Annotated in this window: 94 protein-coding genes and 2 tRNA genes; 42 read left to right on the top strand and 54 right to left on the bottom strand. The window is 45.3% G+C overall.

Features of this window, described 5'->3' with window-relative positions:
* Nucleotides 1-2: 2 nt before the first annotated feature.
* Together BFP72_RS00505 and BFP72_RS00500 are read right to left on the bottom strand one after the other, a co-directional pair.
* Nucleotides 3-1,601, bottom strand: a complete 1,599-nt coding sequence (locus tag BFP72_RS00505) for a SusD/RagB family nutrient-binding outer membrane lipoprotein (protein ID WP_099597237.1) — start codon at nucleotides 1,599-1,601, stop codon at nucleotides 3-5.
* Between the two features lie 19 nt (nucleotides 1,602-1,620).
* Complete coding sequence (locus BFP72_RS00500; protein ID WP_221406446.1) at nucleotides 1,621-4,905, bottom strand: SusC/RagA family TonB-linked outer membrane protein; 3,285 nt, start codon at nucleotides 4,903-4,905, stop codon at nucleotides 1,621-1,623.
* A 395-nt stretch (nucleotides 4,906-5,300) separates the two neighbouring features.
* Between BFP72_RS00500 and BFP72_RS00495 the strand changes: the two genes are divergently transcribed.
* The 5 genes from BFP72_RS00495 (at nucleotide 5,301) to BFP72_RS00475 (ending at nucleotide 15,604) form a co-directional block, all read left to right on the top strand.
* Nucleotides 5,301-6,359 (top strand): LacI family DNA-binding transcriptional regulator, encoded by a 1,059-nt coding sequence (locus BFP72_RS00495; RefSeq protein WP_099597236.1) that lies wholly within the window; start codon nucleotides 5,301-5,303, stop codon nucleotides 6,357-6,359.
* Between the two features lie 2 nt (nucleotides 6,360-6,361).
* A complete protein-coding gene (locus BFP72_RS00490) occupies nucleotides 6,362-6,793 on the top strand; it encodes a pyrimidine dimer DNA glycosylase/endonuclease V (protein ID WP_099597235.1) in 432 nt (143 codons plus the stop codon).
* A 275-nt stretch (nucleotides 6,794-7,068) separates the two neighbouring features.
* On the top strand, nucleotides 7,069-7,821 hold the full coding sequence (locus BFP72_RS00485; protein ID WP_099597234.1) for a LytTR family DNA-binding domain-containing protein: 753 nt from the start codon (nucleotides 7,069-7,071) through the stop codon (nucleotides 7,819-7,821).
* Nucleotides 7,822-7,874: 53 nt separating this feature from the next.
* Nucleotides 7,875-9,929: an ATP-binding protein gene (locus tag BFP72_RS00480; RefSeq protein WP_099597233.1), complete on the top strand. Its 2,055-nt coding sequence runs from the start codon at nucleotides 7,875-7,877 to the stop codon at nucleotides 9,927-9,929.
* Nucleotides 9,930-10,060: 131 nt separating this feature from the next.
* Nucleotides 10,061-15,604, top strand: coding sequence for a BspA family leucine-rich repeat surface protein (locus tag BFP72_RS00475; RefSeq protein WP_099597232.1), 5,544 nt, complete (start codon nucleotides 10,061-10,063; stop codon nucleotides 15,602-15,604).
* Between the two features lie 89 nt (nucleotides 15,605-15,693).
* Here the strand turns inward: BFP72_RS00475 and BFP72_RS00470 are convergent, their stop codons facing one another.
* Nucleotides 15,694-16,230: a YceI family protein gene (locus tag BFP72_RS00470; RefSeq protein ID WP_099597231.1), complete on the bottom strand. Its 537-nt coding sequence runs from the start codon at nucleotides 16,228-16,230 to the stop codon at nucleotides 15,694-15,696.
* A gap of 225 nt (nucleotides 16,231-16,455) precedes the next feature.
* Here BFP72_RS00470 and BFP72_RS00465 point away from each other — a divergent pair, with 225 nt between their 5' ends.
* The 5 genes from BFP72_RS00465 to BFP72_RS00445 all read left to right on the top strand — a co-directional run bounded on the left by BFP72_RS00465 (nucleotide 16,456) and on the right by BFP72_RS00445 (nucleotide 24,309).
* Complete coding sequence (locus BFP72_RS00465; RefSeq protein WP_099597230.1) at nucleotides 16,456-18,129, top strand: tetratricopeptide repeat protein; 1,674 nt, start codon at nucleotides 16,456-16,458, stop codon at nucleotides 18,127-18,129.
* 176 nt (nucleotides 18,130-18,305) lie between these two features.
* Entirely contained in the window at nucleotides 18,306-21,044 is a 2,739-nt protein-coding gene (locus BFP72_RS00460) for a TonB-dependent receptor (protein ID WP_099597229.1), read from the top strand.
* 21 nt (nucleotides 21,045-21,065) lie between these two features.
* Complete coding sequence (locus BFP72_RS00455; protein WP_099597228.1) at nucleotides 21,066-22,046, top strand: hypothetical protein; 981 nt, start codon at nucleotides 21,066-21,068, stop codon at nucleotides 22,044-22,046.
* Between the two features lie 3 nt (nucleotides 22,047-22,049).
* Complete coding sequence (locus tag BFP72_RS00450) at nucleotides 22,050-23,114, top strand: phytase (protein ID WP_099597227.1); 1,065 nt, start codon at nucleotides 22,050-22,052, stop codon at nucleotides 23,112-23,114.
* A 238-nt stretch (nucleotides 23,115-23,352) separates the two neighbouring features.
* Entirely contained in the window at nucleotides 23,353-24,309 is a 957-nt protein-coding gene (locus BFP72_RS00445) for a substrate-binding domain-containing protein (protein ID WP_099597226.1), read from the top strand.
* A gap of 121 nt (nucleotides 24,310-24,430) precedes the next feature.
* On the opposite strand, the gene BFP72_RS00440 is transcribed toward BFP72_RS00445, so the two are convergent.
* The 8 genes from BFP72_RS00440 to BFP72_RS00405 all read right to left on the bottom strand — a co-directional run bounded on the left by BFP72_RS00440 (nucleotide 24,431) and on the right by BFP72_RS00405 (nucleotide 37,667).
* A complete protein-coding gene (locus tag BFP72_RS00440; RefSeq protein WP_158233212.1) occupies nucleotides 24,431-25,804 on the bottom strand; it encodes an alpha-amylase family glycosyl hydrolase in 1,374 nt (457 codons plus the stop codon).
* 93 nt (nucleotides 25,805-25,897) lie between these two features.
* Entirely contained in the window at nucleotides 25,898-27,289 is a 1,392-nt protein-coding gene (locus tag BFP72_RS00435; RefSeq protein ID WP_099597224.1) for a SusE domain-containing protein, read from the bottom strand.
* 24 nt (nucleotides 27,290-27,313) lie between these two features.
* The gene (locus BFP72_RS00430) at nucleotides 27,314-28,909 is read right to left on the bottom strand and encodes a RagB/SusD family nutrient uptake outer membrane protein (RefSeq protein ID WP_099597223.1); all 1,596 of its coding nucleotides are present in this window, start codon (nucleotides 28,907-28,909) and stop codon (nucleotides 27,314-27,316) included.
* A gap of 18 nt (nucleotides 28,910-28,927) precedes the next feature.
* Nucleotides 28,928-31,912, bottom strand: a complete 2,985-nt coding sequence (locus tag BFP72_RS00425) for a TonB-dependent receptor (protein WP_158233211.1) — start codon at nucleotides 31,910-31,912, stop codon at nucleotides 28,928-28,930.
* A 118-nt stretch (nucleotides 31,913-32,030) separates the two neighbouring features.
* Entirely contained in the window at nucleotides 32,031-33,986 is a 1,956-nt protein-coding gene (locus BFP72_RS00420) for a glycoside hydrolase family 97 protein (RefSeq protein WP_221406445.1), read from the bottom strand.
* 332 nt (nucleotides 33,987-34,318) lie between these two features.
* Entirely contained in the window at nucleotides 34,319-35,926 is a 1,608-nt protein-coding gene (locus tag BFP72_RS00415) for a DUF6377 domain-containing protein (RefSeq protein ID WP_099597220.1), read from the bottom strand.
* Nucleotides 35,927-36,102: 176 nt separating this feature from the next.
* The gene (locus BFP72_RS00410) at nucleotides 36,103-37,212 is read right to left on the bottom strand and encodes an acyltransferase family protein (protein WP_099597219.1); all 1,110 of its coding nucleotides are present in this window, start codon (nucleotides 37,210-37,212) and stop codon (nucleotides 36,103-36,105) included.
* Nucleotides 37,213-37,313: 101 nt separating this feature from the next.
* Nucleotides 37,314-37,667, bottom strand: coding sequence for a hypothetical protein (locus BFP72_RS00405; RefSeq protein WP_099597218.1), 354 nt, complete (start codon nucleotides 37,665-37,667; stop codon nucleotides 37,314-37,316).
* A gap of 179 nt (nucleotides 37,668-37,846) precedes the next feature.
* Here BFP72_RS00405 and glsA point away from each other — a divergent pair, with 179 nt between their 5' ends.
* Both glsA and BFP72_RS00395 read left to right on the top strand, forming a co-directional pair.
* Nucleotides 37,847-38,866 carry a glutaminase A gene (gene glsA / locus BFP72_RS00400; protein ID WP_099597217.1) on the top strand — a complete coding sequence of 340 codons (1,020 nt, stop codon included), beginning with the start codon at nucleotides 37,847-37,849 and terminating at the stop codon, nucleotides 38,864-38,866.
* 112 nt (nucleotides 38,867-38,978) lie between these two features.
* On the top strand, nucleotides 38,979-40,907 hold the full coding sequence (locus BFP72_RS00395; protein WP_099597216.1) for a hypothetical protein: 1,929 nt from the start codon (nucleotides 38,979-38,981) through the stop codon (nucleotides 40,905-40,907).
* A 6-nt stretch (nucleotides 40,908-40,913) separates the two neighbouring features.
* Here the strand turns inward: BFP72_RS00395 and BFP72_RS00390 are convergent, their stop codons facing one another.
* From BFP72_RS00390 to nadA, 3 genes are all read right to left on the bottom strand, one after another.
* Nucleotides 40,914-41,285, bottom strand: coding sequence for a hypothetical protein (locus tag BFP72_RS00390; RefSeq protein ID WP_099597215.1), 372 nt, complete (start codon nucleotides 41,283-41,285; stop codon nucleotides 40,914-40,916).
* A gap of 107 nt (nucleotides 41,286-41,392) precedes the next feature.
* Nucleotides 41,393-42,949 (bottom strand): L-aspartate oxidase, encoded by a 1,557-nt coding sequence (gene nadB / locus BFP72_RS00385; RefSeq protein WP_099597214.1) that lies wholly within the window; start codon nucleotides 42,947-42,949, stop codon nucleotides 41,393-41,395.
* Nucleotides 42,950-42,954: 5 nt separating this feature from the next.
* The gene (nadA, locus tag BFP72_RS00380; RefSeq protein ID WP_099597213.1) at nucleotides 42,955-43,914 is read right to left on the bottom strand and encodes a quinolinate synthase NadA; all 960 of its coding nucleotides are present in this window, start codon (nucleotides 43,912-43,914) and stop codon (nucleotides 42,955-42,957) included.
* Between the two features lie 234 nt (nucleotides 43,915-44,148).
* Here nadA and BFP72_RS00375 point away from each other — a divergent pair, with 234 nt between their 5' ends.
* Nucleotides 44,149-45,234, top strand: coding sequence for an AI-2E family transporter (locus tag BFP72_RS00375; protein WP_099597212.1), 1,086 nt, complete (start codon nucleotides 44,149-44,151; stop codon nucleotides 45,232-45,234).
* On the opposite strand, the gene glpX is transcribed toward BFP72_RS00375, so the two are convergent.
* The 13 genes from glpX to BFP72_RS00310 form a co-directional block, all read right to left on the bottom strand.
* Entirely contained in the window at nucleotides 45,227-46,171 is a 945-nt protein-coding gene (gene glpX / locus BFP72_RS00370; protein WP_158233210.1) for a class II fructose-bisphosphatase, read from the bottom strand. The two genes, BFP72_RS00375 and glpX, sit on opposite strands and share 8 nt — an antisense overlap.
* Nucleotides 46,172-46,259: 88 nt before the next feature.
* The gene (locus tag BFP72_RS00365; RefSeq protein WP_099597210.1) at nucleotides 46,260-47,792 is read right to left on the bottom strand and encodes a hypothetical protein; all 1,533 of its coding nucleotides are present in this window, start codon (nucleotides 47,790-47,792) and stop codon (nucleotides 46,260-46,262) included.
* 12 nt (nucleotides 47,793-47,804) lie between these two features.
* A complete protein-coding gene (locus BFP72_RS00360; protein ID WP_255397133.1) occupies nucleotides 47,805-50,528 on the bottom strand; it encodes a TonB-dependent receptor in 2,724 nt (907 codons plus the stop codon).
* A 239-nt stretch (nucleotides 50,529-50,767) separates the two neighbouring features.
* Nucleotides 50,768-51,094, bottom strand: coding sequence for a gliding motility protein GldC (gene gldC / locus BFP72_RS00355; RefSeq protein ID WP_099597208.1), 327 nt, complete (start codon nucleotides 51,092-51,094; stop codon nucleotides 50,768-50,770).
* The gene (locus BFP72_RS00350; protein ID WP_099597207.1) at nucleotides 51,091-52,032 is read right to left on the bottom strand and encodes a bifunctional riboflavin kinase/FAD synthetase; all 942 of its coding nucleotides are present in this window, start codon (nucleotides 52,030-52,032) and stop codon (nucleotides 51,091-51,093) included. Before BFP72_RS00350 ends, gldC begins: the two co-directional genes overlap by 4 nt.
* A 33-nt stretch (nucleotides 52,033-52,065) precedes the next feature.
* A complete protein-coding gene (gene truB, locus BFP72_RS00345; protein WP_369823999.1) occupies nucleotides 52,066-52,755 on the bottom strand; it encodes a tRNA pseudouridine(55) synthase TruB in 690 nt (229 codons plus the stop codon).
* Nucleotides 52,752-53,549 carry an undecaprenyl-diphosphate phosphatase gene (locus BFP72_RS00340; RefSeq protein ID WP_099597206.1) on the bottom strand — a complete coding sequence of 266 codons (798 nt, stop codon included), beginning with the start codon at nucleotides 53,547-53,549 and terminating at the stop codon, nucleotides 52,752-52,754. The genes truB and BFP72_RS00340 overlap by 4 nt, the downstream gene beginning before the upstream one ends.
* Nucleotides 53,546-53,758: a DUF3098 domain-containing protein gene (locus BFP72_RS00335; protein WP_099597205.1), complete on the bottom strand. Its 213-nt coding sequence runs from the start codon at nucleotides 53,756-53,758 to the stop codon at nucleotides 53,546-53,548. The genes BFP72_RS00340 and BFP72_RS00335 overlap by 4 nt, the downstream gene beginning before the upstream one ends.
* 1 nt (nucleotide 53,759) lies before the next feature.
* Nucleotides 53,760-54,653, bottom strand: a complete 894-nt coding sequence (locus BFP72_RS00330) for an ABC transporter permease (RefSeq protein WP_099597204.1) — start codon at nucleotides 54,651-54,653, stop codon at nucleotides 53,760-53,762.
* 79 nt (nucleotides 54,654-54,732) lie between these two features.
* On the bottom strand, nucleotides 54,733-55,629 hold the full coding sequence (locus BFP72_RS00325; protein WP_099597203.1) for a hypothetical protein: 897 nt from the start codon (nucleotides 55,627-55,629) through the stop codon (nucleotides 54,733-54,735).
* A gap of 1 nt (nucleotide 55,630) precedes the next feature.
* Nucleotides 55,631-56,170 carry an RNA polymerase sigma factor gene (locus tag BFP72_RS00320; RefSeq protein WP_099597202.1) on the bottom strand — a complete coding sequence of 180 codons (540 nt, stop codon included), beginning with the start codon at nucleotides 56,168-56,170 and terminating at the stop codon, nucleotides 55,631-55,633.
* A gap of 144 nt (nucleotides 56,171-56,314) precedes the next feature.
* Nucleotides 56,315-57,013 (bottom strand): 2'-5' RNA ligase family protein, encoded by a 699-nt coding sequence (locus BFP72_RS00315; protein WP_099597201.1) that lies wholly within the window; start codon nucleotides 57,011-57,013, stop codon nucleotides 56,315-56,317.
* Nucleotides 56,995-57,429, bottom strand: coding sequence for a DUF2147 domain-containing protein (locus tag BFP72_RS00310; RefSeq protein ID WP_099600640.1), 435 nt, complete (start codon nucleotides 57,427-57,429; stop codon nucleotides 56,995-56,997). The genes BFP72_RS00315 and BFP72_RS00310 overlap by 19 nt, the downstream gene beginning before the upstream one ends.
* A 299-nt stretch (nucleotides 57,430-57,728) precedes the next feature.
* Here BFP72_RS00310 and gap point away from each other — a divergent pair, with 299 nt between their 5' ends.
* Nucleotides 57,729-58,715, top strand: coding sequence for a type I glyceraldehyde-3-phosphate dehydrogenase (gene gap / locus BFP72_RS00305; RefSeq protein ID WP_099597200.1), 987 nt, complete (start codon nucleotides 57,729-57,731; stop codon nucleotides 58,713-58,715).
* 212 nt (nucleotides 58,716-58,927) lie between these two features.
* Here the strand turns inward: gap and BFP72_RS00300 are convergent, their stop codons facing one another.
* The 3 genes from BFP72_RS00300 to BFP72_RS00290 all read right to left on the bottom strand — a co-directional run bounded on the left by BFP72_RS00300 (nucleotide 58,928) and on the right by BFP72_RS00290 (nucleotide 62,132).
* Nucleotides 58,928-60,106 carry a BamA/TamA family outer membrane protein gene (locus BFP72_RS00300; RefSeq protein ID WP_158233209.1) on the bottom strand — a complete coding sequence of 393 codons (1,179 nt, stop codon included), beginning with the start codon at nucleotides 60,104-60,106 and terminating at the stop codon, nucleotides 58,928-58,930.
* A gap of 58 nt (nucleotides 60,107-60,164) precedes the next feature.
* On the bottom strand, nucleotides 60,165-61,316 hold the full coding sequence (locus tag BFP72_RS00295) for a BamA/TamA family outer membrane protein (RefSeq protein WP_099597198.1): 1,152 nt from the start codon (nucleotides 61,314-61,316) through the stop codon (nucleotides 60,165-60,167).
* 66 nt (nucleotides 61,317-61,382) lie between these two features.
* On the bottom strand, nucleotides 61,383-62,132 hold the full coding sequence (locus BFP72_RS00290) for a YebC/PmpR family DNA-binding transcriptional regulator (protein ID WP_099597197.1): 750 nt from the start codon (nucleotides 62,130-62,132) through the stop codon (nucleotides 61,383-61,385).
* Between the two features lie 114 nt (nucleotides 62,133-62,246).
* On the opposite strand from BFP72_RS00290, the gene BFP72_RS00285 reads away from it, so the two are divergent.
* The 3 genes from BFP72_RS00285 (at nucleotide 62,247) to BFP72_RS00275 (ending at nucleotide 66,826) form a co-directional block, all read left to right on the top strand.
* A complete protein-coding gene (locus BFP72_RS00285; RefSeq protein WP_099597196.1) occupies nucleotides 62,247-63,344 on the top strand; it encodes an AraC family transcriptional regulator in 1,098 nt (365 codons plus the stop codon).
* 133 nt (nucleotides 63,345-63,477) lie between these two features.
* Entirely contained in the window at nucleotides 63,478-65,196 is a 1,719-nt protein-coding gene (locus tag BFP72_RS00280; RefSeq protein ID WP_221406444.1) for a cellulase family glycosylhydrolase, read from the top strand.
* 97 nt (nucleotides 65,197-65,293) lie between these two features.
* Nucleotides 65,294-66,826: an alpha-N-arabinofuranosidase gene (locus BFP72_RS00275; protein WP_099597195.1), complete on the top strand. Its 1,533-nt coding sequence runs from the start codon at nucleotides 65,294-65,296 to the stop codon at nucleotides 66,824-66,826.
* A 255-nt stretch (nucleotides 66,827-67,081) separates the two neighbouring features.
* Here the strand turns inward: BFP72_RS00275 and BFP72_RS00270 are convergent, their stop codons facing one another.
* The 4 genes from BFP72_RS00270 to BFP72_RS00255 all read right to left on the bottom strand — a co-directional run bounded on the left by BFP72_RS00270 (nucleotide 67,082) and on the right by BFP72_RS00255 (nucleotide 71,918).
* The gene (locus BFP72_RS00270) at nucleotides 67,082-67,915 is read right to left on the bottom strand and encodes a DMT family transporter (RefSeq protein ID WP_255397132.1); all 834 of its coding nucleotides are present in this window, start codon (nucleotides 67,913-67,915) and stop codon (nucleotides 67,082-67,084) included.
* A gap of 7 nt (nucleotides 67,916-67,922) precedes the next feature.
* Entirely contained in the window at nucleotides 67,923-68,576 is a 654-nt protein-coding gene (locus tag BFP72_RS00265) for an ABC transporter ATP-binding protein (protein WP_099597193.1), read from the bottom strand.
* 909 nt (nucleotides 68,577-69,485) lie between these two features.
* The gene (locus BFP72_RS00260; RefSeq protein ID WP_099597192.1) at nucleotides 69,486-70,142 is read right to left on the bottom strand and encodes a response regulator transcription factor; all 657 of its coding nucleotides are present in this window, start codon (nucleotides 70,140-70,142) and stop codon (nucleotides 69,486-69,488) included.
* Between the two features lie 12 nt (nucleotides 70,143-70,154).
* Nucleotides 70,155-71,918: a histidine kinase gene (locus tag BFP72_RS00255; RefSeq protein ID WP_158233208.1), complete on the bottom strand. Its 1,764-nt coding sequence runs from the start codon at nucleotides 71,916-71,918 to the stop codon at nucleotides 70,155-70,157.
* A gap of 272 nt (nucleotides 71,919-72,190) precedes the next feature.
* Between BFP72_RS00255 and sucC the strand changes: the two genes are divergently transcribed.
* The 6 genes from sucC (at nucleotide 72,191) to BFP72_RS00225 (ending at nucleotide 78,355) form a co-directional block, all read left to right on the top strand.
* Nucleotides 72,191-73,399: an ADP-forming succinate--CoA ligase subunit beta gene (sucC, locus tag BFP72_RS00250; protein WP_099597190.1), complete on the top strand. Its 1,209-nt coding sequence runs from the start codon at nucleotides 72,191-72,193 to the stop codon at nucleotides 73,397-73,399.
* 56 nt (nucleotides 73,400-73,455) lie between these two features.
* A tRNA-Arg gene (locus BFP72_RS00245) sits at nucleotides 73,456-73,529 on the top strand.
* A gap of 181 nt (nucleotides 73,530-73,710) precedes the next feature.
* Nucleotides 73,711-75,126, top strand: coding sequence for a PQQ-dependent sugar dehydrogenase (locus BFP72_RS00240; RefSeq protein ID WP_099597189.1), 1,416 nt, complete (start codon nucleotides 73,711-73,713; stop codon nucleotides 75,124-75,126).
* Between the two features lie 227 nt (nucleotides 75,127-75,353).
* Complete coding sequence (locus BFP72_RS00235; protein ID WP_099597188.1) at nucleotides 75,354-77,147, top strand: tetratricopeptide repeat protein; 1,794 nt, start codon at nucleotides 75,354-75,356, stop codon at nucleotides 77,145-77,147.
* A gap of 66 nt (nucleotides 77,148-77,213) precedes the next feature.
* On the top strand, nucleotides 77,214-77,756 hold the full coding sequence (locus BFP72_RS00230; protein ID WP_099597187.1) for a hypothetical protein: 543 nt from the start codon (nucleotides 77,214-77,216) through the stop codon (nucleotides 77,754-77,756).
* An 11-nt stretch (nucleotides 77,757-77,767) separates the two neighbouring features.
* Entirely contained in the window at nucleotides 77,768-78,355 is a 588-nt protein-coding gene (locus tag BFP72_RS00225) for a hypothetical protein (protein WP_099597186.1), read from the top strand.
* On the opposite strand, the gene BFP72_RS00220 is transcribed toward BFP72_RS00225, so the two are convergent.
* The 4 genes from BFP72_RS00220 to BFP72_RS00205 form a co-directional block, all read right to left on the bottom strand.
* Entirely contained in the window at nucleotides 78,349-79,611 is a 1,263-nt protein-coding gene (locus tag BFP72_RS00220) for a hypothetical protein (RefSeq protein ID WP_099597185.1), read from the bottom strand. The two genes, BFP72_RS00225 and BFP72_RS00220, sit on opposite strands and share 7 nt — an antisense overlap.
* The gene (locus BFP72_RS00215) at nucleotides 79,604-80,599 is read right to left on the bottom strand and encodes a kelch repeat-containing protein (protein ID WP_099597184.1); all 996 of its coding nucleotides are present in this window, start codon (nucleotides 80,597-80,599) and stop codon (nucleotides 79,604-79,606) included. The genes BFP72_RS00220 and BFP72_RS00215 overlap by 8 nt, the downstream gene beginning before the upstream one ends.
* Nucleotides 80,599-81,927: a DUF4270 family protein gene (locus tag BFP72_RS00210; protein ID WP_099597183.1), complete on the bottom strand. Its 1,329-nt coding sequence runs from the start codon at nucleotides 81,925-81,927 to the stop codon at nucleotides 80,599-80,601. Before BFP72_RS00210 ends, BFP72_RS00215 begins: the two co-directional genes overlap by 1 nt.
* A 190-nt stretch (nucleotides 81,928-82,117) precedes the next feature.
* Nucleotides 82,118-83,908, bottom strand: coding sequence for an ABC transporter ATP-binding protein (locus BFP72_RS00205; protein ID WP_099597182.1), 1,791 nt, complete (start codon nucleotides 83,906-83,908; stop codon nucleotides 82,118-82,120).
* A 399-nt stretch (nucleotides 83,909-84,307) separates the two neighbouring features.
* On the opposite strand from BFP72_RS00205, the gene BFP72_RS00200 reads away from it, so the two are divergent.
* From BFP72_RS00200 to coaE, 7 genes are all read left to right on the top strand, one after another.
* Nucleotides 84,308-85,411 (top strand): Glu/Leu/Phe/Val dehydrogenase dimerization domain-containing protein, encoded by a 1,104-nt coding sequence (locus BFP72_RS00200; RefSeq protein ID WP_099597181.1) that lies wholly within the window; start codon nucleotides 84,308-84,310, stop codon nucleotides 85,409-85,411.
* A gap of 60 nt (nucleotides 85,412-85,471) precedes the next feature.
* The gene (gene nusB / locus BFP72_RS00195) at nucleotides 85,472-86,581 is read left to right on the top strand and encodes a transcription antitermination factor NusB (RefSeq protein ID WP_158233206.1); all 1,110 of its coding nucleotides are present in this window, start codon (nucleotides 85,472-85,474) and stop codon (nucleotides 86,579-86,581) included.
* A 1-nt stretch (nucleotide 86,582) separates the two neighbouring features.
* The gene (locus BFP72_RS00190) at nucleotides 86,583-86,891 is read left to right on the top strand and encodes a YtxH domain-containing protein (protein ID WP_099597179.1); all 309 of its coding nucleotides are present in this window, start codon (nucleotides 86,583-86,585) and stop codon (nucleotides 86,889-86,891) included.
* Nucleotides 86,892-87,057: 166 nt separating this feature from the next.
* Nucleotides 87,058-87,591, top strand: coding sequence for a DUF1573 domain-containing protein (locus BFP72_RS00185; protein WP_255397131.1), 534 nt, complete (start codon nucleotides 87,058-87,060; stop codon nucleotides 87,589-87,591).
* A 36-nt stretch (nucleotides 87,592-87,627) separates the two neighbouring features.
* Nucleotides 87,628-87,936: a preprotein translocase subunit YajC gene (gene yajC, locus BFP72_RS00180; protein ID WP_099597177.1), complete on the top strand. Its 309-nt coding sequence runs from the start codon at nucleotides 87,628-87,630 to the stop codon at nucleotides 87,934-87,936.
* A gap of 65 nt (nucleotides 87,937-88,001) precedes the next feature.
* Nucleotides 88,002-88,901: a hypothetical protein gene (locus tag BFP72_RS00175; RefSeq protein ID WP_099597176.1), complete on the top strand. Its 900-nt coding sequence runs from the start codon at nucleotides 88,002-88,004 to the stop codon at nucleotides 88,899-88,901.
* Complete coding sequence (gene coaE, locus BFP72_RS00170; protein WP_099597175.1) at nucleotides 88,898-89,482, top strand: dephospho-CoA kinase; 585 nt, start codon at nucleotides 88,898-88,900, stop codon at nucleotides 89,480-89,482. Before BFP72_RS00175 ends, coaE begins: the two co-directional genes overlap by 4 nt.
* On the opposite strand, the gene BFP72_RS00165 is transcribed toward coaE, so the two are convergent.
* The 3 genes from BFP72_RS00165 to BFP72_RS00155 form a co-directional block, all read right to left on the bottom strand.
* Nucleotides 89,479-90,174, bottom strand: coding sequence for a hypothetical protein (locus BFP72_RS00165; protein ID WP_099597174.1), 696 nt, complete (start codon nucleotides 90,172-90,174; stop codon nucleotides 89,479-89,481). The genes coaE and BFP72_RS00165 overlap by 4 nt on opposite strands.
* A 61-nt stretch (nucleotides 90,175-90,235) precedes the next feature.
* Nucleotides 90,236-91,030: a (Fe-S)-binding protein gene (locus BFP72_RS00160; RefSeq protein WP_099597173.1), complete on the bottom strand. Its 795-nt coding sequence runs from the start codon at nucleotides 91,028-91,030 to the stop codon at nucleotides 90,236-90,238.
* A 4-nt stretch (nucleotides 91,031-91,034) separates the two neighbouring features.
* Nucleotides 91,035-92,345 carry a (Fe-S)-binding protein gene (locus BFP72_RS00155; protein ID WP_099597172.1) on the bottom strand — a complete coding sequence of 437 codons (1,311 nt, stop codon included), beginning with the start codon at nucleotides 92,343-92,345 and terminating at the stop codon, nucleotides 91,035-91,037.
* Between the two features lie 85 nt (nucleotides 92,346-92,430).
* Here BFP72_RS00155 and BFP72_RS00150 point away from each other — a divergent pair.
* Nucleotides 92,431-92,503, top strand: a tRNA-Phe gene (locus tag BFP72_RS00150).
* Nucleotides 92,504-92,711: 208 nt separating this feature from the next.
* On the opposite strand, the gene BFP72_RS00145 is transcribed toward BFP72_RS00150, so the two are convergent.
* The 4 genes from BFP72_RS00145 to BFP72_RS00130 form a co-directional block, all read right to left on the bottom strand.
* On the bottom strand, nucleotides 92,712-93,461 hold the full coding sequence (locus BFP72_RS00145; RefSeq protein WP_099597171.1) for a trans-aconitate 2-methyltransferase: 750 nt from the start codon (nucleotides 93,459-93,461) through the stop codon (nucleotides 92,712-92,714).
* Between the two features lie 95 nt (nucleotides 93,462-93,556).
* A complete protein-coding gene (locus tag BFP72_RS00140) occupies nucleotides 93,557-93,934 on the bottom strand; it encodes a YccF domain-containing protein (protein ID WP_099597170.1) in 378 nt (125 codons plus the stop codon).
* Between the two features lie 31 nt (nucleotides 93,935-93,965).
* Nucleotides 93,966-94,517 carry a GNAT family N-acetyltransferase gene (locus BFP72_RS00135; RefSeq protein ID WP_099597169.1) on the bottom strand — a complete coding sequence of 184 codons (552 nt, stop codon included), beginning with the start codon at nucleotides 94,515-94,517 and terminating at the stop codon, nucleotides 93,966-93,968.
* A complete protein-coding gene (locus tag BFP72_RS00130) occupies nucleotides 94,514-94,735 on the bottom strand; it encodes a hypothetical protein (RefSeq protein ID WP_099597168.1) in 222 nt (73 codons plus the stop codon). The genes BFP72_RS00135 and BFP72_RS00130 overlap by 4 nt, the downstream gene beginning before the upstream one ends.
* 111 nt (nucleotides 94,736-94,846) lie before the next feature.
* On the opposite strand from BFP72_RS00130, the gene BFP72_RS00125 reads away from it, so the two are divergent.
* Both BFP72_RS00125 and BFP72_RS00120 read left to right on the top strand, forming a co-directional pair.
* Nucleotides 94,847-95,440 (top strand): HAD family phosphatase, encoded by a 594-nt coding sequence (locus BFP72_RS00125; protein WP_099597167.1) that lies wholly within the window; start codon nucleotides 94,847-94,849, stop codon nucleotides 95,438-95,440.
* A gap of 44 nt (nucleotides 95,441-95,484) precedes the next feature.
* On the top strand, nucleotides 95,485-96,519 hold the full coding sequence (locus tag BFP72_RS00120; protein ID WP_099597166.1) for a DUF4421 domain-containing protein: 1,035 nt from the start codon (nucleotides 95,485-95,487) through the stop codon (nucleotides 96,517-96,519).
* On the opposite strand, the gene BFP72_RS00115 is transcribed toward BFP72_RS00120, so the two are convergent.
* From BFP72_RS00115 to BFP72_RS00100, 4 genes are all read right to left on the bottom strand, one after another.
* Nucleotides 96,516-96,992: a hypothetical protein gene (locus BFP72_RS00115; protein ID WP_099597165.1), complete on the bottom strand. Its 477-nt coding sequence runs from the start codon at nucleotides 96,990-96,992 to the stop codon at nucleotides 96,516-96,518. The genes BFP72_RS00120 and BFP72_RS00115 overlap by 4 nt on opposite strands.
* Entirely contained in the window at nucleotides 96,989-97,315 is a 327-nt protein-coding gene (locus BFP72_RS00110) for a Dabb family protein (RefSeq protein WP_099597164.1), read from the bottom strand. Before BFP72_RS00110 ends, BFP72_RS00115 begins: the two co-directional genes overlap by 4 nt.
* A gap of 71 nt (nucleotides 97,316-97,386) precedes the next feature.
* Nucleotides 97,387-98,556, bottom strand: a complete 1,170-nt coding sequence (locus BFP72_RS00105; RefSeq protein WP_099597163.1) for a porin — start codon at nucleotides 98,554-98,556, stop codon at nucleotides 97,387-97,389.
* 9 nt (nucleotides 98,557-98,565) lie between these two features.
* Complete coding sequence (locus tag BFP72_RS00100) at nucleotides 98,566-99,957, bottom strand: aldehyde dehydrogenase family protein (RefSeq protein WP_099597162.1); 1,392 nt, start codon at nucleotides 99,955-99,957, stop codon at nucleotides 98,566-98,568.
* Between the two features lie 222 nt (nucleotides 99,958-100,179).
* Between BFP72_RS00100 and BFP72_RS00095 the strand changes: the two genes are divergently transcribed.
* The gene (locus tag BFP72_RS00095; protein WP_099597161.1) at nucleotides 100,180-101,028 is read left to right on the top strand and encodes a sterol desaturase family protein; all 849 of its coding nucleotides are present in this window, start codon (nucleotides 100,180-100,182) and stop codon (nucleotides 101,026-101,028) included.
* Here the strand turns inward: BFP72_RS00095 and BFP72_RS00090 are convergent.
* Entirely contained in the window at nucleotides 101,001-102,281 is a 1,281-nt protein-coding gene (locus BFP72_RS00090) for a type IX secretion system plug protein domain-containing protein (protein WP_099597160.1), read from the bottom strand. The genes BFP72_RS00095 and BFP72_RS00090 overlap by 28 nt on opposite strands.
* A gap of 128 nt (nucleotides 102,282-102,409) precedes the next feature.
* Here BFP72_RS00090 and BFP72_RS00085 point away from each other — a divergent pair, with 128 nt between their 5' ends.
* The 3 genes from BFP72_RS00085 to BFP72_RS00075 all read left to right on the top strand — a co-directional run bounded on the left by BFP72_RS00085 (nucleotide 102,410) and on the right by BFP72_RS00075 (nucleotide 105,676).
* Nucleotides 102,410-102,958: an RNA polymerase sigma factor gene (locus BFP72_RS00085; RefSeq protein WP_099597159.1), complete on the top strand. Its 549-nt coding sequence runs from the start codon at nucleotides 102,410-102,412 to the stop codon at nucleotides 102,956-102,958.
* Nucleotides 102,945-104,282 (top strand): hypothetical protein, encoded by a 1,338-nt coding sequence (locus tag BFP72_RS00080; RefSeq protein WP_099597158.1) that lies wholly within the window; start codon nucleotides 102,945-102,947, stop codon nucleotides 104,280-104,282. Before BFP72_RS00085 ends, BFP72_RS00080 begins: the two co-directional genes overlap by 14 nt.
* Nucleotides 104,283-104,521: 239 nt before the next feature.
* On the top strand, nucleotides 104,522-105,676 hold the full coding sequence (locus tag BFP72_RS00075) for an aminotransferase class V-fold PLP-dependent enzyme (RefSeq protein WP_099597157.1): 1,155 nt from the start codon (nucleotides 104,522-104,524) through the stop codon (nucleotides 105,674-105,676).
* 2 nt (nucleotides 105,677-105,678) lie between these two features.
* Here the strand turns inward: BFP72_RS00075 and BFP72_RS00070 are convergent, their stop codons facing one another.
* Together BFP72_RS00070 and BFP72_RS00065 are read right to left on the bottom strand one after the other, a co-directional pair.
* Nucleotides 105,679-107,220, bottom strand: a complete 1,542-nt coding sequence (locus BFP72_RS00070; RefSeq protein WP_158233205.1) for an OmpA family protein — start codon at nucleotides 107,218-107,220, stop codon at nucleotides 105,679-105,681.
* Between the two features lie 208 nt (nucleotides 107,221-107,428).
* Complete coding sequence (locus BFP72_RS00065; RefSeq protein WP_221406443.1) at nucleotides 107,429-108,754, bottom strand: serine hydrolase; 1,326 nt, start codon at nucleotides 108,752-108,754, stop codon at nucleotides 107,429-107,431.
* 165 nt (nucleotides 108,755-108,919) lie between these two features.
* Here BFP72_RS00065 and rpsT point away from each other — a divergent pair, with 165 nt between their 5' ends.
* The 3 genes from rpsT to BFP72_RS00050 all read left to right on the top strand — a co-directional run bounded on the left by rpsT (nucleotide 108,920) and on the right by BFP72_RS00050 (nucleotide 110,590).
* A complete protein-coding gene (rpsT, locus tag BFP72_RS00060) occupies nucleotides 108,920-109,171 on the top strand; it encodes a 30S ribosomal protein S20 (RefSeq protein WP_099597154.1) in 252 nt (83 codons plus the stop codon).
* 121 nt (nucleotides 109,172-109,292) lie between these two features.
* Nucleotides 109,293-109,988 carry a DNA repair protein RadC gene (gene radC / locus BFP72_RS00055; protein WP_099597153.1) on the top strand — a complete coding sequence of 232 codons (696 nt, stop codon included), beginning with the start codon at nucleotides 109,293-109,295 and terminating at the stop codon, nucleotides 109,986-109,988.
* Entirely contained in the window at nucleotides 109,988-110,590 is a 603-nt protein-coding gene (locus BFP72_RS00050) for a DUF1684 domain-containing protein (RefSeq protein WP_099597152.1), read from the top strand. Before radC ends, BFP72_RS00050 begins: the two co-directional genes overlap by 1 nt.
* Nucleotides 110,591-110,592: 2 nt before the next feature.
* Here the strand turns inward: BFP72_RS00050 and BFP72_RS00045 are convergent, their stop codons facing one another.
* Nucleotides 110,593-113,214 (bottom strand): M48 family metallopeptidase, encoded by a 2,622-nt coding sequence (locus BFP72_RS00045; protein ID WP_143519882.1) that lies wholly within the window; start codon nucleotides 113,212-113,214, stop codon nucleotides 110,593-110,595.
* Between the two features lie 115 nt (nucleotides 113,215-113,329).
* Nucleotides 113,330-113,617: an Asp-tRNA(Asn)/Glu-tRNA(Gln) amidotransferase subunit GatC gene (gatC, locus tag BFP72_RS00040; protein ID WP_099597150.1), complete on the bottom strand. Its 288-nt coding sequence runs from the start codon at nucleotides 113,615-113,617 to the stop codon at nucleotides 113,330-113,332.
* Nucleotides 113,618-113,856: 239 nt separating this feature from the next.
* On the opposite strand from gatC, the gene BFP72_RS00035 reads away from it, so the two are divergent.
* Nucleotides 113,857-114,213 carry a transposase gene (locus BFP72_RS00035; RefSeq protein WP_099597149.1) on the top strand — a complete coding sequence of 119 codons (357 nt, stop codon included), beginning with the start codon at nucleotides 113,857-113,859 and terminating at the stop codon, nucleotides 114,211-114,213.
* Nucleotides 114,214-114,293: 80 nt separating this feature from the next.
* Nucleotides 114,294-115,178, top strand: a complete 885-nt coding sequence (locus tag BFP72_RS00030) for a transposase (protein WP_221406442.1) — start codon at nucleotides 114,294-114,296, stop codon at nucleotides 115,176-115,178.
* Nucleotides 115,179-115,343 lie beyond the last annotated feature (165 nt).

The raw sequence follows: 115,343 nt of genomic DNA, 5'->3' as shown, positions 1-115,343 counted from the left end.
GACTACTGGACATCCCACCATACACGTGAGGTCCAATCGTCTCCACCATCGAGGCGATCTACCGCTTCTAGCAAATTGGCTTCATTGAGCAAGTACTCGTTGATCGGATACTGCATCCTGCGAGGAATCGTCCCGTTGGTCTGGTTGATCCCTGGGTCGACGTTTGGATACGCGAGTGCAGGGAAGCCTGATCTCCTCCAGTTGCTATACGCCTCCATGGGGTTGAAAGCAAAGTTGACCCAAAGCTGCGTATTGATATCCTCGAGCTCTGTACCTGCGCCCAAAGGATTGGCCGCTACGAATGCATCGATCGTGCCTTGATCCGGCAGTTCGATACCATACGCATCGTACTGCATCACCCCTGCTGCGAGTGCTTCCGCATAATGCGTCGCAGCATCACCACCAGCAGACCACCCTCTAAAGGCCGCCTCCGCCATCAACAGTTTGACCTCAGCATAACTCATCATGATGAAAGGCGCATCGATAGCTGTCAGTGCTTTTGCAGGCTGTAGCAATTGCAACGGGCCTGTCACCTCAGTGGGTGCCCCATCTATATCTACCTCTATCGTACCGCCCGCCGCTTGCCAGATAAAATTGCTCGGCAATACTGATAAGTCTGTATAGCTACCAATCTCGTCGTATACCTCTTGGCTCACATCCGTACGGTCTTTGTTGTCCAGGTAGCTACCAGCCATGAGAGTAATGCGAGGGTCACCTGTAGACTCCAGCTGCTCAGCGAGTGTCGTACAGATTCTGAAACTACTCACATCAGGCGATGCAGACATGAAGGTGTACGAAGTACCATTGCCCCCCATACCTCCGCCGTTGAATGGTGCATTGTTGTGATACATGATCGCCATGTCGGCATTGCTTTCCATGACTCCTCCAGCGATGGCAGCCTCAGCCTCGCTCTGTGCTTTGGCGGCATTCACTTTGACCAGTCTCATGGCTAATTTTAATCGCAGCGAATTCCCAAACTTTTTCCATTGTGCAATGTTGCCCTCAAAGTAAAAGTCTTGGGTCACCTGATCTGCACTAGGGTCCAAAGCGGTAGTAGCCAACTCCAACTCCGCAAAAAAATCATTGTAAATATCCTCTTGGGTATCGTAAGTCGGCTTAAGCACCCCCTCGAAATATCCTTTACCCGCTGTGAAATAGGGTAAATCTCCATACAAATCTGTCAATCGATGAAAGATCAACACCCTCATGATCCGTGAGACCGCGTTGATATTGACTTGTTCTGGACTGTCTTTGGTTCGCTCCACCATGTCCGTGATGTTTCGTACTTCGCGCGAATACTCTCTATCCCAAAGAGCACTCATGTAGGTATCGTTCTTTTGACCTTTTCCGCCAATCTCCACCGTCGCGTACTCGCCTGTCCATAGTTGCATCCAATCTGAGGCATAGATGAAACTGTTTCTCCATGTCTCGTAGCGCTCCCCAGATAGCTGCATCTGTATCGTCGGCAGCATGAGGTTAGGGTCCATGTCCGTCGACGTGGTAGGATTCTGATTCATCTCCTCAAAATCATCACAGGCAGCAAAACCTACCGTCATAATCAGCGCGATGATATATATGTTGTTCTTTATGAAAGTCTTCATCTGGTTTCTTATTTAGTGATTAAAACTTCAAGCTTAGGTTGACACCATAGCTTCGTCTGGAAGGAATCGACCCATATTCAAACCCTTGGCCGTTGCTGTTGTTATAGCCTGATTCAGGGTCTACATTGGGCACATTGCTGTAGATCAGCCAGAGGTTTCGACCTACGAAAGAGATCGATCCTGCCGTCAAGACATTGCCCAACCACTTTTTAGGAAAATCATAGCGAATCACCAATTCTCTCAACTTGACATAGGATGCGTCATAGATGAACAACTCCGGTGATTGAGTATACAAACTCCCCCAGTAATTTTGGGGGTTGGTAGGAATATCATTGGTCTCATATACAGGGTTGTCAGTAGTTCCTGTGTTTTTGACACCCTCGCCGACATATCCTCCCGTAGGCGTCCAAGCTGCGATATCTGTCACTCCAGCAGCGAGCCGAGCCTCTTCCGAATCATACCATTCGTCTCTCCCTTCGAGCGTATGTTTAGACGTACCATTGGCATATGCCAAACCACTACTCATCGAGTACACATCAGCCCCGGACTTGTAATCTATCAAAGCACGTAGAGTGAATCCTTTGTAGGAGAAATCATTGATAATACCCGTAGTGAATTCGTACTGACCGTTGCCCAAAACCTGCTGTCCTGCCTCATCATCGAGTACCGGTAGTCCTGCGGCATTGTGTACGATATTTCCGTCAGGATCTCTTAACCATTTCTTGCCTACGATGTCTCCATACTTGCCTCCTTCGGTCGCCACGATCGCCGCATTGGCCCACCTTGCATTGGATAGCAAATACGTGTCTGACTCAGGGTGTAGCACAGGGATAGAATTGACATTCTTCGCAAAGTTCACCGTCACATTCCACTGGAAATCGCCTACCTGAATCGGTGTGGCAGCCATTTGGATTTCGACTCCTTGGTTGAGAATCTCTCCCGCATTGATGACTGCTATGTCGTACCCACTCGTTGCGGGGATGTTGAGTGTCAAAATCTGATCCCTTGTCAACTGATAGTAGTACGCTGCGTCCAACCTCAATCTATCTTGAAAAAAACGAATGTCTGCCCCTACTTCGTACGAATAGGTCCGTGTCGGCTTCAAATCCACCTTAGCCAATTCTACTCCTGACAGCTCTCCGAGTGGTTTGCCTAGCAACGAAAAGTCTTTTACTCCATAGTTTTGACTCAAACGATACGGTTCTGTATCTCCACCGACCTCCGCGTACGAAGCTCTCAACTTGCCAAAAGACAGGAACTTGCTCCCCTCTAGCAAATTAGAAAACACAAAACTCCCCGAGACGGATGGGTAGAGGTATGAATTGTAATCAGGATCCAAGGCAGAGGACCAGTCGTTTCGAAGCGTCGCATCCAAAAAATAGGTACCCTTGTACCCTAACTGTACCGCTCCAAAGAGTGAGTTGATTTGCTTTCGGATATTCGAATAGCCGTTGTTGACCTGCAGGAAATTCTGAATAGTCTGAACATCCTCAAGGATGATTCCAGTACCCGATTGAGTGAAGGATTCTACGTTGTACGTCATGATATTGCCCCCGACATAAGATGACAGAGAAAATCCACCGTTGAAATCCTTGTGCACTTCGAGCATCGCTTGGTAGTTGTCCTCGCGATTAAACCTACTCTGCTCAGTCAAACTACCTGTTTCCAATGTAGGCGTGCTAACAGGTGAGAAATTGGTGAATCTAGACTGATAAAAATCAGTACCTCCACGCAAATTCAAATTCAACCAATCGGTCAATTTGTAATCCACTTGCAAGTATCCAATGATACGATCTCTCGAAGACTCATTTGATATCTCGCGTGTCGACCAGTATGGGTTGATCCGGTAGATATTGCCGCCATTCCAGTCGACATACCTGCCCTCATCATCTTTGTAATCTTCTGACAGCCATTTTTGATCAAAGCTAGGTGCTAGACCGATGAGGGATAGTCCTACGTTGTTTGGGTTGTCGGACAATGCTGGGCGATTAGTCGCTGATTCGCGTATATAGTTGACCTTACTCGTTATGGTCAGACGATCCGCCAATTTGAGCGACCCGTTGATCAAAAACGTGTTTCGAGACATCTCAGATCCAGGGATAATGTCGTTGTTTCTCATGTCCGAAACCGACACACGCATGTTAGCGATTTCATTGCCTCCCGTCAGTGCGACTGTATTGGTAAAGGTAGAACCCGTCCTAAAAAAATCCAAAATATTGTCCTCTACTACCCCATATGGTTTCAACTGCCCGTTGTATATCGGAATCATCAAATTAGGGTCCATTTTAGCCCCCCAAGCAGACTGAGACGTGTTTTGCGCATCGTCCTCATCTGGTATCTGCCCGTCCCGACCTTGTCCGTATACAGTCTGGTAGTCATCAAACTTGGCACTGACTTTTTCGAACGTCGCGTTGCTGGTAAACTCTACGCCGATACCGTTTCTTTTTCTTCCCTGTTTGGTCGTGATCAAGATGACGCCATTGGAAGCTCTCGATCCATACAGTGCTGCTGCAGATGGTCCCTTCAGTACGGATACAGACTCGATATCGTCAGAGTTCAAGCTAGACACACCATCGCCCAAATCATATCCTCCCCATTGTCCGGCCCCTTCACTTTGCGAGCGATTGTCCATAGGTACACCGTCTATTACATACAACGGTTCATTTGATCCTCCCAAAGAAGCCTTTCCTCGAATCGTCACACTCGATGATCCCGTCGGTCCGGCGGTCGAAAGATTGACATCTACACCTGCGACTTTTCCCGAAAGGGAATTGACCACATTGACCTCCTTGGCCATTGAGAGATTTTCTCCATCGACTTGACTCACAGAGTAGCCCAAAGACTTGGTTTCTCTCTCTATACCAAGTGCAGTCACCACTACTTCGTCGAGCTGTTTGGAATCCTGCTCCAAACTCACATCGATCACCGTCTGACTGCCTACAGTGACACTCTGACTCAAATAACCAATGAAAGAAAAGATGAGTACATCTCCTTTTTCCGCTTCCAACTTAAAGTTTCCATCAAAATCGGTCACAGTCCCTCCTGATTTTCCTTCCATCAAGACCGTGACACCAGGTAGTGGAGATCCATCTACCTGATCCTGTACCTTTCCTGATATGGCTACCTGTGCCTGCACTTGGCTGGCAACCCCCATCAGTACTATCCAGAGCGTGAGCACACCTTTGTGCCATCCGCGCCTAACTGACACCCCTCGTGAAGGCATCAATCCAGGCTCCTCGTCCTGTCCAGAGCCGAACTTCACCCCAAGCAAAGCCCTTACTCGTGTTTTGTAATGTTTAATCATAAAAGAATAGTTTGTATAAGTGAGTAATTAGTAATCGTCGTTAATCAAAACCATACTGCTCCATACACTCCTCTGGCACTCCCTCGATAGCTCTTTTTCTAGCATCCTATTCCTCCAAAAATGGACACTCTCACCTCTTGCAATCTCCCTCTATAGATAGGCTAATATCCTTGCATTTTGCAACTTGATGAGTTCAAGATAGAAATTGGGTTAACAAAAACAAAACAATTTCATAATTAATTGTGTGCGCACACACTAAATTTGTGTGCGCACACAATATTTATTTTAAACCACAGTGGTCAAGCTGACTTTTAGCAGGCAATCGCTATCCGCTGGACTAAAAATTTTAATTCGTGGTGCTTTGATTATTTTTGAAACTCAAACAATCAACCTTCATGAGTGAAAACAAGAACATCCGAATAAAAGACATCGCCGAGATGGCTGGTGTCTCCGTAGGGACTGTGGATAGAGTGATACACAAACGCGGCAAAGTCGCCGAAGAAGTACGCAAAAAAGTCGAGGATGTCATCCAGTCCACGGGGTACAAACCCAACCTACTGGCTCGTACGCTCGGTTCTAAAAAAGCCGTTCACCTTGCGCTACTCATCCCCAATCCACAACAAGACGAATATTGGGCTTTGGCCGAATCGGGTGTCGCACATAGTCTGGATGAGTGGTCTCAATATGGATTGGAAATTACCCCGCATTTCTTTGACCTCTACGACAGCAAATCCTTCGCGGTTTGCGCGCAAAACGTCCTCTCGAGCCAACCCGATGGAGTGATCGTCGCGCCTATCTTTCACCACGAATCACTGAATCTTTTTGCAACGCTCAAGACACAAAAGACTCCCTATGTACTCTTCAATACCAACATACCAGAAGCTCAACCTTTGTCTTTCATCGGACAGGACCTCTATCAGAGTGGGAAAGTCGGTGGAGAATTGCTCAGCCTAAGCCACTCCGACAAAAAAGGGATTGCCGTCTTTCACATTCACGAAAGTGTGGACAACTCCGTCCACCTCAAGGCCAAAGAAATGGGTCTCCGTGACCAGCTTGGTTCAGCATACGACATATCCAGCCATGACCTCAATCATGTCAACAGTAGCGAACTGAATCAGATTGTCTCACAAATACTCCAAGCACCAGACTTGGGAGGAGTATTTGTCTCCACCTCACAAGGGACCAATCTGATCGCTGCGCTCATGGAAAAACACGGGCACACTGACATCAAGCTCGTAGGCTATGACTTGCTCGCCGACAATCTCAGATATCTAGAGCAAGGTGTCATCAACTTCCTAATCAACCAAAACCCGAAACGCATGACCCAGGTTGGAATCAGCCACTTGACCAATCATTTGTTGTTTCACAAAGAACTCCCCCGTGAGGAACTCTTTCCTTTGGAAATCATCAGTAAACAAAACGTCGCCTCCTACCTCAACTCCCGAATCCACTAAACATGAGAATTTGGTCCCTACACCCTATGCACCTCGACACCAAAGGCCTCGTCGCACTATGGCGAGAAACCCTACTCGCTCAGCATGTCCTTGCCGGCAAAACAAAGGGCTACAAAAATCATCCCCAACTCGACCGCTTCAAACGTATGCCTAATCCCTTGGAAGCCATCAACTGCTATCTATCCACAGTATATGAAGAAGCAACTGCTCGTGGTTACCATTTCAACCGAGAGAAAATAGATTGGAATTTTCAACCATGCAGCATGACCGTCACTGATGGGCAGGTCCAGTACGAAACCGCTCACCTCCTCCAAAAGCTCAAAACCCGTGATCCAGCACGATTTGAGAAGTTGTCGAAAACCCAACCGCTCAACACTCACCCGCTCTTTCGGCCCATCAAAGGGGGGATAGAAGAATGGGAAATCACCGAATAACAACCAAACAGCATTCGTCATTTTTTTCATGACAATACGCCCACCCAGTGACCCGTTGCTATCAACCACCAAAACCGAAATCACGACCCAAAAATCACTTCAGCTACTGCACGTCGAACCTTTGACCATCCCCGACACTGCCACCATGCTCTCCATACTTTTATATTGATAGTACGGCTCAAAGTAAACACAGGAAATGATTTTTGACTAGATTTACTTTCCATAGTATCCCCGTACTTGACAGCCAATCACAACAAGCTATTGCAGAAGTAATTATGGCCAAATTGAAGGTACTCGTTGCTGAGGATGACTTGACTCACGCAACCAAAATGGAAATGCTACTCGATGAAATGGGGTACGATTGTATCGGTATTCATGACAATGAGATGGATCTGCTTCGAAACATCAAAGTGCTGAAGCCTGATGTCGTTGTATTGGATATTGCGCTCAAAAACGCAAACAACGGCATACATATCGCCCAAAAAATACAGCATACTCACCCTACTCCGTTCTTGTTTGTCACATCGTTTGACGACAAAGAAACGATGAATCAAGCCATGGAGACAGCTCCCTATGCCTACCTCATCAAACCCGTCGAACGTGGCAATCTGCAAGCAGCCATCGAACTTGCTATTCGCAAGTTTAGCCAACAAGACAGCCCTGCTACTCACTCGCCTGCCGAGTGGAACACAGATGTGATCATCCGAGACAGTTTTTTCCTCAAGAGAGGTAGCAAACTCGAAAAAGTACAGATCCAAGACATCCTGTGGATCGAACTGGCGGATGAGCGATACTGTCAAGTCATCACCACTGCACATCAGTACCACCTACGTATGTCTCTCAAATCATTAGAGCAGCAACTCGACCCCAAACTGTTTTTGAGAATACATCGCGCGTTTGTGGTCAATATAGACCGAATTGACAGCATAGAAGAAGCGGATTTCATGATCACGGTAGGAGGTCAAGAAATCCCTTTTGGCCGCAGTTACAAAACAGTTTTGTACCAAAGGCTACAAATGCTCCACTGACACTTCCCTCTCCCTCTACTTCCTTGACAATGACTTTAAGATAGAACCCCTTCATGCAAATCAGACTTTCACTCTTGGCCCTCTGCCTCACCCTCTCTGGCTCCCTCTATGCCCAGTCTCCTATCCTCAGACAAATGGTCGCTGCACATCAAATAGACGACCAACTGCTGCTGGATTCCTTGATCAATGTACTCTATGCCGAATCGGACAAGACAGATTGGTCGACTCACTTTGAATGGCTCTATGAGACCAAGCAATCAGAGGCGACATTGATCGATTTCTACTATGATGTCGCTGCACCCATCATCACGAGCAAAAGTGCTGCCGAAGCGATCGTTCTGATCGATGAGGGTATTCGACTCAGTGAGATGATCGACGACAAGATCCTCGTAGCAGAAGGGCTGGAACAAAAAGCCTTCGCCCTGAGCCAGTTTGGTCGGTTTGATGAATCCATAGTCTTGTTTTACCAATCGCTGCGCTTGATAGATCCTCAGATACATCAAGGCTTGTATGCCAGCACCTTGGCCAATATGGCCTCTACCCTATATGAAATGGGGGACATAGAAAAATCTATCGAGTACCATAGAAAAAGCTTGGCATATCATCGTGCCTCAGGAGATCAACGTGGAGAGGCGTTGTCCTATTTGGGCTTGGGCAACTCCTACTCAGGCCTACCGATTGCGGATAGTGCGTTGTATTATTATGAAAAGACTATCGAGATGTCAAAATCAGGAGGCTGGACAGACTTGGAAGCCTACAGCTATGGCAACATGGCCTCTGTCTACCTCATGCAGGGGCTGTTTGAAAAAGCCATAGAGTACCAACAAAAAGGCTTGACTATGGAACAGCAGCGCAACGATGAATTGATTTCGATCGAATCACATGCCAACCTTGCTTCGGCCTATGCCCAACTGCACAACAGAAATCTCTCGATGCATCACTTGGATCGTGCCAAAGAAATCGGTGAAAAATACGATGCATGGCACACCATGGTCATGGTCTATAGAATTGAGTCTGAAGCCTATGAATCCTTTGAAGAGTATGACTTGGCTCTTGCTGCATACAAAAAATTTAAAACCCTAAAGGATAGTTTGTCAGGTGTGGAGATCCATCAAACCAAACTGGCACTGCAAGAACAATACGAAACCGAAAAGAAAGAGAATGAAATCCTCACACTGCAGCAGCAAAATCAATTGACCGCTTTGGATTTGGCACAAGAGCGAAAGTACAAACTGCTGCTAGGCCTCTTGTCTGGAGCTGCCCTACTCGCCTGTGGAGGATTCCTCTATGGTTTCGTCCAAACCCGGAAAACCAAAAAGGCGCTGGACAAAAGAAATCTACTCATCACGGATATCAACAAAAAATTGAACGCCTCTCAAAATGAGCTGATGGAAAGTAACAAAATGAAGGACAAATTCTTTGCTCTGATCGCTCACGATATCCGAGGGCCTCTGACGTCCTTTCAGGGGATTGGACGCATGCTCCACTACCAAATGAAAAAGGGCGACACTCAAAAGGTAAACCAACTGATAGAACAAGTAGACAAATCTGCAGACAAAGTCAATCACCTGCTAGACAACTTACTCAAATGGACACTGAATCAACTCGGGACCTTGCCCTACCAACCACAGGAAGTCAATCTACAGCTACTGATAGATGATGCAGTGACAATATTTGCCCCCAGTGCTCGCGCCAAAGAGATAGAATTGATCGTCGACTCGACCTATGAAGAAGATGGCGTCTGGGTACATGCGGACATCAATATGATAGGCACAGTATTGCGCAATTTACTGAGCAATGCCATCAAATTCACTCCACGCTATGGGCAAGTAACAATTGCTATTGAGTCACAGTCGGATCAGTTGATTGTCCAGGTCCGAGATACAGGAATCGGGATGAGCGAAGAGGCAAAAAATCGAATAATGGAAGAAAGTCTCAACGCCAGCGCAACTGGTACCGACGGAGAAAAAGGCACAGGACTCGGACTGATACTCTGTCGAAAATTTGTAGAAATACATGGCAGTCAACTCAACGTGACGGTCCATGAAGGCTCCTCAGTCAGTTTCTCCTTAGAACTGGTGAAAACAAGCATCTTGCACGAACAATAAGGAACTCAGCCATCGGTTTCATGTAGCAATTTGAACTACTCATGAAGGGATTTGAGCAACTCATGTATAGGTCATCAAAGTAGGGGTTTTGGATTGAAGAAATTCACGGTTGATAATAAAACCGTGAATCGATGATTATACAATTTTTTACTTCCCTATTCCACCGACTCAGTGCAGTTCTTGCCGAGTCATCTGCCGTCTCAAGGTGGCGCTTTATCCTATCTCTCAAAACCAAGACAGTGCTAATCGCCATGCTGCTCATGCTTATTGCAGGATTGGCTCAGGCGCAGGATCGCCCTTTCATCACGACTTGGGAGACGACAAGTTCTAATCAATCCATCAAAATTCCGTGGAATTCCAACACATACAATTTGGATTACACGGTGGACTGGGGTGATGGCTCTGTCGATACACACGTAGCAAATGACGCCAATCATACCTATGCCGAACCAGGGATTTACGAAGTACAAATCAGTGGTTTTTTTGACGCCATACTCATGCCCAATGGTAGCAGTTCTAACTTGCTCAGTATCGAACAATGGGGAGATATCCCTTGGCGGACGATGAGCTACGCATTCGCAAATACTACCAATTTGCAGATCAATGCCACTGACGCACCGAACTTGTCTGCTGTGACGGACATGTCTGGGATGTTTCAGGGAGCTTCATCACTGGATGCGGATCTGGGTGCTTGGGACATTAGTCATGTGACCAACATGAGCCAAATGCTCTATGGCACAAATCTCTCTGTTGACAACTACGAGCAGACACTAGCAGGGTGGTCCACACTAGACACAGATGAAACCAGTATACCCACAGGCGTTACATTTGGTGCTCAAGGACTCCGCTACTGTGACAATTCTTCTAGGACCTTGCTAGCAGGCACTTATGGTTGGACCCTCAACGGGGATGCGCCTGTAGAACAAGGGATTATACTGCACAATGCAAGTTTAGAATACATCATCAGTCAAGAGCCTATCACAAGTTTAGCCCCTCCCACCGCAGAGACATGTGATGGAGAGGCAATCACTGCTACGACAGATGCAACATTTCCAATCAGTGAAGCACAGACCATCACATGGACATATACGTCGACAAGCGGAGCTAGTAGAACCCAAGAACAAGAAATTTGGGTAGGTAGACCCTTCGTTACCACATGGGAAACAGCCAATTTCATAGATGTCCAAAATGTCGTTAGAATTCCAATCAACAGCGGATTGATTTATAATTATAGCTATAAGGTAGACTGGGGCGATGGCAGTACAGACAATACCATCTACACGAAAGCTAACCAGGCAATTCACGAGTATGCCTCAGAGGGAACTTATACCATTGCGGTATATGGTGATTTTCCAGCTATCTCATCAAGTTCCGCATTTGACAGATCCAAGTTCATGACAATCGAACAATGGGGGGATATCGAGTGGAAATCAATGAATAGTGCATTTGCCAACCTATCAAACATGGTTTGTAATGCGACAGACGTACCTAACCTCACACAGGTAACAGACATGTACGGTATGTTCAACAATGCTACGGGCTTTACAGGAGATCTCAGTGCATGGGATGTGAGTCATGTGACTGAGATGCGTCACATGTTCTACTACGCCAACTCTTTCAACAGTGATCTTAGTGCATGGGACGTCAGTCACGTGACCAACATGTCGTACATGTTTTACAGAGCGTCTTCATTTGATCAGAGCCTAGCCAACTGGGATATCAGTTCGGTGACGCAAATGTCAAGCATGCTCAGCTACTCTGGGTTTTCTACTCCTCACTATGACCAGACACTGGCTGGCTGGGCAACATTGGATACTGAGGGAGGAGAAACGAAGATTCCAACGAATCAGTATCCATCACCCTATGGACTGATCTACTGTGATGCCACAAGCCGCTCTACGCTAAACAACAACTACTCTTGGAATATTTCAGGTGATCAAGAGGCCGACGGAGGTATCGTGCCAGATGCCAAATTTTTATCTACAGTCATAGGCAAAAACAGCCTTGAGAGCTTAGTAGCGCCTACGGCGACTGCTTGTGATGGAGAGATCATCACTGCGACCACAGATGCAGTCTTACCAATCACTTCTCCACAGACCATCACTTGGACTTACACCGCTACTGGAGGCAACACCACGACCCAAGAGCAATATGTTTTTGCAGGAAGGCCTTTTGTCACCACATGGGAAACAATTGACAATTTGGAAGGGCAGAACAATGTAGTATATATCCCTGGATACGACGAGGATTTTAACTTCGTGGTAGACTGGGGAGATGGCACTGTAGACGAAACAATATACTCTGAAGATGTCGATGCGGTGCACAGTTACGCGACTGCTGGGACCTATACGGTTTCTGTGTATGGGCAGTTTCCATATTTTTATGCCTACGACAGCTACTCTCCTGACAAATTGGTGAGCATAGATCAATGGGGAGATATCCAATGGGATGATCTGAGCTACATGTTTGAAGGAGCCACGAAGATGGTCTACAATGCCACTGACACACCTGATCTTTCATATATCACGGACCTTTCGGGTATGTTTTATGGCTTAACTTCTTTCAATGCTGATTTGAGCAACTGGGATGTGAGTCAAATCGAATACATGGACGATATGTTCTATGGCGCCTCATCCTTCAATCAAAACCTTGGGAATTGGGACATCAGCAGTATCGAGGACATGGAAGAAATGTTGAGTGGTACAGGATTGTCTGCACAAAATTATCAGCAGACCATGGCAGGTTGGTCTACACTGGATACAGACAACGGAGAGACAAGTGTGCCTACTGATATCTATTTAGGAGCAGAAGGGCTGCGCTATTGTGACGATACGGACAGAAATATCCTCATAGATACATACTCTTGGACTATTGACGGGGACGGTGAAGCCGAAAACGGAATAGTACCCAACACCAACAACTTGGCTAGTGTAATCAGTAAAGAGTCTATAGAGACAATAGACGCACCGACTGCTACGACTTGCGATGGAGAAGCTATCACCGCAACAACAGAGACCATATTCCCAATCACCGAACCACAGACTATCGTCTGGAATTATACCGCAACGGACGGTAGTACCGCGACGCAGGAGCAATATGTATTTGTCGGACGACCATTCGTCACGACCTGGCAAACCATCGATGATTTCGGGTTTAGCAATTTTGTTTTTATTCCAATCAATACGAATACAGATTCTCCTTTTAACTTTATTGTAGATTGGGGCGATGGCACAGTAGACAATACTCTCTACACCAAAAACTCCTTCCCTATACATAGCTATGCCACTGCAGGCATCTACACGGTATCTATCTACGGCCAATTTCCTGGCTTAAATGCCTCAAATGGACCCGGAGGAGAATTCTTGATGAGTATCGAACAATGGGGGGATATCGAATGGGAAACCATGGAGTCTGCATTTAGGTACACCGAAAACATGGTATACAACGCTACAGATGCGCCTAACTTGTCCAACGTCACTGACATGAGCGACATGTTTTATTACGCGTCTTCTTTCAATGGAGATCTGAGCAACTGGGATGTGAGTCAGGTGGAAAACATGGAAAGCATGTTTTACCGAGCTTCTTCCTTCGATCAAAGTTTGGGCCATTGGGACATTAGCTCGGTTCTAAACATGGAAGAAATGCTTGATTATTCTGGACTTTCCGTCCAAAATTATGATCTCACCCTAGCTGGTTGGTCGACACTGGATACCGAGGCAGGAGAAACACTCATCCCGTCGAATATCAGTCTAGGTGTTGAGGGGTTGTACTATTGTGACGGAAACCCAAGAGCGACACTAGGCATTGGCTATGTATGGAGCTTCGATGGCGATGAGCAAAACTGCCCCCCTACGGTCGCCGAAGAGTTGGACGACTTAGTAGGTGCTTGTAGCGTAGATATGCCGACTGTACTGCCGACTGCCTATGATGCCGAGAACGATGAAACCATCACGGGTGTCTCAGACACCACATTCCCTGTCTATGCAAGTACTGAGATCACATGGACATTCACGGACAGTGAAGGCAACAGCTCGACGCAAACCCAACAAGTGACAATCACCGATAGTGAGTCTCCCGTTGCTGATGTAATGACACTTGCCGTTGTAAATATCGAGTGTGGTGAAGTAGAAACATTGATTGCTCCTACTGCTACAGACAACTGTACCGGTGTGATCACTGCCACTACTGAAACGACCTTCCCGATTACAAGTACAACAATAGTGACTTGGGTATACAGTGATGCCAACGGCAATACAAGTACGCAAACGCAAGAGGTCGTTTTCGCAGACGTGACAGCCCCAGTAGCTGATGCGACTACTTTGACTGCTGTCAATGCGCAGTGTGCTGTAGCAGAGGCTGACCTGACGATACCTACAGCTACTGACAATTGCTCGGGTACTATCAATGGGACGACCGATGCTACATTCCCGATCACGGCTTCTACGACTGTGACTTGGTCATTTACTGATGGAAGTGGCAACACAGCTACGCAAACGCAGGAAGTAGTCATCTCTGACACCACCGCACCCGTAGCAGACGTGACCACTCTCACGGCAGTCAATGGCCAGTGCGCTATAGCTGCAGCTGACTTGACGGTGCCTACAGCTACTGACAATTGCTCAGGTACTATCAATGGAGCCAGCGATGCGACATTTCCGATCACCGCTTCTACGACCGTGACTTGGACATTTACTGATGGAAGTGGCAACACAGCTACGCAGACGCAGGAAGTAGTCATCTCTGACACCACCGCACCCGTAGCAGACGTGACCACTCTCACGGCGGTCAATGGCCAGTGCGCTATAACTGCAGCTGACTTGACGGTGCCTACGGCGACTGACAATTGCTCAGGTGCTATCAACGCAACCACTGATGTGACTTTCCCAATCACCGCTTCTACGACTGTGACTTGGACATTTACTGATGGAAGTGGCAACACAGCTACGCAAACACAAACGGTGACTATCGAGGACACCACTGCTCCGGTTGCTGATGCGGCTACTTTGACGACTGTCACGGGAGAATGCTCAGTTGCTGAGGCTGACTTGACTGTACCTACAGCGACTGACAACTGCTCAGGTGTCATCAGTGGAACAGCCGATGCGACTTTCCCGATCACAGCTTCTACGACTGTGACCTGGACATATACTGACGGATCGGGTAACATGGCGACTCAAACACAAGAGGTAGTCATCTCTGACACCACCGCTCCTGTAGCAGACGCGACCACTCTGACCACTGTCAATGGAGAGTGCGCAATAACTGCGGCTGACTTAACTGTACCTACAGCGACTGACAATTGCTCAGGCACAATCAGCGCAACGAACGGTGCGACTTTCCCGATCACGGCTTCTACGACTGTGACCTGGACATTTACTGACGGATCGGGTAACGTGACGCATCAAACGCAAGAGGTAATTATAGATTGTACAACCTTGTCCATAGACGATGAGCCAGCTGCGCTTATCCTATATCCAAACCCTGTCACAACTACATTTAGTGTCTCAGAAAAGGACATTCAGCAGTTGACAATTCGTGACGTGAGTGGACATGCATTGAAGTACTACACTACGCCACAGGCACAATACGATGTTAGTGAATTGCCTCAAGGAGTATACATCATAGAAGTTCACACTTCGAAGGACCGACTAGTCCGTCGATTGATCAAAGAATAATAAATAACACAACAACAAAGCAAAAGGCAGGCTCTTTACCGAGTCTGCCTTTTTTGTTTCTAAAATCTAGGACATCAGCCCAAACCACCTTATCCTTTGATCACTTGGACGTTGAGCAGTAACTTCACTTCGTCTCCTACGACTACACCTCCCGCTTCGGTCACCATGCTCCAAGTCAACCCAAAATCCTTTCTATTGATTGTCGCATTGAGTGCAAAGCCAGCTTTGTGCTGACCGTATCCGTCGACCATGGTCCCTCCCAAAGAGACCTCAACAGTTACTTCTTTCGTCACATCTTTGATCGTCATCGGACCTGTCATAGAGTAGGTATCGTCTCCCGTTTTTTTCAACACCCCTTCGAACGTGAGGTTAGGGTAAGTCTCTGCATCAAAAAAATCTGCACTCTTCAGATGAGCATCTCTATCCGATACGTTGGTCTCCACGCTCGCTGTTTCCAAACTAAAGGACGCCGTTGCTCCATCAAAATCTTCCCCTTCTGATTCTACTGTCCCCGAAAATGACTTGAATGATCCTGTCACCGTAGAGATGACAAGGTGTTTTACTTTGAATTGTACTTCACTGTGGGTCGGGTCTATCGCCCAAACTGTCTTTGTCAATGATTCCATGTTTATATCGTTTTATGTCAATATTTAAATACTTGTTGCAACATATACTGTTTCTACAATTATAAGTTTCGGTTTTCCAATGATTTTTCAAAAACTATCCTCTTCGTTCATTGACAACATATCCATAACATTGGCTTGTCCATGAGTACACAGTAGATCAATAAGTTTGTCGACTTTTTGCGGGTATTTTGGCTTTCGCCGCATCCCATTTTTGATCCAGTGTCTATGTCATCACGCGTTCTACTCCTCTTTCTTTCGTTTGCTGTATTTGGCTGTACCTTCTCCCCTGATACACAAGACCCACAAAGCAATGCCGCCGTAGATAGCTTGTTGGAGCAGATCAAACTACGACCACAACTCGGCCGTGACAGTTCACTGTTTTTGGCACGACGTGCCCTCATCCTCTCTGACGAACTGGGGTATGACTTTGGAATCGCACGGAGCAGTCACCTGCTAGGAGCCATCTTTTACAAAATCGGCAACCTCGACTTGGCACTCAACAATCTACACAACGCCCTCCATGCCTATGAAAAGCTCAAAGACACACAGCACCTCGCTGAGGCCACCAGCATGATAGGGCAAGTCTACCTGCGCTCTGAAAATTTCGATCAGGCACTCGTGCATTTACGTGAAGCATCCCGACTCTTCACCACGCTCGATGACCACCGTGGGGAAGCACAGATACAAGGGCAAATTGGTCATCTATTCGAAAAATCCGCACAATACGATTCGGCGCTCTTCTACCAGCATCGTGCGCTAAACTACTTTTCTCAGCATATCGACTCGACCGAATTGGCCCTCATCTATGACAACATCGGGAGTATCTACGAAGACCTAGAAGTCTACGATGAAGCGCACAAAAACTTCGTCATCGCCTACGAATACAACCACGCACTAGGCCATACCGATGACGCCATCGTCAACCTCAACAACATCGGAGACACCTACCGCAAAAGAGGAATGTACGAGCGAGCCCTTTCCGTCACTCGCCAAGCCTATGACCAAGCACTCCTCCAACAGAACGCATACCAAATACAATCCGCCGCTAGAGACTTGTCTCTCATCCTCCTCGAAACCGAACACTACGACAGTGCCTACCACTACCTAGACCAAAGCTACAGTCTCAACGAAATGATATTCGGCCAAGAGATCGCTCACAAAATTGCCAATGCCCAGTCCATTTTTGATCTCGAACAAAAACAACAAACCATCCTCCTTTTGGAAAAAGAAAAAGCAGAAAACCGCCGCATCGCCATAGCAAGCTTCATGGCCGTAGCAATCCTCCTGGTACTCATCGCATACAGTTCGTACCAAAAAGTCGCAAAAACCAGCAAAGAACGGAAACTACTACAAACCGAAAATGAACTGAGCAAAGCAGAACTCATCAATGCTCAACTCAATGAAGAAAAACTCCGAACCGAGCTCGAAAACAAGCGGCTCCTAGAAGAACAACTACAAATGGATCTGGAGATGAAAAACAGTGCACTGAGTCGGTCAGCACTGCATCTCATCCAAAAAAATGAGTTTTTGGAATCACTCCGTACCAATCTCAAAAAAATCAAAAAAAGCGAAAAAGAAGACATCCATCTCAAAATCCGAAAACTCACCAAATCCATAGATCTCAACTTCAACATGGATGAGGATTGGGAAGAGTTCGAAAACATTTTTCAACAAATACACACGGAGTTCTTTGATCAACTCCGTGCCAAGCACCCCACCTTGACCAACTCCGAAGTGCGCCTATGTGCCATGATTCATATCAACCTACACTCCCATGAAATCGCTTCGATACTCAACATCTCAAGCGACAGTCTACGAATCGCGCGGTATAGACTGAGAAAAAAGCTCGGATTGGAAAAAGGTGAAAATTTATACAACTACATCGTCAGTGTCGGGTAACGCTACAGTAACATGTAACCACTTGAAATGCTGCTACTTGCAAAACCATGTTTACGTTTTGATGCCTAGATTTTTTGAGCTGATGCTATTTTGTTGACTAGGCTATTAACACTCAATTCATATGTGGAATCATTATTTGCCTCGTCAAATAATTCGATGACATCAACAATGAAACTATGAAAAAAACACTTACAATTCTAATGTTCAACCTCATCGCATGGTGCGCCTATAGCCAAGACATAGTCGTCAAAGGCAGCATCACCGATGGAGTCAGTGGGGAGCCACTCCCAGGAGCCACGGTACTCATAGATAGTACTTCACAAGGAACCATCACAGACCTCAATGGAGAATTCACCCTCCGCCTCAAGTCTGGTACACAATCGCTATTGATCAAATACCTCGGGTACAAAGATTTCGTGACCAAGATCGACCCAGCACAAAGTAGCAGCATAGAAGTCCAACTTACAGAGCTCCAACCCGAGCTCCTCGAAGTGACCATCTATGGGGCATTACAAGGCCAGCAAAAAGCACTCAATCAACAAAAAAACGCTGGCAACATCAAGAACATCATCGCCGCAGACCAGATCGGTAGATTTCCAGATCCAAACGTCGCGGAAGCGATCCAGCGTATGCCTGGTGTGACACTACAGCGTGACCAAGGTGAAGGCAGATACGTCATCGTCAGAGGCCTAGCGCCACAGTTCACCAACATCAGTGTCAACGGCGAACAAATCCCCTCACCAGAGGCTGGTGTTCGGTTTGTTGCATTAGATGCCATTCCAGCAGACCAACTTTCCTCGATAGAGGTGTCCAAAACCCTCACTCCTGACATGGATGGTGACGCCATCGGTGGATCGGTCAATCTCGTCACGAGAAAAGCCAAGTCAAGCAAAGCCGAAATTCAAGGGACAGCTGTCGGAGGATACAATCACCTCATGGGCAAGTACAACGCCCAAGGATCTCTCCTAGTCGGGAAAAGATTCGGAGCAGAAGAAAAACTCGGCGTACTTATCAACGGTAGCCACTTCTTTACCGATCGTGGCTCGGACAACTGGGAGCGTGATGGTGACGATATCGAACTCCGCGACTATGCACTCCGTAGAACTCGCAGCGCCATCAGCGGTACCGTGGATTACCGACTCAATGACAACAGTGAAATATACCTACGCGGGATATACAACACGTTTTCGGACCGAGAAGTGCGCCGCAGATACGTCATGGTGCCCAACACTGACGATTCCCCCTTCGAAGACAACGAGATCGAGCGACTCACCAAAGACAGGTTTGAGCGCCAAGACATCTCTAGTGTCAACTTGGGCGGCAAGCATACCCTGCCAGGATTCTCGATCAACTACGAAGTGTCGTATGCCAAAGCCATTCAAAACACTCCGTTTGACTATGAAGTCAACTTTATCGGTACGCCTGATGCACTGACCACTGACTTTTCAAACTCAGATTTCCCAAGCTTCTCGACCGATGATAACTTCGACTATTTGGACAACAGCAACTATGAGTTTGACGAATTAGAAGCAGGCAACACCTATGCAGAAGACAGAAACCTCACTGGAAAAATCAATCTTGCCATACCCTACACATTAGGAAACAACACAGGTTCTTTGAAGTTTGGTGGCAAATACCGCAACAAAGAAAAGGACTTTCAGGTGGTCAACAACAAATACGGATGGGCCGGAGGTGACGTCTCTTTTGAAGGACAAACTGGAGACTTCACCTTGGAGAAATTTGACGGAGGACTTGTCGACGATAACTTTCTAGGAGGAGAGTACACACTCGCTGCAGCACCTGATATGGACAAGGTAGTCCGATTCTTCAACGACAACCGTGCCGGGTTCGAGCTCGAAGCTGAAGACAAACTCGTCGATGAAAACGTCGAAAGCTACAAAGCAACCGAAAACGTCATAGCGGCCTACCTCATGACTGATCTGACCCTCAACAAACTACAGATCGTAGGAGGTCTACGCTTCGAAAAAACCAACGTAGACTACCAATACCACACGGTCTTGTTTGATGACGAAGGTGATCTAGACGAAATCCTCGACGAAGAAGGATCCACAGAGTACACCTACTTCCTCCCTCAAATCAATTTCAGGTATTCGCTCAGCAACCTCACCAACCTGAGATTGGCTGCTACTACCTCCTATGCTCGTCCCAACTTCGAATCTATTGTACCTGCACAAGAGATCAATCTAGGGGATCGTGAAGGCACGATCGGCAACCCAAACTTGAAACCAGTATCAGCGATCAACCTAGACTTGATGGTGGATCACTATTTTGGGACAGTCGGTGTGATCTCGGCTGGAGTCTTCTACAAGAGACTCGACAACTTCATCTACAAACGAGTCTATGAGACAGACACGTATGAGGGGATTGATTTTGGGACGGATGTAGACCTCACCCAAGATGTCAACGGACAGACGGCTGATATCGGTGGGATTGAGATCTCCTACCAGCAGAACTTGACCTTCCTGCCAGGTGCTTTGTCAGGATTGGGGATTTATGCTAATTATACATTCACTATCTCAGATGCTGTCTTGGTCGACAGATCGGGAGTCGACGAGACCGAGTCGGTCAATTTGCCAGGACAAGCCACACATGTTGGTAACCTGAGCTTGTCATACAACTACAAAGGCTTCAGTGCGAGACTATCGGGCAACTATGCCGGAGAGTACATCGACGAACTTGGGGAGGACAGCGATGACGACCGTTCAATCAAAGGCCGTCTACAGGTAGACGCTACCGCCAGCTACCAAATCAACAAGCATTTCAATCTATTTGCCGAGTGTCTCAATATCACCAATGCACCTTTCCAAGCATACATGGGACAAAACGATAACGAACTCGTCCAGAGAGAATTCTACTCTTGGTGGTCCAGAGCGGGAGTAAAATTCATTTTCTAAATCAACAAAAGAATGACAATCATGAAGATTAAAAATATAGCATGGATAGCAGCCACAGCATTGTTGGGTGCCTGTGCACTCAACGAACCTGAGGTTAGCATACACGACGAGGACTTTCCACTTCGTCTACAAATCGACGAAGAAGGTGCAGACCTACCCGATGCAGAAGATTACAAAGTAGAAATTTCATTCGCGGACTATCTCGGCGATCTACCTGCCGAGGCGATCACTCTTCACTACACACTGTCCGGTGAGGGAGATTTTGCCATGGCAGAAATCGACGAAATCGTCTACGAGTATGAGGAAGATGACTGTGCCTATGAGCGTGAAATCGAATTCACAGCCTCGACGATCACCATTCCTGTCGACCCAGATTTGGGCACAGTACCAGCGGAGTTTGAAATCGTAGTATTAATGAATGAGGCCGAAATCGAAGCGACAGATGGATCATTTGAGCTCGAAATCACCAGTGTACAAACCAGCGCCAATGTCGTATTTAGTGACGCCAACACCTTCGAATACGAAATTCTAGACAATGATCTCGCGGGTGAATGGCTCCTCGAAATCACCGACGAAGTGGAATTTGAAGCATTTCAGGAGGCATTTGGCACGATCTCCTCTGACCTTGCCGAACTCAACTTTGCCGACATCACTGGTGAAATCAAGTTTGAATTTGCCTTTGAGGAAATGAAAATTGAGATCGAACTCATCGAAGAGGAAGAAGTCACCGAATGCAAAGACGGAGAAATCGAAACCGATACTGAAAACCTCATCGTCGAAATCGAAGCAGACTATGACGCAGAAGATGGAGAGTTGGAACTCGAAGGGTCGCACTTCAACGACGAGGAAGAAGAGGTAGACTTCATCCTCGAATCAGAGTATCTCCTTGGCACAGCAGATGATGTGGTATTGACAATCAAAAGCATCATCGACGAAGATCAATTCGAAGAAGGAGATGAACTCTTCACAGGATCCACTTCATTCACACTTATCAAAGACTAACACATGCACAAATACGCTTTATATATCATCATAGGACTGGCAACCAGCTGTGTCCCTACTCAAAACACCGAAACCAGTAGCGCTATCAAGCCCAAGTACGTGACCGAACCGGTCCAGTTTGACAGTGACGATCCTGCGATCTGGGTACACCCGACCGATCCTGCTCAATCCCTAATCCTTGGGACTGACAAGCGCGAAAACAAAGAGGGAGGAGTATATGTATTCGACCTGCAAGGCAAAGAAGACAGTACGCGTCGCATCACAGGAATTGATCGTCCCAACAACGTGGACATTGCCTATGGATTTGCACTGGACTCAACCAGGCGTGTGGATCTCGCAGTATTCAGTGAGCGGGGCACCCAGAGCATCCGTATCTATAGTGTCCCTGACATGCAAGCCATCGATGACGGAGGGATCCCTGTGTTTGAGGACAGTGAGAGCCGTGATGTGATGGGAGTAGCTCTCTACAAGCGTGCCGCCGATGATTCGCTATTTGCCATCGTCAGCCGAAAAGGAGAGAACTCTCCCACTGACGGTTACCTCTACCAGTATGTACTCTATGCCGAAAACGGTAGTGTCAAAGGCAAGCTAGCCCGCAAATTTGGTAAATTCAGCGGAGGAGCAGGCGAAATAGAAGCCATCGCTGTAGACCACCAGCTTGGCTATGTCTACTATTCGGACGAACTCTACGGCATTCGCAAATACTACGTCGATCCCGCCATGGGCAATGAAGAATTGGCCGTATTCGGTACCGATGGCTTCACCGAAGATCGTGAAGGAATATCAATCTACCAGAGTTCAGACAGCACAGGGTATATTCTCATCTCGGATCAACAGGCAGATGTCTTTCGGGTATACCCGAGAGAAGGAACCGCAGATGATCCCCACGCACACAACTGGATAAAGAGCCTGGCAGTCTCGACACACGAAAGTGACGGATCAGAAGTCTCAGCACTCGCTTTCAACGCAGACTTCCCAAAGGGGTTCTTCGTAGCTATGTCAGACAACAAGACCTTCCAAATTTACGACTGGAGAGATCTAGAGACCGCCATACTGGCTACAGAATAGTAGAAAATACTTTTTCATTCTAAATCAGGTCTACGGACCGACCAAAGCCTTCTCCTCTGAGAAGGCTTTACTTTTTACTCATTTTTCAACTTTACTCCACTAATTTCCAATGTCATGACAACTATTCAGGTTTTACGCTGTTAGAAAACAAATTTTATTCTTACATTTATCATCCATCCCCCGTAAACCACCCCGGTTACTAAACGAGACAGACTAATTACATTTTAATTCTTTAAGCATGAGAAAACTTACTATTATCTATTTGATGGTCATGCTCACCGTCAATTGCACCCAAGCACAGGACTACAAAGTGGGGCTTTTGTTTGACCAGTTTGCCAGCGCCCGTTGGGAAATCGATGCAGGCTATTTGCAAAAGCACTTTACGCGGTTGGGTGTAGAAACATTTATCAAGGTTGCACACTCCAGCTATGACAAGCAACTCGAACAAGCTCAAGAGCTCATCGACTCAGGGGTCGACGCACTCGTCATCGTCCCAGTAGATGGTGCGCACAGCAAGTCAATCCTTGATCTGGCAAGCAAAAACAACGTATTGGTGATCGCCTACGACCGTCCGATCTTGGACGATCGTGTCGGCCTGTACGTCTCCTACAACAACCTCGAAGTAGGGAAAAAACAAGCCCGAGCACTGATCAACAATGTGCCAGAAGGCAACATCATCCTCATCAACGGTCCAGTAGCAGATGTCAATGCCATACAGTTTAGAAAAGGACAACTGGAAGTACTACAGCCCTACATCGATGCTGGCAAAATCAACATTGTAGAAGACATAGTGTTGGACAATTGGAGTGAAGTAGACGCACTCATGAGACTCTACGAAATCAACCCAGATTTCACTGAGATCAAAGGAGTGATCTCTGCTGTAGATTGGTTCAACAATGCAATCGTAGAATACCTCGGCAGTGACGAATTGCTCAAAACAATCTATACTACTGGACAAGATCCAGATGCAAGTGTCGTAGTAAAGATGGAGTCTGGTGTCCAAAACATGAGTATCTATAAACCCATCCAATCTCTTGCAAAAAAAGCAGCAGAACTCACTCTCTCCAAGCTCAAAGGCGAAGACCTCAAACTTCAAACCATCGAAATGGGAGGCTCAGAGTTTCACGGATACCTCTTTGATCCAATCGTACTCGACATAGACAACATCAACGACTACAAGAATCTCTTGAAATAAGTTCTCCTCAATCTTGAAGTCAACAAATTGACGAAAAGTAAAGCCTAGATTATGAACAAAAGCCCCAACGTATCTCGTTGGGGCTTTTAACTTAGTATAGTACGATAACCGAAAAACTTAATTATCGTGTCTTTAGAATCAGATACTCCTTTGTACTCAATACAAGCTCTGATCCAATATCTCGACTACTCTCAGTCAGCAGATTGGTCCAAGTAGTGCCTTGCAACTCTGCTGGGACGGGCAAAACCACCTCCTTGTCCCGTGTATTGACCACTACCAATACCTCTTCCGTTCCTTTCGTGTGCTTGAACACAATGACATCCTTTTGTCCATAAATCGCCAGGTCCCCGGTGAGTATATCCACCACCGATGCACGTGCAGCCATCACAGACTGATATTGGCTCAAAATCTCAGGATTCTGTGACCAATTGATCGGGTTTTTTCCAAAGAATGAAATCAACTCTGAGTTGGCGACCTCCTGGCCCGAATAGATCAACGGTACACCAGCCATGAAAGCCGTCGATACAAATGCCCCGACACTACCTTGCTCACCGTACACCTCTGTAGGCGTCTCATCCCATGCATAGAGGTCATGATTTGTGATGTATCGCAATTTGGTCTTGCCATCTGGCACGACGTTGAACTCCTGCTCATTGGTCACGAAAATGCCCGAAGCAGATTGATCTTCAGAATAGATTCCTTTGATTTTTCCGTAAAAGTCCCAACCATAGTTGAAAGCAAACCCTGCTTGAAAATTCTCTACGATCCCTCCCTCAGCCAACCAAATCAATGATTTGGTCGTCGAAGCATCTACTGCCACGATCGCTTCGCTCCAAAAGTCCTCTGGCACAAAATCAACTGCATCACATCGGTATCCATCTATGCCTGCATGATGGATCCAGTAGGTCATGTCTGAGATCATCTCATCACGCATATCTTGGTTTGCGAAGTTGAGCTCGGCGACATCTGTCCACCCAGTACCTGGCGGAGCTATGATGTTGCCCTCCGCATCTTGACTATACCAATCCTTGTGTTCCATCCATAGGTGGTCCCATGCAGTATGGTTGCCCACCCAGTCCATGATCACTGCCATGTCCCTGCGGTGCGCTTCATTGACCAACTTAATCAGGTCATTGAGAGTCCCAAATTCTGGATTGACCTCTTTGTAATCACTAATGGCATAAGGAGAGTTGACCCCATTTTCTATCCCAATCGGGTAGATCGGCATAAGCCAAAGTACATTGACCCCTAAACTTTGGATATGATCCAATCTCTGTCTCACTCCATCGAGATTTCCACTGGCGCTAAACGCCCGAAGATTAACCTCATATACCACCATCTCCGACAAGGAGGGGATATTGTCAAATGGCTCCACCTCTACGCTCTCTTCTGGTCCCTTCTCAGGATCTGGAGGAGTCAAGTCTTTGTCCTCGCAAGCCACACATAGCATCCACAACCCCAGCATCCACATCATTTTCCTATCCATTTTTTTCATTCTTCCTGTTTTGAAGCATGGCCGGGTTTCAATCCTACCATGCTTTATTTTTTTGCATGTGAGAGGAGCCATCGTTCCTCTCACAAAATCAATTTAGTTCTTGATGATCTCGTAGTTGAACTGATACGGTGTCTTCTGCGTATCGAAACTTAGAATCACTGTATAGTTGCCGTCTTCTTTGACATCATACGACCCTCCATCGAAATACAACTGACCTCTGAGAGACGTGATATCCGCCACCCCATAGTTGATATCCCAGGCATCGTTGGCTCTGAACTTCAGCGCACCTACCACCAAATCAGCCGTCGCTCTCCAAGTATCCGTCGCTTCGTCGTAAGTCATGGGCGTAGATGAGTCCCATGCCCCAGGAGTCGCAGTACCGATTAGACCAAATGACTCCACCAGAGACGCCACGTAAGTCAAATTGACCGTATCGACTTGGTATCTAAAGAACCCAGGACCATAGGTCAATCCAGCGGCATCTCCATCTTTGGTCAGCACCCCCTCCGAATCAAATCCGAAGTTGGTGTGATCCCAATCTGGGGCACTTGTGAATTTGAAGCCTGTCTCGATATTCATATACACAAAACCGTCAAAAATATCCCCAGACTGATTCAGTGTAGGCGCAACATCTGGAACCCAGTTTTGATAGCCCCCAGGCACATAGAGTCTACCTGGTACAGTAGCATCCAGAGTGTTGACCACTACACTACTCAACTCTGACTTCAGGTCTGTAGTCGAAGAACTCGCAGTGACCTGAAGGCTTGCAGTGACAGCTGCCCCACCTGCTTGCTCCAGGTTGCCCACGAGGTAGTAGTTCAACGACTCGTTGTTGACTGCAAGTTTGGTCTCTCCTGTTTTGCCCAGTACGACAGATGCATCGCCGACTACCAACTCGACTGTATATACGACATCCGAAGTACCTAGATCAGCTGGACTCCATTCCACAGAGAACTTGTCCATCAAATTGGCCACCGTGATCGTCGATTCGGCTCCAACTGCTGGAGTGGTCACCACCGCAGGGTCTCCCGCTGACTGAAAAGTCGTCACCGTACCTGCCACCACCGGAGAGGTCAAATCATCTAAACCTTCGGTAGTCGCCACGACTCTAAACTCCACATCAGATCTCTCGTTGGCCTGCTGATGCAAATCCGAAATAATCATGGTATTGATTGCCTCTATCGTCACCGTCGCAGTATTCTCTTGTGTACTCGCTACGATAGCTGGCGCATAAAAGACATTGTCCTTGATGTCCATCTCCACAGTATAGGTCACCGCTAAATCCACGCCATAGTCTGCCTCTTCCCAGGTGATGATCAACTCATCAGCCATATTGGTTTCGGACACCACAATCGATGCTCCATCACTCGGTGACGTCATCTGTGGAGGGATCACTTCGTCTCCTATGACTGCCTTGTCCTCTTCTTCACATGCGGCAAACATAAGACCGCTGAGGAATAGTAATATTATTATATATGGTTTCATAATCGTTCTTTGTTTAAAGGTTCTTTAGTATTCTGGATTCTGTTCGAGGTTGGTATTGAGCCCTAGGTCAAAAGCTGGTATTGGAAACAAATCATAGTGATCCGAAGTGGCGACACCTTCTTTGACTCCTCCTTTCCAATCCCAAGTCTTGGTGCCTCCACTGAACTGACCAAAACGGATCAAATCGGTACGTCTATGTCCTTCCCAGTACAATTCGCGACCTCTTTCGTCCAAGATGAAATCCAAGTCCAAATCTGCACTCGTGATGTCACCTGATGAATCACCATAAGCTCTCTCTCTGATATCGTTGATATACGCCAATGCAGTCGCTAGATCTCCTCCTGTACCTCCACGCAGAACTGCCTCCGCGTATATCAAGTACACATCCGCCAATCTGAACAATGGAAAATCCGTATCCACGAAGTTGGTATTCTTACCCTTGTCACCATAAGATGTCAGGTTCTTGAATTTACCGCATAGGTAGCCTTGGTTGAACAGCACCGGATTGTTGATCTCGAGCTCTTGGCCGTCGGTATGAAAGATCGCACGGCTATCCGTCTCCCCCGTCACATCTGCAAAAGATTCCTCTACAAACGAAGACGTCATGCGGTGACCAGACCACCCACCTGCGGCGATACCATAGTCATTGTCTGCATCCATAGACCCTCCGACTGCTCCATGAATGATGAACGTCAAGCCTCCATAATTTCTCGTGTTGTCACCGTCCTCAGCAATCGGAAATATAATCTCGTCACGCTGCCTGTGATTGTCTGCTTTGAAGAGGTTCGAGTAGTCATCCACCAACGTATACTGACCTGAGTTGATCACGAGATTGGCATAGGTCAAACAATCCGTATACCGGTCTTCTCCGATGTACACCTCTGCATTGAGGTACATTTTCGCCAAGAGCGTATAGGCCATGGCCTTGTCTATTCTTGCGTATTCGTTGGTCCCAGGGTCCATCAAATCTGGGATCACATCCAAAAGCTCTGTTTCGATGAATTCGAACAAAAACTCTCTACTGACCTGATCCGGCATGAACGCCCCTACATCGTCTTGATCCGTGATGAAAGGCACATTACCCCACAGATCCATCGCATAGTAGTAATACAACGCTCGCAGAGTCACTGCCTCCGCACGATATCCCTTCACGTCAGCGAGTAGATCACCAGACAGTCCGTCGATGCGTTTGTCTACTTCTCGAAGGTATTCGTTGCAATACGAGATATTGATGAATATGCGCTGATAAAGCAACTTGATATACAGGTTGTTGTCAGACCAGTTTTGATAATGAAAGTTGATCAACCCTGGGTCGTTCCAAGCGGTAATCGCCTCATCGGTGGACATCTCCTGTGCACTCCAATATACCCGCATAAAAGATGTAGTCCCTTCGTCTCCGGCACTGATTTCTGGCAAGCCAAATTCTCCCCGCTGACCCGTCAGCGTCATGCTCCCATACAGCTTGGCGAGAAACTGCTTGTACCCCTCTGGGGTATCAAATATAGTCGCCGAATTGATGGTCTGCTCGTTGAGTGGGACAGTATCCAAATCGGACATACACGCACTCGCACTCAGTCCAAAGAGGATGACAAGTGATAATTTTGAAATTAAAGTCTTCATAAAATTTATCTTTTAATTTTAGAATTCTGCTCTTACGCCTAGTACAAACACTCGGGTTCTTGGGTAAAAATTGTTGTCCAATCCACCGCTGATCTCAGGATCTAACCCGTTGTACTTGGTCACTACCAGCACATTTTGCACCCCTGCCGAGAATCTCAAATTGGCCAGACCACTGAATGCATCCGGCAGACTATAGGACAAGTTGATGTTGTCAATCTTGAAGAAACTCGCATCCTCTACATAGTAGTCCGAAAAGCGACTATTGGTCGCATTCATGTACTTCGTCTTGTCTGCTTGTGTAGACATGTTGCGCAGGTACTCCATCGAGTTGTAGAGCGTGTTGTAGTTGCTGCTTGCTGCGACACCATTGTAGACATAGTTGTCGAGCTGTGCCCTCGCATTGATCGACAGGTCAAACTGCTTGTATTTCAACCATGAGTTGAAACCCATTGATACCTGAGGTGCAGGGCTATGGTTGATCACCAAGTCACTGCTATTGATGATCCCGTCGTTGTTTTGATCCACGAACGAGTCTTCGATCGGGTGACCGGTCTGGTCATATACCTGCTCATAAGTTCTAAACGAATTGATCGCATGTCCTAAGTTCTGTGCCTGAATATATCCATCTGTTGATCCTCCGATTGCCCCCACTTCGATGAAGTAGTCTGGATCGTCGTTGAGGTTCAATTTCGTCAACTCGTTGTGATTGTAGTAGACGTTGTAGTTCAATTTCCAATTCCAATCCTTGCTGTCTATCGCTACCCAGTTGAGGTTCACTTCTATCCCTTTGTTTTCCATGCTACCTACATTGGTCAAGATACGAGAGGAGAAGTTGGTCCCTACAGGCACATCTACTGTACTAAGCAGGTCATCGCTTCGTTTCAAGAATACATCGACACTACCTGAGACCCGATTGCCGATCAAACCAAAATCAACTCCAATATTATACGTTGTGGTGGTTTCCCACTTGATATTCTTGTCATAGCCATCCGGACGGAGAGTATTGTAGTAGTTGGACCCAAAGGCGTACCGAGATGCATCGTCACTGATCGTGTACGTCGCAAGGTATGGGTAGTCATTGCCAGTATTGATGTCCTGCTGCCCTGTCTCTCCATAGCCGAGTCTCAGTTTCAAATCAGACACAAGCTTGCTGCTTTTCAAGAAGGATTCATCGATGATATTCCAAGAGAATGCTGCTGCTGGAAACCATCCCGCACGTTCGTCGGGAGAGATTCTAGACGAATTGTCATTTCTCAAAGTCAAAGTCAAGTGGTACTTGCTTTTCAAGCTGTAGTTGACTCGGCCAAAAAAGGACACCAAGTAATACTCCGAGGCAAATTGTCTCTCTTGCGAGAATGCCTGCTTGGCCTCATCGCTAGTCGAGGAGTGGTCCTCACGCTTGAAGTGTGACCAAGAATAGCCCCCCATCAAGTCAAACTTGCTGTCGATAGACTCTATGCCTTTGTCGTAGTTCAAATAAAAATCAAGCACTTCGTTGCGACGTTCATCCTCGTAGGGGTTGATGCGTCCACCCGCGACAGTAGGTGTGTATACCCATTGTGTACTATCCTTGACATTGTTGTGTCCTTCGGACTTGGTATAGTCATAGCCTAAGTTGAGATTGGCTCGGAGTCCCTCGAGCAGCTCATAATTGATTTTGAAGTTACCCAGGCTTCTCTTGACTTCCGATGTGTTGTCGGTCAATGCCAATTGTGCCACAGGGTTGGCCGGAGCAAGATTGATCGACGTACCATTGATCCCTCCAGTGGTCCAAGTCGTATAGCCTCTCCACCGAGTATTTCCATCATAGACGGGCTGAGTCGGATCATATGCGATGGCATTGGCGATAGCCCCTTGATCTGCAAAATTGTTGTTGTTGAGCATGCCCTTGACATTGAGCTGCATTTTCAATTTGCCATCAAAAAAGGTAGGGTCCAACCCTACTGCCACCGTGGTACGCTCGAAATTGTACGTCTCTAGGATTCCGTCGGTATTGTTGTACCCCACAGAAACGCGGTACTTCAAATGATCCCCTGCTCCCGATACACTTACGCTGTGGTCTTGCCCAAAGGCATTGTCGAAAATCTCATCTTGCCAATCCGTGTTGGCAGTCCCAAGCAAACCCGTGATGTTGGGCTCTCCTCCGTATAAATCATTGATCAATTCACGGTATTCGTCTCCCGAGTACACTTCCAACTTGTTGGGTGCGGTGTAGAGTGACCCAGTGAAGTTGTACGCCACCTTGAATCCCTTCTCTCCTCGTTTGGTAGTGATGATGATGACGCCATTGGCAGCTCTAGACCCATAGATGGCTGTTGCTGAGGCGTCCTTGAGCACGTTGAAACTCGCGATATCGTTGGGATTGATCGAGGACAAGATGTTTGCCGAACCACCAACACCAGTATTGTCCATCGGTACGTCATCTATGATGATCAGCGGGTCATTGCTCGCCGATAGGGAGGAGCCTCCTCTGATACGAATCGTAGACGTATTGCCAGGTGCCCCACTGTTGGATGTCACGGTCACACCGGCTGTTTTGCCAGCGATGAGTTCCTGCGGAGTATTGATTGCTCCTTGATTGAACTCCTTGGAGTCAATCACTGCCAGCGCACCTGTGGCATCAGACTTTTTGACACTTCCGTACCCAATCACGACGACTTCATCCAGAGCTTCCATATCCAAAACAAGTGATACTTCGATAGTCGATCGACCTCCCACAGGTACTTCTTGCTTGACATAGCCGATATAGGACACGACTAAGACAGCACCTTCTTCTGTCACGTTGATTTTGAAATTGCCCTCATAGTCGGTCACCGTACCGCTGGTACTGCCTTTGAGCATGACGGTAGCTCCAAGCAAGGGCTCCCCTGTATCTACATCGACGACTCTACCAGACACATCTGCAGATGCCTCTTGCCAGCTTCTTGCGACCGCTTGTGGTAGACCTACAGCCATCCACAGCATCGACAAGAGACTATATATTAAGTAAATTTTTCTTTGCATAATCACATAATCAATTAGTTGTTCGTTTTTCAATTTTAAATCAGTACGACACATTAGTGCTTGTCTGACCTTCCTCTACTCGATGCGTTCTTTCAGCCACACCGAGCAGCACTTCGCATCAATCCATCAGTTCGAAACGAATGGCTTGTCCTCCACCTGGCGCCAAGGCAAGTACAAGCGTATCGTCTGAAGACACGATGTTTTCTTCTATTCTAATCTCGGTTGGGTTGGTCTCCACATCAGCAGAAAGACCGTCAGCATACACTTCTGCTTTGTACTTTTTTCCTGGGATGAGGAAATCCAAGTCCACCTTGAATGTTCTTTTGTTTTCGTCGGTAATGCTACCCAAGTACCAGTCATCACTCGCTCTATCTTTACGTACAACGGTTAGATAGTCTCCAATCTTGGCATTGAGCACTTTCGTGTCCTCCCAATCAGTAGGCACATCTTGAATAAACTGAAAAGCAGGGTGTCCTTCGTAGTGATCAATCAGATCGGCAGCCATCTGCCAGGGACTATAGATTGTCACGTAGAGTGCGAGCTGTTTGGCGAGTGTCGTATGCACCCTGTTGTCTGGACGAGTTTTGATGTTGAGATCAAAAATCCCAGGTGTATAATCAAGTGGCCCTCCTAGTCCTCTCGTAAACGGTAATATCACCGTATGCTCTGGAGGGTTCCCTTCACTCCATGCCTCGTACTCTGTGCCACGGGCACCCTCACGCGTCATCAAGTGAGGGTAGGTTCTTCTCAAACCAGTGGCCTTGACGGGCTCATGGATATCTAGCATCACCTGGTACTTGGCGGCCAATTCTGTCACCCGATTGAAATGATCCACACCGTACTGGCTTTGGTGGTATTCCTTTCCATTCAACTTGTCCCCTACATAGCCGGTCTTGAGTGCCGAGATTCCATAGTGCTGACAAAACGCCAAGGCGTCCTCCAGTTGTGCCTCATAGTTGATCACGTTGGCACCAGTCTCGTTATGCCCGATGAGTTCAACCCGATTTTTTGCCGCATAGGCACTCAGTGCATCGATATCAAAGTCATCATATGGCTCTGCAAAACGAAACGACCCTTCGGCCCAATTGCCACCCCAGCCAACATTCCAACCCTCGACAAGTACTCCACTGATGGCATGTCTCGCTGCGAAATCTATCATTTCCTTGACGTTCTCGGTCGTCGCTCCATGCTGCTCTCCCTGTACCCAAGTCTGCGTCTTGACGTGCATTGCCCACCAAATGCCTAGATATTTGCCCGTACTGAGCCACGAGAGATTCTCTATCTTGTTGGGTTCGTTGAGGTTTAGAATCAAGTAAGAAGTCATGAGCTCCCCTGCCGACTCTGTGATTTGAATGCTACGCCATGGCGTCTGCGTAGGAGCTTTGGTGACGACAAGCTCTCCTGTGGATAGTGGCACAAGTGCACTTTTGAGCCCCTGCTCGCTAGGAGTCAAAGTCATCGCCGAATAATCGACGAGTGCTGCCTCGTGGATGCTCACAAACAAACTATCTCCTTGCTCCATGGTCAACGGTGTATGTACCGGCTGATCCAATTCTGATACTTTATTCTGTGCAAATAGGTACTCGCTATCTTGGGCCTCCCCATATGCAGGAATCCACCACGCATCCATATCTTCGACCAAGTTGAACTCCGTGAGCTCCTCCATAATCACAAACTCCTTGAGGTGATCCTGCTCTGGAAACTCATACCGAAACCCAACCCCATCGTCAAATACTTTGAACACCACGTTGATTTGACGTGCATCCGCCCTCTTCTCTTCGAGAGACACTACGATTCGGTTGTAGTTTTCGACGATGTTCTTCACTTCTCCCCATGGCTGTTGCCACGTATTGCGGTATTCGTCGATCTGTATATCGGTCACTTCGAAATCACCCTTGAGGTCCTGCTGATCCTTGAGTACAAACCCCAAGCGCGAATCAGCAATCAAAGTTTGGTTGTCTTTGGATACACTGTAGTATGCCTCTCCATTTTCCAACTTGACACTTACTGTGAGGCGCCCATTGGGAGAGCTGATCTTGTACGGGTCGTTACAAGAATATAAAAATACTGCCACTAAAAGGACGAGTAGTAATAGTCGAAATCTGTGCATAATCATTTGTAAATAGTCCACTTCTCAAAGCCTGTCTGTCAAACTCACTTTTGACGAGAACAAAAAACTCTGAAAACAAAAGCATTCACAAAAAACACATTCTGGATATAGAAAATATCAACCTATATTTCGGATAACTGACTGATTAAAAAGGTTTTAATTTTTTTAGAATATAGACTCTATATAGCAGCATTTTGCACTTAAAGTGAGGAAATACAGACTTGAAATCGAGTACCTCTTCCCGTATACCGCTCTTCGAACAAGGGAGTCTGCCCCAAAAGAATGGATCTGCTCGTTTAGCTTTTGGATTGAATCTCCATAATTCGATCTTCAAACTCGCTGTTGGGGATGACCGATTGGTTTTTGATTCGGTTCTTATAGGCATAGATGGTATTGACAGAGTAGCCTAAGATACTAGCCAAACGCTCGCTGTCTCGGATACCTATCCTGATCAAAGCAAATAAACGCAGCTCCATATTGAGGATCTCCCCTTTGGCAGGGGCATACTGGTCTTTCTCCTCGAAGAGCTCATTGAACCGGACAATAAAATCAGGAAATATCTTGACAAAAGACTCGTCAAAATGGGTAAACAAATCCGCTTTCTCCTTCTTGAGGTCAGTCTTCTTCAAAATGTACCTGATGTCCTCATAGCGATTCTCCACCAGTTTGCTTTCGATAGATTTCTTGATCTTCGTCATCTTGTCGAGATACTTCGAGTTGAGATCAAAATAGAAACCTAAGTACTCGTCCTTAATTTTGTTGATTTCCCAAAGCTGTGTATTGGCATCTCTCAATTGATTGTTGTTGTCCTTGATGATTCGATCCTTCTTGGATAAGTGCTTCTTTTGGCGGATGGTAATCACCGTAAAGGACAAAGTCAGTAATGCCAACACCGTCAGTCCTATCGCATATATCAGCAACTTTTTTCGTTGACCTTCTACGTCGTTGAGTTTGGCGGCAGAGATCACAGGCAGGACTTTGCCCACTTGGCTCATTCGCTGGATTGCTCCATAATACTTCGCGTCCTCCATAGACTCGTTGATGTAGCGGTAGGCTTCCTCCACATGCCCCGTTTCATACATCAGCTGAGCGAGACTTGTCAATGCAGAAGTTTCCTTGATCGAATTTTCAATATCCGAAATACAAGCAGACGCCAAGAGATTGATGGCTTGGGTTGTATCCCCGAGCTTGAGATGCAAATAACTCAGCGTAGAAGCCGTGATGGCAAACTGCTGACCTTCCAAATCGGGTTGCAAGTGCAGCAAACGATCCAAATAGCGAATCGCATCATCTGTACGCTCAATACGTAAATCCCGCAGGCCATTGAGATAGAGATAGTGGTAGGAGGTGGGATCAGCCGTTCGCATCACAAAATCCACATAGGTATCTGCTCTTTGGACATATATTGGCGAATAATATCCGTCTTGACTGTAATCACATATATCATACAAGGCTCGTGCCATCAGCGCATAATAGTCCAGCTTGGTCGAGTCCATGAGGTCCTTGACCACCACCGTGCTCAATGTGTCAAAAGCCTCCTTAAACATCCCTGCCGACATGAGTGTAAATCCCAAATTGGTTTTAGAATACCCCACCAATGCGCCATTGTCCATCTCGTAGCTGAGACGAATAAGATCATTGCCATACTGAAAAGCCGAATCAAACACAAAACTCTTGTATTCATGATAGAGCCGATTGGTCAATTCAAACTTGGCTTCCAAGGAGGCTCCTTGATTGGCATATAGCCTCTTGCGCAGCTTGTCTATTTTACTCAAACGCTCCGCAGTGTAGACGTCCTTTTGCTCCAACGAAGAGTTGAGTTGCTCTAGCAAGTCTTTTGCATAAGCAGATCTACTCTCCCAGCAAGTCAGCGCCAGAAATAGAATCAAAATATACCCTTTCATATTCTCAATTGTGCCGCCAATTTATACATAAAATAATACGTAATAAAATAACAGCTCCAATCATGAATAGAAGGACTAGACATCAGGGCTCATCACGGCACCCACTACAATTCCAACAGCAAAAAACCCAAAGACCTTCGTGATCATTCAGCCCCTAGTAAAAGATCATCTCTGCCCTACACCTTGATATAGATTTTCTTCCGGTCCATCAGATACCCCACGCTCCAATTGACCAACATGAAAACCACTGCAAACACAAAGGAAGCATGCGCTGGGCTCATAAAATGGAGAAAAAAACCGTACACAAACCCCAACACACTCTGCCCGTCGATCTTCACCAAATAAAACACAGTGATCAACACTCCAGACAAAGCATAGATGATCAAGGGATTGCGGCCAAACACTTCAAAAAAATAAGTCCACCTTCGAAAATTTTTGATCTCAATCACAAAGACCAATACAGCCAAAACCATCATATCAAGCCCAGCGGTCAAAAGCACGAAAGAGCTTGACCATATTTTCTTATTGAAAGGGAAAAACAAATCCCACCAAAATCCTGACAGAACCAAGACAGCTCCTGCGATCATTAATTTGGCGATGGCCTCATAAGTATTGCCTCGGGCTCGAATATAGATCCCCGTAAAATACCCCAAAATCACATTGACTACCGCAGGTATCGTGCTGAGAACACCCTCAGGATCGAAAGGACGGCCTTCGCCTGTGTAAAGGTGCGAGTCACCCAAAAGGTAACGGTCGATGGTATTGCCAACAAAACCCGTCAAGCTGTATGGATCTCCTGTGCCCAGGGAATATACCACAACCCAATACCCCAACAACAAACCCACGCTCGTCACAGCCAGCTGCACTCGCGTACAGTAGTGTCCAAGTATCGATGCAATAGCATAGCAAAACGCAATCCGCTGCAATACCCCAGGAATCCGCGTAGTGGCCAATGACCTAAACTCACCCGTCTGAAAATCGAAGAAAGGAAACCAAGACAACAAAAAACCAATCATAAAAATCAAGAAAGTTCTCTTGATTATTTTCTTCCAAAAAACACGGTCACTTTGCTCAGCAAATCGCTCCATGACAAAGGCCATGGCATTGCCTACGGCAAAAAGAAAAGATGGAAAAACCAAATCGGTCAAGGTAAACCCATGCCACGCTGCATGCTGCAAAGGACCGTACTGTACTCCCCATTCACCTGGACTATTCACCACGATCATCAAACATACCGTAGCTCCTCTGAACACATCAAGGGCTAAATATCTAGTGCTTTTTGTCATCTTTAGGAAGCGTATTTGTTGTCTATAGTACAAGATCAAACCTTCAACGATCTCATAAAAATGTAATCGCCAAACCGCACAATTTCTCCGCTCAATGGCAACTATCCTATCAATGCATATGCCGCCTCCAAGGTCTCGACCTCCATTGCTTCGTATCCAGCGGCTACTCCCGTTCGGTTAAACTGCATTTTGGATATTGGATTTTCTGTCACCCGTATGATCTTGGAGGCACCTAGATCAATCACATACTTCTGCGCCTTTTTGATGTCCTCAGTCCCTTGTGGCGAGGCAGGTTTCAACTTTGAGATGTCATTGATTACGACAAACCCACTCTTCAATTTCTTGACCTCTGACATTACAAGCGTCACCCCTGCAGCTATCTCATCATCCGTCAGAAAACCCTCCAGTCTCAAGAGAAGGATGTTGCGGTCTACATCTGCGGCTATTTCGTACATTGTGCGGTGAGTTTTGATCTACTTAAATATATCCATTCCGTACGAATCATTTCAAAACGGGATACACAAAAACACAACAATTAAAAGAACCCCTCCCCATTTTTCTATTTTCACAAATTTTCATGGCAACTATCAAAGAATCCTCTTAACTTCTATCCACCATACTAAGCTATCCACCTATGTACCCTACACGTGACCTTCTGAGCAAATGTCTTTGTGCTTGCCTACTTTGTATACTCATCACCCCTACCTATTCGCAGGTTCATCCTTCCAAACAGCAATTCACCCATGCCATACGGTCTGCCTATATGGAATACAAAGACCTCCAAGAAGGCGCCAATGCAGACTACATCCCCGAACTATCCCGAGTCCCTTCAGAGCTCTTTGGGATATCCATCTGTACGGTAGAGGGTCAAACCTACAGCATTGGAGACGTCGAGGCTCTATTCTCCATTCAGTCGATCAGCAAGGTCTTCACCCTCTCGATGGCCATGCAGGAACTAGGGTACCAAGCCATCGCTGACACGATCGGCGTGAGTGCCACTGGCCGCCCTTTCAATTCTGTCACAGCTATCGAGGACATGCCAGACCGCCCCTCAAACAGCTGCGTCAATGCGGGAGCCCTAGCCACCACTAGCCTCATCTCTGGCAAGAGCATGGAGGACAAATGGGACAAAATCACTGCTGTCTTTGACCAGTTCGCCGCAAGAAAACTAAATATCGATCAAGAAGTATATGAATCAGAAGCAGCCAACAATCAGCACAATCAAGCCATCGCCCAATTGCTCGAATCGTACGGGCGAATCTACAGTGACCCCAAAGAAACAGTAGACCTCTACACCCGACAATGTGCCCTCAGTGTCAACGTCTATGACCTCTCTATCATGAGTGCTACCTTGGCCAATGGCGGCACCAACCCTATCACCCACCAAGAAATAATCTCCCCCGAGCTTATCCCCTATGTTTTGGCAATCATGACTACCGCTGGCCTTTACGAAGAATCTGGCCTCTGGCTCTACCACGTCGGCCTACCTGGCAAAAGTGGTGTAGGTGGAGGAGTCATCGCCATCGTACCCGGGCAATTCAGCATCGCGGCATTCTCTCCTCGTCTCGATGTATCTGGCAATAGTGTCAGAGCGGTCAAAGCCATCACCGCGATCAGTCGAGAATTAAATGTCAATTTATTCTCGACCAAATGAATAAAGTATACGTAACGTATCTTGAACATAATCATTTCAATCACTTATGGATATACTACGGCTTACAATATTTACTTTTGCCTCCACGATCCAACTATAATTCCCGACCGCAATGACGTTTCGCATTCCTTCAAGCAAACTACCTCTCCGGCAGCTCACATTCCTGTTGAGCTGGTTTCTCTTTGTATTTGTATTGGCCCCCATACTCATAGACTACCTGTATCTAGAAGCAACGCCCGCATTTGTCGCAGACCTATTGGCCAAATATCCCGTGGCTACACTTGCGTACGTACATGACCAATGGTTCGACATTGCTATGGCCAGTTCGCTCGCCTTTGCGCTGATTGTTGGCCTTGGCTTTTACCTACGATCCGACTCGTTCGAAGCAAAAGTCTTGGGCAAAACTACTCCGCAAGCACTAGGTGCGATCCGAATGTTGATTTGTCTCATACTCCTCCTCAATGTCCTATGGGAAGATCTGCCGAGCACAGCATATATTCCTAGAGAGATGAGCAAACCCATTGGGATCATGAACCTGTTTATGTTGATCCCTGGTTTCGGTGCTTTTCTCGAAAACCCCGTTTTGTTGCTACTCTTTCAAATGACAACAGCGGTTCTTTTGTTTCTAGGAATGATAGGATTGCACACCAAAAAAGTATTACCGTTTGCAGCCCTCGGGTATCTCATTTTTGCAGGATTGTTTCGCCAATATTCTTGGTTTTACCACACAGGACTGATTCCGCTTTTCACCTTGATTGTCCTCTCGCTATCACCTGCAGCTGACGGATGGTCTGTTGACAATTTTATTAAAATCTGGAGAAGTGGATCAGCCTCAGATACCACGGCCAGTACGCGGTATGCATGGTCACGTTATGCCATCTGGATGGTCATTGCGATTCCATATGTAGGAGCTGGACTTAGCAAGGTTCGAAACGGCGGTCTTCTCTGGTGGGATGCTGTCAATTTCAAACACATCATGTTTTATAGTACTTTGCGTCCGATGGAGTTTGATTTCGAATGGGCACTTTTCTTTGTCAACGCACCAGACTACATCATAGAGGTCATGGCGCTATCTGCGATCCTAGGAGAGATCCTATACGGATCGGTTTTATTCTCCAAACGAGCGCGGATTATTTTACCCGCTACCATGTTCTTGATGCATGTGGGGATATTGTTTTTGCAAAATATCCTATTCTATGACTTGATACTGCTTCAACTGGTGTTTTGGGATTTTACCAAATTTCGACAAGCCATCAGTACACGTCTCAATGCCAAGTACGACCGCTTGCAGTTTGGGTATGACGCTTCCAGCGACTTTTGGCGAAGAACAGTTCTAGTATTGACCAGTATGGATATTTTTGACCGAGTATCTTTTGTCAAAACGCTACGCACCTCAGACAGCCTTCCAAAATCAGATTATCGTGGACAGAAACATACCGGTATCTCGGCTGTACTCTCCATCGCGCATGTACTACCCGCTCTTTGGGTTTTTGTCCCCATATTGTATTTGGGCTCTAAGTTCCCGTCCATACACGCATCACTGGTCCAATACCTATCCCAAAAATACCACAACATCCCCAACACGCAGGCTTTACAACCAACGACATCATGGGCGACCACTCCCAAACTATGCCTAGTGATACTCACAATCCTTGGCGTAAGCTGGGCGTTCAAGCTAGAAGTCTACCCCTTGACCGCTATGCAGATGTTTTCTAGAGTCCGAGACAACGTCGTGCAGTATGAACTGGTCTATGCTGAGTTTGCTTCGGGAGAGCAACAGCGTGCCCCGATAGAAAAGAGTATCGGAGCGATGTCCGATGGCCGCTACCGCCGCGTAATCAAAATGGCTTTTGACGACAAAAAGAAAGTCCGCTGCGAAAAATTCCTTCGATCGTGTACCGACCGCTGGAACGAACGCGTCTCAGAAGAAGAGAAAATAATAGGAATGAAAGTAGAGCAATGGGAATGGGATTTCATTGGAGACAAAGACAACCCCAACCATGGTAGCCTTCTCAACACTGTACATTTTGACTTCCCTTAGATAGCTTCACTTTACTCCTTGGCTGACTTGATAAAGCCATTCTTTGGCATCATCGATGGTTTCGCATAGCTCAGCCTTTCGTCCAGTAAACTTGATAATCGCACGACCAATCAATTTGGTCATAGAAGTCAGCCCTACTGCCGCAGTACCTTTTACATACGGGGCATTCAGCTTTCCCACTTTCTTGATTTCGTCTAGGTACTGACTATTGAAGCGGATACCCTCCACATTGAGCAGAGAGTACACTGAGCCCAAAGGGAATTGACTGACTACTTCAACGGCTTGTTGCAACGTCTGAGTCCCCTCCTCTATCGTCTTGTTGGATAGGTCCGTATATACGATACTTATATCCTTGTAGGAAATAACTTCTACACTCATGCTTAGGTAGTTTAGGTGAATTAATGATTAAGTTAACTTCACTTTCGGCTATCCTGCAAGGTAATCCATCATAAATTGGATCCTGAAGCTATTTTTCCTAGAAAACATTAATCTGTACGATAAAACCCCCCACGGTTTTCATCTCTTTTGAGAGATTGCTCGATGATCAAATACGCTATCGTAACCAAGCTTCTCAACTCCGACAATTGAGGGGACACCTTCGTCTTACGGTAGAGTTCTTCGGTCTCCTCGTGAATCAATCGCAGGCGTTTATGGGCACGATTGAGACGCTCCGACGAACGAATAATCCCGACATAATTGGACATGATAGACTGTACTTCCTTTCGGTTGTGCGTAATCAAAATCAGCTCTTTGGGGTGTGTGGTCCCTTTTTCACTCCACTCAGGTGGAATAGGCAAGTCTCCAATTGTATCAAAAACTTCCATCGATTTGACAAAACTCCTATGTGCATATACGATCGCCTCAAGGAGAGAATTGGACGCCAAACGATTGGCACCATGTAATCCGGTACAAGATGCCTCACCACACACAAACAGATTGCCCACACAAGACTGGCCATAGTGATCTACTTCTACCCCTCCACACAAATAATGCGCTGCAGGCACTACAGGTATCAAGTCCTTGGCCGGATCAATCCCTACCGCCTTACATTTGTTGGTGATGGTAGGAAAGTGCTTTTCAAACTCCTCCATATTCAGATGTGTACAATCCAAATAGACGTACTCATCTCCACTACGCTTCAGTTCGGTATCGATCGCTCGAGACACTATATCTCGAGACGCCAAAGCACCGCGCTCGTCGTATTTCTCCATGAAGGAATCCCCTTGCTTGTCCCTCAGTACCGCACCAAACCCCCGCACAGCTTCAGAGATCAAGAAAGTCTGTCCTTCACGATCGAGCTCATACAATGCCGTGGGATGAAACTGTACAAACTCCATGTGTTTGACCTGCGCTTTGGCGCGATAAGCCATCGCTATCCCGTCTCCCGTAGCGATCTTTGGGTTGGTTGTATTTCGGTATACATGGCCGATTCCCCCGCTTGCTAGCATGGTGATCTTGGCCAGATACGTTTCTATCTGCCTCGTCTCCTCGTTGAGTACGTATGCCCCAAAACAATTTCTCGACTTATTGGTCACTTCCACATCCAAGTGATGCTCAGTAATCAAGTCTACTGCAAAGTGATGCGTCAGCACATCGATATTGGGACATTCATGGATACGCTCCAACAGGGCCCGTTGGATTTCAAACCCAGTGATATCCTTGTGATGCACGATTCGATTGGCTGTATGCCCTCCTTCTTTGCCCAAGTCATATTTTCCCTGCTTGACCTCATCAAATTTCGTTCCCCAAGCGATCAATTCCTTGAGACGTGCAGGAGCTTCCTTGACGACAAACTCTACCACCTCCTCGTCACACAATCCGTCTCCCGCTCGCAAGGTATCCTCGATATGCTGCTGATAGGAGTCCTGCACCTTGTCGAGCACAACCGCCATTCCTCCTTGGGCATAACGAGTATTGGACTCGTCTTCATAGGATTTGGTCGCAATCGCCAATTTTTTATCAGGGCATTCTGTGGCCACTTTTAGGGCGTACGTCAATCCAGCGATCCCGGACCCTATTACCAAATAATCGTATTGTTGCATGAAATTTATTTAGACAATTCAAGCATACGCTCTAGTGGGACAAGCGCTTTCTTTCTGATGTCTTCGGGCACGTCTATTTCTGGAGATTCATTCTTGAGACAAGCATACAGTTTCTCCAAAGTATTCATTTTCATGTAATGACATTCACTACAAGCACAGGTATTGTCATCCTTGGCTGGTGCCGGGATCAATTTCTTATGCGGCACTCTTTTTTGCATTTCATGCAAAATCCCCGCCTCTGTCGCAATGATAAATTCTTCTGAATCATCCTCTTGAACAAACGAAAGGAGCTTTTCGGTAGACCCTACAAATGCCGAAATCCTCAATATGTTTTGTGTAGACTCAGGATGTGCAATAAATTTTGCCTTGGGGTGCTCCTTGTGCAAATCCAATATCTTGTCCATGGCAAAAGCCTCATGCACCATACAAGCTCCATCCCACAACAACAAATCTCGTCCTGTCTGGTGGATCAAATATTCTCCTAAATTGCGGTCAGGCGCACAGATAATCTTTTGGTCCTTTGGAAGAGAATTGATAATATCTACCGCGTTGGAAGAGGTACATATGATATCACTCATTGCCTTGATCTCAGCCGTACAATTGATATAAGTCACCACGATATGATCTGGATGTGCGTCGACAAACTCCTTGAACGGGCCCGGCTGAGCCGAATCCGCCAACGAGCACCCGGCATTGACATCTGGTAAGATCACCTTCTTGTCTGGGTTGATGATTTTGGCAGTCTCTGCCATGAAATGCACTCCCGCAAATACAATGATGTCTGCATCTGTCTCAGCTGCCTTACGAGACAAACCTAAACTGTCCCCAACATAATCCGCCAAATCTTGAATATCTGCCTCCTGATAATAATGCGCAAGCAACACAGCGTTCTTCTCCTTCTTCAGGCGAAGAATCTCATCCATATATTCTCTTCTCGTCTTGGGGGTATCCATCACATGCTCCATAATTCTGTCTGTTGATAAAGCCACATGCTCTATACTACGCAAGCGCAAAAGTAACTGATGGACTATTCAAGACAAAAAAAGCATTTAAGTATGTGCATTTTATATTTTAGTAAAGCACAAAATTTGGTCATATGGACGCACTATGCTTATCTTCAATCCGAATTGTGCAATTCAAGAGTTTGTACAACCTTCCAAAAAATAAATTTACTTTCTGTAGTTACTGATCGTGTATAGATGAACGCCCCTCTAGAAAACCCAAACCAAAACATAGCTCGATTCACCTACATTTTAGTTTCCCTAATTGCCGCCGTTACGATCTTGGTCTATACCGAGGAGTATGTCGTCCCCTTCGTCATAGCCTTGATCATTTGGTTCATCATCCACGAACTTAGAGAAAACCTACAATGGATCCCTTGGGTCAGAAAAAACGTCCCTATATGGCTTCAAAGTGTCATAGCCTTCATCATCATTACTCTGGTCATCACGGCTATTGGCCAACTGGTATACTACAATTCGTCCACCCTATACCAAAATCTAGATCAATACCAGTCCAATTTCCAAGTCATCTTACTCCAACTCAACGAGGTATTTGGGATGGATGTCGCCAGCAAAATCAACCAATACACATCCAATTTTGATGTGGATGCATTTGCAGCCTCCATGCTCAACACCACGACGACTCTCTTTGGAGACGTCTTCCTGATCTTGATTTATGTTATCTTTCTCCTTATCGAAGAAACCATCTTCCCATACAAACTCAAGGCCTTTTACCCCAACGAAGAAGAACAAGAAAAAAAACAAGACCTGTTTTACAAAATGGATCAAAACATAGGAAGATATCTCCGACTGAAAACCCTAGTCAGTTTCATGACTGCTGCTTTGAGCTATGCAGCACTTCTTATTTTTGGAGTAGAAGCGGCACTTTTTTGGGCGCTGGTCATCTTCGTACTCAACTTCATCCCAACAGTTGGATCACTCATTGCGACCGTATTTCCAGCAGTATTTGCTGTGTTGCAGATGGCTGAGCTCGCCCCCTTTGTCTACATCATGCTTTCTGTAGGAGCCGTCCAAGTCATCATCGGCAATGTCGTCGAGCCCAAAATGATGGGTACCTCTCTCAACATGAGTTCATTAGTGGTCGTTCTTTCATTGACGATTTGGGGCGGAATATGGGGCATCACCGGAATGATCCTAAGTGTACCGATCACCGTGATGATGATTATCGTATTCGAAGAGATTCCTAGTTTACGTTTCATTGCCGTCGCCTTGTCGGAAAAAGGAGAACTATCCGAAGCCCCCAAAAGAAAGCCCATCAAATAGTCGATACCACTGTTATTTTCTCTACTTGCCCGAGCGCCGGACCTATGGTCATACATTCGGTCTGCATCACCTCTCCTTCACGAGCCAACCCCGCCAACACTGGGCCTGAGGTTACACCCGCCGCTGCAAACACTGCCCAGTCACTCAAGACCAAATCATCTAGTCGCAGGACACGCGCAAGGTCTACCCCTTCATTTCGCAGGGCGATTTCTTCCTCCGGTTTCTGAGGAGCAAGCCTTCCTTGCATTTCTCCTCCCATGGCCTTTACCGCAGCGGCAGTGATCACCGCTTCGGGGGCACCTCCTATCCCCATCAGCACATCTATCTGTGTGCCTGGCAATAGTGCCAAAATCGACCCTATCACATCTCCTTCCTCATGCAAATATACCTTGGCGCCACAGGATTTGATATCTTCAATCAATTCGTGATGCCGGGGTTTATCCAAGACATACACGCCTACCTCACCAATAGGCTTTTCTAGCTTTGCTGCGATAGCCTCTAGATTCTCTTTCGCGGATTTCTTGATATCAATGGCTCCTTTGGCTTGAGCCCCTACGACCAACTTATCCATATAATAAGCACTCCCCGAATCCCAAAAACGACCCCTCTTGGTCGCAGCGATTACAGTGATTGCATTGGGTTTACCTTCGGCCATCAAACGAGTACCTTCTACTGGGTCCACAGCGATATCTACCATCAACCCTTTGCCATTTCCCAATTTCTCTCCGACATATAGCATCGGGGCCTCATCCTTTTCCCCCTCCCCTACGCGCACCACTGCATCCAAGTCGAGCCCGTCAAAAGCCTGGCGCATAGCATCGACAGCCGCTTGATCCCCCTCTTCTTTCTCTCCAGTACCAATGTGGTCTATCGTAGCAAAGGCCGCCTTGGCTGCCACCGTTCTTAAAATTTCCTTTAGTCCGATCAAATCTTCCATACAGTCAAAACTATACATCCTTGTGAAAAGAAAAAACCCCGATGTAGGTAAACTACATCGGGGTTTTCACTATAGCTTATCCCTCGTCTTACTGCTGAAACGGTGAAGCATTGAAGTCCATCACATTGAGTTTGGGAATATCCACTTGAAACTCAGCTTCCAGCACATCCAAAATAGAATTGGTCATGATCGCATGCCCTCTTGGATTGGGGTGTATACCATCATTCGAAAAAATACCATTTGGAGTAAAATCAGGTGCAAGCACAAACCCTCCCGTTTCTGCAGACGAATAACCGCCATTCACCGCTATACCCAAGAGCAATGAATAAGCGTCAAACAAAACGATGCGGTTTTGAGTAGCCGCAACTGCCGCAATAGTCGTATTGATGGCTGTGAGGTTTGTACCAATTTTTGCCAATTCATCGGTGCGCAAGGAGTATTCATCTGCTAGTGGCACACCTACTCCAATGACAGAGGTTGGATCATTAGGATCTGCCAGCGTACCAAGAATCGTACTAGCCGCCAAGAGTACCAATTCCCCGTCTTGCAATTGTCTGTATTTAGGAATAGGGATCGCTCCACCAGACATAGTCTCTACATCCGTGAGCGTCGGATCCTCAATCACAATGGCATTCGCTCCTAACGCAAATGAAATCGTACGCAACTCTGCCTCATCCTCATCGATGATATGATTGGCCAAAGCGGCTTGAACCCCAGCATTGTATTGAGCATAAGCCGCATTGGTAGCGTCTACAGTAGCCTGATCCGTCATTGGGATGGCGTTGTATGGGACTGCCTGAAAGTGTGGCAAAGCCAACACATTAGGCACATTGACAATCACTCCATTGGCAGTAGTAGCAGCCATCAAATTGTCAACAATCGTGTTGATATACGAATCCACATCGGCAGGATCCGTGAGAATCGCCTCATTCGTACCTCCACTTGCAGCGTACCCGAGTACGTCATTGCCTCCAGCCCATAGTGTAAAGAACGTCGGCTGACGTGCGATCGCATCTCCCAAAATCGTAGAAGACCCCGGGTCTGATGCAAAGCGTGCATACAGTGGGTTATAAGCAGGATTTCCAGTGGCAGGCCCTCCAGTCAAAGGAGTTAAAATCTGAGCCGTCTGAATCCCAGGTACACCAAAGTTGTTGAGTGTAGATTTGTCCCCTGTATACGCAGTAGGAACCTCTCCCTCTGTCAAGACAAGACCTGCATCTCCCAATGCTCCATCATTGTTCAGGTCCAGGTCCAAGACATACTTGCCATAGATCGTCCCATCAGTTCCTACACTTGAGTACCCGTTGGCTGACTCGATGCTCGGTAGGTTAAACTCCCCACCACCTACTCCATCTACCTGAAACCTCTCGCCCAACATAGCAGCAAACGAGTTGTTTTGGCTATGTGTATACAAAGCCGCATCCATCGTCCCTCCCGTTATAGACGCTCCAATCGACACATACGTCGAAAAATCCAACACTCCTGGAGTTCCCGTTTCTGTAACATCCGGAATATCGGGATTATTTTCCAAGCGCTCATCAATCAATTTATCCTCCTCATCACAACCAAAAGCAATGAAAGAAAATGCCAAAAGAGCTATATATAATTTTGTACTTTTCATCTTCTTCTAATTTTAGTTCAAGAATTGGTCAAATGTAATAGACACATAGTATATGCCACCCATTCTTGGGTTTCCAATACCCGTAGTGTACCTCTTGTTTAGGACATTACTCCCTCCCAATTTCACGACAGACTTGAGGCTTGATATTTTGTAGCTCACTTGCGCATCCAAAGTACCAAAAGCAGGAATCACCGCTGTCCCAAAAGAAGAATCCCACAAAAAGGCTTCTTGCCATCTCCACTTGACGTTGAAGCCGACATTGTCTATAACGTTTCGGTTGCTCAAACCAATGTTGTAGGTATACTCAGGCGTATTGTATGCTGCTCGAAAGCCTTGGTCTTTCAATGCTTTGTCATCTAACAACTTGTTGTACGCAACATTTCCTGACAGTTTGTACCCCTTGCCCAAGAAGTAATCAGCCTGAAGCCCCCAGCCTTGTGACTTGATCGTTCCTTCGGCATTCACGTCAAACCCATACTCCTGGGTAGCCACCGTACCTTGCATAATCGCTGCTTTGCCTGCATCAGAATCTGGATCAAAAGGAGCAGGATCGTTTCTCAAACCATTGGGTACAGCCTGCACAAAAGTGATCTCAGCAATGAAATCATCATAGCTACTGTGATAGTAATAAGCATCAATCATCAACTTGTCATTCAAAAACAAGCCTCTATAACCTAACTCAAACGTGCTGATTTTCTCCGTGGTGAAATCATCAAAAACCTGTGTCGCAACTTTCAGCGAATCAATGCTTCCACTGGCACGTGCTGCGGCCAAACTCTCCGTAGAGTACACTGTATTGGTACGGAAACGATATCTGTCTATCAACATTTGATTGCTTCCGATCAATCGTCTTGTCTGTACATCCAAATCGATGAACTGATCCTGGGTCGTTGGGATTCTAAACCCACGCTGAAATGATCCTCTGAAATTATGATTTTGAGCAACCGTTCCTACCAAAGAAACCCTCGGAGAAAATTGCCCGTCAAAATTCTCATTCTTATCATATCTACCAGAAGCCTGCACTTTTAGCCTATCATTAAAAAATGCCTTTGAAACCTGTAGGTAAGCACCGTACTCACCGTACGACATTTCATTGCCATCGTCATCTAGGGCAAACAATGTCCCTCCCGAATTGAGGTTATACATTCTGTAATTTGCACCTGCCACGATCTCAGCAAAATCGATCAAATGTGAAAAATTGTAACTGGCCTCAAAGTGATTCATACTGGATGCATCTTTGAATTTTGCTCCCCCATCGAAAATTGAAATTTTTCTCAACGAATCCATCCCCACCTGCCACTGTTCAGTACCTGGAGCATAGGCTTGCTGCAAATTGTCCGCATACTGTCGAGCTGCATCATGTGCTTGATCGATTGTAGCTCCCTGACCCCGTGCACCCAAAAAACCCAAAGTGTAGTCTGGAACATACTTGTTCTGATTGATGAGTGATGCTACGGTGTTAGCCGCATAAGTGTCCCCTGAGTCTTCTTGTGTCGTATAGGCTCTGATATAGAAATTAGGACTTCTCAATTCCAACTTAGCCGTCCAAATCGAAAAATTATCCAACACAAAACGATCATTGGCTGTGTACACCGTACTACCAGACCCATAATTGACTTGCCCAAATATTTCCAAGTCATCAGTAATTCGATAGTGCAGCGCTCCCCCTATTTTGAAACTCTCGGTCGTATTGTCTGTAAATGATGACTCGGTATACCCTGTCGGGGAAAAAGCGCCATCGGGTCCCGTTGGCAACTGCCCCGCTACGGCTCCATAGGCGGGATCTAACCTCGGAATAAGCCCCAAGTTGAAACCAAAATCACCATAGGTGTTGACACCATCGTATGTTCTATTGTTTTCTCTGGTTCGACCCGGTGTCTCTACTGCATAGCCAGCACCTTCTCCGTTCGTATTGCTACTTTGGTCACGGTAATCAACCCCTCTAAAATCATTGGCTCTCAAATATGACGCAGTGACTTTGAATGCCCATCTATTATTGATGGCCTTGGCATACCTCAAACCATAGTCCTGATAAAGGGAAGGGTCATCATCCTCTCCATCCACGTGGTTTACACCCAACTTGGTATATGCACTCAAGCCTTGGTAATCAAAGGGACTTTTGCTCGTCATGAGCAATACTCCGTTGAGGGCATTGGGTCCATAGAGTGCCGATGCAGCTCCTGGTATCATCTCTGCACTCTCCAAGTCGAGATCATTGATCCCAACGATATTTCCTACTGCAAAATTGAGGCCCGGCGCAACATTGTCGATCCCATCGATTAGTTGTACAAAACGGTTGTTTCCATTCGCTCCAAATCCTCGTGTGTTGATCGATTTGAAAGTGATACTCTGCGCACTCATGTCGACCCCTTTAAAATTGATCAACGCATCATAGAAACTCGTGGAAGCAGTCTCTTTGATATCCAGTACGTCCATTTTCTCTATCGAAACGGGAGATTGCATCACGGACTCCTCTACTCTAGATGCTGAGATCACTACTTCTTGCCCCATGATGGCTGTCTCCGCTAGAGTCACTTCCAATCCCTCTACGCTAGCTTCTGTGATTTCCACTTCGACGGAAGTATACCCCACCATCGAAAACACCAAAACCAGTGGCGGGTCCGACTTGACGGCTAAATTAAAATTGCCATCAGTCCCTGAGATGGTTCCTACCACCTTATCCTTTACCACGATGCTCACACCGAGCAAGGGTTCGTTGGATTCGCTGTCTTTCACGCTTCCAGAAATATTAGTTTGGGCTAATGAATCTAAACTAATAAATACTGCACACGCTACTACAAGCAAAAATTGCTTTGTAAATAGTCTTATCATATCATGTGTATTAAGTGTTCAATACTGATTATAAATAGTAATTGAATGGTATAATCAGTCTCTAATAATAGTAAAAATTGCTGTACTATTCTTTCTCTCTTCCTTAATTTAAAAGAAAAACACGAATAAAGTAGGCCTGCATACTATTTTTGATTGAGATACTCCACGAGTTTCTCACAGAGGTTGGCAATTTCGCTCGACATGAACTCATCACCTGTCGAATTGAGCAGCGTATTGGAAGCACTTCCGAGCATATTGACATAAAACATTTTCATGGCGTCTGTGTTCATATCCTTGGTCCATAGATCGAGATTCAACGTGTCCTTTTTCTCATCATCCCAAAAGGAAAGTGATACAGCCTTTGCAGCTTGGAGTGCTCCTTGCAAATTGTCCTCCGCTGACCATTCTATCTTTTCTGGCACATTATTTTCATCCAGAGTTACATCTACACTTATCTTCGATTTTCTCATTTTTTTACTTCTATTTTTAATGCTGATAAACTGTTCTTTTGATCTTCAAGCAACTGTATTTTGAGTGCTTCTAACGAATCAAACCGCTGTTCATCTCTCAATCGCTTGATGAATGACACGGTCATTTCTTCTCCATATATATCTTCTTTGAAATCAAACAGGTGTGCTTCAATCACTCGACTCACTCCTTCCACGGTTGGCCGAAAGCCAATATTGAGCATGGCTCCCTTTTCTTCTCCACGTACGGATACTGTAGCAGCATACACGCCATCTTTGGGCACGACTTTGTAAGCCGCCTGTAGTCTGAGATTGGCTGTTGGGAAACCCAATTCGGTCCCAATCCTCTTGCCTGCAACAACAGTACCTGTCAAGCTATATGGTCTACCCATAAATTCTTGTGCCAGATGAACATCCCCTTCCAACAATGCCTTGCGTATTTTCGTAGAACTCACTCCCACATCCTCTATATCCTGCCGAGGAATTTCCTCCACCTCAAAATGAAAGCGTTTACAGTTTTCTTTGAGGTACTCGAAACTACCTTCTCTGTTTTTCCCAAACTTGTGATCATACCCTATCACCAGTTTTTTAGTCCCAATTTTATCTACCAATACGTCCTGGATAAAACGCTCCGAACTCAACTGAGAAAATGCCTTTGTAAATTCAATTCTTATCAAATAATCAATCCCCACCTTTTCCAAAATTGCAGCTTTCTCCTCGAAAGTTGTAAGCAGTTTGAGAGAGGTATCGTCTGGAAAAAGCACAAAACGTGGATGAGGCCAAAAAGTCAATACAGCACTTTTACCCCCTTGTTCTTTGGCCAATCTCACGATCTTCTTTAGGATTTTTTGATGCCCAACATGTACCCCGTCAAAGGTACCACTGGTCACAATGGCATGAGGTATAGCATAGAGCTGATCGATTCCGTCAAGTATGATCATCGAAAATAGGGGTTCAAAAACAAAGACACAAAGCTAATCCCTTTGTAAACTATCGATAAATTCTTCTAAATTATAAGCGTCCTCAATTTTGTACTGGCCGATAGCTGTACGACGCAACGAAGACATGTATGCACCACAACCTAGTGCCTCACCAAGGTCTCTCACTAGACTTCTGATGTAGGTCCCCTTGGAGCAATGAATCTCGAATGTGACCTCTGGCATGTTGGATATATCCATTACAAACTTCGATACCACTACAGGTCTAGGATCTAATTTTGCTTCTTCCTTTCTACGTGCAATCTTGTATGCTCGCTGGCCATCCACCTTGATCGCACTATATATGGGGGGTACTTGCATGATTGGTCCAGTCAGTTTCTTGGCCTCTGCCTCAATTTGCTCTGCCGTGATCTTCGAATAGTCACCTTCAGAATCAAATTCCGTCTCTAAATCTACAGATGGGGTTGTCTTACCCAACACCAAGGTCCCGGTATACTCCTTCCCCAAATCCTGAAACTCATTGATTTTTTTAGTGGCTTTGCCAGCGCATACGATCAGCAACCCAGTCGCCAAAGGGTCCAACGTCCCCGCATGACCAACCTTCTTAATTTTTAGTTTGTTTCGGACCTTCTTGACCACATCAAATGAAGTCCATTCGTAGGGTTTGTCCAACAAGAAGACCTCTCCCTTTTCAAAATCTAGCGATGATACCTTTATTTCGTTCAAAACAACAAACTTCCAATGACTGCCAATGACCCTACTATTCCACAATAGATTGCAAAATAGATCAACTTCCCACGCTTAACTATAGCTAACATCCACCGACAAGCCAACAAGCCAGAAACAAAAGCGGCTACAAAGCCTACTACCAAACTAAGAACCGGCAGGTTAGTAACCAACTCCGGTGCTTCGACCAGATCTTTGGTCTTGAGCAGCATCGCACCAATGATTGGAGGCAATACCATCAAAAAAGAAAAACGAGCTGCCTTCTCCTTATTCACTCCCAAGAGCAGGGCTGTCGATATCGTCGATCCTGAGCGAGAGATCCCTGGCAGGATCGCCACAGCTTGTGCCAAACCAATGATGATGGCACTTTTGAAGGTTACCGAACCTTCGTGCTTTTTATTGAAATAGGTAAAGGCAAGCAAAGCAGCTGTCACTAACAGCATACAGCCTACCAATAGAATTTTCCCTCCAAACAATGCCTCCACTTGATCTTCGAACAATACGCCCACAAGTCCTACAGGAACCATAGATAGTACGATCATAGATGCATACTTCGTTTCTTCATTCCATTCAAACTTCAATACCCCCTGTATTAGTTCGAGGATATCCTTTCGGAAAACAACAATAGTACTCAGTGCAGTTGCCCCATGAACCAATATCGAAAAAAGTAAGTTGTCTTCGGATTGCACATTGAGAAAATAACTCCCCAACTCCAAATGACCACTACTACTGACAGGCAAAAACTCCGTCAATCCTTGAATTATTCCAAGGATCAATGCTTCTAATGTACTCATTGGTTGGGCTTGGCCTTGTAAAGAATAGCGACAAATTCAATGACAAACCCAGAGATCACCACTATGGGCCCAAGCGTCAAGCCAAGGAAGCCGAAACCGTACGGCTCTGTATCCAAGGTCATGATAAAAAAACCTAAAGTAAGAACACATACCCCCACAATCATGATGATGTAGTTGATTTTGGAAAATGCTAGTTTGTTGTTGCTCATATCAATATAGTTCGTCTAGCGACATTTTCATGTATTTTTTGATGGCTGCAAATGTACTCATAAAACCCACAAGTAGCCCTACCAAGAGCAAGGAGCCCCCTAGAATGAGTAATTGCTCCAAATGCAATAACTCCATCATTCCTTCTACTTCGCTTGACACCAGCTGTAGTAGCCCCCACAATAACGCTGAGGCGAGCACTCCAGATGTAAGACCAAACATAGACGCTCGCGACAAAAATGGTTTTCGAATAAAAGAGGACGTCGCTCCGACCAACTGCATGCTTCGGATAAGGAAACGCTGTGAGAATAGCGCTAGCTTGATGGTGTTGTTAATCAAAATGACCACAGTAAAGAGTAAGATAACCGTGAAGCCAATCAATACATAGCTAATCTTCTTTACGTTCTTATTGATGCTGTGCACGAGATTCTCAATATAGGTCACTTCATAAACCCCCCGAATAAATCCAATTTCCTTCTTGATCTCCGCCAAATTTTCTGTGGCTTGGAAGTCTGGACTGATTTTGACCGTAATCACATCTCGCAGAGGGTTGTCTCCTAAGAACTCCACAAAATCCTCCCCGGTCTCGGCTATGAAAGTCTCTGCCGCTTCTTCCTTCGTGATCAATGCGAGCTGCGGTACTCCCGCCTTCTTGTTGACATAATCCTTACTTGACAAGATTTTGGTAATCTTGACCACCTCATTTTCGCTGAGGTTCTTTTGCAAAAACACCTGCACCTCTATATTCTCTTGGATGAGTTGGGTGAGGTTTTGAGTAGTGATGATCAGTAGACCAAACAGCCCCATTACAAAAAGTGCCAACGTCACACTAAACACGACACTCGCCAAAGGGTAACTCCCTAGCTTCTTTTTTCTATATTTCTTGTCCTTCGCCATTCTGAAAAATCAAAAATAGGTGCATTCCTTGAAATTACTTTCAATTCTGTGACTTTTCGAACATAAGGCAAGGATTTGACTACAGATTGTTGCTTTTGATCACGTCTAGCTCATTGATGAGCTTTTTGTTTTCTATTCTCGCAAGTGGAGTGACGAGAGCTGCATCCTTGTTCAAGCTATAAAACTGACCATCATAATAGAAGAACAATTTTTTCGCACCTGGCGTGTTGATTTCTATGATTTCATAGGGAGACTCGTCAAACTTGCCATAGAGATACAAGCGATTGTCCTCCATGCGGTAATGGAAATTATACTTACGAGAAGCGATGGTTTGGATGTTGATCTTTTCCATTTTGGAAACAGAGGGAACTTCATCGATCCGCTGTGGACTCTCTAGGGTCACCACTGGCCAACTGACAAATTCATCCTGTTGATAGCCCGCATCAATCTCCGGGACTTCAAAACTAATCTCCTTTGTTACAGCTTCTTCTGTTACTTTCGTTTCCTCAAGTACAGTAGACATTTTTTCTATCACAGGTAACACTACCTCTTGATATTCATAGCGATAGTTCAACTCTAGCGCATCATGTGCAGCAAGACCACTAGTGATGGTGTATTCACTCTTGTGCTGCAAAGTTTGGAGGTGATACTCCATAGCTGTCTCTTCATCAAAATACATGTACGCCCCTACACTTACCGCTAGTCCAGTCACCGCATACAAAGCAGGCTTAAAAACCGCGCTTTGTAGCAAAGTTCCAATGAGGGTGGTTTCTACAGCCACATTGTCGAGTCTAGTTTTGAGCTCTGCAATACGCTGAGCCTTGAGACTATCTATGATGCTACTTTGGTGTTCAAACTCAGCCTTGAGCATAGGGTCGCTTTCCACTCTGCCTTCAAAGACCAGTCGGTCAGCTCCCTTCATTTCTCCACTGAAGTACGCTTCTAATTGTTCGCTATATTCGCTTTTGATCGACATACTAATCTAAAAAATCGCTCGCCGTATAATTCCTCTTAATCATCAAGTCGAGCTTCTTTTTGCATTTATATTTTTTAGTTTTTGCGGTATCCGTATTAGCAAAATCCAGCTTCTCAGCTATATCCTGCATCGACAATCCGTCAAAATAGTGGTATGTTAATATTTTTCTACAAGTCTCTCCGAGTTGGTTGATACAGTCATTGACGATTCGAGCTTTCTCTAATTTTTCATAATCCTGAAAAGTCGATTCCTCCACCATCTCTCCTGAGTTGCGGCTTTTTCGATCCAATTCCTTCCTCCATAGGTTCAGACAGATACTATATATATATGTACTGATCTTGGATGTCAACACCAAACTGCCAGAAATCGCTTTCTGCCAAAACACAAGCAAAGCATCCTGAAACACATCTTTGGCCTCATCTTCCGTACCACTATTATTCAAGACGATTCTTGTCATCATCTTATAGTACTTCTTATAGAGGTAGTCCAAAGCTGCCTCATCGCCTCTGCTCACCCGTTCCAATATTTCGTGATCCTTCATTGGATTAAAAAGCCCTTGCTTTTATTTAGATACTACAACAAGATAAAATGTAACCCTTTTGGGGTAAAAATGGTGGATTTCCTCAATTTAAATCAAAACCCATGCTTTTCCAAGGCAAGTCCCCCCTCCCTCTTGGTGATAGGTCTAGTCCAGCTGAAAAGAATAAATGACGTCCGTTTTTGCAGGAGAGTGATACCAATCATTAACCACTAGCTCTAAGTGTGTCACCGAACTTTGGCCAAACTCCAATGCTCTATGTGTCGTCAGCAACTCTCTCAGTTCTTCCACTTGTTGGATTTCTTGGCGATAACGCATAATTGTCGAGTGTGCCGAATCAATCTTGTAGCGTACATCTAGCGTTTGGAACACCCCCGCTTCTTGAATCGTAGACCGCACACTCTCACGAAGTGCGGCCAACCCAGCATCTGGATGCCCTTGAATCAGCACACCAACACTCCCCAAAGTCACTCCTTGGAATGCAATTTCAAAGGTGTCCACCCCCTGTATTGCTCGGTCTATCAAATCAACATACTGAGCCAATAGTCCGGAATCAAACCGTTCATACTCTGCAGAACATGAAACGATGGAAAGCCCCGTGACATGGATCGACTCCTCTGGATAGTGGTATTGCTCTGGCGCGACCTTCATCAGCAGGCGCTGAAATGCAACCACCTTTCTCAACACTTCTGCAGAGGGCCGTATACGGAGAGTAATCCCGGTACGACGATCGGTTTGAGAACGCAAGAATGAATCTACCTCCACCTGTCCTAGATTCCACACGTTTTCCTCCCACATCTTCTCATAGCGCGTCTCCAACTCTTGACTCATTCGTGCCTCTTCCATGTCTGTGTGCGGTACAAAAATGCAATGTACCCCCTCACTTGCAATGTCCCATCTTCTATCCACAATTTACAATCATACACTTTGCCATTGGCTGGATCGAGAATTGTACCGTCTTCGAACTCATCTCCATCTTGCTCTAGATCACGAATGATATCCATCCCAATGACTCGCTGCTGATATCGATCATCCTGAGGATCACACTCTTTACAGACAGGATCAGGGTCTTCACCCTCTCCTCTAAAGAGCTTGAGCACTTTACCGAAGTATTTGCCCTCTACCTCATATATCTCCACCACTGATTTGGGTTTGCCCGTTTCGTCATCGATGGTTTTCCAACGGCCAACGATAGAAGCTTGTCCGAATGCGACACCACTCATCCCTACCAGTAGAGCAGTCACTGTTAGTATTCTTTTCATTTCTGACATACGCTATAAATTTAATCCGTGTTTGCAACACGAAGATCAACAATTCCGTCTCACCACTCATCGACAAACACATCCAAAAATTACAAAATTGGGTGTAAACAGACGCGCCCTTCTCTATTTTTTAAATACCCTCAATAAAATACCTCATTCTTTTGGAACTATTCAACGTATCATAAGGTTTACTGATTGAAATCACAAAACAATAACGTATGCTTTAAGCATAAATGTTTGATTTAGTGGTTCACTCTATTAGATTTGCCAAAAAATTTCAAACACTAAATAATTGATCAATGATTAAAGTTGCTATCAACGGATTTGGACGAATCGGAAGGTTGGCGTTCCAAGCATTATTGAAGAAAGAGAATGTAGAAGTTGTTGCGATCAACGACCTTACAGATACTAAGACTCTTGCTCACTTGTTGAAGTATGATTCGACTCAAGGTAAATTCGACGGGACAGTTGAAGCTGCTGCAGATGGAATCATTGTCAACGGGAAGAAAATCGGTATCACTGCTGAGATGGATCCAGCTCAATTGCCATGGGGTAAATTGGGAATCGACGTGGTACTAGAATCTACAGGTAGATTCGTAGATGAAGCGGGTGCTGGAAAGCATTTGACTGCTGGTGCGAAGAAAGTTGTCATCTCCGCTCCTGCTAAAGGGAACATCCCTACAGTTGTATTGGGAGTAAATGAAGACACATTGACTGGTGAGGAAACAATCATGTCAAATGCATCTTGTACTACCAACTGTCTCGCTCCTATCGCGAAAGTATTGCACGACAACTTCGGTCTAGAGCAAGGCTTCATCACTACAATCCACGCATACACTGCGGATCAAAGATTGCAAGATGCTCCTCACGCTGACTTGAGAAGATCTAGAGCTGCTGCTATCAACATGGTACCTACTTCTACTGGAGCTGCTAAAGCTGTAGGATTGGTTCTACCAGAACTGAACGGTAAATTGGACGGTAACTCTATGAGAGTACCAACTCCTACAGGATCTATTACTGACCTAGTAGCTACACTATCTAGAGAAGTAACTGTAGAAGAAATCAATGCCGCAATGAAAGCTGCTGCTGAAGGTCCAATGAAAGGTATCTTGAAATACACTGAAGATCCTATCGTATCTTCTGACATCGTAGGTGATCCACACTCATCTATATTCGATGCAGGTATCACTTCTGCCAACGGAAAAATGGTGAAAGTTGCGTCTTGGTACGATAACGAAGCAGGATACTCTAACAGAGCTGCTGATTTGATCGCCAAGATTGGATAAGGTTCTCTCAAGAGACAAACAATATTGAAACCCTGGCAGTAGTCAGGGTTTTTTTATACCCTATCGAAAAACCTCAATCGCCAAATTGAGACTGACACTATGACTGGAAAGTCAAAAGCGTTTCATCGTTACGAAGCATTCATCGGAAAAAGAAACAGCCCAGACTGTGGCATAAATCACTATCCTCTTAAACACCATTCCAGACTCGAGTTTTAGAATGATTCGGTAAAACCAACCACGAATGCCTTGGCATTTTGCTCTCCCCAACCGAAATCAAGCCGAAGATTAGCGCGATTTTTACTATCTACCATGATACGCAGACCCGCGCCCCCACTGTACCAAAGATCGTCCAGAGTCATGCTTTTATAATCTGGTGCTACACGTCCCGCTCCTGCGAAAGCCACAATCCCAAAAATCTTCCATATCGGCATACGGTATTCTACCTGTACATCGGCAATGGCCTTGTCTCGAATAGCTCCTTCGTAGTAGCCTCTCATACGCTCTGACCCTCCAAGTAGAGCCAACGAATAAAAGGGTACTTCTCCAGTATTGAGCTGTGTGTAGGCCTGAAACCCAATCACATGCTCGTACCATGGATTGATGAACTTTCGCATATCCAAAGTAAACGAGCCATAATCAAAATCGCTTCCCAGATAGCCCCCGAAGTACTTGTAACTCGACATGACATAACTCCCCGTTCGGCTGTTGTATCGGTGGTCACGAGTATCATAGATGACCGCAGGACCTACACCTGAGATAGCCCCACCTTCATACCCCGGCACTTCGTTTTGCACCAGGTAGCTGCTACTATCCTTCTCTACTTCATAATAATCTCTAAACTCTTGCGCCACTCCAACATACACCGTCTTGGGTTCGTTGATAGTAAATAGAGCGGAATTGACAAAATTCAGACTCTTGGTAGAGATCTCCTCGAGTCCAGCGCGAGTCACGTCATTGCCAATCCCCAAGAAAAACTGTGGAAAATCGATATAACTTGCCTCGCCTTGAAGGACTACCCGGTCTTCATTCAGATACACTCTGCTACCGAGCACAAATTTGATTTGACCTACTGAAGAAGCAGATGCTAACGCACTAAAACTTGACGCGGTACTGACAGTATCCCCCCTGACGATATTGATCAGGTTGTACTTGACCAAACCGTAAACTTGTCCCGTCTCTTGCGAATACGAATAAATCGGGAACGGAATGAACTGAAACAGTACCTCAGCTTTTTTGTTGAAGGCATCAAACTTCGACACTCCTGGGCTCTCACTCGTCAGTGTATCTGCAGCTTGTTGTTGGCTTCTATCTTGAGCAAGAGTAGTGGTGGAAAGAGACAGCGACAAAGAGAAAAGAGCAATTATAAGCAGGCTCCCAAGGTGGTTTTTCATGATCATTTTTTTTCGAGATAAAATACAACTGAAAGTTAGCCAAAGAAAGTTATTCTCCCTAAAACGCTTCGGTAAAACCTATCACAAAGGCACTTGCCCCTTCTTCTCCCAAGCCATAGTCCAAGCGAAGATTGGCTCTATTTTTTCGATCTACCATGATACGCAATCCTGCTCCTCCTCCATACCATAAGCCATCCAATGCCATGGCGCCTAGATTGGGGGCCACACGACCTGCACTGGCAAAAGCCACTACTCCGATCATTTTCCAAATTGGCATCCGGTACTCTACCTGAGTATCCACAATCGCCTTGTCTCGAATAGCTCCTTGATAATAGCCCCTCATGTGACTTGATCCACCCATTTGACTCATGGTAAAAAAAGGCACATCTCCCGTACTGACATTGGTTCGAAACTGAAAAGCAATCACATGCTGATGCCAGGGGTTGATGAATTGACGATAATCTACCTTGAACGCAGTATACTTGAAATCACTGCCAAAGAAGCTCCCAAACACCTTGTAACTAGACTCCAAATAGTGCCCAGTCTGTGGGTTGTACCGATGGTCTCTTGTGTCATAGATCATCGCAGGACCGAACCCTGACACTCTCCCGCCTTGATAGCCTGCCACCTCATCCTCTACAAGAAACGAATTAGAGTCTGCCTCTACTTTAGTGTAATTCCGAAAATACTGATCCACTCCTACATAAAATGTCTTTTCGTCCTTGATAGCAAAAAGCGCTGAATTGATGAAATTCAAACTAATGGTCACGACCTCTGTGGGGTCGTCTGTCATTACGTCATTGCCAATACCACGTACATTTTGAGGGAAGTTAATGTAACTCGCTTCACTTTGAGTCACGATTCGATCCTGTTTGAGATAGGTCTTGCTATTGATGACGAATTTGAACTGCCCCTCAGTCGAAGCAGAAACCAGCGCGCTGAAGTTCGATGCGGCACTGACGGTATCAGACTTGACGAGGTTGATCATGTTGTACTTGACCAACCCAAACACCTGGCCTGTCTCCTGCGAATACGACAAAATCGGGAAAGGCATGTATTGAAACAATACCTCTGCCTTATGATTGAGCACCTCAAACTTGGTCGTTTTCACTCCTGGCACGGTGTCCTTCGACACCTCTACTGGTTTCTGTGCCCAAACCAAAGTGGACACATTCAGTAATACAAAGGCTATCAGCCAAACTCTATGCATAGGTTAGTTTTAATACTGTAAGATGTCAAAGGAATCACTGTTTACCCAACAGCTTTCTAAATTTGTTTACTGTAGCAGTCCCTCTTGCCCTTCGCCCATCTCGAGATTGTGCCACACTTTTTGCACATCGTCGTTGTCTTCAAGCACATCGATTAACTTCATCACTCGTTTGAACCCCTCATCATCCAATGTCTTGGTTGTGTTGGGTATCCGCTGAAGTTCAGCATTTTCCAACTCCAAACTCAACTCTTCGAACCTCTTGTTGAGCCCACCAAAATCCTCCATAGCACTCGTCACTGTGATAAAATCCTCCTGAATCACCACATCCTCTGCACCTGCATCGATGATTTCCCATTCAAACTCCTCCAGATCTAACCCTTCTGGCACAGGCAATTCAAATACTCCTTTGCGGTCAAAAATAAACTCCAGTGAACCGTTGGTCCCGAGCGATCCATCGTATTTGCTAAATGCCGCTCTCACGTCTTGTACCGTGCGTTTTTGGTTGTCCGTCAAGCACTCTACAAAAACAGCTACTCCACCAGCACCGTACCCCTCAAAGGTCTGTGCCAAGTACGATTCTGCATCTCCTCCGAGTCCCTTTTTGATGGCACGCTCGACATTGTCCTTGGGCATATTGGCCCCTTTGGCATTTTGCACAGCAAGTCTCAATCGAGGGTTAGCCTCCAGATCACCACTATTCCCTTCTTTGACCGCTATGGTAATTTCCTTGCTGATTCGAGAAAAAATCTTCCCTCGTTTGGCATCCAATGCTCCCTTCTTTCTTTTGATCGTTGACCACTTGCTATGTCCTGACATATTTCAGATGTGAAATTTTAGATTCAAAAATCAAATTTCTAAAGAAGAGGACAAAAGAAAAAACAAATCTTGAAAATGACGTATCATTGAGTCTCAATCCCTAGAGGTTTGCCCATGAGTGTAGCATCAAAAAGCATGTTTGTCCAAACTATCCGTAGCACGGGGTTCTTGCTTCCCATTCTCCTGCTCCTATGCTCTTTGCTCGTATTCACCTTGTACTATGAGATCCAGCCAGACTTAAGCGTTTTTCCTAATCGGGAATTTGAATACCACACCTATACGGATCGTGCCAATGAGGGAAACTCTACAATCCTCGGTTTCCAAGTGAATGACTCCCTGATCCAGGTAGATTTCAAACTCAATGACCAGTTTCAAAGCCCCTACATCGGCATCACATTGGCTCCCAAATCTCAGCAGCCAATCGATGTTTCCTACTACAACGAGCTGCTGTTTCGTGTGCAAGGGGAAGGGATCGATAAATTAGGACTTTCCATCTTCACTCCGCTGATGTCAGAACCCGAAGCTCCTTTCCACACCTTTGTCAGTATATCCGAAAAGACAACAAGCTACCACCTACCGATAGATGATTTTTTGTTGCCTGACTGGTGGAAAGAACTCCACAGCATCCCTATGAAAGAAAACCTAAGACCAGCCTTGGACCAAACTCTCCACCTCAATATTGGGACAGCCTACACCCCTCACATAGTCCAGCCAATGACACTAAAGATCCACAGTATCCAGTTGACGCGTGACAATGCCCCTCTATATACCAAACTAGCCTTGATTTATCCTATTTCTTGCCTGCTGCTCTTTCTAGTCATCTTTTTGACCAAAGCCTACCATGCGAAAAACACCTCCATCACTGTCCAATATCAAGCACTCCAGCTGGACAAAAAACAACCCATTGAAAGCTTTATTGATTACATCAATATGCACTTTCAAGACAGCCAGCTGAGCATTGAGTCAGTCGCCAAGGAGACCGGGATCTCGCCACGCAAAATCACCCAAACCATCAAAGAGCAATTCAACTGCAATTTCAAAAGCTATATCAACCGCATTCGAATCAAGGAATCACAAAGGTTGCTCTCCAGTACAAGGCTCAACATTGGAGAAGTCGCCTACAAAGTCGGGTTCAACAACCAGAGTCACTTTAACCGAGTCTTCAAAAATGAAGTAGGACAAAGTCCTAGTGAATACCGAGACTGTACATAAGTTACCCCGAAGCGAGTCATACCATCCCCCTCCCGCATTTTTTGCAAAGCCTTTTACCGCTTTTGCAAAAGCACTTCTTCCTTATCCCTCTATCATTGTTCGACTTGAACAAGCAGATATAGATATAAGAAAGATGAAAGGCTATTTACTATCCCTACTAGTCATGCTGACGATGACGGCATGCAACCAAGAAGAATCACACACCCTATCCGTCACCCCTACCGAAGTAGAATTCCCGCTGGAGGGGGGCAGTAGAAATATCCAGATTGAAACCAATGCCGGAGAATGGCAACTTGAGTACCATGCGGACTGGCTCACACTCTCTAGTGACGGAGGGATTGGCAATAAAGCCAAAATCACGCTGACAGTTGAGGGTAAAACTTTGGAACCGAAAACCGAAGACTTGATTGTCACGGCTGGTGATGCTGACCCTGTCCATGTCTCTATTTCCCAGTTGATCTCGGACTATCTCCATGCGCTGAGCGCAAATACTACTTCCATAGACTTGGGTGATTTCGCTAACTCTCAGAATATCGAGATTAGCTCGGAGGCCGAAGCTTGGACACTCCAATCGGACGCGGACTGGCTCAACATCACCCCAAGCAGTGGCGGCATAGGAACCACTACGGTCACAGTAGTCGCAAGCAGCGAGCTATCTGAGGCCCGCAGCACGACACTCCTCCTCAGTGCCGAGGGAGCTCAGACGAGCCAAATCACCGTCTCTCAAACTCAAGGATACCCTGACTACAACACCAACCCACTCGCGCCAGACGCCAGCGGCATGGGCAGTACAGCCATGCAACTCTACGACAAGATGACCATCGGATGGAACATCGGAAACACCCTAGAGGCCATCGGTAGCGAGACCGCTTGGGGCAATCCCCAAGTCACCGAAGAGCTCATCCAACTTGTCAAACAAAATGGATTCAACGCCATCCGAATCCCCTGTGCATGGGATCAGTACATCGAAAACCAGGCCACGGCCAAAATTTCGGAGGATTGGCTCAACCGAGTGAAGGAGGTCGTACAATACTGCGTGGATAACGACATGTATACCGTCCTCAACATCCACTGGGACGGAGGGTGGCTCGAAAACAACATCACGCCCGAATATCAAATAGCCAACAATGCCAAACAAAAAGCGCTATGGGAGCAAATCGCTACCCACCTCCGCGATTTTGACGAGCACTTGATCTTCGCCGGTACCAACGAACCCAACGTAGAGGATGCTGAGCAAATGGCTATCCTAGACAGCTACCACCAAACATTTGTAGACGCTGTGCGCGCCACTGGAGGAAAAAACAGTCACCGTGTGCTGATCGTACAGGGACCTTCCACAGATGTCGAAAAAACCCACAACCTCATGTCTACCCTCCCAACCGACGAGATCGCTGACAAAATGATGGTCGAGGTACACTACTACACCCCTTTCCAATATTGCCTCATGGGTGAGGATGCCAGTTGGGGCAAGATGTTCTACTACTGGGGAGCTAACTTCCACTCTACTACAGATGTAGATCGCAATGCGACGTGGGGAGAAGAGGCAGATGTAGATCGCCTGATGGCTTTGATGAAAACACAGTTTTTCGACAAAGGAATTCCCATGATCATGGGCGAATACGCCGTGGTACAGCGACTGAGCCTGACCGGGGACAATTTGGACTTGCACCTCGCCTCTCGAGCTCACTACCTCGAATACGTGACACGACAAGCCAAGGCCAACGGCATGATCCCTTTCTACTGGGATGCCGGAAACAAAGGTGACCTGAGTTCCGCACTGTTTGACAGAGTCACCAACACAGTCTACGACCAACGTGCTTTGGATGCCATCTTAGCGGGTTCCAAACCATGAGTACTATACGTGGGCAAATCAGGGCGCTACAAAGAGACATTTGCCACGGATGAAAACGAGGTATACCTTATAGATTTAGACAAAAAATAACACAAGCATGAAGCAACTAACATTACTACTTTCCTTCGTATGTGGCTGGACCCTGAGTTCAGCACAAGACATCCAGGTACAAATCGATACCAAAACAAACGGGCCAACGATCAGCAAGCACATCTACGGTCACTTTGCTGAGCACCTCGGGCGCTGTATCTACGATGGCTTCTATGTCGGAGAAGACGAAACCAGGATCCCTCATACCGCTGGCGTACGCAACGACATCATCGAAGCACTCAAAGAACTACAAATTCCCAACCTCCGTTGGCCTGGGGGCTGTTTTGCAGACACCTACCACTGGCAGGATGGCATAGGACCAAAAGACCAGCGCCCCACCATCGTCAACCAATGGTGGGGCGGTGTGACCGAAGACAACAGCTTTGGTACACATGAGTTTCTCAACATGTGCGAATTGCTCGAGACAGAACCCTACCTCTCTGGCAATGTAGGCAGCGGCACGGTCAAGGAGTTTGCCGACTGGATGCAGTACACCAACAACGGAGGCGTGAGTCCCATGTCAGAGCTGCGCAAAGAAAACGGTAGAGAAAACCCATGGAATGTAAAGTACTGGGGGGTAGGCAATGAAGCCTGGGGCTGTGGCGGTCACATGACCCCCGAATACTACGCGAATGTCTATCGCCAATTTGCCACTTACATGACTGGGAGTGACATCCAACGTATCGCCTCTGGTGCCAGCAGCAATGATTACAACTGGACCGAAACACTCATGAAAAACATCCCTGCTCACCTTGTAGATGGTCTCGCTCTACACCACTATTCGGTGATTGATTGGAACGACAAGGGGTCCGCTTCTCAGTTCACCGAGGAGCAGTATTTCATCACTTTGCAGCGTGCCTGGGAGATGGAAGAACTCGTCACCAAACACGTAGCGATCATGGACAAGTACGATCCCGAAAAGAAAATCGACCTGATCGTCGACGAATGGGGCGGATGGTACGATGTGGAAGAAGGCACCAACCCCGGCTTCCTCTATCAGCAAAACACCATGAGAGATGCCATGATTGCAGGCATGACACTCAACATATTCAACAACCACGCGGACCGAGTCAAAATGGCCAACCTCGCTCAAAGTGTCAACGTGCTACAAGCCGTGATCCTGACGAAAGAAGAAAAAATGATACTCACACCGACCTACCATGTCATGAAAATGTACACGGCACATCATGATGCAAAACTGCTCCCGCTCAAAATCCAAAACAACGCCACTTACAAAAATGGGGCAAACGAACTACCCGCAATATCCGCTTCGGCGTCCGTCGATCAAGCTGGAATCACGCATATTTCGCTAGTCAATATCGACGCTCGCCAGACTCAGACAGTGAGCATCCCACTATCGGGAGTAAAAAAAGCAGATGTCTCAGGTAGTGTTTTGGCTTCTGCTAAAATACAAGACCACAACTCCTTCGACAAGCCTAGCAAAATTCAACCTGTTGATTTCAAAGAATTCAAGGTTAAAGGCGGGCAACTTGAAGTGACGTTGCCTCCTGCCTCTGTGGTAGTATTAGAAGTAAAATAATCAGACTTATCTTAAGATTCTCATTGCAACACCTTCAAAACACTCACATAGAAGCTCTTTCCTTGTGGGTGTTTGTTCCCTTGTCCAATTCCGATAGTTTTGGTTCGCATACTATGTTAGTCCGTCCAAAAGTAAATCGTTACATTTTTTGACAGAAAATCTTATAAAAACGTATGGACATGTTGATTCACACAGGACAACTCATTCGAAGAGGTATAGGAGAAGCGCTAAACAGATATATCTGCAGCACTTAAACTACTTCTTCAACTTGACATTCAGTACCACACCGATGACGATGAGGAGCATCCCTATGTAACTCATCCAGTCGTAGGTCTCTCCGAAGAGTAAAAAACCAAAAGCAATCGAATACAGCAGCCCGGTATAATTGATGATGGAGACTTTGGAAATCTCCTCTAGCTGATACGATCGCGTCAGGTAGTACTGCGCAATCTGGGTAAAAACCCCAACCAGCAACAGATAAAACCAATCAGCGCCTTGGGGCATCTCCCACACAAAATAGCTCGCAAGGATCGCCATAGGAAGTGTCACCAATGGAAAATAGAGGATAATCACCAAAGGGTGCTCGGTAGTCTTAAGTTTTCGGACAAAGTTGTAGGCCAAGCCCGCAAAAAACGAAGCACCAAGACCCATCGCTAGATGCAATCCCGAGATCCTACTGTCAAAGCCCTGTATCACCAGCACCCCTGCGAATGAAATTGCAAAATAAAGGTATTGTTTCCAACTGACTTTCTCTTTGACGATGAATACGCCCAAGATCGCTGCGAAGACTGGAGAGAGGTATTGCATGCTGGCTGCCGCAGCAAGTGGGATCTGCTGGACAAGAGAGAAAAACATCACCAAAGCTACGGCTCCAGAGGCTCCTCGCATGATCAGTACTTTCTTGTTGTTGCCCCAGAAGGACACCTTCTGTCTGTATAAAAAAAAGCCACTCAATAACAGAGAGATCACCGAACGAAACATGATCACCTCCACGGCTGGTATATGAGACACTTGCTTGATACACACCTTCATCAACGAAAACACAAATGCCGCAATGAGCATGTATTGAACCCCCTTAGATATTTTCATGAGCAATTTAGCTAAGGATCGAACCGTCCTGGATCGTGATCTTTCGGTCGGCCATTTCCGCCAATGACTTGTTGTGCGTCACGATGACAAAAGCCTGCCCAAACTCCTTTTGCAACTTGAAAAACAACCGATGCAACTCTTCTGCATTTTTGGAATCAAGATTGCCACTCGGTTCGTCAGCAAAAATCAATGAAGGCTTGTTGATCAATGCTCTGGCAACTGATGCACGCTGCAACTCTCCTCCCGATACCTGCGCAGGTTTATGGTCTCTACGCCTCGCGATTCCCAAGAGGTCAAGCAAATACTCAGCATATTCATCGAGTTCCTTTCCCTTTCGCCCCTGAATATAAGCTGGCATACAGATGTTTTCTTTGAGGGTAAATTCTGGCAAGAGATTGTGAAATTGGAACACAAACCCAATCTCTCGGTTACGAAACGCTGACAATTCTTTGGCTTTGAGCCCTATTACATTCTTCTGATTGATCTCTACGACTCCTGCGTCCGGCACGTCTAGCGTCCCGAGAATCTGTAGCAAAGTACTCTTGCCAGCACCTGACTCTCCTACTATGGATATGATCTCTCCGTCACCGACGGTCAAATCTACGCCTTTGAGTACTTCTAGATCACCGTAAGATTTATGAATGTTTTTGGCCTGCAGCATGTCGAACCTGTTAGGCAACAAAGATATGAATAGGTAGGAAACTTTGACACACAGACAAAAAAAAAGGCTATTCTATCGAACAACCCTTTTATAATCCACCTGTATTATCCCGTGTCTTTTGATGAAAAGTGTAAAAAAGAGCTGCTGTCTAACAACAACCCTTATTAATCCACCTGTATCATCTGTAATAAAGGAGAAATAAAAAAGAGTTGCCGTCTAACGACAACCCTTTTAATCCACCTGTATTATCCCGTGTCTTTGATGAAAAGTGTAAAAAAGAGCTGCCGTCTAACAACAACCCTTATTAATCCACCTGTGTCATCTGTAATAAAGGAGAAGTAAAAAAGAGTTGCCGTCTAACGACAACCCTTTTAATCCACCTGTATTATCCCGTGTCTTTTGATGAAAAGTGTAAAAAAGAGCTGCCGTCTAACAACAACCCTTATTAATCCACCTGTATCATCTGTAATAAAGGAGAAGTAAAAAGAGTTGCCGTCTAACGACAACCCTTTTAATCCACCTGTATTATCCCGTATCTTATAAAATCACCGTTGTGATTAGTTCTTTCTTTTCAATAGCTGATCTCATGATCTTGTCTGATAATCAGATGATTGACTCATTTAAGTTTCAATCACATTTCAAAAGTAGAGTGAAAGACAAAAGGAAAAAATAGAGGATTCTCGTAAAATATTTTTTAGGAATATTGGTCAAAAAAAGTTGTCAATAAGCCCCTCCATGAGTCAAAAATTGAACTATTCCAATAATAAGTAAGACTTAGTCATCAAAAGAAAAACAAAGAAAAATACCACACGAAAAATGCATACAAAAAAAATCCTGCAGATGCAGGATTATCATATGGTAGGAGTAAGAAAATTACCTAGAAAACTAGGTGCTTTGTCAAAAATCGACCTATTCGAGATCGATGATCTTCTCTTTGATCGCATATTTCACAAGCTGTGCGGTGCTTTTCATACTCAGTTTCTGCATGATATGATTGCGATGTGCGTCTACCGTACGGATTGATATGAATAGCTTGTCAGCAATCTCACGGTTGGACAATCCAGAAGCAATTTGTCTCAGCACCTCTACTTCCCTCTTGCTGAGGTCTTTGTTTTCGGTTGCTACCTGTTCTCCTTTGCTCTGCTTGTAAAAACCCTTGAAGATCACCTCCGAGATTTTATCTCCGAAATATTGCTCCCCCTCCATCACCTTTCGTATGGCCTCCGCGAGCACTTCCTTTTTGGTATCCTTGGCCAAGTAGCCCGACACTCCCGCTTTGATGGCCTCTGATATATGGTCCTGAGTTACCTCCATAGAGAGGATGATGATCTTGATGCCCTCGTAGGTTGCGAGCACCTTTTGAGCTGTCTCTATACCATTGATCCCTGTCATATTGATATCGAGCAAGATGACGTCTGGGCGCTGCTCTTCTAGTATCTCCAATGCTCTTTCGCCACTCTCAGCGTCAGCGATGATCTCAAAATCATCATATATAGATAGCATGGTAATTATCCCCTCCCTGACTAGGGAGTGATCGTCTACAACTAGAATTTTTATTTTCGACATAGGTATATGGTCTTATGTATTGAGCGGAAACCAAGATTTAATGATGGTACCCTTGCCCACGGCAGAACTAATCTCAAAATGGCCGTTTTGCAAAGATGTCCTTTCTTTCATATTTTTTATACCATTCCAATTATTTTCTGTATCAAATCCGACTCCATCATCTTTAACTTCTAAGATAATATTTTGATCGGTAGATTCCACCTTAATCGACACATTACTTGCTTTGGCATATTTGACAATGTTGAAAGTAGCCTCTTGGGCGATACGATAGATGGCACTGGATAGGTCCATGTTGTAGTCATCCGGTATATCTAGCGAATGAATCACCTCGAAATCCCCCATGGTCTCTACCTGCTCGACGAGATACTCCATGGTCTTCTTGAGGCCAAACTCCTCCAGATGACGATTAGACATGTTTCTAGAGACGCGCCTTACCTCTTCAAGTATCGTAGACAGCAACTCCTCGATCTCTTCCTTCTTGGGCTCATCACTAGGGTTTGTCTCCAAGGACGAAATCTTGAACTTAGTGGCTACCAACATCTGGCCAATCCCATCATGGATATCTCTAGCCATTCGACTCCTTTCAAATTGCTGGGCGTTGAAAATCGACTTACTAATCTCCCGCTGTTCTGTGATATCCTGTACGATCCCCATGATGGAGACGATCTCTCCCTTTGTGTTGTGTCGAATATTGCCCGAGTTTCTGAGTATCTTCATTTCTCCATCTGACATATTGATACGGTGCTCTATGTCGTAAAACTCCTTGCCGCCAAACAGTACCTCACGGAGAAATTGGCGATCCTGACGATGAATCCTTTCCTTATATAACTGTCTAATCGAGACTTTTTGTCCTGGCTCGAAATCCAATATCTCAGCAAAGCCCTCCGAATAGACAAATCGCTCACTCTTGGGCAACCACTCAAAACTACCAATATGCGCTACTGCTTCGGCATTTTCAAGAATAGCTTGGTTCTTCTTTAAGTTTTCCTCATTGACTTTCTTTTCTGTCACATCGAGCAAGGTACCCGACGCACGAAGTGGTGTACCATCCAGTGCACGCCGAGTGATTTTGCCACGTACCAGTATCCATTTGGGTACCGCCGAATCCTCCGGTTTGATCGAAAATTCCTGATCAAAAATAGGCGTCACTCCCGCAATATGATCATCCATTCCTTTTTTGAGTCTTGTCTGATCCATTCCCTCATATCCTTGAAAATAACCAAACCTCATGATTGCATCCTTTTTAGGTAGCTCTAGGATGGACAAACTCTTCTCATCATAAATGATGGTATTGGACATAAAGTCCAAATCCCACACGCCCAAGTCTGTCCCTTCCAAAGCCAACTCGAGACGCTCTTTGCTTTGAATCAATTCGTGCTCCACATTCTTTTGGTGACGCACAGACTTCATTTCGTTGAGCGCCCGCTCGATCACCAGTGGAAGCCGAGAGAGGTGGTCTTTGGATACGAAATCTGTCACTCCGGATTTGAGTGCATCAACGGCATTTTCTTCCCCAACTACATCCGAGACGATAATGAAAGGAATGTTGATCTCTCCCAACAAACGGATCGCATCTAGGGCTGTACAAGTCGGCAGGTAATAATCTGAGATCACTACATGTGGCAAAAAATCAAAAAGTTTTTCTTTGAAATCCGTGAGATCACTGACTCGCAAATAGTCATTGTCCAGTCCTGCACGGTCCAACTCATACGCTACGCGCTCGGCATCCTCTGCCGAATCTTCGAGAAACAGTATGTTTAATTTTTTATACTTCAAATGCGGTTTGTTTTTTCCATCAACTCTATAATTCGGCAAAAGTTAAACAAGCTAATCAATATCTACAATGAATCCTCCACACAGATCTATAGTCTACCTAAATCCACATATATAGCAACAAAATCGACCGCCTACAAGAGGATAAAACTCCCATCTTCTACTCGTTTTTTACAATCTAAGTAGATATTGGAAAATCCTTTCTTGAAAATACCATGCTATTGACGTAGATTCGCGCCGTAGGCAACCCTTCGGGGCAAAAAACTTATAGGCAAATGAACATTCACGAATATCAATCTAAGGAAATACTAAAAGGATACGGTGTAACAATTCAAGAAGGCATTGTTGCTGACACTCCAGAAGCTGCTCTCGTGGCTGCCAAAGAACTCAACGCAAAAACTGGCACCAGCTGGTATGTAATCAAAGCACAGATCCACGCAGGTGGTAGAGGAAAGGGCAAAATCAACGAGACAGGTTCAAACGGTGTAGTTTTGGCGAAAAGCCTCGACGAAGTATCTACCAAAGCCAAAGACATCCTCAACGGAACCTTGGTGACACACCAAACTGGCCCAGAAGGAAAGAAAGTCAACAAAGTTTTGGTTGCACAAGACGTGTATTACCCAGGCGACTCTGAGCCAAAAGAGTATTACCTCAGTATCCTCTTGGACAGAGCCAAAGGATGCAACGTGATCATGGCCTCTACCGAAGGTGGTATGGATATCGAAACGGTAGCAGAGAATACACCAGAAAAAATCATCAAGGAATGGATCGACCCTGCGGTAGGACTACAAGGATTTCAGGCTAGAAAAGTAGCTTTTGCCCTGGGTCTCGAAGGCGAAGCTTTCAAAGGCATGGTGAAATTCATCTTCTCGCTGTACAAAGCATACGAAGGGACTGATTCGTCTATGTTTGAAATCAACCCTGTACTAAAAACATCCGACAACAAGATCCTCGCGGTAGATGCGAAAGTGGACTTGGATGACAATGCACTATTCAGACACAGAGATCTGATGGAGTTGAGAGACTTGTCAGAAGAAGATCCAGCGGAAGTAGAAGCGGGAAAATCTGGATTGAACTATGTCAAACTAGACGGAAATGTAGGGTGTATGGTCAATGGTGCTGGACTAGCGATGGCCACCATGGACATCATCAAATTGTCAGGTGGTGAGCCAGCCAACTTCCTCGACGTAGGAGGATCAGCCAATGCTGAAACAGTAGAAGCAGGCTTCCGTATCATCATGAAGGATCCAAACGTAAAAGCAATTTTGATCAATATCTTCGGTGGTATTGTGAGATGTGACAGAGTGGCCAACGGAGTAGTAGAAGCCTACAAAAACATCGGAGAAATCAACATCCCGATCATCGTAAGACTACAAGGAACCAATGCAGAAGAAGGTGCTAAAATCATCGAAGAGTCAGGCTTGAAAGTCTACTCAGCGATCGTATTGAAAGACGCTGCTGCGAAAGTGAAAGAATTGATATAATATATTGAGTACTGAGTATCTTGACTTTCGTCTAGATACTCAGTACTATCTCATAAGCACGCGTAGTTCAACTGGATAGAATACCAGATTTCGGCTCTGGGGGTTGAGGGTTCGAATCCTTCCGCGTGCACATCATAAGGCTACCACAAGGTAGCCTTTTTTGTTTTTATCCTCCTGCCCTTTTTTCTATACAGTACCCCTCCCACTTTGCGAAAGACAAATAGTCGACATATAAACCTAAGTCCACTGACAGATGTCTCAATTCCTACTTTCACACTTTGATTCACTATCCTTTTCCGTAGATTTATCGGATGAAACGTATTCTTCTATTGGGCACTACACTATGGCTAGGAGCATGGATGGTGTCTTGTCAAACTCAAGAGAAACAACAAAAAGATTTCCGTGCAGCAAAAGAACGCTTCACTACCAATTGCAGCGGATGCCACGGCGCACAAATGGAAGCCTTTACTGATCGCAAATGGAAACATGGCAATGAACCAGACAGCCTTTTTCAGACCATCAAGTATGGACTAGGGGATTTGGGCATGCCCTCCTTCCAAAATGCCTTTACCGACGAAGAGATCCAAGATCTAGTAGCCTATATCCGTACGGGGATCGAAAACACGGGGCAATATACCTTCGAAGAAGAAACTATCCGCTCAGACACTTTCGAGACAAGTGCGGAGTTTGATCTCAAACTCGATACAGTATATAGCGGTGGCGCAGTACCCTGGGGCATGGTTTTCCTTCCAAATAGTGAGCTATTGATCACCGAAGTTTCTGGACGACTCTACAAAATCAACGCCCAACGTGAAAAAACAGAAATCTCCGGTGGACCAGAGACTCGTGCTTTTGGTCAAGGAGGCTTAATGGATATAGAGCTTCATCCCGATTTTGAAACAAACCAACTACTCTATCTTTCCTACGCCAAAATCAAAGTAGATGGAGGTGACACACTTGCTACGACCGCTATCGCCAAGTACAAATACGCAGGCGACCGTTTGACCGATGGAGAAGACCTGGTTGTGGCCATGCCCTACTCCAAAAAACCCTATCACTTTGGATCAAGAATTGAATTTGATGATGATGGTTACTTATATTTTTCTGTAGGTGACCGAGGCAGTCGTGATACGAACCCGCAAAACCTTGACAATCACTGTGGAAAAATCCACCGAATCCATGATGATGGCAGCATACCTATGGACAATCCCTTCGTTGGAGACTCGACAGCCATCCAGAGCATCTACTCTTACGGTCATCGCAACCCTCAAGGGCTAGCATTCAACCCATCTGACGATCAACTTTGGGAAAACGAACACGGTCCTAGAGGGGGGGACGAGATCAATATCATACAGCCTGGTATCAACTATGGCTGGCCCGAAGTATCCTACGGCATCAACTACGATGGCACCATATTCACGAGTGACACCACCCGCCAAGGCATGCATGCTCCCCTTCATTATTGGGTTCCCTCGATTGCCCCGTGCGGCATGGACTTCATAGACAGTACCCTCTACCCACAGTGGGAAAATCAATTGCTGGTTGCATCGCTGCGCTTCAAGTACCTCAACCGCTGCAAAATCCAAAATGGAAAAGTCATCGAAGAAGAAAAGTTGCTGCAAAACATCGGACGAGTCAGAAATGTCAAAACAGGTCCAGACGGATACATCTATGTCGCCGTAGAGCAGCCTGGCTCTATTTTCCGATTGATCCCTATTCAAAAATAAAACAGCGACTACTCAAAAAACCCAGAGGAGATCATTCCCTCTGTCTCCTCTGGGTTTTCACACCGAACCCCTTGACAATTAACACTTTCTTTCACTCCTACTTTTCGTTTATTAAAAATGTATCATTAGCTTAGTACCCTAGTCCTACCTGAGCAATTTGCGACAACCACTGACCAAGAAGTGCCAACCAAAGTGTGCCCTTGGAAGTACATTCAAAGTAATTCAACATGACCAGACTCATCAAAACTGGGTTCATAGGACTCCTTGTTTTCATAGCCCCTCTTTCGGTGTGGTGCAATAGCGGCAAGATAGACAGTCTGAAAACGCTACTGAAGTCTACTCTTTCTGACCAACAAAGGGTAAACATCATGCTGTCGATTTCAAAAGAATTTCATCGCAATGACTCAGATTCCGCCTTGTATTATGTAGAAAAATCTTTAGCACTTTCCGAAAAAACCAACTACCAAGCAGGGCTTGCCAAATCACTACGCAGATTAGGCTTAATATATAGCCTCAAAGCCAACTACGCGGCAGCATTGCCCGCTTCTCAGCGCTCCTTGCTACTTTTTCAAGCCCTTGGCGACACTACCAACACCATCAATTCACTCAACAATCTCGGAGGTCTATACCGTAAATTGGGGCAATACGCTGAAGCATTTGAGTACTATCAAGAAGCTGAGAACATTGCAAAAGCAATCAAAAGCGATGGACTCACCGCCATCACTTACAACAACCTTGGCATACTGTACAAAACCGTAGGAGAGTACGACAGTGCCATTGTCTATTACTTCAAATCAATAGAGCTCAAACAAAAACGCAACATGTCTGTGAGCTCTAACTATACAAACATAGGGCTAATAAAGCTCGACCTTGGAGACTACAATGACGCTGAAGAATACTTCAGCAAAGCACTAGAGCTCGAAGCACTTTCGAATGACCACTGGGGTGTCGCCAATTGTTTGGAAAACATTGGCTCAGTCAAACTACAAACTGGCCAATACGACGAAGCATACGACTATTTCGAGCAAGCCCTCGACGGATTTGTCAAGCTCCAAGCCAAATCAAGCATCGCCATCAACTACGACTACCTGGGACAAGTCTTGCTCAAACAAAGACGGTATACGCTGGCCAACGAATACCTGGAAAAATCAAAGGACTTGTATCATGAAATCAACGATAAACTAGGGCTGTCTCAAATCAACAACACCCTAGCACAAAGCAACTTACACATCCGTCAATTCGACCTATCCACAGCTCAAGCGCTAGAGTCTCTCCACTTGGCACAAGATATAGGCGCACTCAAGGAAGCCTCAGAAGCAGCCAAAACACTGTATGAAATCTACGGACAATTGGAAGACGGCAAAAACACCTACAAGTTCTCAAAATTGCACATTCAGCTCAAAGACAGCCTCTTTGACAACCAAAAGCTAGAGTATATCACTCGACTAGAATCCAAACAACAACTCTCGCTCATCGAAAGAGAAAATCTTCTCTTGATGAAGGAAAACCAACTTCGCGAGAAAAAATTAGAGGCTTCTCACCTGAGAATTCAACGACAAAACATCATTCAGATGGCATTGATTGTCTGCTTGATTTGTGCAATTGTCACTGCTTTGATTTGGTACTTGTTCAACCACAAAAAACGAAAAACGATCCGCATTCTGGAAGAGCTCAATAACGAGATCCTACTCCAAAAAGAAAAAATAGCCAATCAGGCCATCGAGCTTCATCAAGTCAACGGAGAGATGAGAAGCATGAATGAGTCCTTGGAATTTCTCGTGAAAGAAAGGACGAAAAAAATAGAGTCTCAAAACGAAAAACTGAGAGACTATGCCTTTGCCAACTCCCACGAAGTCCGCGCTCCCCTCTCCAACCTCCTAGGCCTGATCAACATTTCTAAGTTTGAAAACCTAAGTAGTGAAGAGCAAGAACTCATCATTGAGAAGATTCACAGCTCAGCCTTGGACCTAGATCACGTCATCACCAAAGTCAATAAGATCCTTGAGGAAGAGAAACTATAAGCCATCCAAGGTGCAGTACTAGTGATTTCTTCCGTAATTTAGTGGTCAAACTAGAAGCAATATCCCTTGACTATCAAGACCAGAAAATACATCTACTGGGGTATCTCCCTGTTATCCTTGAGTGTGATACTAATGTCCATCTATTACTTTTTGGGTGGGTTTCAACCTTTCGAGCTAGCTAGCTCATCCAACAACAGCTATAGCATAGCGGGCAAGTACATCCAAGGAAAGCGCATGCATGTCGAAGAAGGCCGTCTCTTCAATGATGTTAGAGGCCTACTCCAGACCAAAAAGCTCAATGGAGACCTATGCATGGTCGATTATCGTCCAGACACACTAGAGGATGGAGAGATCCTACGTTTCATCGGTGTGCTACTAGGAGATGACATCTCTGCCATCCCTTCTGGCTACCAAGTCATCGAGCTACGCTCTGCCAAAAGTTACAAAGCTGCACTAACCATGCACCCTCTAGTCATGCCCAACGCTCACCATGTCGAAGAAGCCCTCCGATCAAAAGCTGCCACTCAAGGTGACAGCCTCCAAAACCTCAGTTTAGAAGTCTACTATCCAGACAACTCTGTGTTGATCGAGATGTTCGTCAATCCCTAACCCCCACCTCCATGACATCCAAACTACTACGCATACTAATAGGTATCGGCCTCATCCTATTCATCGTCTCAAGCAAATCCCTAGGCATAGAACCCTATGCCGTCAACCTTGCCTTGGCAGTGGTCTTTTTGGTGTTCGAGTTATACTCTTCGCTCCGCTTTCGCGAAAGTATGAAAACCGCCGAACTTACTTTTCAACTCAGGTCGCGTACATGGATAGCTAGCTTGATCTTTACCTTCTACATCACCTATACATTTTCCAACTATGCGATGAATACATGGAATATAGCCGCCATTGTCCTCTTCCTTGTTGCTGGAGGAATTCATGCGACACGTATCAAACACAAGAAATATGTACTGAATCGCTCGGCAATTATCGAACTGAATAAGAGTAGATCCACTGCCCTATCTGCGCTCACAAAAGTGGATGTTTCGGAAGAGCAAATTTGCATTCACTCCTCCGAGTTCAACAACTTGATCGTCATACCTGCAACTCAGATCGCACATACTACCTTCCCCCAACTCAAGGAGGAATTGGTCACGTTTTTTGAAGCGCATCATATCCCCGTCAACCTATCCGCTGACGATCCTACTCAATAGTACTTTCTCTTCTGAAACCACTTGTTTTTGATACTAAGGTTGAAAGAAATCTCGTGAGTGGCCTCAAAAATGAGGTCATTTTCTAGTGTTCCGTTGAATTTTCGTTCATAAGCGATATTGATGCTGCTGCCGTTGCGCAGGGGCAAACTCAACCCTGAGGTAAAACCGTACTTACTAAAAGTCACCCCGTCGATGGCGAGATAGGAGTTTTCCATATACCCTCCCATGCGATAACTCACCCGACCCATATAGGTCTCTCCAAAACGGTCTGGGGTAAACTCCAGCCCTCCCCCATAACGCCACGTATCGTTGAGATCATCACTATAATCCTCTAACTCTACCTCACTCCATTGATTGAATTCCACGTCTGCCGCAAAAACAAACTTGTCCATATCCAACGACATCCCAAACCCAGCCTTGCGAGGCAAGGCATAATCTTGTGTATACTCTTCCTCCTCAAAAAGCAAGTCCACCGTTTCTCCTATCGCTTCAGAGGTTATTTGTGACAAAGTATTGCCAGAGAGTGTATTCGCATTTTTGTACACCAATCCAAAATTCAGGTCGTACTTCGGTCGATCAATCCGATAGTTCAAACTATACTCGGCATAGACGTCCTTTATGTTGACAGTGTTGTTGATGTAAAACTGCTGTATATTCTGATTGCTTGTCACCCATTCTGTACGATCAATGTTGCCAAATACAAAAGCCAACTTCAACCCGACCGACAAATTCTCCCACAAGGAAACCCCATTGGACAAGAAAATCTCATTGAGACCCCCACTTCCTTGATAGAGTACATTATACTCTCCGTCTTGAAAAGAATTGACATCCTTTTGATTGATGTTGTATCCTACATTACTGTATTGATTCAGTCCAATCATGCTGTTCCAACGATCAGAGATTTTGAACCAGAAATTCAAATTGGACAATCCTCCGTAGGATGCACTCTCTGAAGCATCGTCAGTGGTGTATTCTGTATTTGCATAATAAAAGCCAATGTTGGTAATATGATTGAAATAGTGTCCTACTTGATCATTGGCTGCTGGGTTGACCAGGTTGATACCATATTTGGATGACAATCCAATCGAGGCATATCCCATCCCCCGTGACTGCACGGAGGTTGAGGGATCCAACTCTCCTAACCCAAAGATGGAATAGACAGAACCTGCACCGTTCTGTCCATATCCATCCCTAGAAACGCAAAGGAGAATAAATGCGCTCAATAAACTTAGATAGATAGATCTCTGATCAATCATCTTCGTCGTACGTCTCGTTGGGCAAAAACTCCCAAATATCGTCAAACCGCTCTGATCCACTCTGACCTAGTGCCACAAACGAGCGACCATTGATGGTAAAACCTACAGCCCCTGACCTCCCTGTTCCTTCGAAGGCGGTTTTCTCTAGCCAAACACCCGATCCTGGCGTATATTCCCACGTTGTGTTTTGATTGGCACCAAATGACCCTACGGTGATGTACCCCTTGCCATCTAGCTCAAACGCCACTGCATCTGTACGGAGCACCTCCTCATTGTCTTCATCCTCGTCGACATCTTCGAGTTGTGTCCAGCTATCATCGGACGAACCAAACTCCCAAAAATCCGACTCATACAGCCCGTTGTTGGTCCCCGTCAAAATGTAAGCATAGTCATCGGCCACAAAAGACACTGCTCCTCGACGCTTCTCCCCTTGGAGACTCACAACCTGAGTCCATTCAGCAGTCGCTGGATTGTATTGCCAAAAATCCTTGAGGTAATTGCCATCATATCCAGTCCCTACATAACCAACTCCATCCAATGCGAAAGCAACGGCCTTGTAGCGCGCACTCCCGCCAAAATCTTCGAGCTGAGTCCAAGTATCCGTAGTACTATTGTACTCCCAAAAATCCCCAAGCTCCTCTTCGAGTTCTTCCCCGTTGTAGCCTGTCGCAACATACCCTTTTTCTCCTATAGCAAATGCCACAGCTCCTGATCTTCCGATCCCTGGAAAGTCACTAACCTGCTTCCAGAAGTTTTGATCCGCGTCATACGACCAAAAATCCGTCAAATAGTCGTCTCCATCAAACCCTAACCCTACATAGGCTTTTCCGCCGATCACAAAGGACACTGCCCCCGATCTACCGACTCCCTCAAAGGAAGATTTTCTTACCCAGTTTCCATCTTCGATCGTACTGTCGTCCTCAGTGACACATGACACCAATAGCCCCAGTACAAAAAAGGAAACCAGCATTCTCCATTTACTTCTCATTATTTTATTCTAATTACGTTTAACTTGATTTTACTTTTCTCGTCACTGTTTTGCTGATCAGCTAGAATGAGGTGATTCAGTGATGCGTTGAAGGTCTCGTCCGCATAGCGAATGAGTAATCCGTCCTCGTTGAGTTCGGTATCCAACTCAAGCTGTTCTTCGACAAACTCCGTGATATCTATGGTATAGTAGCGGTCATAGCCGTATTCAAGATTGAGGCTCACCGACATAGGCATTTCGTACAGCCTCAACTCATCATTGTCCTCATCGACACGGTAGACCGCCAGCGTCTGTAGCATAGCCAACTCCTCTGGAAACTCGTTTTGCACCATGAGCTCAATCTCTACCTTGTCCAGCAACAACTCTTCGTCTCGTGCCAAGATCTCGCGGATATATGGCAGGTCGAGTCGCAGACCCAGCCCTAAGCCAGACTGTACGTAACTGCGATGAGCTGAGAGACTTGACGCTATAGCTCCTTGATCGATACTAGCATCCAGTGTACCCGACCGGAGCACCTCTATGTGGTTGAAAGACAGGTCTCCTTCTCCCATTCCAAATTCGAGCACTTCCTCCTCATCCGACGTCTCATCCGCTAGATCATCGTAGTACACTCTCAACACTGCTTCAGGCTTGAAACCCAACACACAACCCACAGTCGGCGTGGTGATCTTAAATCCTTTTATAAAATCTTTGAAGTCCTCAATATCTACCTCGCCCTCTGACAAAAAATCGTAAATCTGCTGTCCTCTATCGGCGAGGATCTCGATCTCTATCGAGTCCAATTTGATCGGCTGGGGGTACAGAGTCTCCGCTCCAAAAACTATCGGTTCGTCTCCCCCATTCGTGACAGCAGGTACTACCGAAAAATTGTACAATCGACTATCGTCATCGTACTCCAGTTCCTCCCCCAGCTCTTGAATCTGTATCTCCATGAGCTGACTCGTATCCCCATAGTAATAGTGGTCAAAGTAAAGCGTCAAACTCGTGCGCAAATATCTAAAGTCTGCTCCAACGGGAAAATCTGTAATGGCATTGTCACCCACCTGAAAATATGGTTCGGCAGTAATCTCTCCCAAGTCGACGTGACTGGCCTTGCCTAGGAGCAAGCGTATAGGACTGCTCGTCACCATGCTATCGAGCTGCACTGTAGACAGTTGCATCGTCACCGTATCCCAGGTCACCACTTCAAACGACACATCATCAAAAAAATCAGAGCCGATCTCCGGGTCTGTATCTGAGCAAGAAGCTACCAGCCCTGCAACGATAATCCCTACCAGAATCACCCACGACTTTCCTATCTTTTTAGCTATAATTTCTACCTGTTCCATCCCAAACGTTATCCATGTTTGAGTCTGAAACACATAAAAGAGGGGTTGCGTTGCAAGGGCTCAACGAGTATTCAACCAACGCCGAGGATTCTTCAACCAACGATCACGGGCTTTCACCAAGAGACCACAGCACGAGACACTGGATCCTCATGTCGCCTCACCCATGACGCGTCTTATCAAAAGCAAATCATTACGTAGTTCGTGTCTCCTCACCTTGGATTTGCTTCTCATACAAACTGCGGTAGATCCCCGCCTGCGCGATGAGCTCGGTGTGCGAACCTTGCTCTACGATTACCCCTTGATCGAGGACGATGATTTTGTCTGCCAGTTGGGCACTAGAGACTCGATGGGAGATGATCACAGTGGTCTTGCCTACCATGATTTTCTTCATGCTGTTGAGGATACTGTTTTCTGTTTTGGTATCCACCGCGGAGAGACAATCATCCAAAATAATAACCTTCGGAGAACGTGCGATGGCTCTCGCAATCGATACACGTTGTTTTTGTCCTCCAGACAGGGTGATTCCTCGCTCACCGAGGACGGTATCCATCCCCTCTGGAAATTTTGATAAATTTTCTGTCAAATCTGCATGATCCGCCGCAGCTTGTACCTCCTCCTCAGTGATATTGGGGTTGCCAAAAGCAATATTCTCCTTGATACTCTCCGAAAACAAAAACACATCCTGAGGCACATAGCCAATCGACTGTCGTATGGATGGAATATAATAATCTTTGATAGGAGAGCCATCGATACGCACCTCGCCACTAGACGCATCGTACATTCTACAGATGAGATTTGCGATCGTGCTCTTACCAGATCCTGTCGTACCGATGATCGCAATCGAATCCCCTGACGACACTTCAAAGGACACATTCTTAAGTGCTTGGATCCCTGAGTCGGGATACGTGAAACTCACCCCGTCAAAAACCAAGTCACCCACGATATCCTTCTTCATGTTCTTCTTCGACACAATATCATTTTTCACACTCAAAAATTCGTTGACCCGTTTTTGCGAAGCTGCAGCACTTTGTATGATACTCGTCACCCAACCCAGTGCAGTCACAGGCCATGTTAGCATGTTGACATAGATGATAAATTCCGCGATATTGCCTGTACTGAGTTCTCCTCTGAGGACACCTACCGACCCCATATATACAGTCAAGATCACACTCAAGCCTATCAACCCCATGATCAACGGAAAAAACAAAGCCTGTACAAAGGCCAAACGCAGAGATTTAGTTTTGTAATCATCACTAGCCGCAGCAAAAGACTGATCATAATCCTTCTCTCGCACGAAAGACTTGATCACTCGGATGCCCGAAAAAGCTTCCTGTACAAAAGTCGAGAGGTTCGATTGGCTAACCTGTATTTCCTCTGACCGCTTGTTGATGATGTTGTTGACATAGTAGATGCTGAAAGACAAAAATGGCAATGGAATCAACGAATACAGAGTAAGTTCCACATTGATGGAAAGCATAAAGGGTATGACAATCATAAACATCGTCGCAAGGTTGACTCCATACATGATAGCCGGACCGACGTACATCCGTACTTTGCTCACATCCTCTGAGATTCGATTCATCAAATCCCCGGTATTGTTGCGGCGATAGAAACTCAACGGTAAGCTTTGATAATGCTCGTAGATTTCATTTTTGAGATCGTACTCGACCAAACGAGACATCACAATGATCGTCTGTCGCATGAAAAACATGAAAAAACCACGCAGCAGTGCCGACAAAAGAATAATCGCGGCAAATACGATGATACTCAATACAAATGAGTCATACGTCGATGCCTGTAGCTCCAACCCCTCAAATAAATTGTACAACTGAAAACTCTCCTGAATCAAATCAAATGAATAACGCACAACCACTGCTGGGACCACCCCAAAAAGATTGGCTATTACGATAAACAAAGTACCTAAAAGTAAGTGATACTTGTACTTGAGGAGATATTTATTGATGTGGGCGAGATCTCTCATTCAGTAGACTGAAGTTGTTTTTGTCAAAATGCAATATTACATCTCAAACGGCATTGTTTTTGGAAAGTTGACCTCTTATATTGAATACAACATTTGCACAACGCGACACCCTTTTGGCCCAGAGCCGTATGCAGTTAATAGAAATATAGTAAATGGTTAATCTTAAAATATTTTTTCGATCTAGAAGTGTCACTAATCTTGCCACATCAACCCAAAGTGATTTACAAAGCATCCACTTTGCATACACTTAACATTCAGTATCTTAACCCTACATTTGTTTAGATTAACTCCGAGAATAGAATAATTGCGTTTATTACTACAACCCAAAGCAAATTGTGACTAAAAAACCTCTAGATTTGCGTCCGTAATTTTTAACCCAATAAAAATTCGCTACCCAAAATGATAGAATTGACAGAAACTATGAACAACGAAGCTGTCTCGATCTTTTCAGATATTGAAAGTATGAATCATGAGCAAGTCGTACTATGCCATGACAAGGAGACAGGGCTCAAGGCCATCATCGCCATACACAACACCGTACTCGGCCCATCCATGGGCGGCACACGAATGTGGCACTACGCCACCGATCAGGAAGCCATGACAGACGCACTGCGACTATCGCGAGGTATGACACTCAAAAATTCCATCGCAGGACTCAACATCGGCGGGGGTAAAGCCGTCATCATTGGCGAGGCATCCCAACTCAAGAACGAAGCGTTGATGAGGCGTTTTGGCAAATTCGTACACAGCCTAGGTGGCAAATACTACACCGCCGAAGATGTCAATATGACCACACGTGACATGGAGTACATTCGCATGGAGACTCCCTATGTCACAGGTTTGCCCGACTACATGGGAGGAGCAGGAGATCCCTCTCCTTATACAGCCTATGGCGTGTTCGTAGGAATGAAGGCCGCAGCTAAGCGCGCCTATGGATCAGAAAGCCTATCTGGCAAAAAAGTACTCGTCCAAGGCACGGGAAATGTCGGTACTCACCTCATCGACTACCTGACCAAAGACGGAGCAAAAGTATCGGTATCCGACATCTTCGAAGACAAAATCAAACGCATCACAGACCGATTCAGTGTGGAAGTCGTCGCTGCGGACCAAGTAGCCACTGCACCCGTAGACATCTATGCACCTTGCGCACTCGGAGGCACGATCAACGACGACAGTCTCGGCCTCTTGAGCTGTGACATCGTCGCAGGTGCCGCCAACAACCAATTGCTCGACGAAACCGTACATGGTCAGAAGTTGCTGGACAAAGGCATCCTCTATGCGCCAGACTTCCTCATCAATGGAGGTGGAATCACCAATGTATACTACGAGTATGCTGGCAATCACAGTCATGACAGAGTGATGGCACAGACCGAAAAAATATACGACACGACCTTGTCTGTTTTTGACATGAGTCAAAAAACAAACACAACTCCTCATCAAGCCGCTATCAAAATAGCCGAGGATAGAATAAAATCAATAGGTAATATTAAGTTACCTTTATAATCAATTACAAAACTGAGATAGGATACAATGCTCAACAGACGTTCTTTACGTATCAAAGGTATGCAAGCGATATTTGCATACCATACCGCCAAACAAGCAGACTACAACATCTGCAGACAAAAGGCGCAGAATCAATTCTTGCCAGACCTGAACTCCATGGAGGTACAGGACAAAGAGGCCCTAAGCAAAATGAGGGAACTCACCGGCAAAACGTATGATCAGATTCATTTGGGAGGGGTGGATAGCATCGAACCCGACACAGCTCCAGAGATCATCAAAGAAGCACGACACTTCCTGAAAGAGTGGGAAAACAAACTTCCCGAAAACAAACTCCATTTCAAAAAGCGAATGCTCTCCGATCTCAATGCCATATCGGACGACTACATCAAAATCCTCACTTTCATGCTAGAGATTGAGGAATTGATCGAAGGACAAAAGAGGAAAAAAGGCATCGAGCACAATAACTTCGCAAAAAATGCCATCATCGTTGGCCTCAAAAAGTCCGAAGCCTTTCAAAACGAACGTGCGAGAAAAAACATCACTTGGGACACCGACCGAATCAAGACTTGGCACAAAGAATATCTCAAAACTCAGGAATTCTACGAAGAGTACGACAACATGGCGCAAGCAAAATACGAAGATGACCTTGAGTTTATACTACAACTCTACAAAACGATCGTCTTCAAAAACGAGATCATCGACGAATACTTCGAGTCATCAGATATCGGATGGACCGAAAACAAGACCATACTCAAAAGCATGGTCTTGAAAACCATCAAATCTATCGACGAATCCGGTAGCGAACCTCTACTCATGGAACTGTCCAAAAACTGGGACGAAGACCTTGACTTCCTAAAAGAGCTCTTCGACATGGCTATCGATGATGAAGAAGAACTCGAAGAAATGATCAAAGAAAAGTCAAAGAATTGGGAAATAGAGCGTGTAGCCATCACCGATCGTATCATTCTCGAAATGGCGATCTCTGAGATGACACACTTCCCTTCGATCCCGGTCAAAGTCACAATCAACGAATACATCGAATTGTCCAAACAATACAGTACACCAAAAAGTAAACAGTTTGTAAATGGATTGCTTGATGTACTTTCAGTAGATTTACAGAAGCAAGGACGCATAAAGAAAAGTGGAAGAGGACTCTTAGACAATAAATAATATGAGCAAAAATTCAAATTCGCTATTAGCATTTTTAACTGGTGCAGCAACGGGCGCCATCCTAGGGATATTGTATGCTCCTGACAAGGGAGAAAATACTAGAGACAAACTCACCTACCGCCTCGACAAGTACCGCAAAAAACTCGATGAGGTCCTACAGGAATTCATCGAAGGCAAAGAACTCACTGACAATGACGCCAAAACAGAAGGTCAAAAAATAGTCGATGATGCCAAAGAAAAAGCAGAAAGACTATTGGATGATGTCAACGGACTGATCAACCAAATCAAAGGCGAAGAAGTCGAATCATGAAAAAGCCGTCTACTCGCAGACTGAGACCAATCAACATGCGAGAGAACGACGAAGTGGTTCATTGACTTCGTTATTTTTGTAAATCAATGAATGAATACTACAACTCTTAAATAGTAAGCGGTGAGACATGTGCTCATCTTTACCTTTTATAAAACAATTTATTAAAATGAGAAACATAACATTATTATCAGCAGTCGTTGCTGTATTCGCACTCACTATGACTGGATGTTCGAATGCAGATTTGGAAAGCAGAGTATCAAGACTTGAAGGCAGAGTTGCTGAACTCGAAGGAAAAGGCATAGCAAGCTCTAGAGCTACTGCCACTGCACAACCTGCAGCTACCAACGAACCCGAAGTAAAGCCTGATGGTCCACTTCCAGTATTTGCATTCGCGGAGGAATCTCACGATTTCGGTACGATCAACGAAGGAGACAAAGTCATCCACGTATTTGAATTCGAAAACACAGGAGATGCTCCGCTAATCATCTCTGATGCCAAAGGTTCATGTGGATGTACCGTACCAGAATGGCCAAAAGAGCCAATCGGAATCGGCGAAAAAGGAGAAATCAAGGTAGAGTTCAACAGTAGAAAAAAACCAGGCATCCAAAACAAAACGGTGACTATCACTGCCAATACGTTTCCTAAACAAACGAGAATCAAAATCAAGGCAAACGTCACCCCAGCTGCTACGGATAGCTAAGCACAAACTATTATTCATACCATTACAGACACATTCATGTTGAATCAAATATTATTACAGGCAGCTTCAGGCAGTAGCTACTCTAGCTTTATCATGCTAGGTGTGATGGCGGTAGTATTCTACTTCTTCTTCATCAGACCACAACAGAAAAAGCAGAAGGATCAAAAGAAATTTACCGAAGAGGTAAAAAAAGGTGATCTAGCTGTGACCGTAGGAGGTATCCATGGCAAAATCGTAGAAACAACGGATACAACCGTGACACTCGACATTGACCGAGGCACCAAAATGGTCATCGAAAAATCATCGATCTCTATGGAGATGAGCAAAAAAGCCAACGAGAAGTAATTCATGTATCAATGAGTTTATTTCGTTTTTTTGCCCCTGGATTAAAAGACAATTGGAAGGTAGTTATGCTCTCAATTTTGGGAGCGACTACCTTTTGGTTTTTTAATGCCATGAACAAAAACTACGACACTCGACTGGACTACCCTATCAATTACGTCTTTGAACGTGACAGTGTAGTGATTGTCTCTCCATTAGCCAAACAAATCAAAATCGACGTATCCAGTGGCGGCTGGAACCTCTTGCGCAAAACCCTCCGCATCAATGCTACACCCATCCAGATCCCTCTGGACAACCCGACCGAAATCCGATTCCTCACCCGTGCCAGCTTGATTCCTATGATCTCTGACCAACTCGACGGACTGAAACTCACCTACCTAGTCACCGACACCTTGTTTTTCAACATCGAGAACAAAGTAACAAGAAAACTTGCCATCAAAGTAGACAGTCTCCATGTGCCTCTCAAAGACAGCTACCGCCTCACATCACGCATCCGTACCAATCATGACTCAGTCTCGTTTACAGGCCCCAAATCATACATTGCCAAATTGTCGGACCCAGTATTCATGAAATTTAATGAAAAGGACTTAGACGATGACTTTGATGACGAAATCGCATACCAAATAGACAAAATCATCAAGCCAGAGCCCAAAGAAACCAATGTCAAATTTGAAGTATCAAGATTCCTGTACAAAGACATCACCATCCCAATAGAGTTTTTACAGTTTCCCGAAGACTCTTCGGCAGTCGCCGAACAATCAGACATCAAGATATTCTATACGATCAACGAAGATTTCGAAAACGAAGTAAACAACACCGATTTTAGTGTAACTGTAGACTATACCATGCTCAACCCTAGAGACTCTACCATCACTCCGATCCTTATGTACGCACATGACAAAGCCCTCGATATAGTCCTCGCCGAAGACAAAATAAAAGTAGACTTCCCCCCTCCATCACTCCGATGAAAAAAATAGGCGTCACTGGAGGCATCGGATCAGGCAAAAGTACAATTTGCAAGATCTTTCGTACCCTAGGAATCCCAACCTATGACGCAGACTCGCGCGCCAAATTGCTCATGAACACCAACCCTGAGATTAGAAAAAAAATAATTGCGTCTTTCGGCCCACTATCCTATGAAAACAACCAACTGAATCGGTCTTACTTGGCCGAAAAGGTATTTACAAAAGGAGACAACATACAAACCCTCAATACAATCGTACACCCTGTCGTAGCGTTAGACTTTGAAGAATGGGCTTTGCTACAACATAGCCCCTACGTACTCAAAGAGGCCGCTCTTCTCATCGAATCAGGGAGTTACCAAACACTCGATGCTTTGATCAATGTCTCTGCTCCCATGACTCTACGCATACAACGTGTCAAAAAAAGAGACCCCTTCAGGAGTGATGCTCAGATCCAAAGTATCATCGAAAAGCAACTCCCAGAAGAAAAACGCCAAACGGTCGCAAACTACAACATACTCAATGGAAACGAGCGCCTTGTCATCCCGCAGGTTACCGCCTTGCATCAGGTTTTATCCAGCAACTAATCCTTCTCGGTCAATCGAAACATAGACTCAGCCACCCCGCCACCAAAAACCATGTCCCGAATCGTGTAATAAACCGTCCGCTCTCCTCTTTTTCGCTTTTCAAAAGAATAAGGCAAAACAAACCCTCCTAAGCGCTTGAAATTCGAATAGAAATACTCATAATCAACCTCTTCGTTCAAATCCCCATACACCACATACTTGTAGAGATAATAAGTCGTCTGGTCTATGAAAAAGTCCACATAGTATCCAGACTCAAAATACATCCTAACTTGGGCATACCGCAGTCCCGCTAGCATGACCTCATCGATCCATTCCAGTCTATGATCAGGCAACCACGCCAGTGACAAGGGAGAACCAATCGCTGATTCGATTTCTAACAAGGCTTGCTCCTTGATTGTCAAGTCACGAATCGAGTCAGTACTCCACCCCTCCATCACCTGACCTGCATCTCCATCAAACACTGCGATGTAATCATACCCTCTTACTTCGATTTGTTTTCTGACCTTATTGGGACGCTTTTTTGTGATGACATAGACACGCTCCCCAGACGTTTCTATTCGCTCGACCATTTCAACTTCCACACTACGCATAGTATTCAGCACGTCCTCTCCCACAGCTGTAAAATGTCGATCTACCACATCCTCTAGGCGCTGTGACTGAGCCGAAAAGCCAATCAGAACAGTCCATACCAAACATAAAAAAAGCTTCGAGCACATGCTCGAAGCTAAGAAATTTCTAACAAAAAACATGGCGTTATTTACCCAAGGACTCCTCTATGATCTCTGCAATATCTTTGACCTGTACCTCTCCTTCCTTCTCTTTGTTCTTGACCCCATCGGACATCATAGTCATGCAGAATGGACAAGCCGATGCAATCACCTTAGCTCCCGTACCTATCGCCTCTTCGGTACGGGCTATATTGATCTCCTTGTCGCCCTTCTCCGCATCTTTGAACATCTGGCCTCCACCTGCGCCGCAACACAGGCCTTTGGTCTTGCAACGTTTCATTTCTACTAGGTCCGCATCGAGTGACTGGAGCAGCTCACGAGGTGCTTCGTAGATCCCATTGGCACGACCGAGATAGCACGAGTCATGGTAGGTTATCTTCTGTCCCTTGTAGTCTCCTCCTGCAACTTTGAGCTTACCCTCGTTGAGCATCTCCTGTAAAAAAGTGGTATGGTGTACTACCTCATAATTCCCTCCCAGATCAGGGTATTCATTTTTGATCGTATTGAAACAATGCGGGCAAGCTGTTACAATTTTCTTGATGTTGTACATGTCCAGCAACTGGATATTAGACATGGCTTGCATCTGGAATAGAAATTCATTGCCTGCTCGTCTGGCAGGGTCTCCTGTACAACTTTCTTCGGGACCGAGCACGGCATAATTCACACCGAGATGATGGAGTATTTTGGTAAAAGCAACAGTAACACGCTTGTATCTATCATCAAAGGACCCAGCACAGCCCACCCAAAACAATATCTCTGGGCTTTCACCCTTCGCTTGAAGCTCAGCTACTGTTGGTACGTTTATCGTTTGATCACTCATCGTCTTATTTTTTGTCGTTTTTCAATTCTTCTGCCCAGTTGAACCGATCGCTTGGCGCGAATTTCCATGGAGCAAAATTGGTCTCAATGTTGGCAAACATGGCGTTCCATGATGCAGGGGATCCAGATTCCTCCATCGCTACATAGCGCTTCATCTCTAGGATGATCGCAAGAGGGTCGATGTTGATTGGACACGCTTCTGTACAAGCGTTACAGCTTGTACAGGCATTGATCTCTTCTTTGGTGATATAATCTCCCAATAAGCTCTTTTCCACCCCTTCACCTTTTCCTATTTCTTCGATTCTATCCCGGGTATCCATCATGATCTTACGCGGAGAGAGTGCTTTACCCGTGAGGTTAGCAGGGCACTCTGACGTACAGCGTCCACATTCGGTACAGGTATAGGACTCCATCAGGCTCTTCCAAGTCAGGTCAGTAGCGTCTTTCGCTCCAAACCGTCCGATCTCATCAGGGTTCGCTGCGGGCGCCTCTACAGGCATGCCGATCATCGATTTCACCTCAGTAGTCACCGCATCCATATTTGCTATTTTTCCCTTAGGATTCAAATTAGAATAATAGGTGTTCGGGAAGGCCAAAAAGATATGAAGGTGCTTCGAATAGGTCACATACAATGCAAAAGCCATAATCCCTACAATGTGAAACCACCATGCTCCACGCTCTACCAGTATCAAGAAGCTCGTATCGAACATCTCCATAATCGGTACGAGCACAGATGAAATCCACAATTTGCCCGTCTCATGATAACCCACTACTTCTCGGGCCTGCAGAACTTGATCCGCTGCATTCATTTTCAGTATTGCCATCATCAAGGCAATCTCGATCAAGAGTATCAAATTGCCATCCATTGCAGGCCAGCCTTTCATCTCTGGTTTGGTGAAGCGGGGAACTTTGATCACATTGCGACGAATCAAAAAAATCACACAACTCACCAAAACACCCAAAGCCAAAAACTCAAAGAAGTTCATCGCCATATTGTAAAACGAACCCAAATATGGCGCAAAGACACGATGTGTCCCAAGGAGTCCATCGATCACAAACTCCAGTACCTCTAGGTTGATCACGAGAAAGCCCACATAGATGAGCAAGTGCAAAAAGGCTGGAACAGGCTTCTTAAACATTTTCTTCTGACCAAAAGCGATCAGCAACATGGTCTTCCACCTGCTGGAAGAATTATCTTTTCGATCGAGCTCCTTCCCTCGCAGGATATTGGCTCGAATCTTCCGTATTCTATTGACTATCAAATAGGTCGGGATAGCCAAGACGATCACAAAGATGATCTGAGATATGAAGGTCATAAAATTTGTTGTTTTTTCTTGTCAAATATTCTCCAAAACGTTTGCAGCATTGCTAAACTTTTCTACTTTTGTGCCTCGTTAACGCGGTGATGTAGCTCAGTTGGTAGAGCATCGGACTGAAAATCCGTGAGTCGGTGGTTCGAGCCCACTCATCACCACATCCTTAACAGAAGGGTTTCTTATACAGAAACCCTTTTTTTATGCCTTCTAAAGTAAGGAAGATTTAACAAAATAAAGTATGCGTGCATACTTTGTTTCTCCTGTACCCTTTATTTAGACTCCATCTAAAACCAAGAGAGCATAAACAAAAAAAAGGCTTGAGCAACCCCAAGCCTTTTCCCACTCTTTCCTCCACAGAATTGCGAGTTATTTCTTTCTCAAATGCATGTACAAGCGAGTCCCGTTATTCTCATTGGCCCTAAAACAATATTTGCTAAACCACCCATACAAGGTATTCTTCAAGCCCTGCGCATTGAGTACAAACAGACCATTGGACAAGAGTCCTTTGATCATACTGGCAGCTACGCTGGATTTCTGAATATACTCTACTTCGATCAAATCAAAATCCTCTTCGTAGTAGGCATATAGACTCTCTTTCGTGAAATGTTGATAATGTTTATCTATCAAGGGCTTGTTCTTGTGAGGTACAGTGATAATCACATCCCCTTTGTCCTCTACATAGTGCGCAATACGCTTGGCAAACCCTGCCGCCATATCCAGTGGGATATGCTCAAACACCTCTATCAAAGACAGACAGTCAAACTTTTCTTCAAGATCCTCTGTAAAAATATCCAAGGACCTAAATTCACAAGTTGGATTGAGTACTTGCGCGAGTTTGATAGCATGTGCCGAATAATCCACACCTACAATCTTCTGCTCTGGAAACTTAGCTGAAAAATCTTTGACCAAACGTCCATCACCAGTCCCTACATCGATCAACTTTCTAAAGTTGATCTTTTCCAGTTTTTCAATCAAGAATTCCGTAGCTGCCACATAGTTGATGCCCCATGCCCAATAGTACGAAATCGTAAAATTGGGCTTGCCCTGCGGGATATAATGGTATGGAAAACTATACTGTTCCTCTTGGATCAATTGCTCTTCTGATAACTCCGACATTTTCTAAAAAATTTTTGGCAAAATAGCGCATTCACTCCCTATCCAAAAACAATTGACCCAAGAATCTCGTACCTTATTAATTGTTCGTTGCTCAACTAAGCTCTATCCACCACTTCCCTACCGAAGGGAGTCAGCGCAAGCCCCGCGAGTTTAAAATGCTGCTGTGCAAAAGGAAGCCCCACTATCGTGATCGCGAAAAGAATCCCAAACCCCAAGTGAGACAAGCAAATCCATACCCCTCCGACAAAGAACCAAATGATATTCATCACAGTAGACAAACACCCCACTGATTGAGGGGCACTCCGCACTTCACTACCAAAAGGCCAAAGCGCCAACATAGCCAATTTGAGCGTCTGTAGTCCAAACGGTATCCCTATGATCGTCACCATAAGAGCAATACTGCTAACCAAATATTCGATGGCGATGAATACCCCACCAAACACTAACCAAATTACATTTCCGATTGTTTTCATGCCTCATTAGTAGCCTGCCTATAGGGTTTTATTACAAACTCCTCCAGTCCTCTCGTGTGAGACGGTAAACATACACCGGGATACCCATGTACAAGACCTCCTCCTCTCTATGCATGCCATTGCGGAGAGCCACCTTTTGAGACGGCAGATTGCCAGTAGCTATAATCGAAATGATAGACTCTGCCCCAAGTCTCTCAAATCCATAATTCCTAAATAGCACCGCTGCTTCAGTCGCATAACCCCTCCCCCAGCTATCGTTGAATAGCTGATAACCTATCTCCAACTCTCTCCGGCCATTGATATCTTGACTAAGCAGTCCACACTGCCCTATCAGCTTCCCACTATGCCTCTCGATCAGCGCTTGCAGCCCATAACTGCGCTCTACATAGCGCTTGAGTTGACGCTCTACCGCCAAGCGCGCGTTGTCTTCTGGCGTTTTTCCACCGAGACCAAGCAGGTACTGGGCATTCCCTTCACTGAGATAGAAATTCTTCCAAGTCTCAACATCCTCAAGTGCCAAAAAACGAGTCCTTAGACGCTCTGACTCCAGCCCATCCTCATATCTGTAGGTATCCGAAATCATCGTGCACAGCTGCAATTATAATTGTCACCATAGTACGCCTTGAGCTCTGCGATCAGTCTATCGATCCCTACGCTCCCCTCATAAATCCTTTGTCCAGACACGGCCATTGGCTGACAGACTCCTGCTTCCTCCACACGGTAGGCCAAAGACAACTCCTTAAAAGGTGCCTCCAATTTTTCTAACTCACTATACCCCGATGGAACTTTTATCTCTATCATAGGTGCTCAATATATTTGCTTCGCCTAAAATTCATCAAAATATCACAATAATGACATGAATCCCTGGACTAAACCTCAATCAATAACCTAGATTTGCCCAAAAGACATCATATGCAATCAGTCACCATTCCAGTACCCGCAGAAGCAAAAGGGCTCATATTTGACCTGGACGGAACCGTCATCGATTCCATGCCCCTCCACTACAAAGCATACAACCATAGTCTAGAACCTTGGGGGGTCACCTATCCACACGATGTGTTTTTGAGCCGAGGCGGCATCCCCACCCAGGACACCATGCACATCATCAGCGAAGAGAACAACATTGTTGATTTCGATGTAGCACTCGCTTTGCAGCGAAAAAGAACCTATGTCGACGCGAATCTCGATCAAATCACTCTGATCCAACCCATCATGGAAATCATCAAAGAGTACCACGGACAAGTACCAATGGCTGTAGGTACTGGAAGCAACCGAGATACAGTCGAACGCATGTTTGCCATGTTTGGCTTGGGACAGTACTTTGAGCACGTCGTGACTGCTACGGACGTGAGCCAGTTCAAACCACATCCCGAAACCTTCCTCAAGTGTGCAGAGCTGATCCAGATTGCCCCAAAAGATTGCGTGGTGTTCGAAGACGGCAAACCAGGGATGGTGGCCGCTGAAACTGCCGGTATGCAAGTAGTGGATGTGACACAATATTTGTAGAAATACAAAGAAGCGTGTAATTTGATCTAAACTACGCCAAATACATGAGCAGAATCAGTTGCACGTTTCTATTCCTATTTCTTTCATCCACCCTATGGGCACAAGAGACTCCTTTGGATACGGCAAATCTGAATTATGACCCACACTACATCATAGACTATTCGGACAAGTTATCGATACGTGTACTCAACGTAATCAAATTCAGTCAGGTCCTCCACCATGACGACTCGACAGGTAAATCAATCATCTATCGACCCAACGAAAATGTAAACATTGGTTTTGGAGTCAGTACAGAGTGGTTGTCCCTAGCAGCATCCTTTGGCATGCCTTTTCTCAACAACGACAATGACATCTTTGGCAAAACCACCGCACTTGACTTCACCAGCAGCATCTATCTCAGAAAAGTCGCCATTGACTTGCTATTCCAGTTTTACCAAGGCTTCTTCCTAGCCAACCCTCAAGATCTCATCCCGGGCTACTCCTCTTCTCAATACCCTACACGACGGGACCTCACCACACTAAACATGGGAACCTCTGCCGTATACATCTTCAATCACAAGAGATTTTCTTACAGAGCAGCCTACACGCAGTCTGAGAGACAGTTCAAAAGTGCAGGCTCATTCCTCGCAGGTTTATACATCAACGCCTACCGTATGGAAGCTGACTCTAGCTTAATCCCTAGCGATCTCATATACGCCAACCCCAACAATGATTTTCGCGATATTAATTTTTACAATTTGGGAATCACAGGAGGGTACGCCTATACGGCTGTCATTTACCACAAGATCTACGTCTCCGCCTCTCTTACCATAGGACTAGGTCCACAGATCGAGAGAGCAAGAGCTACTGACATTCGAGAAGGCTATAATAGGACTATTTTAGACACCTCCGCCACCGCCAAACTCGCTCTAGGCTACAACGGCAAACGAGCCTTTGGTGGAGTCTCATGGTATGGCTTAGCAACGGGTACAAAGCATGAAAACGAGGCATATCTACAACGCAGCACCAACAACATTCGACTATACTTTGGCATGCGTTTTCACAAACCCAAATTCCTGAGCAACTCCCGAATGTTCTAACCAACAGAACGCTGGGTGTCCAAATACTTACTCATCTTGAACAGGCGGTTGATGGTAATCACCGTCACAGTCAGTGTCATCAGTAGCGTGACAGGAAAAAAAATAAACCCGGCGATATTGCCCTCTACTTCGGAAGCCCACATGAAAAAAGTAATGAGGCTTATCCATTGATACTTATGCCTTTCGGCGAAAGCCTCCAAAAAAAAGACTGTCGTCATCTGATCCTTGAGACGAATCACATAGATAACCCGGTAGACCACATAGCGCAACCCAAAAACAATCAGCAGGATCAAGACATACTGTCCTACCACCACCTGTGTCACATTGGTACTCAAATCAGTATAGTACCCCAAGGCATGACAGATACCGTAGGCCATGACATTGTACACCGGATTGCCAAATATGGCAACCAGCAGCCAAAGAATACTCCATGGCCTGACCTCAGATAGTTTCTTTTGAAACAAGTGCATCATAGACTCAATACGTCATAGATAGTCACCTTGCTCCAGAGCTCCTTGCATTGCTCAATGAAGTGCACGTGCGCGGGCTCTACTTGGTACTTGTCATGATCATCTACCGATTCGAAGGTCACGATCATCGAGTAAGTGTAGCTATTGTCTACTACCGCTCTATCTGTCCCTGCTGGCGTACCAAAGTGGCTAAAATGTGCATATTGAGACGATGCAATTAGCTTCTTTGCTTCTGATTCAAATTTTTGACGTATGACAACATCCTCAGGCTCCTTCAACCAAAACAACACACTATGAGAAAAATTTCTCGTCTTTTCCATTTTCATAATTACTCCTTTATTTGTGTGATACTAAAGCTAATCTCCTTAGCTACAAAAAATCATTTCTCTCGATGGACCTAAAAAGAAAAATTCCATTGGATTCGCATTCTAAACTCATCTCCTGTGTCTTCGAAATCCACATTGTCCAACCTAGAAAAATCAAAGGTTAGCTTATTATTGTGCCCAATAAAAAACCAATTGGCTCCAATCGTCCACTCTCTTTGTCCCTGAGAAAAATTATCTTGATGCACCACACCTATTCTACCTGCCAATTGAAAAGGCCTGGGGACCCAATCGAAAAGCTCATTGAAAAAATAGCCTCCTTGAATATACCCTCCCAGAATCTCGGTGGTCTCATCGGACACATGATCATACACATTTTTGAGATGAGCTTCTGTCATCATCGAAAACCCCTTGTACTTCAGCATCAGTTCCGCAGTAGCTTGCCTAAGTCGGTATTGGTTTTTCGTTCCTACACTGAACCCAGGCAACTGCCCTCCTCCGTCACTAGAAAACTGAGTATAACCTGAAACGTTCTCAGCAATGGCCACCGCCAAAAAACCGATTGGCTTTTGAGATCGCTCGATATCTGCAAAAAACATTTTGGGTCTAGTTCGTGAAAAATTCCACTGATACCTAACCGTCCATAGATAGTAGCGGTTTTCATTGTCTGCATTTAGCCCTTCACCATTGTATACACTCACCTGGTAACGGCTCGATCCAGCTTTGCCTCTAAACACATCTCCCATCAACATCATCCCGATTTGACGATCGAAAGTAAAAAATCGATTGACCAGCGATCGATCCACCATCAGTTGTTTGTCTGCAGCCACATAACGCTCGGTATTGTAGTTGACCTTCCATTGGCCCAACCTAAACTGCAATTCCGGCTTTTTCCTGATCGTCACATCCCAGTTGAGAAAATTATTGCTAGGAAAGTCATACATCAGATAGTATTCGACATAGGGTTTAAAAGCATGCCCTGAGACCTTGATCCGTGCCCTCTGAATATTGAATGACCCATTGAGGTTGTCTTCATCCTCTACATAAAAATCAGGATTGGCGCCTGTGCGATAAGCGTATCTAAACTGCAAGTGCCATTGCATATTCATTTTGTAGTCCTCTCCATACGAAAATGACAGCCCCTGAAGGCCATAGTCCATCACAACCTTGGTGCTATCCTGTCCACTAGCGCGAAAGGCCATAGAGATGAACAACAATAGAGTAAGTGTACCAATCTGCTTCATTCCCTTGCTTTATAAAACGACGCTCTTTATCACCATCATTTTTTCTCTTGACATGTCATGCATACTATCAGGGATACTTCCAATCCCAAGCCCCGACTGGTCTCTCCCACCGAAAGGCATCCAATCCACCCTAAAGGCTGTGTGATCATTGACCATCACTGCTGTGGCATTGAGCTTTTTGACTGTGTCCAATGCCACGTTGAGATCTTTGGTGTATACGGACGCTTGAAATGCGTAGGGCAAGCCATTGGCACGACGAATCGCCTCGTTGCGATCACTATAGCTGTACACACAAACCACTGGTCCAAACACCTCTTCCGTAGACAGCTTGGCCTCCTCTGGAGGGTTAACCACTATCGTCGGAGGATAGCACGTTTCGGACAAGATCTCCCCCCCACAGATGATTTTTGCTCCCCTGCCCTTGGCCTCTGTCACCCAAGCATGCACACGATCCACTTCACTAGGCTCGATCAGTGGGCCAACCTCCGTATCCACCAAGAGAGGATCTCCTACTTTCATAGCTCGTGCAGCTTCATCCAACTCTTCGACGACCTCCTCCAGTATCGACTCATGGACGTAGATCCTCTGGACAGACACACATACTTGCCCCGCATGGTAAAAAGCACCTTTGGCCAAAGCTGGAATCATGGTACTACGATCCGCATCTGGCTCTACAATCACCGGAGCAACCCCTCCATGCTCTAGAGCACATCGAGTCCCCGGCGCTAATTTTGATCGCAGCGACCAACCGACTTTTCCCGAGCCTATGAAGGACATGAAATTGACCTTAAGGCTCGTCACCAACATCTCCGAAATGCCTCGGTCGCAGATGACAGTAGTGCACCACCCCTCTGGCAATCCTGCGTCAGTATACACCTCCTGCATCAGCAGACAGGTCAATGGAGTCGCCGAGGCTGGCTTGATGATCACTGGAGACCCGACGGCTATCGCTGGGATCGTTTGATGTACGATCAAGTTGATGGGATGATTGAAAGCACTGAGAGAGGCCACCACTCCGATAGGTTCTCGTGAGGTGTAAGCGACCCTATTGACCGAGGCAGCCGTCTGTCCCATTGGTATTTCTTTCCCCCCTTGCTGTCCGACATATTGAATAGCCAGTTTTACCCCGTTGATCGCTCGATCCATTTCGGCACGCGTATCCGTCAGAGGTTTGCCCCCTTCTTGCGCCGATTGAAAGACGATTTCGTCGTAACGCTCCTCCATCAAGACCACAATTTTTTCTAGAATCTCGATCCTACGATATTTTTCCAACCATAGGGTACGATCCTGATATAAACCGTATGCACGATCAATGACGGCTTGTACTTCTTGTGCATTGTGCATAGGAACTTCCTTGATCAATGCACGGTCGAAAGGCGCGTATACAGGTAGTGTAGACATAGAGGTTGTATTTTCGTCTACTGGAGGACAAGCTCCAGCAAATTGTAAGGTGAACGTTCAGAATTTAAGTTAGCAATTAACCCTTCCGAACACAAATCAGCTACAATCATTTGGAAGTAAAAAGCAAAACGTAAAAATGTTTAGATTTAAGCTCATGAACCCGAAACGTGCACTTTGGTTTCCTACAAAAGCCTCGCGCCTTTTCGGACAAATCGCATTGATATGGAAGAGTTACTAGAGTTTTTCACACACGTCCCGACGTGGTTTCGGGCGAGCCTGCTCATTGGTGGACTGGTGGTGTTTTGGCTACTCGAAGGTATACTCCCTTTGTTTCGGTTTTCCTATCACAAATTCAAGCATGCAGGAGTCAATCTTTTCTTGACATTGACCACCATGATCGTAGGGTTCGGCATGGCAGGATTACTTCTGATGGCTTCTGATTATGTATCGACCCATCAGATTGGGGTTCTATATCTCGTACCTATGCCCATATGGCTACAAGTCATCACCGGGGTATTGCTCCTAGACGCCATCGGTGCGTATCTCGTTCATTGGGTAGAGCATCGCGTACGATGGATGTGGAAGTTCCACTTGGTACACCACACAGATACTCACATAGACGTGACTTCTGGCCTGCGGCACCACCCAGGTGAGACGGTTTTTCGTATTGGGTTCACCATACTCGCAGTGATCCTCATCGGTGCTCCTATGGGTGTGGTCATGCTCTACCAAAGCCTATCTGTATTATTTGCACACTTGACCCACGCCAACACTCCCCTTTTCGGAAAAATAGACCGAGCCATGAGTTATATCTTTGTCACACCCAACATGCATAAAGTACACCACCACTACCGACAACCATGGACTGACACCAACTACGGCAATATTTTCTCGCTTTGGGACCGCCTGTTTGGTACTTTCCAGTACGTAGAAGATCTGGACAAACTAAAATACGGTATAGATACCCATCTCGACCCTAAAGAAAACGAAAACCTTGGCAACCTCCTTCGTATTCCTTTTCAGAAATACCGACAATCAAACTATCAAAACTCAGAGGCAAAGGATGCATAACCCACAACTCGATCTGCTAGGTCAGTGAACCCTCTATAATACACGAGGATATCATAATCATTTTGCGTTTGGTAATAAGACCCCTCAAATAAATATGGATTAGGTCCATCTACCCAATACATATAATCATAAACCCCCTGCTTAAGCAATACCTCCGCTTGATACGATTGAGTTTGCGAATTGTACTTCAAAATACTCCCTTTATCTTTTTTCCAATTGTTGAATGCCCCGATCACATACACATCCTCTTGTACCGGTGAGGTCTTCAAGTCAAAATGTACCCGAATATAATCTGACTCCAAATAGCTCGCTCCAGACTCGTTGGTCCCTATAAAGAACGTTCCATTCATGTCACGTACTTGTGAGTAAACTGCATTGGTACGGCTTTTATCAGTCACCAGATAGGCGTCTATTCCTCTGGGGTCTTTTCGGATATTGGCGACATTCATCCCCCTAAAGTTAAATACTCGAATGTCAAAGAACCGAAACTCATTCCCTCCCTTAAAGTTATTCTCTGCGTTGAAATGGCGGTATTCAAGCGTATTAGAAGCACGATTGACACTGGTGGGTTGCAAGCCCACGATGGCATTGTCCCATCGATTATTTTGGCGCAGCACGACTTTGAACTCGCCCATAGGGTTGTTGGTAGAAATAGAAGAATAATTCATCGCAAAATCAATCTGTTGATTATTGAGTCGGTAGCGCACTGTCGTAGATGACCTTAGGGTTGGCGTCAACCCGACGAGCTGCTCAAACACCACAAATCGCCTTGTAAACAGCACCTCATTGGGACGATTGTCGCGATACACCACGACGGCATAGTTCCCCGATCGTTTCACCTTAGGCATGACCATCCAATAGTTGACATAGAGCGTCAGGGTATTGACAGAATAATCAAAGTCTCGCAAATCAAACGCATTGTAATCATACAAGAACTCGATATCATTGAGGGCAGACTGTGTCCAATCCGCATTGCAATGAACGATCTTCGCTTGTAGGTTGTCGTATTCCTCTGTCAACATATCGAACTTCAACAGCAGAGAGGTCGTCTGCCCAATTGGAATAATCGGCTCTTCCATTTCCTCATTGCCCACCTGCAAAACGGGATAAAGCTGTACCACCCCCACGTCTTCATGAAAAACCTCATTTTGATACAGTTTATCACTTTGAGCTTGAGCATAACTATTCATCCCCAGTACTACACACAAAATCATCAATCTCATCATCACTTGTTTCTGTTGGATCGCATTCATACGCCAATATTAACTAGCATTAAATTTGCAGAGAATAGGAGGCACCATTCTTTTTATTTTTTATGCCATTGCAACCTATTTTGAACATCCTGTGCCTAATACACGAACGAAATTTATCTATCTGCTGAATGCCGCTAGAGGAAAATGACTTAATCAAAGGCTGTCTCAAGGGAGAGCGACATGCACAAGAGGCGCTGTACAAACAGTATGCCTCACAAATGTATGTTGTATGTCTACGATACACACGTGCCCAACAGGAAGCCGAAGACATCCTGCAGGAATCATTCATCAAAGTATTCAAAGATTTGAAAAGTTTCAAACGGAATTCGTCACTCTTTTATTGGATCAAACGAGTAGTGATCAATACCGCGCTCAACTACCAACGAAGCAAACTCTATCTCTATCCCATGGTGGATGTAGAAGAAATGAAAAACACACAGAGCAATGAGGCTAAACTCTCTGAGTACAGTATGGACGAACTCCTGCAAATGATCCAAACGTTGCCTCAGAGTAGTCAGGTGATTTTCAATTTGTATGCCATAGAAGGGTACAAACACAAAGAGATCGCAGAAATGCTAGAAATTAGTGAAGGGACATCAAAGTCCCAATTTGCTAGAGCAAGACAGCTCCTGCAAAACAAAATGCAAGAAACGAAAAAGAATTATGGACGAGGCTGATCAATCATTCGAGCAAGAATGGCAAGCGGCGTTTGACCAAGCAGAACAAACACCGCCAGTACACATATGGGCTGCTATAGATGGGCATCTGGCCAATCAGAAAGCCGATGAGTACAAGCGACAACTATTGATCTATCAATGGGTTGCAGCTGCCTGTGCCCTGCTTCTCTTGACCTTTGGCGTACAATATTGGACTTCATCAAATATGCCAATACATGACGTCACGCACAACAGTACGCATCACACGCCTGGATCCATTCAAAGTTCTAGCCCTGAACAACCGACCGTCAGTCCCTCTCTAGATCAGGCTCCTTCAGCGACTGTGCTAGACAAAGGGACATCAAAGAAAATTAGCCCAAATCATTCTCAAAAACCCGCTACACTACCTGTGCCTGTTCGAAATAAAAAACCAAACATGGAAGTAAAAGCAGGGGCAAGGACACTCCCCACGGACATCATGTTCTTCACTTCAATAGACAGACAAGAAGTGATCTACCACTCGTCTCTCTTGGCTCCCGAGCTTCCCGACTTCCTCTATGGAGTACCCAAAACCTACCTCATCCAGCAGGAGGAAGCCTTCGCAACACTATGGGCTGGTGTCAGCATGTCGTCTGGTAGTTTTGATCCAGCATTCAAAGCCAACAACGCAGGACAAGCAGACTACCTCCAAGCACCTAGTGCCTCCTTTGCTCCCATTGCCAACGAAAACGCCGATCAATCTGGGCTTCAGTACGACCCTGGCTTTTCCGTGTCTGGAGGGCTCAACGTAGGAACCCGCATCAAACAAAGAATCATCTTGAGTACGGGGCTTCACTACAACGCCTATACGACTGGTAAAACAGAAACTTATGTCTTGAGTCATGGCAGTGACTACTATGCTGTCACAGGCGACCCCACTGACCATGCACTCGCTTCAGCAGCTAGCAGTGACAATATAGCACTCGTCTCCAACGACGTGGATCTCAGCAATGAATACAAATACATGAGTATTCCGCTCAAAGCAGGTTATGTGATCCTAGACAAGAGATTCAATATCACACTAAATACCGGACTCTCATCCAACTTCCTCCTCAATGCAGAGCTCGTCGAACACGGTGCAACTGAACCCCTCAGCAACGATCTCAACACCAAGGACAACTACGAATCTATCTATTTCAATTTCATCTCTAGTATCGAGTTTGGTTATCAGTTTTTCCATAAATACCAAGTCACCCTAGAGCCTAACTACAACCAAGCACTGACCGAATTCACAAATTCAAACAACCTGAACGAAGGCAAACCTCGAAACATCGGTGTGGCCTTTGGCATCAAATACAACTTCTAATACCATGAAAACAAAGACCCAATTGGAACACGAATTGAAAGAACTCCGAAAAATCATCATCTTAGGTACGCTCATCGTCATCATGCTCTCCATATTGGCACAAGGATAGTCTTCGAGCTATGGTGACATTTTAAAATAAAAGCGTTCTTGCCGATGAGAGTATTTGATATCTTGCCTCTATACTCGATCCCAAAAACAAAACAGGGATAGATACTGTTCATTCAAATAAACAGAACCCAATGGACTTCAAACCTCTCTACCGCCAGAGTCTGACAGCTCTTGGCTCCAAGCTTCACTTCGCTGCGCATAGTCACCACCTCTGGCCTGATTGTGTTGCCCAAGCTCAAAACCAATACGTACAAGATGCTTTCACTTATGCGGATGAAAAATGGGGAGCAGCCATCGCGCCTCTCGAACAGTCCGTCAAACAATACATCGCTACCCATTTGCAGCTCAATGATCCAAATCAGATATGCTTTGGACCAAACATCCATACGCTTTTTTTTCGGTTGGTAAGTTGCTTTGACCTCCGCGCTCCTCTCAAAATTCTCTCGACAGATTCAGAGTTTTATAGCTTTTCGCGACAAGCGCAAAGACTCTCCGAATACGACAACATCCATGTGACTAAGATCAATGTCTTACCGATGGTTGATTTCAAAAACCGACTACTCGAAGAAGTTCAAACTGGATCGTATCAAATGATCTACTTGAGTCAGGTATTTTTCAATTCTGGGTTGGCCGTAGATTTTTTAGACGAGCTAGCAAATATCACCTCGGCGGAAACCATGATTGTCATTGATGGATACCACGCCTTTGGAGCGATTCCTACCAATCTCACCCGCATTCAAGACCGTGTCTTTTATCTCGCGGGAGGGTACAAATACTTGCAATCTGGCGAAGGCATATGCTTCATGACCGTGCCTCGATCAGCCAACACATATAGGCCACTATATACCGGATGGTTTGCCGAGTTTGACTCTCTAGACGATCATCAGAGTACTGTGAGTTATGCTCCCAATGCCAGTCGCTTCCTAGGGGCTACCACAGACCCATCGGGACTCTACCGCATGCATGCGGTTTGGACGAGTTGGAACCAACAAGGCATCCACATACCAAACATTCACCAACACGTAATGGAGCTTCAAAAGCACTTCCTCATGCTACTGAGTCAAAAAAAGCTACATGGTCTATCTATTGACGACTTGCTGCATGTACAGCAAAATTGGGAATTTTATGGACACTTCTTGACTTTCCAAACCTCAAAAGCAAAGCAAATTCAAGCACTACTCCGAGAAAAAGACATCATCACAGATTGCCGAGAAGACAGACTTCGGTTTGGGTTTGGGATGTACCATAGTATCGCGGACATTTCCTCCTTGTTTGAGCGTCTATGAGCTTACTTTTTGTGGATTGTAAACTCCACACGGCGGTTCAATTTTCGTGTCTCTGCATTGGCATTGCTCGCCCTAGGCTGAGTGCCTCCAAAACCTTGACCCGAGATACGATCGGCATCTACTCCATGAGCTACCAAATACTTCTCAACCGCCTTGACTCGATCCTCACTTAGTTTGAGATTCAAACTCGAATTGCCTTGATTATCAGTGTGACCAGATAAAAATATCGTAATGTCCGGATTGTATTTCATCATCTCCACGACCAACTCCAGCTCCTTCTCCGATCCCGGAACCAACTCACTCAATCCCTGTTTGAACAACACATGATCCAAAGCAATGGTATTCCCTTCGATAATTGGGTTGAGTAAAAACGGGTGCAATTGATCCACTACCGCCTGTTTTTTGCTCAAGTCCAATTCGCCCGTCATATACTGATATGCCCGAACTTTGATTTCAAACATATCCCCTTCCGGCGCATGAAGAGTGAATTGGCCCATACGGTTGGTTCTCCCTTTCTTGATTTCCCCACTGGGAAGGACTTTGACTTCCACCTGTGCTCCGACGATAACACGATTGGTTACGACATTCCTCACTTCTCCTCTCAGTGGGACAAGTTTGGTCTCATCCACTACGATCTTCTCTACCACTTCCTCTTCGACTATAGGGGCCCTTTCGATTTCCTGCGCTACGCGTACCCTTTTGATATCTCCATACCCCTCACTGTTTTGCGTACTTATCAAGAAAGCAAATTCCTTTTCGGTAGGCAGCACAAACGAACTCTCCCAACCTACTGTATTGACCTTAGGCCCCAAATTGACAGGCTCAGACCAGTTACCCCAGGTGTCGTCTAGTCGACGACTCATGAACACATCAAAACTCCCCTCTCCTCCGTGTCCATTGGATGAGAAAAACAAGGTCTTGTTGTCTGAGGCTAAAAACGGCGTAATCTCCTGGTTGGCTGTATTAATTCTTGAACCGATATTCTTGGGAGAACTCCAAACACTATCCTTCTGTAGGTGACTCACATACAGATCCTCTACGCCATATGTACCGAATGACTCCATCGCCAACAACATGATCTTGCCATCGTCAGATAAGCTCGCAGACAAGTGATCTGCTTGGTTCTTGAAATAAGCAACTGTGATATTTTTAGATTTGAACCACCGCCCACTCACACGGTAATAGGATATAAACTCTTTGTCAGAATAAACCAAGATTCGTCTCTCGATATCCAAAAAACCTATCAATTGATCTTCTCCCTTGGTATTGACTTCTTTGAGATTGACAGGTTTAGACCAACTCCCGTCGATTTGGTGCTCAGACACCCATATATCCCCAGGATCATTAACTCCTCCGAGATTATCAGGATGATTTTTCCTAGTGAAATACAATTGACTTTCGTCAGGACTAAGCACAACACTCGCCTCATCGTAAGCACTATTCAATATCGAGTCCATAGGGATCTGCTCACTAAAGACCTCAATTTGCGAATAACTGGTAAGGGAAATAAAAGTAGATATAGCCAGTAGCAAAAATGTCTTCATAGGTCGTGCGTGTTGTCGCGTAAAAATGCCATGCTCTACGCTCAATTCCAATTTATGGAGGCTATTCATAGATATACTTTATGATTATTTACAGAAATAATTGCACTAATTCGTTTTATTAAGAATAATATTTTACATATCTTTACTTTGAACATAATAGCCTATGGTACTCGTATTGTAGGAGATAAGACAAAATCCTGATGCCAGTTCAGGATTTTTGTTTTTCCAGCCAATCATACACTACCGTATGAATTTCGGGCCTTACGTTCAACTCATAAATCCTGCGATTATCTCTAGTAGGATACACCCTATTCGCTAGGAACACAAAAAGCAGGCCATTGTCTGGATCCATCCATACCAAAGTTCCCGTATAGCCAGAATGTCCATAACTATTCGGACTAGCTGCTTGCGCTACACTGCTTTTGATCGAATCATACTCTATGAGCGGTTTGTCAAAGCCCAAGCCTCGCCGATTGTCCAGATCGCCATACTGACGTCTCGTATATTCTTCAATCACTGCATCACTCAGATAACGCCTACCCTCATATGTCCCACCGTTGAGCCACATCTGTAGCAGTTTGGCTAAATCCTCAGCATTACTAAACAAACCAGCATTGCCCGACACTCCCTGCATGACAGCCGCTCCCTCATCATGTACCACCCCATGCAGTGGCCCCATCCTAAAAAACGTATCAATCTCCGTCGGTACAATTTGAGTCAGTGGGTAACGCTTGAGAGGTTCAAAGCCCAAGGAATTCGCCCCAATAGGCTCATAAAAAGTGTCTCGAAGATAATCCTCAAAAGACTCTCCTGTCATTCGCTCAATAAGTTCGGGAAAAAGATAAAAGGCCAAACCTGAATACACATAACTCTCCTCCTTGTATAACTTTGAGCGTTTGATAGCACGCTTGATTTGCCTGTCATAATAAGCCCTGTATAAATACAAATCTGATCCCGGTATTCGGTTGGGATATTGGGCCGAAGAATCAGTACTAATAGTCTTGCGGCGGTACTTTCCATTGCGTCGCATGGATTCTTGATAATATGGTATCCAATTCTTCAACCCTGATTGATGCGCCAAAACCTTTCGCACAGTCAAGTCCTTTTTATTGGAGCGTTTGAGATAAGGAAAATAATATCCCATTGTTTGATCCAGATCAAGCAATCCTTCGTCGGTCAATCGCATCAGTGCCAAAGTCGTCGCAGCGATCTTCGTAATAGAAGCAAGGTCATAGAGGTCACTATTGCGCACCTCACGCACACTATCGTATGTATGGTAACCAAAGGACTTTTCGTAAAAAACCTTACCATATTGAGCCAACAGAATCTGACACCCAGGAAAGGCTTCTTGGCGAATCGCCTGGCCAACAATCGAATCTAGCTGATCTCGCATACGCAAGGAATCACGACTGGCAATGATCTCCGTGACATCCTGCTGCATGTATAAAGTGTCTAAATCCAATTGCGCGTACGCTTCACTGCTCATCCACAGAGATAGGCCGCCATACAAAAGAACACACCACTTCCAATTCATCTCCCAAATTAGCCCCATATTCTTCAAACAGTCAGCGATTTAAACCCTTTTGCACAAATAAAACAAATCCTCTCACGCCCTACAATTAATCAAACAAAGTATTTTTATTTCAGCGAATTAACCCTACATTTGCAGTCCAAAATTAGAAAATAACAATTTTATATAATGGCGAATCATAAATCGGCTTTAAAGAGAATCAGGTCTAACGAGGCTAAAAGATTGAGAAACAGATACCAGCACAAAACTACTCGTACTTATGTAAAGAGGTTGAGAAACACTGCTGACAAGTCTGAAGCGCAAGAATTATTGAAGAAAGTTGTAGCCATGATTGATAAATTGGCTAAAAACAGAATCATTCACAAAAATAAGGCGGCACACCAAAAGTCACAATTGACTAAATTGGTCGCTGCTCTATAAGTAAAGATAAATTCTTGAAAGAGATTGAGTCCTGGTTAGAAAATCAGGACTTTTTTTGTTGTACGCATAGTTATATCCCAAGCCATTCTATTATATTTAGAGAACAGCAAAAGGTAAACCTATGCAATACACCAACCACCTCACCATCAAAAAATGGGCGGAAGAAGACCGCCCTAGAGAAAAGCTCATCCAAAAAGGCAAGTCAGCCCTATCAGAAGCTGAACTCATTGCCATACTCATAGGAAGCGGTACACGTAGTCTCTCAGCAGTACAAGTCGCTCAAAACATCCTAAACAGTACCACAAACAACCTCAATGAACTTGCCAAACTATCATTGAGTGAGCTAAAGAAGTTTAGTGGTATTGGAGAAGCCAAAGCCATTTCTATCATCAGCGCGCTCGAACTAGGCAGAAGACGCCGAGACACTGCTCCCATACAAAAACCCAAAATCACACAATCTAAGGACGTCTACCAACTCTTGCGCCCTCATCTACTAGACCTCCAGCACGAAGAGTTCTGGATACTATACCTCAACCGTGGCAATCGAGTCATCAAAACAGAACAGCTAAGTACAGGAGGAGTCACTGGCACGGTGGTAGATAGCCGAATGATCTTCAAGTCTGCCCTTGAATCACTGGCCTGCTCCATCATTCTGATTCACAACCACCCCTCTGGCAACAATACACCCAGCGAAGCAGACATACAACTGACCAAAAAAATAAACGAAGCAGGAAAAGTCCTAGATATCCCTGTGTTGGATCATGTCATTTTCACTGACCATACCTATTTTAGCTTCGCGGATGAATCCTTGATGTAATGAAGAAAATAATATTAATCACCGGAGTTTGTATACTGAGTTATCTTGTCATTTCCACACTCCTAAAAAAGACCGAACCAAGCACGGCGTATATTGAAAGTATTCAAGAAGAAAGAGACAACAAAGACCAATTCATGAGCACTTCATCCAACTCTCCTTTTCACATATATGGTGACACCACTGTCAACTTAAAGTACTTCCCTATAGATGAGACATACAAGGTTATCGCCCAAATAGACCACATCGAAACACGTCAAAAAGTCACCCTTGCCAATTCTGATGGTACCAATAGTACATACATTAAATTTGCATATGCGAGCTTCGAACTCAACAATAAATCTCAACGTCTACTGATACTTAAAAATATTTTAGAAGGCTCATTGTTCACGGCATTCACTGACCAAACTAGCACCGAGGAGACCTATGGTGCCGGTCGATACCTAGACCTAGACTTCAATCGCGCCAAACGGATCACCATAGATTTCAACAAGGCATACAACCCGTATTGCAATTACAATCACGAATATTCGTGTCCCTTTCCTCCATCCGAAAACAGCCTGAATTTAGTTATAACAGCCGGCGAAAAGGATTACGAAAAGTAGTCTTACTCCCAAGTATTTAGAGAAGCCTCTGCATTTGCTTTTTGCTCTTCAAACCTTACTTCATAAGCCTCGAATTCTTGAGGTGACAACACATCAACGAGTCGAACAACCGCTGACTCAGCGTAGCTCGTGAGCCCCATGGCCAAGCATTGCTCGATGTACCCCATCAGCAATTCAGCAGAAAATTCATTGATGGTAATCGCTTGGAGCAATATTCCATAGGCCTGATCTGGATCCTTCCTCTCTTGATTAAAGTACTCTGCAGCTGCCAAAACGCCCGGTTCATAAAAAGGATTCTTCTCCCCCAATTCCAAATACATTGTCTCTACCAACTCAGGAGCTGACAATGCAACTTCTTGAGCTTTCCTCAAGGACTCCTTCCCTCTGACAAACATATCTTCCTCCCTCGGCCAAGTATCTTTTCCTTCACGCAGAGCCAACTCCAATGCCTCTAACTTCGTCGCATACACTGCATCAGTACTATTATCTTCCCGCTCCTTGTACAACAAATATTGTCCCACAGAAGCTCGTTCAGTCTGTGCATAGGCTTGCGCCAAGTCTGCTGTAGACACAGGATACCCGTTTTCTCTTGCTCTTTCAAAGCACCGAGCTGCCAACAAAGGAGCATCTTGCTCCATGCTCCACTTCCCAAGCAACATCTCTACATAAGGAACCTTATCCTCTACTCTACTCGCGAGTACATGCATCACGCCATAAGCACCAGCAACATCTCCTCGCTCGTACAGATTTAGTGCTTTGATCCATACCAATGAGGCGTAATAAGCATCATTCGCTGGTTCCTCTAAAAAAGAATCTATATGGTCAAGATAATACGTCCCTTGCCCACGCCACTCTGACATTCCCACATTTTTTAGATAGGCAAACGAGAACAAATTCAATTGCAGATCGAGAGATTCTAGTACATCATCTATATCTGACTCCTTTTGAATAGCCACTTTGTTGGCAATCGCGTTCGTCTGTACATCAATTCTATCAAGATACTGCAATTCAAAATCCACCTCTCTATCGTGCCGCGTATACGCCCCTAGCAAATTAGCTTCCATAACTCCGCTCTGCCAAGCATTCGCATTGTTAGGGTGCTTCATATGATAGATTACGGAATCCTCAACATTCGTTTTCAAATAAAGCATCGCCAGATTGTTTCTCAACGCCCAACTATCCGGAAATTCTTTGAGACCCTCCTGGTATGCAAAAATGGCATCAAAGAATTGATTATTGGACTCATAACTAACACCCAAATTAACAAAAGCCTCTTCCGTAGGATTTTTCTGAGTCGCACTTTTATACCACACACTTCGTTCGGAGTGATCCTCCAATAACTCTGCATACATAAAATTGGACCTATGATTACGATTGGAATGCGCCAGCATATTGCCATAAATAGCCCCTCGTCTATAGTACTCCTTGGCCTTGCTATATTCACCCAAACTCAAGTTCATATCTCCCAATCCATTAAAATAACCTGAGACAGCTTGATTGAATGCGGCATAATTCGAAGCAAAGAAAAGAGCTGATACAATGATCAATCCCGCCAGTTTAGACGTTGCATAGGGGAAATTATCTTCTTTAAAAACCACTTTGTAGATTGGGAGTCCTTTGAGCAATAAGGTGATAAAGTTGACCAGAACATAAATAAAGAACATTCCTCCAAAACCAAGATGCCCGAAAACTATCGCGTCTTCAATGACTTCCAGAGCTGGATCATTCCCAGAAAAAGACAGAAATAAAATCGTAACAAAGCAAACGACCGCCAAAGAAAAGTACATTATTAGGGCAAAGGGCATGAAGGGCATTATCCCCTTATACAACACCTCACGGTCCTTAAGCCCCCAAACACCCAACAAAGCAGACATTGCCAACAGAAGAGTTGGATTCAGATAATAAATATCCCAATTGATATAGCCGGAATTACGCATAAAAAGTAGACCGACATTGAGTAAATAGATTAATGAAAAAACAATAAAATGAATACCGCTTTCTTTCGAGTCATCTCCCTTCATACTCCGTGTTGCCACCACCAATATAGCGTAGACTACCTCATGACCTACCAATAAACTAAAAGCTATAGAAAAAATTAATCCTAGCCAATAGGCATCATAAGACAACAAAAGCAAAGGCCGCGGCATCACCGATGAAAATACGATCACGCACGAGACAAGACTAAACAAGGTACAATAACTCAGTACTCTATAAATGAACGGGACATCGACCCGAACGGATTGGTAATAATATGTCAACGCTATAAGTAATACAGATAGCCCACCGATGACCACTTCAGGCCCCACTCCAAACAGACCTAAGCCAGAAACACCACTTAAAGACACCAATAAAACAAGCACCCCCATAGCTATCACAAACCAAAAGCGGTTAAATGTACTAACAACTGCTAGTCCAAAGGCTAGTGCTAGGTAAACCAGCACGGCAAACCCAAACACCCAAAAATCTGAGAGCAACTCATAGCTAGCTTTGGCCTTTTGCAAGATCAAAGACACTTCACCAGAAACTACTCCCTCCAAAACCGTCGAATGACTGGAGTAAACTGGAAAGTCCAAAGAAGCAATACCCCCGCTAGACAGCCAAGTAAAGAAAATGGAGAAATCCATTACATCTACATATACCGATACTATTTCGATACTGACCAATAAAAACAAAGCAAGAAAAAAAAAACACTGTTGAGCTCGACCCCAACCGTTCCAAAAACAGTAATCCCCCATGTGATCAACTTAAAACTTTAGGAACCACGAAATAATTATCAGTGCTCTCAGGAGCATTCTTTGTGGTTTCTCCATTTTCGAAAAAGTTATCAGCAACATCCCCTCGCAAAGGCACCTCATCCTCATTCACATTGCCCAAGGCATCCACATTCTCCGTATCTACCTCTTCCAATTGCTCTACCCATTCCAATATATCACCTAAATCCTTACTCATTTTGAGTTCTTGATCCTCTGACAACTCAAGTCTAGCCAAATTAGACAGCTTACGAACCGTTCCTATTTCTATCGCCATGAATTTTTAATTTTTATCAAAAGGTAAATTTAACCAAACAAAGTCAAGTACAAGTCAATGTGACTTACAATCAGATTACTATTACTACATGCCCCCAAAGTCGTGATAAGTAATGGAAGCAGCCATTAAGTTGAGGGAAGCGGGTTACTCCTTCAATACCTACTGATCTCGAAAACGGATCAGTAGGTATTTCTGGGGGTCAATAAGTCATAATTAATTTTCTTTGCTAGAAAAAAGCATTGGAAAAGGAGTTATTGAGTCTGTTGTTACCTGAGGGTATGTTGGATTATTTCGAAGTAGTGTCCATGAGGCTAAAGGATAAAACGTATTTCATTTATTTGGAAGAGAAGAATATCCACCCTCAGCAGTTCAAAGGAGATAAATTGACCTCCAAAGGATTCTTTGATGAGGTTTCCATTCAAGATTTTCCTCTTCGCGGCAAGCCCTGCTATCTTAAGATCAAGCGTAGGAAGTGGCTCAATGAGGCTACTGGCAAAAATGTAAGCAGGGATTGGAAAATGGTAGCAACAGGTACGCGGATGACAGAGGAATTCGCGCTTTTTTTAAAACGGAACTCCTGGATTCCAAGCCTATAAGCTGCAAGCTGGTTGCCGAACTATTTCATCTCAATAGTAAGCAACTCGAACACCAATATGTCTTCTGTTTGAGCCATTTCATGCAATGGCCTCAACGGGAGCACGCCTCTGATTGGATATTGTTCCCCGAAAACATGGGCACTCATTTAAGTATTGATGAGACTGCTCTCTCACAAGGAGAGCTTTATACAATTGTGACCAATAAAGCAGCAAAAGGAAGGAAAGGTAGCTTAGTTGCTTTGGTCAAAGGGACTGATAGTGAGCAAGTAAACGCGGTATTGAAGCAAGTTGACAGTACTTTAAGGCGCAAAGTCCAAGAAGTCACACTGGATATGGCTGCTAGCATGGAAAAAATAGTTAGACGCAGCTTTCCAAAAGCCCAGTTAGTAACAGACCGCTTTCATGTTCAAAAATTGGCCTATGATGCGGTACAAGAAATGCGCATTGCTTACAGATGGGAAGCCATTGATCAGGAAAATAAAGAAATTGAATTGAGTCGTGAAGCAGGTAAGTCTTATGTTGCCCATCGACTCGAAAATGGCGATACAGAGAAGCAACTTTTGGCTAGAAGCAGGTACTTGCTTTTCAAAAGCGAACACAACTGGACTGTCTCACAAGTCCACCGTGCAGAGATACTCTTCAAACACTATCCTTCACTGGAAAAAGCCTACAAACTCTCAAGAGAACTCGCTTACATTTATCAAAGTAGCAAGGTCAAAGGAGTTGCATTTACTCGTTTGGCACAGTGGTATGACAAGGTAGAAAAGGCAGGCTTCAAGTCCTTCAACACAGTGGCCAGAACAATACAAAACCACTATCAGAGTATCCTCAATTTCTTTGATCATCGAAGTACCAATGCGTCAGCAGAATCTTTCAATGCCAAGATCAAGGCCTTTAGATCTCAATTCAGAGGTGTTCAAAACGTAGAATTTTTCCTCTACAGACTATCTAAAATTTATGCGTGATTTTTTCAATCCCCCAAGTTTACAGACTGATCCCGGGTTACTCCTTCAATACCTACTGATCTCGAAAACTGATGTACCTCCCAAACCCTAGGGAAAAAAGTATGGACATAAAAAAACCTTGATCACATATGCAATCAAGGTTTTGATAAAAACTGGCAACGACCT

It is taken from the genome of Reichenbachiella sp. 5M10, assembly GCF_002742335.1.
Classification (GTDB): domain Bacteria; phylum Bacteroidota; class Bacteroidia; order Cytophagales; family Cyclobacteriaceae; genus Reichenbachiella.
The sequence above is the reverse complement of the archived record's forward strand: the minus strand, read 5'-3'. Positions and strand labels throughout refer to the sequence as shown.

Excerpts from the sequence above, each read along its gene's own strand:
- BFP72_RS00505 (WP_099597237.1), bottom strand. The coding sequence starts at position 1,601 with ATGAAGACTTTCATAAAGAACAACATATATATCATCGCGCTGATTATG.
- BFP72_RS00500 (WP_221406446.1), bottom strand. The coding sequence starts at position 4,905 with ATGATTAAACATTACAAAACACGAGTAAGGGCTTTGCTTGGGGTGAAG.
- BFP72_RS00495 (WP_099597236.1), top strand. The coding sequence starts at position 5,301 with ATGAGTGAAAACAAGAACATCCGAATAAAAGACATCGCCGAGATGGCT.
- BFP72_RS00490 (WP_099597235.1), top strand. The coding sequence starts at position 6,362 with ATGAGAATTTGGTCCCTACACCCTATGCACCTCGACACCAAAGGCCTC.
- BFP72_RS00485 (WP_099597234.1), top strand. The coding sequence starts at position 7,069 with ATGGCCAAATTGAAGGTACTCGTTGCTGAGGATGACTTGACTCACGCA.
- BFP72_RS00480 (WP_099597233.1), top strand. The coding sequence starts at position 7,875 with ATGCAAATCAGACTTTCACTCTTGGCCCTCTGCCTCACCCTCTCTGGC.
- BFP72_RS00475 (WP_099597232.1), top strand. The coding sequence starts at position 10,061 with ATGATTATACAATTTTTTACTTCCCTATTCCACCGACTCAGTGCAGTT.
- BFP72_RS00470 (WP_099597231.1), bottom strand. The coding sequence starts at position 16,230 with ATGGAATCATTGACAAAGACAGTTTGGGCGATAGACCCGACCCACAGT.
- BFP72_RS00465 (WP_099597230.1), top strand. The coding sequence starts at position 16,456 with ATGTCATCACGCGTTCTACTCCTCTTTCTTTCGTTTGCTGTATTTGGC.
- BFP72_RS00460 (WP_099597229.1), top strand. The coding sequence starts at position 18,306 with ATGAAAAAAACACTTACAATTCTAATGTTCAACCTCATCGCATGGTGC.
- BFP72_RS00455 (WP_099597228.1), top strand. The coding sequence starts at position 21,066 with ATGAAGATTAAAAATATAGCATGGATAGCAGCCACAGCATTGTTGGGT.
- BFP72_RS00450 (WP_099597227.1), top strand. The coding sequence starts at position 22,050 with ATGCACAAATACGCTTTATATATCATCATAGGACTGGCAACCAGCTGT.
- BFP72_RS00445 (WP_099597226.1), top strand. The coding sequence starts at position 23,353 with ATGAGAAAACTTACTATTATCTATTTGATGGTCATGCTCACCGTCAAT.
- BFP72_RS00440 (WP_158233212.1), bottom strand. The coding sequence starts at position 25,804 with ATGAAAAAAATGGATAGGAAAATGATGTGGATGCTGGGGTTGTGGATG.
- BFP72_RS00435 (WP_099597224.1), bottom strand. The coding sequence starts at position 27,289 with ATGAAACCATATATAATAATATTACTATTCCTCAGCGGTCTTATGTTT.
- BFP72_RS00430 (WP_099597223.1), bottom strand. The coding sequence starts at position 28,909 with ATGAAGACTTTAATTTCAAAATTATCACTTGTCATCCTCTTTGGACTG.
- BFP72_RS00425 (WP_158233211.1), bottom strand. The coding sequence starts at position 31,912 with ATGCAAAGAAAAATTTACTTAATATATAGTCTCTTGTCGATGCTGTGG.
- BFP72_RS00415 (WP_099597220.1), bottom strand. The coding sequence starts at position 35,926 with ATGAAAGGGTATATTTTGATTCTATTTCTGGCGCTGACTTGCTGGGAG.
- BFP72_RS00410 (WP_099597219.1), bottom strand. The coding sequence starts at position 37,212 with ATGACAAAAAGCACTAGATATTTAGCCCTTGATGTGTTCAGAGGAGCT.
- BFP72_RS00405 (WP_099597218.1), bottom strand. The coding sequence starts at position 37,667 with ATGTACGAAATAGCCGCAGATGTAGACCGCAACATCCTTCTCTTGAGA.
- glsA (WP_099597217.1), top strand. The coding sequence starts at position 37,847 with ATGTACCCTACACGTGACCTTCTGAGCAAATGTCTTTGTGCTTGCCTA.
- BFP72_RS00395 (WP_099597216.1), top strand. The coding sequence starts at position 38,979 with ATGACGTTTCGCATTCCTTCAAGCAAACTACCTCTCCGGCAGCTCACA.
- BFP72_RS00390 (WP_099597215.1), bottom strand. The coding sequence starts at position 41,285 with ATGAGTGTAGAAGTTATTTCCTACAAGGATATAAGTATCGTATATACG.
- nadB (WP_099597214.1), bottom strand. The coding sequence starts at position 42,949 with ATGCAACAATACGATTATTTGGTAATAGGGTCCGGGATCGCTGGATTG.
- nadA (WP_099597213.1), bottom strand. The coding sequence starts at position 43,914 with ATGGAGCATGTGATGGATACCCCCAAGACGAGAAGAGAATATATGGAT.
- BFP72_RS00375 (WP_099597212.1), top strand. The coding sequence starts at position 44,149 with ATGAACGCCCCTCTAGAAAACCCAAACCAAAACATAGCTCGATTCACC.
- glpX (WP_158233210.1), bottom strand. The coding sequence starts at position 46,171 with ATGGAAGATTTGATCGGACTAAAGGAAATTTTAAGAACGGTGGCAGCC.
- BFP72_RS00365 (WP_099597210.1), bottom strand. The coding sequence starts at position 47,792 with ATGAAAAGTACAAAATTATATATAGCTCTTTTGGCATTTTCTTTCATT.
- gldC (WP_099597208.1), bottom strand. The coding sequence starts at position 51,094 with ATGAGAAAATCGAAGATAAGTGTAGATGTAACTCTGGATGAAAATAAT.
- BFP72_RS00350 (WP_099597207.1), bottom strand. The coding sequence starts at position 52,032 with ATGATCATACTTGACGGAATCGATCAGCTCTATGCTATACCTCATGCC.
- BFP72_RS00340 (WP_099597206.1), bottom strand. The coding sequence starts at position 53,549 with ATGAGTACATTAGAAGCATTGATCCTTGGAATAATTCAAGGATTGACG.
- BFP72_RS00335 (WP_099597205.1), bottom strand. The coding sequence starts at position 53,758 with ATGAGCAACAACAAACTAGCATTTTCCAAAATCAACTACATCATCATG.
- BFP72_RS00330 (WP_099597204.1), bottom strand. The coding sequence starts at position 54,653 with ATGGCGAAGGACAAGAAATATAGAAAAAAGAAGCTAGGGAGTTACCCT.
- BFP72_RS00325 (WP_099597203.1), bottom strand. The coding sequence starts at position 55,629 with ATGTCGATCAAAAGCGAATATAGCGAACAATTAGAAGCGTACTTCAGT.
- BFP72_RS00320 (WP_099597202.1), bottom strand. The coding sequence starts at position 56,170 with ATGAAGGATCACGAAATATTGGAACGGGTGAGCAGAGGCGATGAGGCA.
- BFP72_RS00315 (WP_099597201.1), bottom strand. The coding sequence starts at position 57,013 with ATGGAAGAGGCACGAATGAGTCAAGAGTTGGAGACGCGCTATGAGAAG.
- BFP72_RS00310 (WP_099600640.1), bottom strand. The coding sequence starts at position 57,429 with ATGAAAAGAATACTAACAGTGACTGCTCTACTGGTAGGGATGAGTGGT.
- gap (WP_099597200.1), top strand. The coding sequence starts at position 57,729 with ATGATTAAAGTTGCTATCAACGGATTTGGACGAATCGGAAGGTTGGCG.
- BFP72_RS00300 (WP_158233209.1), bottom strand. The coding sequence starts at position 60,106 with ATGAAAAACCACCTTGGGAGCCTGCTTATAATTGCTCTTTTCTCTTTG.
- BFP72_RS00295 (WP_099597198.1), bottom strand. The coding sequence starts at position 61,316 with ATGCATAGAGTTTGGCTGATAGCCTTTGTATTACTGAATGTGTCCACT.
- BFP72_RS00290 (WP_099597197.1), bottom strand. The coding sequence starts at position 62,132 with ATGTCAGGACATAGCAAGTGGTCAACGATCAAAAGAAAGAAGGGAGCA.
- BFP72_RS00285 (WP_099597196.1), top strand. The coding sequence starts at position 62,247 with ATGAGTGTAGCATCAAAAAGCATGTTTGTCCAAACTATCCGTAGCACG.
- BFP72_RS00280 (WP_221406444.1), top strand. The coding sequence starts at position 63,478 with ATGAAAGGCTATTTACTATCCCTACTAGTCATGCTGACGATGACGGCA.
- BFP72_RS00275 (WP_099597195.1), top strand. The coding sequence starts at position 65,294 with ATGAAGCAACTAACATTACTACTTTCCTTCGTATGTGGCTGGACCCTG.
- BFP72_RS00270 (WP_255397132.1), bottom strand. The coding sequence starts at position 67,915 with ATGAAAATATCTAAGGGGGTTCAATACATGCTCATTGCGGCATTTGTG.
- BFP72_RS00265 (WP_099597193.1), bottom strand. The coding sequence starts at position 68,576 with ATGCTGCAGGCCAAAAACATTCATAAATCTTACGGTGATCTAGAAGTA.
- BFP72_RS00260 (WP_099597192.1), bottom strand. The coding sequence starts at position 70,142 with ATGTCGAAAATAAAAATTCTAGTTGTAGACGATCACTCCCTAGTCAGG.
- sucC (WP_099597190.1), top strand. The coding sequence starts at position 72,191 with ATGAACATTCACGAATATCAATCTAAGGAAATACTAAAAGGATACGGT.
- BFP72_RS00240 (WP_099597189.1), top strand. The coding sequence starts at position 73,711 with ATGAAACGTATTCTTCTATTGGGCACTACACTATGGCTAGGAGCATGG.
- BFP72_RS00235 (WP_099597188.1), top strand. The coding sequence starts at position 75,354 with ATGACCAGACTCATCAAAACTGGGTTCATAGGACTCCTTGTTTTCATA.
- BFP72_RS00225 (WP_099597186.1), top strand. The coding sequence starts at position 77,768 with ATGACATCCAAACTACTACGCATACTAATAGGTATCGGCCTCATCCTA.
- BFP72_RS00220 (WP_099597185.1), bottom strand. The coding sequence starts at position 79,611 with ATGATTGATCAGAGATCTATCTATCTAAGTTTATTGAGCGCATTTATT.
- BFP72_RS00215 (WP_099597184.1), bottom strand. The coding sequence starts at position 80,599 with ATGAGAAGTAAATGGAGAATGCTGGTTTCCTTTTTTGTACTGGGGCTA.
- BFP72_RS00210 (WP_099597183.1), bottom strand. The coding sequence starts at position 81,927 with ATGGAACAGGTAGAAATTATAGCTAAAAAGATAGGAAAGTCGTGGGTG.
- BFP72_RS00205 (WP_099597182.1), bottom strand. The coding sequence starts at position 83,908 with ATGAGAGATCTCGCCCACATCAATAAATATCTCCTCAAGTACAAGTAT.
- BFP72_RS00200 (WP_099597181.1), top strand. The coding sequence starts at position 84,308 with ATGATAGAATTGACAGAAACTATGAACAACGAAGCTGTCTCGATCTTT.
- nusB (WP_158233206.1), top strand. The coding sequence starts at position 85,472 with ATGCAAGCGATATTTGCATACCATACCGCCAAACAAGCAGACTACAAC.
- BFP72_RS00190 (WP_099597179.1), top strand. The coding sequence starts at position 86,583 with ATGAGCAAAAATTCAAATTCGCTATTAGCATTTTTAACTGGTGCAGCA.
- BFP72_RS00185 (WP_255397131.1), top strand. The coding sequence starts at position 87,058 with ATGAGAAACATAACATTATTATCAGCAGTCGTTGCTGTATTCGCACTC.
- yajC (WP_099597177.1), top strand. The coding sequence starts at position 87,628 with ATGTTGAATCAAATATTATTACAGGCAGCTTCAGGCAGTAGCTACTCT.
- BFP72_RS00175 (WP_099597176.1), top strand. The coding sequence starts at position 88,002 with ATGCTCTCAATTTTGGGAGCGACTACCTTTTGGTTTTTTAATGCCATG.
- coaE (WP_099597175.1), top strand. The coding sequence starts at position 88,898 with ATGAAAAAAATAGGCGTCACTGGAGGCATCGGATCAGGCAAAAGTACA.
- BFP72_RS00160 (WP_099597173.1), bottom strand. The coding sequence starts at position 91,030 with ATGAGTGATCAAACGATAAACGTACCAACAGTAGCTGAGCTTCAAGCG.
- BFP72_RS00155 (WP_099597172.1), bottom strand. The coding sequence starts at position 92,345 with ATGACCTTCATATCTCAGATCATCTTTGTGATCGTCTTGGCTATCCCG.
- BFP72_RS00145 (WP_099597171.1), bottom strand. The coding sequence starts at position 93,461 with ATGTCGGAGTTATCAGAAGAGCAATTGATCCAAGAGGAACAGTATAGT.
- BFP72_RS00140 (WP_099597170.1), bottom strand. The coding sequence starts at position 93,934 with ATGAAAACAATCGGAAATGTAATTTGGTTAGTGTTTGGTGGGGTATTC.
- BFP72_RS00135 (WP_099597169.1), bottom strand. The coding sequence starts at position 94,517 with ATGATTTCGGATACCTACAGATATGAGGATGGGCTGGAGTCAGAGCGT.
- BFP72_RS00130 (WP_099597168.1), bottom strand. The coding sequence starts at position 94,735 with ATGATAGAGATAAAAGTTCCATCGGGGTATAGTGAGTTAGAAAAATTG.
- BFP72_RS00125 (WP_099597167.1), top strand. The coding sequence starts at position 94,847 with ATGCAATCAGTCACCATTCCAGTACCCGCAGAAGCAAAAGGGCTCATA.
- BFP72_RS00120 (WP_099597166.1), top strand. The coding sequence starts at position 95,485 with ATGAGCAGAATCAGTTGCACGTTTCTATTCCTATTTCTTTCATCCACC.
- BFP72_RS00115 (WP_099597165.1), bottom strand. The coding sequence starts at position 96,992 with ATGATGCACTTGTTTCAAAAGAAACTATCTGAGGTCAGGCCATGGAGT.
- BFP72_RS00110 (WP_099597164.1), bottom strand. The coding sequence starts at position 97,315 with ATGAAAATGGAAAAGACGAGAAATTTTTCTCATAGTGTGTTGTTTTGG.
- BFP72_RS00105 (WP_099597163.1), bottom strand. The coding sequence starts at position 98,556 with ATGAAGCAGATTGGTACACTTACTCTATTGTTGTTCATCTCTATGGCC.
- BFP72_RS00100 (WP_099597162.1), bottom strand. The coding sequence starts at position 99,957 with ATGTCTACACTACCTGTATACGCGCCTTTCGACCGTGCATTGATCAAG.
- BFP72_RS00095 (WP_099597161.1), top strand. The coding sequence starts at position 100,180 with ATGGAAGAGTTACTAGAGTTTTTCACACACGTCCCGACGTGGTTTCGG.
- BFP72_RS00090 (WP_099597160.1), bottom strand. The coding sequence starts at position 102,281 with ATGAATGCGATCCAACAGAAACAAGTGATGATGAGATTGATGATTTTG.
- BFP72_RS00085 (WP_099597159.1), top strand. The coding sequence starts at position 102,410 with ATGCCGCTAGAGGAAAATGACTTAATCAAAGGCTGTCTCAAGGGAGAG.
- BFP72_RS00080 (WP_099597158.1), top strand. The coding sequence starts at position 102,945 with ATGGACGAGGCTGATCAATCATTCGAGCAAGAATGGCAAGCGGCGTTT.
- BFP72_RS00075 (WP_099597157.1), top strand. The coding sequence starts at position 104,522 with ATGGACTTCAAACCTCTCTACCGCCAGAGTCTGACAGCTCTTGGCTCC.
- BFP72_RS00070 (WP_158233205.1), bottom strand. The coding sequence starts at position 107,220 with ATGAAGACATTTTTGCTACTGGCTATATCTACTTTTATTTCCCTTACC.
- BFP72_RS00065 (WP_221406443.1), bottom strand. The coding sequence starts at position 108,754 with ATGAATTGGAAGTGGTGTGTTCTTTTGTATGGCGGCCTATCTCTGTGG.
- rpsT (WP_099597154.1), top strand. The coding sequence starts at position 108,920 with ATGGCGAATCATAAATCGGCTTTAAAGAGAATCAGGTCTAACGAGGCT.
- radC (WP_099597153.1), top strand. The coding sequence starts at position 109,293 with ATGCAATACACCAACCACCTCACCATCAAAAAATGGGCGGAAGAAGAC.
- BFP72_RS00050 (WP_099597152.1), top strand. The coding sequence starts at position 109,988 with ATGAAGAAAATAATATTAATCACCGGAGTTTGTATACTGAGTTATCTT.
- BFP72_RS00045 (WP_143519882.1), bottom strand. The coding sequence starts at position 113,214 with ATGGATTTCTCCATTTTCTTTACTTGGCTGTCTAGCGGGGGTATTGCT.
- gatC (WP_099597150.1), bottom strand. The coding sequence starts at position 113,617 with ATGGCGATAGAAATAGGAACGGTTCGTAAGCTGTCTAATTTGGCTAGA.
- BFP72_RS00030 (WP_221406442.1), top strand. The coding sequence starts at position 114,294 with ATGCAATGGCCTCAACGGGAGCACGCCTCTGATTGGATATTGTTCCCC.